General features: G+C 42.4%; 87 protein-coding genes (2 of these 87 running past the window's edge). 37 read left to right on the top strand and 50 right to left on the bottom strand.

What is annotated here, in order from left to right; translation table 11 throughout:
• Nucleotides 1–449, bottom strand: the 5' end (the start) of a protein-coding gene (locus BDD43_RS08170; RefSeq protein WP_121197214.1) for an ABC transporter permease. It extends 760 nt beyond the left edge of the window; the window shows 449 of its 1,209 coding nt (coding positions 1–449); its start codon is at nucleotides 447–449; its stop codon lies off the left edge, out of view.
• A gap of 197 nt (nucleotides 450–646) precedes the next feature.
• Here BDD43_RS08170 and BDD43_RS08165 point away from each other — a divergent pair, with 197 nt between their 5' ends.
• Nucleotides 647–3,541, top strand: coding sequence for a M16 family metallopeptidase (locus BDD43_RS08165; protein ID WP_121197213.1), 2,895 nt, complete (start codon nucleotides 647–649; stop codon nucleotides 3,539–3,541).
• A gap of 20 nt (nucleotides 3,542–3,561) precedes the next feature.
• On the top strand, nucleotides 3,562–6,153 hold the full coding sequence (locus BDD43_RS08160; RefSeq protein ID WP_121197212.1) for a ligase-associated DNA damage response DEXH box helicase: 2,592 nt from the start codon (nucleotides 3,562–3,564) through the stop codon (nucleotides 6,151–6,153).
• On the opposite strand, the gene BDD43_RS08155 is transcribed toward BDD43_RS08160, so the two are convergent.
• The 24 genes from BDD43_RS08155 to BDD43_RS08040 form a co-directional block, all read right to left on the bottom strand.
• On the bottom strand, nucleotides 6,150–6,437 hold the full coding sequence (locus tag BDD43_RS08155) for a hypothetical protein (RefSeq protein ID WP_121197211.1): 288 nt from the start codon (nucleotides 6,435–6,437) through the stop codon (nucleotides 6,150–6,152). The two genes, BDD43_RS08160 and BDD43_RS08155, sit on opposite strands and share 4 nt — an antisense overlap.
• A gap of 269 nt (nucleotides 6,438–6,706) precedes the next feature.
• A complete protein-coding gene (ppnP, locus tag BDD43_RS08150; protein WP_121197210.1) occupies nucleotides 6,707–7,009 on the bottom strand; it encodes a pyrimidine/purine nucleoside phosphorylase in 303 nt (100 codons plus the stop codon).
• 62 nt (nucleotides 7,010–7,071) lie between these two features.
• The gene (locus tag BDD43_RS08145; RefSeq protein WP_121197209.1) at nucleotides 7,072–7,194 is read right to left on the bottom strand and encodes an Ada metal-binding domain-containing protein; all 123 of its coding nucleotides are present in this window, start codon (nucleotides 7,192–7,194) and stop codon (nucleotides 7,072–7,074) included.
• Nucleotides 7,195–7,240: 46 nt separating this feature from the next.
• Complete coding sequence (locus BDD43_RS08140; RefSeq protein WP_121197208.1) at nucleotides 7,241–8,089, bottom strand: methylated-DNA--[protein]-cysteine S-methyltransferase; 849 nt, start codon at nucleotides 8,087–8,089, stop codon at nucleotides 7,241–7,243.
• Nucleotides 8,090–8,155: 66 nt separating this feature from the next.
• Complete coding sequence (locus tag BDD43_RS08135) at nucleotides 8,156–8,827, bottom strand: hypothetical protein (protein WP_121197207.1); 672 nt, start codon at nucleotides 8,825–8,827, stop codon at nucleotides 8,156–8,158.
• A gap of 54 nt (nucleotides 8,828–8,881) precedes the next feature.
• Entirely contained in the window at nucleotides 8,882–10,174 is a 1,293-nt protein-coding gene (locus tag BDD43_RS08130) for a M20/M25/M40 family metallo-hydrolase (RefSeq protein ID WP_121197206.1), read from the bottom strand.
• Nucleotides 10,175–10,177: 3 nt separating this feature from the next.
• Nucleotides 10,178–12,010 carry a M61 family metallopeptidase gene (locus tag BDD43_RS08125; RefSeq protein ID WP_121197205.1) on the bottom strand — a complete coding sequence of 611 codons (1,833 nt, stop codon included), beginning with the start codon at nucleotides 12,008–12,010 and terminating at the stop codon, nucleotides 10,178–10,180.
• A gap of 64 nt (nucleotides 12,011–12,074) precedes the next feature.
• Nucleotides 12,075–12,647, bottom strand: coding sequence for a thiamine pyrophosphokinase (locus tag BDD43_RS08120; RefSeq protein ID WP_121197204.1), 573 nt, complete (start codon nucleotides 12,645–12,647; stop codon nucleotides 12,075–12,077).
• 227 nt (nucleotides 12,648–12,874) lie between these two features.
• Nucleotides 12,875–14,011: a GDP-mannose 4,6-dehydratase gene (gene gmd, locus BDD43_RS08115; protein ID WP_121201928.1), complete on the bottom strand. Its 1,137-nt coding sequence runs from the start codon at nucleotides 14,009–14,011 to the stop codon at nucleotides 12,875–12,877.
• A gap of 171 nt (nucleotides 14,012–14,182) precedes the next feature.
• Nucleotides 14,183–15,049: a glucose-1-phosphate thymidylyltransferase RfbA gene (gene rfbA, locus BDD43_RS08110; protein ID WP_121201927.1), complete on the bottom strand. Its 867-nt coding sequence runs from the start codon at nucleotides 15,047–15,049 to the stop codon at nucleotides 14,183–14,185.
• Between the two features lie 121 nt (nucleotides 15,050–15,170).
• A complete protein-coding gene (locus BDD43_RS08105) occupies nucleotides 15,171–15,743 on the bottom strand; it encodes a DUF3109 family protein (protein ID WP_121197203.1) in 573 nt (190 codons plus the stop codon).
• A 14-nt stretch (nucleotides 15,744–15,757) separates the two neighbouring features.
• Entirely contained in the window at nucleotides 15,758–16,528 is a 771-nt protein-coding gene (locus BDD43_RS08100; RefSeq protein ID WP_121197202.1) for a DUF3108 domain-containing protein, read from the bottom strand.
• A 33-nt stretch (nucleotides 16,529–16,561) separates the two neighbouring features.
• Nucleotides 16,562–17,077: a DUF2480 family protein gene (locus tag BDD43_RS08095; protein ID WP_121201926.1), complete on the bottom strand. Its 516-nt coding sequence runs from the start codon at nucleotides 17,075–17,077 to the stop codon at nucleotides 16,562–16,564.
• Nucleotides 17,078–17,149: 72 nt separating this feature from the next.
• Nucleotides 17,150–19,264 (bottom strand): peptidylprolyl isomerase, encoded by a 2,115-nt coding sequence (locus BDD43_RS08090; RefSeq protein ID WP_121197201.1) that lies wholly within the window; start codon nucleotides 19,262–19,264, stop codon nucleotides 17,150–17,152.
• A gap of 94 nt (nucleotides 19,265–19,358) precedes the next feature.
• Nucleotides 19,359–19,973, bottom strand: coding sequence for an LPS export ABC transporter periplasmic protein LptC (gene lptC, locus BDD43_RS08085; protein WP_121197200.1), 615 nt, complete (start codon nucleotides 19,971–19,973; stop codon nucleotides 19,359–19,361).
• An 8-nt stretch (nucleotides 19,974–19,981) separates the two neighbouring features.
• The gene (locus BDD43_RS08080) at nucleotides 19,982–21,319 is read right to left on the bottom strand and encodes a porin family protein (RefSeq protein ID WP_121197199.1); all 1,338 of its coding nucleotides are present in this window, start codon (nucleotides 21,317–21,319) and stop codon (nucleotides 19,982–19,984) included.
• Nucleotides 21,312–22,058, bottom strand: coding sequence for a type III pantothenate kinase (locus BDD43_RS08075; protein ID WP_121197198.1), 747 nt, complete (start codon nucleotides 22,056–22,058; stop codon nucleotides 21,312–21,314). The genes BDD43_RS08080 and BDD43_RS08075 overlap by 8 nt, the downstream gene beginning before the upstream one ends.
• Nucleotides 22,058–22,750, bottom strand: a complete 693-nt coding sequence (gene purQ, locus BDD43_RS08070) for a phosphoribosylformylglycinamidine synthase subunit PurQ (protein WP_121197197.1) — start codon at nucleotides 22,748–22,750, stop codon at nucleotides 22,058–22,060. The genes BDD43_RS08075 and purQ overlap by 1 nt, the downstream gene beginning before the upstream one ends.
• 45 nt (nucleotides 22,751–22,795) lie before the next feature.
• On the bottom strand, nucleotides 22,796–23,785 hold the full coding sequence (locus BDD43_RS08065; RefSeq protein ID WP_121197196.1) for a DUF6427 family protein: 990 nt from the start codon (nucleotides 23,783–23,785) through the stop codon (nucleotides 22,796–22,798).
• Between the two features lie 224 nt (nucleotides 23,786–24,009).
• On the bottom strand, nucleotides 24,010–25,005 hold the full coding sequence (locus BDD43_RS08060) for a glycosyltransferase family protein (protein ID WP_121197195.1): 996 nt from the start codon (nucleotides 25,003–25,005) through the stop codon (nucleotides 24,010–24,012).
• A 44-nt stretch (nucleotides 25,006–25,049) separates the two neighbouring features.
• Nucleotides 25,050–25,907 carry a UDP-2,3-diacylglucosamine diphosphatase gene (locus BDD43_RS08055; protein ID WP_121197194.1) on the bottom strand — a complete coding sequence of 286 codons (858 nt, stop codon included), beginning with the start codon at nucleotides 25,905–25,907 and terminating at the stop codon, nucleotides 25,050–25,052.
• Nucleotides 25,908–26,189: 282 nt separating this feature from the next.
• Complete coding sequence (locus BDD43_RS08050; protein WP_121197193.1) at nucleotides 26,190–26,711, bottom strand: DinB family protein; 522 nt, start codon at nucleotides 26,709–26,711, stop codon at nucleotides 26,190–26,192.
• On the bottom strand, nucleotides 26,708–27,406 hold the full coding sequence (locus BDD43_RS08045; protein WP_121197192.1) for a YjjG family noncanonical pyrimidine nucleotidase: 699 nt from the start codon (nucleotides 27,404–27,406) through the stop codon (nucleotides 26,708–26,710). The genes BDD43_RS08050 and BDD43_RS08045 overlap by 4 nt, the downstream gene beginning before the upstream one ends.
• Before the next feature lie 402 nt (nucleotides 27,407–27,808).
• On the bottom strand, nucleotides 27,809–29,122 hold the full coding sequence (locus tag BDD43_RS08040; RefSeq protein WP_162847004.1) for a serine hydrolase: 1,314 nt from the start codon (nucleotides 29,120–29,122) through the stop codon (nucleotides 27,809–27,811).
• Nucleotides 29,123–29,879: 757 nt separating this feature from the next.
• Between BDD43_RS08040 and uvrB the strand changes: the two genes are divergently transcribed.
• The 6 genes from uvrB to BDD43_RS08010 all read left to right on the top strand — a co-directional run bounded on the left by uvrB (nucleotide 29,880) and on the right by BDD43_RS08010 (nucleotide 37,385).
• Entirely contained in the window at nucleotides 29,880–31,907 is a 2,028-nt protein-coding gene (uvrB, locus tag BDD43_RS08035; protein WP_121197190.1) for an excinuclease ABC subunit UvrB, read from the top strand.
• Nucleotides 31,908–32,364: 457 nt separating this feature from the next.
• Entirely contained in the window at nucleotides 32,365–33,228 is an 864-nt protein-coding gene (locus tag BDD43_RS30380) for a hypothetical protein (protein ID WP_121197189.1), read from the top strand.
• A 141-nt stretch (nucleotides 33,229–33,369) separates the two neighbouring features.
• A complete protein-coding gene (locus tag BDD43_RS08025) occupies nucleotides 33,370–34,131 on the top strand; it encodes a hypothetical protein (RefSeq protein ID WP_147425590.1) in 762 nt (253 codons plus the stop codon).
• A 159-nt stretch (nucleotides 34,132–34,290) separates the two neighbouring features.
• Nucleotides 34,291–34,551 (top strand): DUF4834 family protein, encoded by a 261-nt coding sequence (locus tag BDD43_RS08020; RefSeq protein ID WP_121197187.1) that lies wholly within the window; start codon nucleotides 34,291–34,293, stop codon nucleotides 34,549–34,551.
• Between the two features lies 1 nt (nucleotide 34,552).
• A complete protein-coding gene (locus BDD43_RS08015; protein ID WP_121197186.1) occupies nucleotides 34,553–34,843 on the top strand; it encodes a hypothetical protein in 291 nt (96 codons plus the stop codon).
• Nucleotides 34,844–34,910: 67 nt separating this feature from the next.
• Complete coding sequence (locus BDD43_RS08010; RefSeq protein ID WP_121197185.1) at nucleotides 34,911–37,385, top strand: YfhO family protein; 2,475 nt, start codon at nucleotides 34,911–34,913, stop codon at nucleotides 37,383–37,385.
• A gap of 97 nt (nucleotides 37,386–37,482) precedes the next feature.
• Here the strand turns inward: BDD43_RS08010 and BDD43_RS08005 are convergent, their stop codons facing one another.
• Nucleotides 37,483–38,571, bottom strand: a complete 1,089-nt coding sequence (locus BDD43_RS08005) for an SGNH/GDSL hydrolase family protein (RefSeq protein ID WP_121201925.1) — start codon at nucleotides 38,569–38,571, stop codon at nucleotides 37,483–37,485.
• 193 nt (nucleotides 38,572–38,764) lie between these two features.
• On the opposite strand from BDD43_RS08005, the gene BDD43_RS08000 reads away from it, so the two are divergent.
• Nucleotides 38,765–39,511 carry a hypothetical protein gene (locus BDD43_RS08000; RefSeq protein ID WP_121197184.1) on the top strand — a complete coding sequence of 249 codons (747 nt, stop codon included), beginning with the start codon at nucleotides 38,765–38,767 and terminating at the stop codon, nucleotides 39,509–39,511.
• Nucleotides 39,512–39,534: 23 nt separating this feature from the next.
• Here the strand turns inward: BDD43_RS08000 and BDD43_RS07995 are convergent, their stop codons facing one another.
• The 5 genes from BDD43_RS07995 to BDD43_RS07975 all read right to left on the bottom strand — a co-directional run bounded on the left by BDD43_RS07995 (nucleotide 39,535) and on the right by BDD43_RS07975 (nucleotide 45,015).
• Nucleotides 39,535–40,521 (bottom strand): transglutaminase family protein, encoded by a 987-nt coding sequence (locus BDD43_RS07995; protein WP_121197183.1) that lies wholly within the window; start codon nucleotides 40,519–40,521, stop codon nucleotides 39,535–39,537.
• A gap of 51 nt (nucleotides 40,522–40,572) precedes the next feature.
• A complete protein-coding gene (locus BDD43_RS07990) occupies nucleotides 40,573–41,511 on the bottom strand; it encodes an alpha-E domain-containing protein (protein WP_121197182.1) in 939 nt (312 codons plus the stop codon).
• 35 nt (nucleotides 41,512–41,546) lie between these two features.
• The gene (locus tag BDD43_RS07985) at nucleotides 41,547–42,995 is read right to left on the bottom strand and encodes a circularly permuted type 2 ATP-grasp protein (RefSeq protein WP_121197181.1); all 1,449 of its coding nucleotides are present in this window, start codon (nucleotides 42,993–42,995) and stop codon (nucleotides 41,547–41,549) included.
• Between the two features lie 271 nt (nucleotides 42,996–43,266).
• A complete protein-coding gene (locus tag BDD43_RS07980; RefSeq protein ID WP_121197180.1) occupies nucleotides 43,267–43,980 on the bottom strand; it encodes a DUF6515 family protein in 714 nt (237 codons plus the stop codon).
• A gap of 90 nt (nucleotides 43,981–44,070) precedes the next feature.
• Nucleotides 44,071–45,015, bottom strand: a complete 945-nt coding sequence (locus BDD43_RS07975) for a LysR family transcriptional regulator (RefSeq protein ID WP_121197179.1) — start codon at nucleotides 45,013–45,015, stop codon at nucleotides 44,071–44,073.
• 99 nt (nucleotides 45,016–45,114) lie between these two features.
• On the opposite strand from BDD43_RS07975, the gene BDD43_RS07970 reads away from it, so the two are divergent.
• The 3 genes from BDD43_RS07970 (at nucleotide 45,115) to BDD43_RS07960 (ending at nucleotide 51,053) form a co-directional block, all read left to right on the top strand.
• On the top strand, nucleotides 45,115–46,515 hold the full coding sequence (locus BDD43_RS07970; protein ID WP_121197178.1) for a TolC family protein: 1,401 nt from the start codon (nucleotides 45,115–45,117) through the stop codon (nucleotides 46,513–46,515).
• Between the two features lie 181 nt (nucleotides 46,516–46,696).
• Entirely contained in the window at nucleotides 46,697–49,948 is a 3,252-nt protein-coding gene (locus tag BDD43_RS07965; protein WP_121197177.1) for an efflux RND transporter permease subunit, read from the top strand.
• Complete coding sequence (locus BDD43_RS07960; protein ID WP_121197176.1) at nucleotides 49,935–51,053, top strand: efflux RND transporter periplasmic adaptor subunit; 1,119 nt, start codon at nucleotides 49,935–49,937, stop codon at nucleotides 51,051–51,053. Before BDD43_RS07965 ends, BDD43_RS07960 begins: the two co-directional genes overlap by 14 nt.
• Nucleotides 51,054–51,117: 64 nt before the next feature.
• Here BDD43_RS07960 and BDD43_RS07955 read toward each other — a convergent pair whose 3' ends face one another.
• Nucleotides 51,118–52,161, bottom strand: a complete 1,044-nt coding sequence (locus BDD43_RS07955; protein ID WP_121197175.1) for a LacI family DNA-binding transcriptional regulator — start codon at nucleotides 52,159–52,161, stop codon at nucleotides 51,118–51,120.
• A gap of 438 nt (nucleotides 52,162–52,599) precedes the next feature.
• Between BDD43_RS07955 and BDD43_RS07950 the strand changes: the two genes are divergently transcribed.
• The 8 genes from BDD43_RS07950 (at nucleotide 52,600) to BDD43_RS07915 (ending at nucleotide 67,104) form a co-directional block, all read left to right on the top strand.
• Nucleotides 52,600–55,866, top strand: coding sequence for a SusC/RagA family TonB-linked outer membrane protein (locus BDD43_RS07950; protein WP_121197174.1), 3,267 nt, complete (start codon nucleotides 52,600–52,602; stop codon nucleotides 55,864–55,866).
• Between the two features lie 18 nt (nucleotides 55,867–55,884).
• Nucleotides 55,885–57,708, top strand: a complete 1,824-nt coding sequence (locus BDD43_RS07945; protein ID WP_162847003.1) for a RagB/SusD family nutrient uptake outer membrane protein — start codon at nucleotides 55,885–55,887, stop codon at nucleotides 57,706–57,708.
• A 98-nt stretch (nucleotides 57,709–57,806) separates the two neighbouring features.
• The gene (locus tag BDD43_RS07940) at nucleotides 57,807–58,589 is read left to right on the top strand and encodes a rhamnogalacturonan acetylesterase (RefSeq protein ID WP_121197173.1); all 783 of its coding nucleotides are present in this window, start codon (nucleotides 57,807–57,809) and stop codon (nucleotides 58,587–58,589) included.
• Nucleotides 58,586–59,539, top strand: a complete 954-nt coding sequence (locus BDD43_RS07935; protein WP_121197172.1) for a pectinesterase family protein — start codon at nucleotides 58,586–58,588, stop codon at nucleotides 59,537–59,539. Before BDD43_RS07940 ends, BDD43_RS07935 begins: the two co-directional genes overlap by 4 nt.
• Nucleotides 59,540–59,564: 25 nt before the next feature.
• Nucleotides 59,565–61,208 carry a glycoside hydrolase family 28 protein gene (locus tag BDD43_RS07930; RefSeq protein ID WP_121197171.1) on the top strand — a complete coding sequence of 548 codons (1,644 nt, stop codon included), beginning with the start codon at nucleotides 59,565–59,567 and terminating at the stop codon, nucleotides 61,206–61,208.
• Nucleotides 61,209–61,219: 11 nt separating this feature from the next.
• A complete protein-coding gene (locus BDD43_RS07925) occupies nucleotides 61,220–62,212 on the top strand; it encodes a pectinesterase family protein (protein WP_121197170.1) in 993 nt (330 codons plus the stop codon).
• Between the two features lie 106 nt (nucleotides 62,213–62,318).
• A complete protein-coding gene (locus tag BDD43_RS07920) occupies nucleotides 62,319–63,968 on the top strand; it encodes a glycoside hydrolase family 43 protein (protein WP_121201923.1) in 1,650 nt (549 codons plus the stop codon).
• A 253-nt stretch (nucleotides 63,969–64,221) separates the two neighbouring features.
• The gene (locus BDD43_RS07915; RefSeq protein ID WP_121197169.1) at nucleotides 64,222–67,104 is read left to right on the top strand and encodes a carboxypeptidase-like regulatory domain-containing protein; all 2,883 of its coding nucleotides are present in this window, start codon (nucleotides 64,222–64,224) and stop codon (nucleotides 67,102–67,104) included.
• Between the two features lie 131 nt (nucleotides 67,105–67,235).
• On the opposite strand, the gene BDD43_RS07910 is transcribed toward BDD43_RS07915, so the two are convergent.
• Complete coding sequence (locus BDD43_RS07910) at nucleotides 67,236–69,281, bottom strand: M13 family metallopeptidase (RefSeq protein WP_121197168.1); 2,046 nt, start codon at nucleotides 69,279–69,281, stop codon at nucleotides 67,236–67,238.
• 164 nt (nucleotides 69,282–69,445) lie between these two features.
• Between BDD43_RS07910 and BDD43_RS07905 the strand changes: the two genes are divergently transcribed.
• A complete protein-coding gene (locus BDD43_RS07905) occupies nucleotides 69,446–70,963 on the top strand; it encodes a hypothetical protein (protein WP_121197167.1) in 1,518 nt (505 codons plus the stop codon).
• A gap of 20 nt (nucleotides 70,964–70,983) precedes the next feature.
• Here the strand turns inward: BDD43_RS07905 and BDD43_RS07900 are convergent, their stop codons facing one another.
• On the bottom strand, nucleotides 70,984–71,949 hold the full coding sequence (locus BDD43_RS07900; RefSeq protein ID WP_121197166.1) for a carboxypeptidase-like regulatory domain-containing protein: 966 nt from the start codon (nucleotides 71,947–71,949) through the stop codon (nucleotides 70,984–70,986).
• A complete protein-coding gene (locus BDD43_RS07895) occupies nucleotides 71,939–72,511 on the bottom strand; it encodes an RNA polymerase sigma factor (RefSeq protein WP_121197165.1) in 573 nt (190 codons plus the stop codon). The genes BDD43_RS07900 and BDD43_RS07895 overlap by 11 nt, the downstream gene beginning before the upstream one ends.
• 190 nt (nucleotides 72,512–72,701) lie before the next feature.
• Between BDD43_RS07895 and BDD43_RS07890 the strand changes: the two genes are divergently transcribed.
• Together BDD43_RS07890 and BDD43_RS07885 are read left to right on the top strand one after the other, a co-directional pair.
• A complete protein-coding gene (locus BDD43_RS07890; protein WP_121201922.1) occupies nucleotides 72,702–73,523 on the top strand; it encodes an energy transducer TonB in 822 nt (273 codons plus the stop codon).
• A gap of 55 nt (nucleotides 73,524–73,578) precedes the next feature.
• Complete coding sequence (locus tag BDD43_RS07885) at nucleotides 73,579–74,409, top strand: energy transducer TonB (protein WP_121201921.1); 831 nt, start codon at nucleotides 73,579–73,581, stop codon at nucleotides 74,407–74,409.
• Nucleotides 74,410–74,494: 85 nt separating this feature from the next.
• On the opposite strand, the gene BDD43_RS07880 is transcribed toward BDD43_RS07885, so the two are convergent.
• The 7 genes from BDD43_RS07880 to BDD43_RS07850 form a co-directional block, all read right to left on the bottom strand.
• Complete coding sequence (locus BDD43_RS07880) at nucleotides 74,495–75,466, bottom strand: hypothetical protein (protein ID WP_211339664.1); 972 nt, start codon at nucleotides 75,464–75,466, stop codon at nucleotides 74,495–74,497.
• Nucleotides 75,467–75,731: 265 nt separating this feature from the next.
• A complete protein-coding gene (locus BDD43_RS07875) occupies nucleotides 75,732–77,063 on the bottom strand; it encodes a DUF4302 domain-containing protein (protein ID WP_121197163.1) in 1,332 nt (443 codons plus the stop codon).
• Nucleotides 77,064–77,080: 17 nt separating this feature from the next.
• A complete protein-coding gene (locus tag BDD43_RS07870; RefSeq protein ID WP_121197162.1) occupies nucleotides 77,081–78,433 on the bottom strand; it encodes a zinc-binding metallopeptidase in 1,353 nt (450 codons plus the stop codon).
• 17 nt (nucleotides 78,434–78,450) lie between these two features.
• On the bottom strand, nucleotides 78,451–79,941 hold the full coding sequence (locus tag BDD43_RS07865; RefSeq protein ID WP_121197161.1) for a RagB/SusD family nutrient uptake outer membrane protein: 1,491 nt from the start codon (nucleotides 79,939–79,941) through the stop codon (nucleotides 78,451–78,453).
• 11 nt (nucleotides 79,942–79,952) lie between these two features.
• Nucleotides 79,953–83,573: a SusC/RagA family TonB-linked outer membrane protein gene (locus BDD43_RS07860; RefSeq protein WP_121197160.1), complete on the bottom strand. Its 3,621-nt coding sequence runs from the start codon at nucleotides 83,571–83,573 to the stop codon at nucleotides 79,953–79,955.
• A gap of 41 nt (nucleotides 83,574–83,614) precedes the next feature.
• Nucleotides 83,615–84,625, bottom strand: coding sequence for a FecR family protein (locus BDD43_RS07855; protein WP_121197159.1), 1,011 nt, complete (start codon nucleotides 84,623–84,625; stop codon nucleotides 83,615–83,617).
• Between the two features lie 151 nt (nucleotides 84,626–84,776).
• Complete coding sequence (locus BDD43_RS07850; protein ID WP_121197158.1) at nucleotides 84,777–85,418, bottom strand: RNA polymerase sigma-70 factor; 642 nt, start codon at nucleotides 85,416–85,418, stop codon at nucleotides 84,777–84,779.
• A 1,150-nt stretch (nucleotides 85,419–86,568) separates the two neighbouring features.
• Here BDD43_RS07850 and BDD43_RS07845 point away from each other — a divergent pair.
• The 3 genes from BDD43_RS07845 to BDD43_RS07835 all read left to right on the top strand — a co-directional run bounded on the left by BDD43_RS07845 (nucleotide 86,569) and on the right by BDD43_RS07835 (nucleotide 91,731).
• A complete protein-coding gene (locus BDD43_RS07845; RefSeq protein WP_121195558.1) occupies nucleotides 86,569–87,690 on the top strand; it encodes an ISAs1 family transposase in 1,122 nt (373 codons plus the stop codon).
• A 61-nt stretch (nucleotides 87,691–87,751) separates the two neighbouring features.
• Complete coding sequence (locus BDD43_RS07840) at nucleotides 87,752–88,834, top strand: endo-1,4-beta-xylanase (protein ID WP_121197157.1); 1,083 nt, start codon at nucleotides 87,752–87,754, stop codon at nucleotides 88,832–88,834.
• 26 nt (nucleotides 88,835–88,860) lie between these two features.
• A complete protein-coding gene (locus BDD43_RS07835; RefSeq protein WP_121197156.1) occupies nucleotides 88,861–91,731 on the top strand; it encodes a glycosyl hydrolase 115 family protein in 2,871 nt (956 codons plus the stop codon).
• 283 nt (nucleotides 91,732–92,014) lie between these two features.
• On the opposite strand, the gene BDD43_RS07830 is transcribed toward BDD43_RS07835, so the two are convergent.
• The 4 genes from BDD43_RS07830 to BDD43_RS07815 form a co-directional block, all read right to left on the bottom strand.
• Complete coding sequence (locus BDD43_RS07830) at nucleotides 92,015–92,923, bottom strand: PorP/SprF family type IX secretion system membrane protein (protein ID WP_162847002.1); 909 nt, start codon at nucleotides 92,921–92,923, stop codon at nucleotides 92,015–92,017.
• A gap of 162 nt (nucleotides 92,924–93,085) precedes the next feature.
• Nucleotides 93,086–95,950, bottom strand: a complete 2,865-nt coding sequence (locus BDD43_RS07825) for an MBG domain-containing protein (protein WP_121197154.1) — start codon at nucleotides 95,948–95,950, stop codon at nucleotides 93,086–93,088.
• A 418-nt stretch (nucleotides 95,951–96,368) separates the two neighbouring features.
• Nucleotides 96,369–98,486, bottom strand: a complete 2,118-nt coding sequence (locus BDD43_RS07820; RefSeq protein ID WP_121197153.1) for a tetratricopeptide repeat-containing sensor histidine kinase — start codon at nucleotides 98,484–98,486, stop codon at nucleotides 96,369–96,371.
• A gap of 206 nt (nucleotides 98,487–98,692) precedes the next feature.
• On the bottom strand, nucleotides 98,693–100,528 hold the full coding sequence (locus BDD43_RS07815) for an FAD-dependent oxidoreductase (protein ID WP_121197152.1): 1,836 nt from the start codon (nucleotides 100,526–100,528) through the stop codon (nucleotides 98,693–98,695).
• Between the two features lie 110 nt (nucleotides 100,529–100,638).
• Here BDD43_RS07815 and BDD43_RS07810 point away from each other — a divergent pair, with 110 nt between their 5' ends.
• The 8 genes from BDD43_RS07810 to BDD43_RS07775 all read left to right on the top strand — a co-directional run bounded on the left by BDD43_RS07810 (nucleotide 100,639) and on the right by BDD43_RS07775 (nucleotide 107,834).
• Nucleotides 100,639–101,166, top strand: coding sequence for a YfiT family bacillithiol transferase (locus BDD43_RS07810; RefSeq protein ID WP_121197151.1), 528 nt, complete (start codon nucleotides 100,639–100,641; stop codon nucleotides 101,164–101,166).
• 83 nt (nucleotides 101,167–101,249) lie between these two features.
• Nucleotides 101,250–101,921 (top strand): hypothetical protein, encoded by a 672-nt coding sequence (locus tag BDD43_RS07805; RefSeq protein WP_121197150.1) that lies wholly within the window; start codon nucleotides 101,250–101,252, stop codon nucleotides 101,919–101,921.
• Nucleotides 101,922–102,036: 115 nt separating this feature from the next.
• Nucleotides 102,037–102,165, top strand: a complete 129-nt coding sequence (locus BDD43_RS30780) for a hypothetical protein (protein ID WP_262707405.1) — start codon at nucleotides 102,037–102,039, stop codon at nucleotides 102,163–102,165.
• Between the two features lie 80 nt (nucleotides 102,166–102,245).
• A complete protein-coding gene (locus BDD43_RS07795; protein WP_121197149.1) occupies nucleotides 102,246–103,343 on the top strand; it encodes a vWA domain-containing protein in 1,098 nt (365 codons plus the stop codon).
• 149 nt (nucleotides 103,344–103,492) lie between these two features.
• Nucleotides 103,493–104,989 (top strand): sigma 54-interacting transcriptional regulator, encoded by a 1,497-nt coding sequence (locus BDD43_RS07790; protein WP_121197148.1) that lies wholly within the window; start codon nucleotides 103,493–103,495, stop codon nucleotides 104,987–104,989.
• Between the two features lie 18 nt (nucleotides 104,990–105,007).
• Nucleotides 105,008–106,285, top strand: coding sequence for a metallophosphoesterase (locus BDD43_RS07785; RefSeq protein ID WP_121197147.1), 1,278 nt, complete (start codon nucleotides 105,008–105,010; stop codon nucleotides 106,283–106,285).
• A gap of 45 nt (nucleotides 106,286–106,330) precedes the next feature.
• The gene (locus BDD43_RS07780) at nucleotides 106,331–107,206 is read left to right on the top strand and encodes a UbiA prenyltransferase family protein (protein ID WP_246001495.1); all 876 of its coding nucleotides are present in this window, start codon (nucleotides 106,331–106,333) and stop codon (nucleotides 107,204–107,206) included.
• Between the two features lie 7 nt (nucleotides 107,207–107,213).
• Nucleotides 107,214–107,834 carry a class I SAM-dependent methyltransferase gene (locus tag BDD43_RS07775; RefSeq protein ID WP_121197146.1) on the top strand — a complete coding sequence of 207 codons (621 nt, stop codon included), beginning with the start codon at nucleotides 107,214–107,216 and terminating at the stop codon, nucleotides 107,832–107,834.
• 195 nt (nucleotides 107,835–108,029) lie between these two features.
• On the opposite strand, the gene BDD43_RS07770 is transcribed toward BDD43_RS07775, so the two are convergent.
• The 3 genes from BDD43_RS07770 to BDD43_RS07760 are packed head-to-tail and all read right to left on the bottom strand — an operon-like array spanning nucleotide 108,030 to nucleotide 112,285.
• Nucleotides 108,030–108,719 carry a response regulator transcription factor gene (locus BDD43_RS07770; RefSeq protein WP_121197145.1) on the bottom strand — a complete coding sequence of 230 codons (690 nt, stop codon included), beginning with the start codon at nucleotides 108,717–108,719 and terminating at the stop codon, nucleotides 108,030–108,032.
• Nucleotides 108,720–108,731: 12 nt separating this feature from the next.
• On the bottom strand, nucleotides 108,732–110,375 hold the full coding sequence (locus BDD43_RS07765) for a sensor histidine kinase (RefSeq protein ID WP_121197144.1): 1,644 nt from the start codon (nucleotides 110,373–110,375) through the stop codon (nucleotides 108,732–108,734).
• A gap of 14 nt (nucleotides 110,376–110,389) precedes the next feature.
• Entirely contained in the window at nucleotides 110,390–112,285 is a 1,896-nt protein-coding gene (locus tag BDD43_RS07760; protein WP_121197143.1) for a S9 family peptidase, read from the bottom strand.
• A 196-nt stretch (nucleotides 112,286–112,481) separates the two neighbouring features.
• Between BDD43_RS07760 and BDD43_RS07755 the strand changes: the two genes are divergently transcribed.
• Genes BDD43_RS07755 through rfbC form a run of 3 tightly spaced genes read left to right on the top strand, consistent with a single transcriptional unit; the run spans nucleotide 112,482 to nucleotide 115,212 of the window.
• The gene (locus BDD43_RS07755) at nucleotides 112,482–114,341 is read left to right on the top strand and encodes a tetratricopeptide repeat protein (protein ID WP_121197142.1); all 1,860 of its coding nucleotides are present in this window, start codon (nucleotides 112,482–112,484) and stop codon (nucleotides 114,339–114,341) included.
• 18 nt (nucleotides 114,342–114,359) lie between these two features.
• A complete protein-coding gene (locus tag BDD43_RS07750; protein WP_121197141.1) occupies nucleotides 114,360–114,662 on the top strand; it encodes a DUF4286 family protein in 303 nt (100 codons plus the stop codon).
• Nucleotide 114,663: 1 nt separating this feature from the next.
• On the top strand, nucleotides 114,664–115,212 hold the full coding sequence (gene rfbC, locus BDD43_RS07745) for a dTDP-4-dehydrorhamnose 3,5-epimerase (RefSeq protein WP_121197140.1): 549 nt from the start codon (nucleotides 114,664–114,666) through the stop codon (nucleotides 115,210–115,212).
• 81 nt (nucleotides 115,213–115,293) lie between these two features.
• Here the strand turns inward: rfbC and BDD43_RS07740 are convergent, their stop codons facing one another.
• Nucleotides 115,294–115,343 carry the end of an OmpA family protein gene (locus tag BDD43_RS07740; protein ID WP_121197139.1) on the bottom strand. The gene runs 820 nt beyond the window's last position, so 50 of the gene's 870 nt are visible here — the last part of the coding sequence; its start codon lies beyond the right edge, outside the window — the gene reads right to left on this strand; its stop codon occupies nucleotides 115,294–115,296.

The raw sequence follows: 115,343 nt of genomic DNA, 5'->3' as shown, positions 1-115,343 counted from the left end.
TTAAACTCGCCCAAAATAACCATTACGCCATGTTTGTCAAACGTTACCTTTTTGCCTAATGCAACTTCGTAAATATTAAAAGCACCTTTTTCGGGTTTGTCCTCGCTGCCTATGTATTGGTCAACGTAAACCGAATCACCCTTAAAACTATAACTCGTTACCGGTACGCTGCGGTATGCTGCGGGTTGCCCCCAAATCATTTCGCTAAAAAAATTAACGCTTTCAACATATTCGGGCTTTTTAATAAGCAGCAGTGTAAATTTCGAACCCGGCTTTTTAATGCTCAATTGCAGGTGCATATCATTAGCATCGGGTGTACTATCGGGCATAACTAAATAGCCCAACAACGCCATTAAAACCGATAAGGTAACAAATAACAAACCGCCAACTGCTAACCTGTTGCGCTTAAAGCTTTTCCATATGCGTTGCCCCGGTGTATTGTCTGTCAAAACTGTTGTTTTTGCTTTTGGCTAAATATCGTTCATTTACAGCAATAAATAAACGGGTAATTGGTAATTTATAAGTTGGCTTTTAAAAATAAGATGGCCTTGTCAAATCTATAATTTAATATTTTAACTGTTACAAAACCCTTAACTTTCACTGCTCACATTTTTTACATTTTTACATTAATCACTAAATTCAGTTCATGAAATTAAAATTGCTTTTAGCGCCTGCCATCTTGCTTAGTTTGGTGGTAAATGTTAACCTTAGTTTGGCACAAACCAGGCCGGTTCCGTCGCCAAAAAGCAAACCAGAGCCTATAACAAATCAACTCACCGCCGATAACCTTTTACCTGCCGATACAGCCGTAATTATTGGCAAACTACCTAATGGCCTAACCTATTACATCCGTAAAAATACATTTCCAAAAAACCGCGCCGAACTATATTTAGTTAACAAAGTTGGCTCCGTTTTAGAAAACGACGAGCAGCAGGGCCTGGCACATTTTACCGAACATATGGCCTTTAACGGCACTAAAGATTTCCCTAAAAACCAACTGGTAAACTACCTGCAAAAATCGGGCGTAAGGTTTGGGGCCGATTTAAATGCTTATACCTCTTTCGACGAAACCGTGTACCAGCTACCCTTACCAACCGATAGTGCTAAAACCTTTAACCAGGGTTTTAACATTTTGGCAAACTGGGCAGGCATGGTAAGTTTTGATACCGACGAGATTAACGCCGAACGCGGTGTGGTTTTAGAAGAGAAACGCCTCAACGGCAAAAACGCCCAGGAGCGGATGTCTAAAATAACCATGCCCGTTTTACTCAACAACTCCCGCTATGCCGACCGACTTACCATTGGTAAAGAAGAAATATTGAACAATTTTAAACCCGAAACCATTAAAAGTTTTTACCACGACTGGTATAGGCCAGATTTGCAAGCCGTTATTGCCGTTGGCGATTTTGACCCGCAACAGGTTGAACAATTAATAAAAACTAATTTTTCGGCCCTAAAAAACCCCGATAACGAAAGGCCGCGCACTCAATATGATATACCACCCGGCGCAGGTACTACTGTAAAAATTGTGACCGACAAGGAGCAGCCTTACACCACCTTCCAAATGATTGTTAAACATCCGGGAAACACCGTTAAAACCGGTGCCGACTTTCTACAAGCTATCCGTATACAGTTATTTAACAGTTTGCTGAACGCACGTATTGGAGAATTAACCCAAAAGGCCGATCCGCCGTTTTTAAATGGCGACGTGAGCTATGCCGATTTTGTGGGCAACCTTGATGCCTTTACAACCGAAGCCGACGCCAAACCCGGCGAACTGGAAAAAGCCGTTAAAGCCATTGTGGCCGAAACTGAACGAGCCCGCAAATTTGGTTTCACCCAAACCGAGTTTGAACGTGCAAAACAAATGCTGCTAACCGGAGTGGAAAACGCATGGAAAGAAAAAGATAAAACCAACTCGGTTAACTACGTTACCGACTACCAGCAAAACTTTTTAAAAGGCGATGCCATAATAAGTATTGATTTTGAATACGATTTTTACAAGCAATACATTGGCCAAATTAAGTTAAGCGAAATAAATGCCCTTGCCGGGATGTTTATTAGCGAGCAAAACTGCAACATCATTGTTGAAGCTCCCGATAACGAAAAAGATAAATTACCCACCGAACAAATTTTACTGGGCTGGATTAAAGCGGCAGGTAACAACGTTACCCCTTATGTGGATAATGTGAGCAACAAACCCCTGCTGGAAAAACAACCACAGGGCAGCATATTTGTGCGTGTACAAACCGATGCTGCTATTGGCACCAACACACTTACTTTGGGCAATGGGGTTAAGGTTATTTTAAAACCAACCAATTTTAAAAACGACGAGATATTGATTAACAGCTTTAGCCTTGGCGGCACATCGCTTGCTACCGATGCCGACTATACATCAGCCGATATGGCCGCCGGGATAATCAGCAGCAGCGGTATTGCCGATATTGACCAAATTAAGCTCGATAAAATGCTAACCGGGAAAAATGCAGCCATAAGTCCGTACATTAACGAAACCAGCCAGGGCATTAATGGCCGTACATCGCCCGAGGATATTGAAACCGCCCTGCAACTCATTTACCTTTACTATACACAACCCCGCCGCGACGATAACATTTGGCAATCGGTTATTACCCAATACCGGGCAGCACTAACCAATCGCGGGCTCGACCCTGAAATGGTATATGCCGATACCAGCTTGGCCGTATTGGGCGACCATAACATACGCCGCATGAACGTTACCACCGACAGGCTCAATACCGCCAGCTTAGATAAAGCATTCGCCTTTTACAAAGCACGCTTTGCCGATGCAAGCAACACCATTTTTACCCTAACAGGCAACTTTAGTGCGGCTGCTATAAAGCCCCTGCTCGAAAAATATCTCGGTGCCCTGCCATCGCTTCATCACAATGAGCAATACCGCAATCTGGATATCCATATCCCCGAAAGGCAAATTACCGCAACCGTACACAAAGGCATTGGCGATAAAAGTACCGTGCAAATGGTATTTAGCGGCAGTTACGTTTACAGCAACCAAAACAACATTCAACTGGATGCCATAGGCGAAATATTGCAAATTAAACTAAACGAACGCCTGCGCGAAAAAGAAAGCGGCGTTTACTCGCCCGAGGTAACGGCAAACTACAATAAGCTGCCTGCAAGCCGGTACAGCATTGTAGTTTATTTTAGTTGCGCACCTGCAAACGTTGATAAGCTGATAGCTGCTACCATGGACGAGATTGCCAAAATAAAACAAAACGGCGCCGAGCCCACCGACATCCAAAAATTTATTGCCGAAACCCAGCGCAGCAACGAACTTCGTTTAAAAGAAAATGCCTACTGGTTGGGTTATTTAAGCCAGGCCATTATGAATGGCGATAACCCCGACGATATTTTAATGCTCAATAAATACTTGGGCCAAATAACCGTGCAAAGCACCAAACAAACCGCCAACCAATGTTTAAGCGGCAATAATTTAATTAAATTGATACTACTGCCCGAAGCACCTGCAAAATCACCAACCGAAGGAAAAGCTAAACCTTAATGTATTTGCATTGTATTTAAATGATGGATACACCGGGGCAGCAAATCATCCGCCAATGGTTTCTCAGTAAAAACTGGGAACAGTTCGCTTTTCAGCAGGAGATGGAGGAGGTATACCTCGCCGGCAACTCCGGCTTGCTTAACGCCCCCACGGGCAGCGGCAAAACCTTTGCCATGTTTTTGCCTTTTTTAGCCGGGTACATCAACAAGCACCCAACCGATTATAAAACCCGCCAAAATAACGGCCTGCGTATGCTGTGGATAACGCCGCTGCGCGCACTCACCAACGACATCCGCAAAGCCATGCAAACAGCTTGCGATGAACTTGATTTGCCCTGGCGGATAATGACCCGCACCGGCGATACCAGTGCCGCCGAAAAGGCAGCCTTAAAAAGAAAACTGCCCGAAGTGTTGCTAACCACGCCCGAAAGCCTGCACCTGATGCTTGCCCAAAAAGACTATCCCAAGCTTTTCCAAAACCTGGAGGTTGTAGTGGTTGACGAGTGGCACGAACTGCTGGGCACCAAGCGCGGCGTACAGGTTGAACTGGGCTTATCGCGATTAAAACATTTAGGAAAGAATCAAGAGATAAGAATCAAGAATCAAGACGGACCTTTAGAAACATCCGATAGTACCAATGTCTTGGTTCCTGATTCTGGCTTCTTGCCTCTCAAAATATGGGGTATCAGCGCAACAATAGGCAACCTGGAACAAGCCGCAGAAGTTTTGCTTGGCAACGATATTGCGCCGGACCGGATAAAAATGGTGAGGGCTAAACTTGAAAAAAAGATAGTGATAGAATCGGTTATCCCCGATAACGTCGAAACCTACTCCTGGGCAGGGCACATCGGCATAAAGCTACTGCCGCAGGTAATGGAAATTGTGGCCCGGAGCAAAACCACCCTCATATTTACCAACACCCGTTCACAATCCGAAATTTGGTATCACGCCATTTTAGATAAGTATCCCGAATACGCAGGCATTATGGCCATGCACCACGGCTCGTTGGATAACGATATACGCAACTGGGTTGAGCAAGCACTGCACAACGAGGCCCTGAAAGTAGTAGTATGCACCTCCAGTTTAGATTTGGGTGTAGATTTTAGGCCAGTAGATACCGTTGTACAAATTGGCAGCCCAAAAGGCGTTGCAAGGTTTATGCAAAGGGCTGGCCGCAGCGGTCACCACCCCGGTGCCATATCAAAGGCTTATTTCGTACCCACTCACTCGCTTGAATTATTGGAGGGTGCCGCATTAAAACAGGCCCTAAAGAACGGCGTTTACGAAAGCCGCGATCCTATATTACTGGCGCTGGATGTGCTGATACAATACATGGTTACGCTTGCCGTATCAGATGGTTTCCGTGCAAACAGTTTGTTTAAGGAGCTAAAAACAACCTTTGGCTACGCCGATTTAAAACGGGCCGAGTACAACGAACTGCTTGATTTTATTACCCGTGGCGGTAAAACCCTTGCCCAATACGACGAGTTTTTAAAAGTCGAGATTGAGAACGGCCTGTACAAAGTAAACAGCCGCCGCGTTGCCATGCGCCACCGTTTAAGTATAGGCACCATTACCAGCGATGTAAGCATACGCGTAAAATGGTTAAGCGGCGGCAGCCTGGGCACTATCGAAGAATCGTTTGTTTCGCGGCTAAAACCGGGCGATAATTTTTGGTTTGCGGGCCGCAGTTTAGAGTTTGTGCGCATAAAAGAGATGACGGCCTTCGTCAAAAAATCAAACAAAAATAAAGGGATGATACCGAGTTGGATGGGCGGGCGCATGCCGCTATCGTCGCAACTTTCGGCTGTGTTGCGCTTTAAGTTGGATGAGGTAGCGCAAGGCATTGAGCAAGATGTGGAAGTAAAGGCCCTTAAACCCTTGTTTGATATACAAAGGCAGGAATCGCACCTGCCGCGCAGCAACGAGTTTTTGATAGAGCATTTTGAATCGCGCAATGGCCACCATCTGCTTTTTTACCCTTTTGAAGGGCGCCTGGTACACGAGGGCATGGCATCGTTACTGGCTTACCGCATATCTAAAATAAAAAATGCAAGCTTCTCTATCGCCATGAACGATTATGGTTTTGAACTACTAACCGACGACAACCTGCCCTGGCAGGAAGCCCTGAAAAAAGACTTATTTACGATAGATAACCTGCTGGACGATATACAGCACAGCCTCAACGCCAACGAAATGGCCCGCCGCCGTTTCCGCGATATTGCCCACATTGGCGGTTTGATATTTACCGGTTACCCCGGCCAACCCGTTAAGGGTAAACATTTGCAGGCATCATCATCGCTATTATTTGATGTGTTTAGCGAGTACGAACCAAACAACCTGCTGGTGCGGCAGGCATACAACGAGGCATTGGCTTTTCAGTTAGAAGAGTTTAGGCTGCGCGCGGCCTTGCAGCGCATACAAAAGCAAAAGATCATTATTAAATATACCGAAAGGCCCACACCTTTTGCCTTCCCTATTTTGGTTGATAGTTTGGGTCGCGAAAAATTCACCACCGAATCGCTCGAAGAACGCGTAGCCAAAATGACCCAGCAATACCAGTGGGACGCCGACCCCCAACCACGCAAACCCATTAGGAAACGTGGCCTTTAAACCGTCACAAAAGGCATAGCCCGTACCAGTTCGCTAATGTTTTGTTTTAAAGCGGGGTCGTTATTAATAATATCCTCCAACTCGCTATCGCACGATACAGTCAAAATCACGAATATCTTGTTCTCATTGTACAAATCGCCGCTAACGGTAACTTTACCATTACTTTTCAACTTTTGGTAATAATTAAGCTGCTGGGTAAGGCATTCGCTATTTTCTGTTTTATTTTTAGGTTGTTTCTGCTCAAAAAATAACATCACCTGGTGTGGGTTTTTGTAGTCTATCATAGCATATGTTTAATTGCAGTTTGATTTTTTTTATTTGTTTTGCTATAGGCAATAATCCCTTTTTAATATTAGCAGGGGCATTAAAGTAAAAACAGCAACCACGTTTGGGGCTGTCAGGCTTCCGTATTAAAGGTATCCCTTCATACTTGTAGACGATCATCAACCCTATTTACTTTATCCGTACAACAAATAAAAAGCACAATAAGTACCTTTAAAATGAGCACTCATTTATTTTAAACTGCAAACAACTTTTTTAGTAGCTATTGATATTAACCATAGTAGCAAATGTAGGCAACGTCGTTATCGCAACTTACATCAAACGATTGGTTTGCGGCAATGCTAAAGGGTTGGTGAGCGTAGTACACCGCCCAGTCTTCGCCTGGCAGTTTAACGTTTAACTCACCAGCAACAACAATCATCTCCTCCGGTGCCGCGGTACCGAAGGTATATTTACCCGGTTTCATTACGCCAACTGTGGCTTTGCCTTTATCGGTAGCCAGTGCAAGGCTTTGCACGGTGCCGTCAAAATAACTGTTATGTGCTACCGGGCTCTCATTATTTGTAGTGCTCATTTTTCATAATTTTATTATCGGCAAATAAACATATTGCCCCGCAAAGTTTAAAAACAATTGGGCTATTTATGTTGCTCTTTCCATTGCGCGTATAAATTACGCATACAATGCCCGCAGGGCCGGTACCCGGCATCAATAGCCTCCGCTTCCGAAACAAAAAAAACCCGGTTCTTTGCGTTTGCCAATCCAAATTGTCAATCCGGTTAATTACTGCATCCATCGTTTCCTTTTTTAATTTTCAGGATTTAACTGCGCCGCCTCCCAGCCAATTATGGCCGCTTTGCGGGTGCTTCCCCAATGGTATTGGCCAAATTCTCCAGTTGATTTGATGATGCGATGGCAAGGAATTAAAAACGCCACCGGGTTAGCCCCAATTGCCGAACCTACCGCCCTTGATGCGCCCAGGTTTTGAATACTATACGCCACACCTGCATAACTGATTAAATTGCCCATCGGTATTTTAAGCAGCGTTTCCCAAACCTTGAGTTGGAAAGGCGTTCCTTTTAAATGCAGCCTGATTTGGTTCAGTTTGCTCCAGTCTTGCGTAAAAATGTACAGGGCATTTTGCTGTATCATATCAACCACCTGTCGATACTTTGCGTTGGGGAAAAGCCCTTGCAAATCGGCAAAGGCCATACCTTCATCATCGGCAAAGGCCATGTAACAAATACCTTTTGCCGTTGAAGCAACAATAAGTTTACCAAACAAGCTTTCGGCAAAGCTGTAGTTAATGGTAAGTTGCTCGCCCCCGTTTTTATATTCGCCCGGGGTCATTCCCTCAATATTGATAAACAGATCGTGCAGGCGGCTGGTGCCGGATAGTCCGGTTTCAAAGGCAGCATCAAACAAGGTAACTTGTTTGTCCTTCAATATACTCTTGGCATATTCAATGCTTAAATACTGTAAAAACTTTTTCGGACTAACACCCGCCCAATCCTTAAACATGCGCTGAAAGTGGAAAGCACTGACGTTTACCTTCCCGGCAACCTCATCCAGCGTAGGCTGCCGTTTAAAATTAACCCTAATATAATCTATCGCCTCGGCTATGCGGCTATAGTCCGTTATGTTTTGCGCTTCCATTTTATTTGAATTTGATAAACAAAACTACAGCCCTTTATAGCGATTAAGAACCCGATACTTGCGGAGTTAATTGAATAAGGAAGTACCGCCTTTTGCTCTCATCCGGTTACCATATTTGGTCATATTAACCATGCCTATGGTATATTTGCCAAAAGGAAGTTCACTTTTAAAGGTTTTATACTTTTTTTGTAGATCCAGAATGAATTTTAGTTGAGTATAGAACTGGTTAATTGCTACTCCCTCTAAACTTTTTTGTTCTTCGGGCTCCCAATAACTCTTTGCTGAATACGTATCGGGCGTTGAATATTCAATTGTAATAGTCTCGCCATCCATGCCTTTTGTCCAACCGGGCAGTTTATCTTGCGATGGAATTTCATTGATAGACTTGTTAACAAATTGGCTGATAACTTTAGCTGCGTCAGAACTGTCGATTTCTATTTTCCTGAAGATTATTCTTCCGCCGTGCCCCCTGCCATATTTGTATATATAATTGGTTATGGCACCGCAATAGCCAATATTATCTTCCGACCAAATTTCAATTATTTGGCCGGTTCTCCAAAAACGGTAATAAGTTTTATATATCGCTTTTTTTAAACTTTTTAATATTAACGTCTTACCATCAAGAAAGGCACTTGAATAGTTATAGCCAGTATCACCTCCAGTGTCAATCTTATTAACCTGACCAAATGCAGAATGTGAAACAAAAAACCAAAAACAAACCAAAATCAACCTTTTCATTTCCTGGTTCCTGATTCTAACTTCTTGATTCTATTCCCCTCTTGACTCTCTCCCTTACTGCTCCAGCTTCCCTACCCGCTTAGGTGTATCTTTACCCTCAACAATACTGCGCGAGCTTAAAGCAATAGCGCGGATGGTAGCAGTAATGTTGGCAACATCCAGCGTTTTAAACTCATCGCCAACAGTGTGGTACAATTTGTCAATGTCAATCTGGTCGGTTGATATGGTATGTGCCGGTACGCCAACACGTGCCAGCGACGCGTTATCGCTACGGTAAAACAGGTTTTGTTTGGGGTATGGGTCCGGATAAAATTTAAATTCGGTCCCTTTAAGGTTGCGCTGCAATATTTCCCCAAAGTCCGATCGTTCATATCCCGTAATAAAAGCCGAATTAACACCAAATTTAGATGCCTTGCCAATCATCTCGATGTTAAACATGGCCACCACCTTATCGGCATCAACCTGTTTTGCAAAATATGCCGAACCAAATTCGCCAATTTCCTCGGCTGTAAAGGCTACAAAAATTAAAGTACGTTGGTTATTTTTAAGCTTGTGGTAATATTTTGCAAGTGCAATTACCGCCGTTGTGCCCGATGCATCATCATCGGCACCGTTAGCAATACTATCACCCTGCATAGGTGGTAAAATACCCAGGTGGTCGTAGTGGCCCCCAAATATAACGCTCTCGTCTTTTTTTGCTTTGCCCGGCAACATCCCCACAATATTAAACAAAGGCAACTGCTCTGCCTTGCCGGTATATGCTACCGCAAAGGTTTTTACATCGTTAAACGAGCCCAAAACAAATACAACTGCCTGCTCCGGGTTAGATTGCTCGGTAAGGCTGCCTTTTTTATTACGGTCAAACGCCCGTTTAAATATATCTGCAAATTTAGGATCAACCAAAGCCAATATTTTTTTACCCGTTTTAATATAGGCCCGGTATTCTTGCTGAAAGTTTTTTTCAATCTTAACCACCTGCACGTCGGCATTATTGCTCCAGTTCAATACAGGCGCCCCAGCTATAGTGAAGGCACTATCGGCAGGTATAGCCTTACCATTAATACTAACCGCGGTTTTTAACGGCGTAGTTCGCGTCATGGTAAAGTTTTGCCTAAAGTTTGCATTACCCGTTAAAGGCACAAGGCCCGCCTTTTTATATTCGTTTTCAATAAAGCGTGCCGCTTTCTCAATTCCGGGTGTAAAGGTGGCCCGCCCCTGCATATCATCAGCCGAAAGCGCTTTAATAATGCGCTCAACATCCTTGTTTTTGATGGCTCTATTTACATCCTGAGCGTTTATTTGCTTAACAAAAAGTAGTAGCAACAAAGCGGTTATATACTTTATCATAACCTATTGTTTTACTTTTGATGATAACCATTTCGCGCGAAAATCCTGCTGTTCCTTAGTCAGGGTTTGGCCTGCACTTTCTGCCGTTACCACTTCAAATAACGGGCTTTCGGCAAGGGTAACCTGCGCCTGGTGGGCTCCGGTACGGTTTTGATAATCTATAGTTATCACATCGCCCGGTTTTTTATCGGCCAGGTAAGTTGCCAGGGGCACCGAGCCGTCAACAGGCTTGCCTGCAATTTTTTTCAAAATATCGCCTGCATCCAGCCCCGCATTATAAATAGGAGTGCCAATAATGCTATTGCCGTTAATTAATACGTTACCGTTGTTAAGTTTGGCTGTTATTTGCCCCATCCATGCCTTGCCGGGATTAGCCTTGCGCAAAACATATCCGGCTTTAGCCAATAGCACTTCGTAATTATTTTTCTCTACACCATAAATAAAATTCTTAAAAAAGGCGGTAGCAAAAACCTTGTTATTAGTAACCTTAGCTAACGATTTTTCCAGATCGGCAATGGTATAAGGTATATAGGGCTTACCATAATCCAACCAAACCTGGCGCATATAATCATCAAGCGTTAAATTAAACTCGCTGCGTAAACGCAAATCCAAAGCTAAAGCAGTGGCACCACCGTAGTAATAATAACTGGTGTACATATTGGCCTTGTTTGTAGGGTCTATTGATACACCTGCATCGGCAAAAACGGCATAATTGCTGCTTTGTATAGGCGAATATTTGGCTGCCCCGGGCGTATTTAAAACACTGTTTATTAAACCGCTCATGGTTTTAGCATATTCATCGGCGGTGTGAAAACCGGCCCTTACCAACAGCATTTCGCCATAATATTGTGTAAAACCTTCGGCAAACCAAAGCTCGCCGCTAATATTGGCATGTTCAAAATTAAAAGGCTCTAACGATTTTGGTCTGATGCGCTTAACGTTCCAGCTATGAAAATACTCGTGTGCAAATGTACTTAGCATATACACTTCGTTGCCCTCAACCTTATCGGCAGTTTCTACAATACAGGTTGAGTTGCGGTGCTCCATCCCGTCGCCAGCATCTGTTGGGTATACGTCCTGTAAAAAAACATACTCACCATAATCGTAGCTTGGCAATTCGCCATAAACGGCTTTTTCTTCAAGCACTACTTTTTGCAACATTGTAGCAAAATTATCAATAACCGGCTGCGCATCCACCGAGTGTGTGGCAAGGCGTATGGTTTCTTCCTTTTTATCGGTATTGGTTACCTTCCAGCTCACTTCCTTATATGCCGATAGCTCTGTTGGGCTATCCATTAAATATTGCATATCGGGCGCTGTATAGGCATTGGCCTGGTAATGTTTAAGCTGCGTGGCAACTTTCCAACCATATTTTTCAAGGTCGTTAAATTGCACCATCAGGTCGCGCTTTTCCTGGCCCAGTATCCACAAAAAAGTGGCCGGCATGTTTAAGTGAGCGTGGCTTTCGTCAATACCGCTATAGGTGCCATCAACATAGTTGGCAAATAAGGTGTAACTTATTTTTACAGTAGATCCATGGCTTTGTATTTCGTACAAATCGCCTTCGGCCTGTTTAATAAGCAATGCCGAACCATCGGGGTTAACTGCCTTTAAATTATAAATGTTTTTGCCAAACTCGTGTGTGGCATACCGGCCTGCCGACGAGCGGCTCATGCGCATTTTTATTGTTGTACCCGGAGCATCGGTAAGGTTAATTACCACTTCTGCCTCATGGTGTGCAGCGTTAGGGAACGAAATGGAGTAAAAAATAGGATTTTGTGCAAACCCCATGGTAGCAACAAACAACAAAAGCAAAACAAAATTGAGCGTTTTCATAAGATTATGTATTCAGGCTATGAAATTAATGAAACACCGCTATACCACAAAGCACGGAACGATTTTATGCGATGCTTTCGGCAATAAAAACACTTGGGGTGTTAAACCGGAGGGTAAAAAAACCATCGTGCGTGGTTTTATAAAGGTTATTACCCGTTAATGCGAGCCCGGTAAATGTTAAACCATCGGCTTCACTCATTATCTCGATCACATCACCGGCTGGCTTCCATTTGGTAAAGCCATTTAAAACCGGATAGATTTTTTTATTTTGATTGAATATCACAATATTAATACCACCGGCAAAGGGTAAATAGTCGCTCAATAGCAGTTCATCAGTTATTATATTCACCGCCGGGTAGTTATTCGCGGTTAAATAGTTTAAGGCTGCCTGGGCAATTGTACCGCTTCCGCGGGATATGTATTTAATATCCGACTGTAAATTACCCTCACCATCGTCGCCAATCAAAACGTCAAACTTAATACCAAATGCGTTTAACTGTTCGGCAGTATCCGCCGTAACCATCAGCGTAGGGCTCCACTCCAATAGCTGCCCCAGTAAATCGTCGGCAAAATTATCCAGCCCTAAAACCAACAAGGCCGGTTCCTGCTTTTCGCGAATAATGTGGTGGGATGACATGCTTTAGATTTGAGTATTGAGACGTTAGATTTGAGATAAATACGCATACCTTAAATAATTAGTACGTGGGTATTTTGGGGCACCTCCATTAAAAAACTTTGTCATTGCGAGCGATAGCGTGGCAACCGCACGGCAGCAAAGTGGCAATACCCGGCTAATAATATGCTGCCTTGCGGTTGCTTCGTTCCTCGCAAAGACAAATTTCTTACATCGGTATCATGGGTGTATTATTCAAAATAATTATGCGGTTTATAGCCACCGGCTTTTAAGTAGGCATCTTTTTTCACCAGGTGCATGTCGGTAGTCATCATATCTTCAACAAGGGCCTCTAAATTATATTTAGGCATCCAGCCCAGTTTTTGGTTAGCTTTGGTTGGGTCGCCAATCAGCAAGTCAACCTCGGTTGGCCTAAAGTATTGCTCATCAACCCGCACCAGGGTTTGGCCAAAACGCAAAGTATCGGGCTTTAAACCCATCGAGAGCAGTTTTTCTTCATCAATATCAATTACGACGCCTTTTTCATTGGCATCCTTGCCGCTAAACTCTATTTCAATACCCACCTGTAAAAAGCACATGCGCACAAATTCGCGCACGGTGGTGGTAACACCAGTGGCTATTACAAAATCTTCGGGTTTATCTTGTTGCAGCATCAGCCACATGGCTTCCACATAGTCTTTAGCGTGGCCCCAATCGCGCCGGGCCGATAAATTACCCAGGTAAAGGCAATCCTGCAAGCCATATATAATTTTTGAGGTAGCCCGCGTAATCTTGCGGGTTACAAACGTTTCGCCGCGTATGGGGCTTTCGTGGTTAAATAATATGCCGTTACAGGCATACATATTGTAGGCTTCGCGGTAGTTAACGGTAATCCAATACCCGTAAAGCTTAGCCACCGCATAAGGCGACCGCGGATAAAACGGCGTAGTTTCGCTTTGCGGAACAGCCTGTACCAAACCATACAACTCGGAGGTTGATGCCTGGTATATCCTGGTTTTTTGTGTGAGGCCCAATAAACGTACAGCCTCTAATATGCGCAACACGCCAATACCATCGGCATTAGCGGTGTATTCGGGAGTATCAAAGCTTACCTTAACGTGGCTCATGGCCGCAAGGTTATAAATCTCGTGGGGCTGTACCTCCTGTATTAAACGAATAAGGTTTGTTGAATCTGTGAGATCGCCGTAATGCAGTTTAAATTTCAAACCCGAGTCATGCTGGTCATGATACAAATGGTCTATCCTATCCGTGTTTAATAACGACGACCGGCGTTTTACCCCATGCACCTCGTAACCTTTATTTAATAAAAACTCGGCTAAATACGCGCCATCCTGCCCGGTGATGCCTGTAATTAATGCTACTTTCATATAACAGATTTTAATATCAAAATTCCCCTTACGGGGAATTAAATAGCCGGTTATCAACAAAGGAACAGAACTTACAAGGATAAGCCCCATTTGGTTAATAGTACTAAGTCTCGAGTCAAAAGTTAGATTATTATTTTTGACTTAAAACTGAAGACTAACGACTATATCAAACTACTTCTTTTTCAACAACTTTAACAAATACTGGCCATAGCCACTTTTTACTAAAGGTGCGGCAATGCTTTCTAACTGTGCAGCATCAATAAAGTGCATTCGGTAGGCAACTTCCTCAATACAGCCAATTTTCATACCCTGGCGTTCTTCAATTACCTGCACAAACTGGCCGGCTTGCATTAACGATGCAAAGGTACCTGTATCAAGCCATGCCGTGCCACGGCTTAAAATACCAACCTTTAATTTTCCTTGTTCCAGGTAAACTTTATTTACGTCGGTAATTTCATATTCGCCGCGCGGCGAAGGTTTAATGTTTTTGGCAATTTCAACGACCGAGTTATCATAAAAATATAATCCCGGCACCGCATAGTCCGATTTTGGTTCCAACGGCTTTTCTTCAATAGATATTGCCTTGTTATCTTTATCAAACTCAACCACGCCGTAACGTTCCGGGTCCGATACCTGGTAGGCAAACACCATCCCGCCCTCGGGGTTATTGCTAACCTGCAACAGGTGCGAAAGGCCGTCGCCATAAAAAATGTTATCGCCTAATATCAGTGCCACTTTGTCGTTGCCAATAAAATCGGCTCCAATAACAAAAGCCTGGGCGAGCCCGTTAGGTTCGGCTTGTACGGCATACTTAAAAGTACAACCCAAACGCGAACCATCACCCAACAGTTTTTCAAAATGAGGTAAATCGTGCGGAGTAGAAATGATAAGTATTTCGCTTATCCCGGCAAGCATCAAAACCGATAGCGGGTAGTAAATCATCGGTTTATCGTAAACCGGCATCAACTGTTTACTTACTGCTAACGTTAAGGGGTGCAACCTAGTTCCCGATCCCCCGGCAAGTATAATTCCTTTCAATATATTTTTCCGATTTAAAGTAAAACCGTACACAATAATATCAATAAATTACTGCTGCACGAAAAACTTGCGCTATTATTGTTGCTTATTTTGCCGATAGTTTAATCGCCCCGCGTCGCCTTCAGGGGGCAGGTGGGCTCGCTATCTGGTTTTCCAGTTCGGCGTACCACTCCTCGCCATATTTCCTAATCAGCGGGCCTTTTAAAAACTCGTGTACTCTAACTTTCAACTCATCGCCAAAAGAGCATGCAGGGCTGCAAATGCTCCACCGGTCGTAATTTAAAACATCAAATTCCGGGTAAGCCGTTATACGGATAGGGTACAAATGGCACGATATTGGTTTTTGCCAATCAACAGCGCCCTCTTCCCATGCTTTTTCAATGGCGCATTTAGTAATACCGTTTTCCCATATTACATAGGCGCACTCCTTATTTACATCAACACAGGGCGTAGTATAATCGCCTTCAAAATCAACCACGTAGGTACCAACCTTTTCAATTGTCTCAATACCCTTGGCGGTCATGTAAGGTTTCACTTTGGGGTATATCTCGTTTAAAATATCAAGTTCGGCAGCTTCAAGCGGCGCGCCGCTATCACCTTCAAGGCAGCACGCCCCTTTGCATTTATTAAGGTTACACACAAAATTCTCTCTCACCACATCTTCGTGTACCAGCGTACTTTGAACTTCAATCATCTATCGCTTTTTTATTATTGATTATTTAAGGGGTATTTTAAACCTTTGGCTTCGGTAAGATCCATCGTAAGGCTCCCAACAATAACTTCAACCTGGGCCTTTACAGGTATCCGGTTCTTGTCATCCGTTATCCAAAGGTAAAACTTACTGTCTTTCCTAAAAATATTGCCGGGTATAATTTCGGGGTTAAATTTAAGGCAGTTAAATTTACCTAACGAGCATTCAACAGTTTCTTTACCCACGTAGGTTATCGTTAGCGATTGTATCTTATCTTCCAAAAAATAATGAAACACCAGTTTCTCGCCAACCTTTATTTTAGACATATCCAAACAGCGCGCATAAAAATAAGCCGACGGAAAATCAAACACCTTACCCTTAAACGGGAACACACCTTTGTTTGCTGTTATTTTGCCGCTATCGTGGTCAAACTTAATATCGTCGTTGTGCCTGTATTTGCCCTCCCGCCGGTTTTCTTTGTAGCGATAGGGCATTAAACTGTTACAATCTATATACGATTCGTAACGGTTGCGCACCTTGTAAAAAAAATCAAACGTACCGGTAGTTTTACCATCTGCAATAATATGGTAGGCAGGGCGGTCGTTAAATTTGATGTCACTGCTTGATACTTGTAAGTCTGCCTCGGCGGCGGTAATAAAACCATACTTCAATTTATAATGCAAATGCTCTCCGGCCTGAAATGCGGGTTGCGCATCCTTGGGCAATTCCTGGCATAGCCCGCTGCCGCCTATTAGTGCCGTTAAGAAAAGTAACCAAATGTGTTTCATACAGCACTTATTACAAAAAGTAATTCAATTTGTTTAATCTTTACGCTTGTATATCGGCACTGTTGAGCATGGCTCGCCATACATCAGGCTCTTTACTACCGGAGTTAGCTTTTTAGCCAACTCTACATAAGCCGACGGTGGAACGGCCACATCGCCGCAACCCTTTATCACAATCCGCTGGTTACGGTATTGCTCAATATTTAACGCCGCTAGGGCTTTTTCAAACAAAACAGTCTCCAGGGTTGCCAAATCGCCAAACACCACTTCGCGCGCGTAAGGGGCCAGCCTGTTTGCCAATAACATATAGGCCCAGGTAGGTACAATAGCATCGGCGCTACAGGTTAGGGCAACGTTTTTGTGGGCATATTGCGTCCAGTCATGCGTTTTAACAAATTCCCTAAAGTCCTTTTCGCGTAGCATCAGGCCCATAAATAAATTATCCTTTATATCGTAAACCAAGCGTTCTCCTGGCGGGTAAAAACTCGCCGGGTCTACACTCACCAAACCACTCAGGGCAACTTTATTAACTATTTCTTCCTGGATATCCATTTTACTATTAAACAAAAAATCCGGAAAAGGTTTAATCACCAATTCCGGATACAAAATTACTTAATATATTGGTTACAGTACCTTGGCTCTGTAATCTTTTACATTCGCCTTATCTTTCAGGGCTTCTAACACCGCGTTATCAGTTCTTTGCAACAATTGCTGGGCTATTTGTTCCCTTTGGCGCAATGCATTGGTTAATGGCGGAGGGTTTAAAAAATTCTCAACAACATACACATAAACAGCCTTGTCGCCTTCAATTGGTTTTGATAGTTTGTTAACCTGCGAGCCAAACATAGCACCTATCAACTTATTTTCTTGCGCCGAGCCTGGTACAACCGGGTTAGCAAAAACAACGTTTTGTACCGGTGTAACCGGGATGCCGGCTTTTTGGCCAACCTGCTCAATGGTAGAAGCGCCGTTTAATGCACTTTCAAGCTTTGGCAATATTTGTTTTGCCTTAGCAATGTTTAATACCTGTGGTGTTATTTGTTTCTTAACAACATCTAAAGGCAAAATACCTTTTGGCTTAATTTGCGATAAACGGGCAATTACATACTCATTACCTGCTTGGTCAACCTGCTCCCTAAAGTCGCCTTTGTCGGCCTTAAAAGCCCAACGAACCAACTCGCGGATGTTTTCTAAACCGCCACCCGACGATGCCAATCCGTTAACATCTTCGGCAGTTTTTACTTGTAAACCTGCTTTTTTAGCTTCGGCATCAAAATTATCCTTGGTTAGGTTACCTAAAAATGCCTGAGCTTTTGAATAAGCCGCCGATGTGGTTTTAGTACTTGCCTCAAGTGGTTTATCAACAACGGCAACCTTAACAACTTTTGATGATCCTTTTTGGTCTTCAATCTCCACAAGGTGAACACCAAATTGAGAAGTAACTATTTTAAACTCACCTTTTTTACCATCAAAAACGGCATCCTCAAATACCGGCACCATTTGGCCACGGGTAAAAGTGCCCAGTTCGCCACCTTTAACACCCGATTGTTTGTCTATCGAGTTTATTGGAGCTAATTCGGCAAAGGTTTTTTTACCGCTTTGTATTAATTTTTTTAACGAATCGGCTTTAGCCAAAGCTTTCTCCGGGCTACCTTCGGCCTGGATGCTAATCAAAATATGACGGGCTTTAACAGAATCCGGACTGAAACGCGAATCAACTAATTTAGCCAGTTTGAATGATCCGTTTGAGAAATACGGGCCATATACAAACCCCTTAGCCGCACCCAGCATAATGGTATCAATTTTAGGATCCAATTGACCCTTCTTTTGATAAACTAAAGGTGCTTTAGTTTCGGCGTTAATAGCAACAAAAACCGAATCGTTTGTGCTTGCCTTAAAATCGGGTATTAATTTTGCTACCTGCTCTTTTACCGCTGCCGAATCATCTTTTGAAGGTGATGCATCAAATGCAACAAAATCAAAACTGCGCAATTCGCGTGGGTTTTTAAACATGTTTTTGTGGTCATCATAATAACTTTGATAATCACCATCGGTAAGCGTTACTTTATTATCAGGTATTGATGCGTAATCAACACTTACATATTTAAAGTTAACCAATTTATTTTTGGCTTCGTAGTCGTCTTTAGCATCAAGGCTGTTTATGTATAAGCCGTTTTTAATCATGGCTAAATACTTTTCATCCTTTTTATTATCTATCATCTGGTTAACAAAGCTTGCCCAGCTTGCCTTTATCGGGTCTTCTGCCTTGGCAACTCTAAGTCTTCCCAAAAAGTCGTTCAGTGCAGTTCTGTCTAACTGGCCTGTTTGCTGGTTAGCAAAGTTTTGCAATATCATTTGGTTAGGCGTAGGCCCGCTTATCATGTCTTGCGTTTCATCAACACCAACAACTAAACCCAGCTTATCAATTTCTTTTTGCAGTACCATCAGGCTCACCACCTGGTTCCAGGTTTGCTCCTGCAAATAAGACATCGCCTGCGGATCAACATTGGTTTGGCCATAACGTTGCTTGTAATTGGCTACACTTTGCTCAACCTTTTTGTCAAAATCGGCTCTGTCTATTTTTTCGCCATCAACCTGGCCAACATCATTTGCAGACCCGTTAAAATACGATTTACCGTACTGAACTACCTCGGTTACGATAAACACACCAAGCGCAAGGCCAATAGTAATAGCTACTATTTTTCCAAACCTTTCGCGCAAAAACCCCATTATACCCATACAATATCAATATTTATATTATTCAAAAGAGCGCGCAAGATACAACTTTTGGTAAAAAATTATAGCACAATTTTTATCTCTATAAATCAAGCCGTTATTGGCCCAATTTTCCGCTTGTGGCAATAGTGCCTTTGCCCTGTTTAAAGGCATAATTGGTAAAAGTTTCGTTGCTGGTAAACGATGTTCCGTCAAGCGCAGTGCCGTCGGGTTTTGTCATCTGGCAGGCAACATTGCTGTAAATTAATTTCTTGTTGGTATCATAAAAAAGCTGCTGCGTGGTAAAAACAGCCCCTTCGGTATTTTTTACCACAACGTTTTTTCGCAGCTCAATCAGCTTGTCCATGTTGCTGGTAATAGCATAGTCGGATGTTACGGTAGATACGATGTGCTTATCCGCATCAAAGTGCGCTACCTTTTGGTTAAGCTTGTCATCATAAAAAACAATCTTAACCCCTTTCGGCATTTCGTAAAAACCTTTATTAGGGTCGGTAGGGTTTTGGCGAAGCATCAACGGCGTTGTCATGTGCGCACGCACTTTTGCCGAATCGCTGTAAATCACATCAACACCCAGCGTACTGTCAACCGGCTTGCTGGCTTCCAGCGCCGATATTTTTTTTACCTGGTTTAAATCATTTTCGCAAGCCAGTAGCAGCACAGCCATAAACAATGCCGGTAAAAATATGCCGGTAAACCATTTAAACTGCTTCATGCCGCAAATTAATCAAACTTGTACTTCTGGAACCACTTGTCGTTAATGGTAAAGCCTATGTGCAGGTTAAAATAAGTTTCGCGAACCAGGCTGTTTTCAAGCGTGCCCCTGCGGCCAACTTCGGCAGCTATGTTCACTTTATAATAGCTTGTACGCCTTTCGTTGGGTATAGGTAAGCCTAGGCCAAAGGTTGCGGCATATTGTTTAATATCTGTTCCGTTAACGTTAATGTAGGTTTTATCATACTTTAAACCAAAACGATAGTCAACCACGGACAGGTAGTTTGATATCGCATCAATGTTTGGAATAATTTCGCCGCCAAGGGCAAAGCTTTGGCTGTTTTTCAAGCCCGAGTTAACGCCGCCTATCGAAAGGTCCGACCATTGGCCTATCTTATAATCAGCGCCTATCATAAACTTTCCGTCTTTTTGGTAGGCTATCCCAAACCTGTGTATCATAGGCAAATTAATTTTGCCCGATGTTTTGGTGCTTATTAAACTATCGCGGGGTACATCCGCAGTGCCATCTGTAGCCAATAAATATTGAGTAACCACAAAGTTGCTGTTTGCATTAAGTTGCGAGCTTGACGAACCCGAGTAGCCAACAGTAAAGCGCCTGGTTTCGCTAACCTTTAAGTTGTATTGAACGCCGTAATCAAAATTTAAACCACTTGCATTAAAGCTATTTTCAATGTTGTTGTTTAATACCGTTGGTATATCCGGAAACTCGGTTGAGCGGTATTGCTTTTCGTTACCAAAAATATAAGCCACGTTAAAACCTAAGTTAAGGTTTTCGCCCAAACCAAAGCCGTAGCCAATATAGGCCTTTGATAAACCTCCCTCGCCCGAGTATACGTTGTTTACCGTTGCGCTGGTATCAATACCACCTGTTGATGCCCTGTTTAATGTTGTTTTTGTTTGCTGCCTGTAGCTGTAACCAAGGTTGGCGTATGGCAATATACCAAAGCTTAATGCCGACTGTTTACTAACCGGCACTGCCAACGTTATGTGGCTTAACCTAAAGTTAGCACTGGTTTGCGGCCCTGTGGTGCTTGTTTTTAGCGACGTTGTACCCATATAGCCCCCAATATCAAAAGTAGTTAATTGTATTGAGCTGTATGAAGCCGGGTTTAGCACATTAATATCACTAAAGCCACTGGGCTTGCGTACAGCAACCCCTATGCCACCCATACCGCGTTGCTGCGGCAATAATGATTCGTCGTAATCGCCAAGCCCGAATTTTGAATACGGCGAACTTGTGGTGGCCGAACCTGCTTGTTGTGCAAGCGCTCCTGATGCTGCAGCAGAAAATAAAAATATTAAAAAAAACTTTAAATAATTAGTCATTAGGCTGTTGTATAACTGCGTTTAATCCACTCAGAACCAAATAAGGTTCAATTTTTATGTGAGGGGCAAAGATGCTATTTTTCAATAGAGTATCAAAAAAAATCGAATCGCCCCCGGTTAGTAAAATATTCATTGGTTTTTGGGCCTTAAAGTAAGCTGCAATAAAGCCCTCCACTTCAAAACGTATACCGTTTTGCACGCCCGAATGTATGGCCGTTTGTGTATCATCTCCGGCATGTGCGGTAAAATGCTCGTCGGCATTAAGCAAAGGCAGTGCCCCGGTGTAATGGCTTAATGCTTTGTAACGCATTTGCAAACCCGGCGATATGCTGCCGCCAAAATAGCTGCCATCGGTATCAACCCAATCATAAGTTATGCAGGTACCGGCATCAATAACCATACTGCTTTTACCTGGGTAAAGCGCCTGTGCACCGGCTACTGCGGCAAGCCTGTCAAGCCCCAGTGTTTTTGGTGTACGGTAATGGTTTTTAATCAACTTAGCCATATCTGCATTAAACTTAACCAGCGGAATGTGTTTGCTTAAATACGGCTCCCAGGTTTCGGTATATTGCTTTTTTACTGATGAAATGATAGCTCTATCCGGTTTATAGCCGGTTAAAATATCATTTAATACCTGCTCATCAACCACCTTGTAACTTTGTACCCAGCTTAACTCATCAAAATTAAAAACCGCTAATTTGATGTTTGTATTACCAATATCAATTACAAGGTTAGCCATTAGGCCTTAACAAACGATAGTATCGATTCAAAAATTGCAAGCCCATCCTCATTGGCAAGTAAGCTGTCGGCCGCCCTTTCGGGGTGTGGCATCATACCAAAAACATTGCGGTTTTTGTTGCAAATACCGGCTATGTTTTGAGCCGCGCCGTTAGGGTTTGCGGCATCGGTAATATTACCGGCTTCGTCGCAATACCTAAACAATACCTGCTCATTATCATTGAGGCTTTTCAACGTATCTGCGTCGGCAAAAAAGTTACCTTCGCCGTGTGCAATAGGTATTTTTAAGGCCTTGGCGGCATCAACCTGCGATGTTAATAGCGAGTTTGTTGTTTGCGCTTTTAGGTAAATGTTGTTGCATATAAACTTACGCTTGCTATTGTGCAGCAATGCTCCGGGTACCAGGCCGGCTTCGGCCAGTATTTGAAAACCGTTGCAAATGCCCCATACATAACCGCCCCTTGCCGCAAAATTGATAACCTCGTTCATTATTGGCGAAAAGCGGGCTATTGCCCCCGACCGCAAATAATCGCCGAAGGAAAAACCTCCGGGTAATATAACAAAATCTACATTTTGCAAATCATGGTCTTTATGCCAAAGCTGTACAACCTGCTGCCCCATTATTTTCTCCAATACATATATGATATCCTGATCACAATTGGAGCCGGGAAAAATGACTACGCCGAATTTCATGCTACAAAACTAACACAAGCGGGCACATTTGCACGAAATTAAAAGTTAAAATTTGTTAAACTGGAAGTAAACGATGCTCATTACCAACAAAAAATAGAGGGTTTCGTACATCCACCATTTGTTGGCGTTTAAAAAGTAATAAGCAAACATAACAGATACAGGCACCAAACATAATAAAAAGTGGCTCAAATCAAAGTTTGGTTTAACGTAAAACGATAACAGGGCAATAACAAACATAAAGCCAAGCAATTGAAAAGCCTTACGCATCAATATATAACTCCTGAAAAAATTTTGCCTGAGCCGGATAAACGACAGCAGCAGGATAACCATAACCGGTATAAGCACCAGGTAATTATAATAGCTCACTATTTGTATACTGGCCGGGAAACTGCTGCCCAAAGGCAACCATATTTTATAAAACTCCTCTATCCTGTCTGTCCAAAAATAAAAAACCGCCAAAAAAAAGAAAATTGTAACAAAGCCTATTATTGCCGCAACCCATTCGCGCCAGTTAAAGGGCCTAAAAATTACGAGGCCGGCCCAAATGGCTAAAAACATATAAATAAACGGGAAGTAAATAAGGGTGCCAACGGCAACCACCATGCCCAGGTTAAAGGCCGTACCCATAGGGTTTTCGTCGGCATACAACTCTAAAAGCATATGCACCATCCACAAAATTAAAAAATTGCAAATGAGCGGCGGACTAAGCACTAAAAATGGCCCAAATAACGACGATGCCGTTATATAAACAAGCGCAGGCAAAAAAGTGGGCTTGCTTAACAGGCTATACTGGTTAATAATATGGTTTAACCAAAGTGCCTGTATAAAAACCAATACCCCTGCCGAAATTACGTTATAAATTGAGCTAAACGAATCTTCGTAATTTACCGGTATCAGCAGGCGCGCAAACGGTTCAACAAAAACAATGGCAATATGCTGCGGCAGATGAATAACATAAGCTATCCTCAAAACAACTAATACAACAGCCAGCCAAAGGATGTTAATTGGATTAAGTGTTCTAAAAGCCTTTATCATTTAATTTATAAACTATTTAGCAATATTAACAGAAAAACCGCGAAGCTGGAAAATAACTTTGTTTTAGATAGGCTTTAGGACATGGTTTAACTTGTCTTTGCGAGGCACGAAGCAATCGCACGTAAGCAATTCTCCCTTCGCAGTGGCTCCACTAACCTGCGATTGCCACGCTATCCCTCGCAGGCAAATAAATCCAAAGGCCGCATGGCGAACTTGTTCCCCCTTCAGGGGGTTAGGGGGGCTCCGTAGGTTTTCACCATATTTGCTATAATGGCAGCCGTTTCATCCGGGAAATTAACTTTGATGAGGTTATCGCTCTCAACCCAATGGCGTATTTTTGATACAAAGGTATCATCAACTTCGTGTATAACAGGCACACCCAGCCGTGATGCCGCCAGGGCATTGCATTGCTGCTCGTATTGGTCGTTCATGGGTATCATCAATACCTTTTTTTGCAGATATAGTGCTTCGGCGGGCCCTTCAAAGCCGCCGCCGGTAAGTAAGCCTTCGCAATTAGCCATACTTTTGTTAAAAGCTTCGTTATTTACCGGGTTAACCTGTACGTTACCTTCCTGATACGTGGTTTTTTGGCGTTTAGAAAAAATTTGCCAGGGCACATCAATCTGGCTAAGGTATTTAACAAGTGTGCGGTCGTCATAGGCGGGCAGGTACACGGTGTAATGCCCCATATTTTTAGGATCCAGTGATCGTATTTCGCTCCTGATAACGGGAGTATGAATAAAGTCGTCGTACCTGTCAAAATGAAAACCGATGTGATGGTCGGTAGGCGAATAATATTTTAAAAGCAATTCGGCAAAGTTGTATTTATCGGGCCGTGGTGTTTTTTTTGATACAAAAGAACACTGATGGCTCAACGAAACCGACTCCACCTTTTGGAAACGGCATGCCCAGGCCGTAACCGGTTCAAAATCGTTAACTATTAAATCGTACTGTTTAAGCGGTATGTTGCGTATATCGTGCCATAGCTGGCGCAGGTTCATTATCTTATAAGTTGCCCATTTATCAACACCGCCGGTTTTGCCAAAAACAAAGCTTGCCCCGTGTAACCTGTATTTAAGTGGTTGTGGTAACTGCATCTCGGCCTCGGTACCGCTTACCAGCAGGTCAAGCTCGCCGTGCTGCTGCAACAAAGGGACAACTTCTCGCGCACGGCTAATATGTCCGTTCCCTGTTCCCTGTATTGCATAGAGTATCTTCATCTGTTATTTCAAAAGGCTTTTGCAAAGATAATGCATTAACTACATTAGTGGCTCTCTTGTTTAAACCTCTCTAACAGATCAAGCACATTCATTTTGGCATCCAGGTCTTCAAGGTCAGTTTTGTCCTCGTCTTCTGTTTCAGCTTTAAAATCGTCGGTTTGGTATTTGTAAATGCTCCAATTACCGTTATTATACTCCAAAGCGGTTAAGCTCTCAACCCAATCGCCCGAGTTAAGGTATACAACCGAGCCTATTCGGTCGTCATTACCCTGTATGGTTTTAATCTCGGCGTGGTGAATATGGCCGCATATTACATAATCATAACCTTTATCAACAGCCAGGTCGGCAGCGGTTTGTTCAAAATGATTAATAAAGCTTACCGCATCTTTAAATTTAGCCTTTACCCTTGCCGAGAAACTCATTTTAGGCCTGCCCATCAATTTAAGGCACCAATTAACAAAGCTATTTATCAGTATCAGCGTATCATACCCAACTGCGCCCAGTTTGGCCAGCCATTTGGAGTGCTGCATGGTAACATCAAAAATATCACCATGAAATATCCAGGCCTTTTTGCCGTCAATGTTAAGTAACACCTTGTTTAACAGTTTAAAGCTGCCCAAATCAAAATCGGCAAATTTGCGCAGCATCTCATCATGGTTACCGGTTAGGTAATAAACGGGAATGCCTTCGGCAATAAATTTTAGTATACGGCGCAGCACCTTGGTATGCGCCTCCGGCCAGTACGATTTGCTAAACTGCCAAATATCAATAATATCGCCGTTTAGTATCAGTATTTTTGGCCTTATGCTTTTTAAATAGCGTAATAATTCTTTAGCCTGGCAACCATAGGTACCCAAATGCACGTCGGAAATTACAACAATATCAACCTCGCGCTTTACCATTTTTTGAGGGCTGAGTAATAAAAATAAAAGGAAGCAAACATAGCCCGGCTTATAAAACCGGCTAATGCAACAGGGGGGTGTGGGTTTAGACTAATCGTCGTCTTCGTCGTCCTCATTAACTTTTAGTTCAAAGGGGCTGAAGTAAAATATACCTACTAATACTAACAGCGCGCCAACTTCAAACACATGGATAAATTCTTGATTCATCTTATTAAGTGTTAATTACAAATATCTGGTTATCAGATTATCTGCATGTTAAGACTCCGTTAAGTTTAAAAAGTTTCACCCACCCTTAAATTTTTTTTCAATACGGTTTAACTGCTTTAAATGGTGCCGCGTATGTATATCAATAAACCTCAACCATTGCTTTGCATTAAGCAGCCCCAAACTCGGATGTTTTATTTTACTAAACGTAGACGATTTGTTTATAACAGGCGCCAACTGCTCTATTCTTGTTTTGAGTTTAACCAGCAAATTGCGGGCTTCTTCTTTACCAATATTGTTAACCTGGGCGGCAATTTTTTCGGGCGCCTTAAATTTTATGGGGAACGAGCCAACCAAAAAAATAAACTGCGCCGGCAAACCCAGGCGCTTATCATCAATTTTACCGGTGCCGTTGGCGCAACGCTCTATAGCCACAAGCGAGGCCAAATTGGCCTGCAAAATATGCGAATATACTTCGCCATAGCTCCAGCCACCACCCGGCGGCGTAGCGTTAAACTCACTATCTGGTATAACATCCAAACGGCGGCGGTATTCCATCAACGTATTTTCGAGCGTTTTTTTTAGCGAAGCGATACTCATAGCAACAAAGTTAATTCATTTAAACTGCTTATTTGCAAAGGCACATCGGCAGGTTTAACTAGGCCGGCGGGGTTAAAGTATATGGCATCCATACCAAAGCCCAGTGCCCCGCGAATATCGGCTTCAACGCTGTCGCCAATCATCAAACTGCTTTCCTTTTCGGCCCCGGCCAAATGTAAAGCATGTTTAAATATTGCCGGGTCGGGTTTGTTAACCCCTACGTCTTCGGATACGATGATCTGGTCGAAATATTGACCAATACCGGCACCCTTAATTTTCATCGCCTGCGATTCTTTAAAACCATTGGTTATCAAGTGCATGGTATACTTGCCGTGCAAATATTGCAAAGTTTGGTGCGCACCCTCAAAAAGGTTGGTTTTAGTTGGGCAAATGTTAACATAGTCATCCTCAAACTGCAAGGGTATCACTTCGGGCCTCAAACCTAAATCGAGGAAAGTTTTTTTGAACCGGGTTTCCCTCAGTGCTTCCTTAGTTATTTTGCCCACGTGGTAATCGGCCCAAAGCTGGTGGTTGTTGCGGGTATAAGTTTCAATAAAAACTTCGGCAGAAGGTAAACCCAATTCGCCTAATTTGTAAACCACATAAAGCTCCTGCAAAGTTTCCTCAGCGTTTTTGTCAAAGTCCCAAATGGTATGATCGAGATCGAAGAAGATGTGTTGGTATATTTTGTTCATGGAAAATTTATCAGATAAGATGGAAGATGTGTTTATTTACTTATGAAAGATGTAAAATTGCCATTATACACAACGAAACAATCGCCCATAGTCATATTCGCATGATGCAAAGCTACAATTTGAAACATAACCTTATCATAATTGCAGGCAGATCGCCTGTATTGATATAGGTTGCAATTTAGCTATATTTATCAATCCTCAATAATTATAGTCAATCTAAAAAACCTAAGCTGCCAAAACAGTAGATAGCACACAGGCTTGTTCCATGAGAACGCGGAGGAAACTTATTTTTAAAAAAAAAGCAAAGGCCTTCACTATCGCGAGTACATTCTTACAGCTTATTGCTTACAGAAAAAAGTAAAGTGTGAATCAATGTCTTTTAGGTTTGCTAAGGGTTATCCTTTAATTGATTTTTGCCCCCCTGGATTTAATACCGCAATTAATTACAAATACGCCAGTTATTTGTTTTTTTTCGTTCAGTTCAAATTCAAGTTGAACATCCGCCTTATTGGCATAAAAAAATTTGGTGAATGATTCTGGTTTTAACTCAACATCAGAAGCTGCACTACGTCCGGGCAGATGGCGATATAATTTCCCAGAGTGCTCTACAAGTTCCAATTTTGCTAATGGAAAGGCATATTTTCCAACATATCTATTCAGTATAGAAGTATCTAACGAGATTGCTTTGTGGATATAAGGCATTACAACTGATTTACCATTCAATAAATAAGCTAAAGTTCTGGATATACCTGTTGAATTAAACTGATTATTGGATAAAACGATAATAGTATAGTCGCCGTTATAATAGTGGCTAAGTACTGTTGAATAACCCGGCCATGATCCATTATGTGTTATAAATTGCCCTAACTCATCTTTTCCAAGTTCTACACCAAAACCATAAAAGCGTTTATTAAGAGTATCGGTAAGCGTGTGCGGCGAAAGCATATCAGTTTGATTTTTTTCATTAAGCATCCGGTGATGCAGCAATGCATTTTCCCATTTGAGCAGATCACCCGTGGTTGAATTTACTGTTCCGTCTCCGGTAACGCCATCTAACCAATATACAAAGTCATACTGCTTTAAACTATCAGGCAACATGTAATTGCCAGTATTATTGCTTAAAACTGCGCCGTAGGCATAGTTGGCAATACTGTCTCGGTTTGACCTTCGCGTGTTGTACACTTTTGTACTATCCATATGCAAGGGTTTAAAAATGTTCCGTTGCAGATATTCGTTATAAGTTTCACCGGTCAGTTTTTCAATAATGCTGGCCAGAAGGACATACCCGGTATTTGAATAATCATACCGGGAGCCTGGTGCAAAATATAAGGGTGGCCGATGGATTGCCAAAAACTGCACAACATCATTATTAAAAGCAATTTTGTGATGATTCCATACGGTATCCATCACATCTAAATAATCTGGTAGTCCCGAAGTATGCGTTAGTAGCTGGTAAATGGTAACTTTTGAATATGGAAGTTGTGGGAAATACATACCCAATGTATCATTTAAATGAAGCTTTCCCTTTGCTTTAAGTAATAAAATACCTGCGGCTGTGAATTGCTTGGAAACGGATGCCAATTCAAAAACAGACGAGTTATTAAGTGGTTGCATCATGCTGAAATTTCGGTAACCAAATGATCGTTGAAAGATTATTTTGCCACTTTTTGCAATCAACACATTGCCATTAAACCCTTGCAAGTATTCGCCCTGCATATAATCACTAATTAATGTATCTTGTTTTGGTTGAGCTAAACAAAATATTGGAGTTAAAAGTAAAATGATAAAAGTTAAACGCATACAATGAGTAAAATTGTAAAGCTACTTTATTCAATACAAAAGTTCTTGTTAAAATACATTAAAAGTTGATTACCATTAATACGAAGCTGAATTTTACTGAGAATTTTTTGGGGCAAAATACTTTAAAAGTTACTCCGTTTATAATATTAAAGAATTTTTTTTGAATGAATTGCTGGCTAATAAACGCCATCTATTTTTAGAGGAAGTATCATATAAGGTGTGAAAGTATAAAAAATCATCTTTAAGGAAGGGGCCAATCGCACGGAGGTATAGGCAACATTTTTGTTTACATCACACCTCCACCCTTTCATTGTACGTTATACATTTCCATTTCAAAAACACATCTTCCATCTTACCTATTCCATCTTCCACCAATCCTAAATCTAATTAAAATGTCAAAAAATAATTTCCAAAAACTAATCACTACAACTAAGCGTATTTATAACAACATCAGTTCATGCTGATGTTTGATAAGGTTTGATTTAGGGGGAGCCACGGGTTGGTTCCCCTTTTTTATGCCTGCTAATTTTTGTAGTTTTGTTGATTAGGGTTACACCGATTAAAAAAGATTGCACCAATGGCATTTTGTTAAAGAGCACCTAACAAACAGCCATATACCAGTGTTATCCAACAGATGAGTCGCAATACGTCCATCTCAATACTCATAAAAATTATGGATTTTAAAATCACATCCCAATATAAACCCACCGGCGATCAGCCCGAAGCTATACGCCAACTGGTGCAGGGCATTAATAATGGCGATAATTACCAAACCTTATTGGGTGTTACAGGCTCGGGCAAAACATTTACCGTTGCCAATATTATTGAGCAAACTCAAAAACCCACGCTTATTTTAAGCCACAATAAAACCCTGGCTGCGCAGCTTTACGGCGAGTTTAAACAGTTTTTTCCGGAAAACGCGGTAAACTATTTCGTGTCGTATTACGATTACTACCAGCCCGAAGCCTTTATACCATCATCCAATACCTATATCGAAAAAGATCTTCAGATAAACGAGGAGATAGAAAAACTACGTATCCGCACTACATCGGCTTTAATGTCGGGCCGCCGGGATGTTATTGTGGTATCGTCCATTTCCTGCATTTATGGTATGGGTAACCCGGAGGATTTTGCCAATTCCGTTTTCCGCTTTGCAGTGGGTACACGCATTAGCCGCAATGCATTTTTGCATCGCCTGGTAGAGATACTATACGCACGCACCACGGCCGATTTTCGCCGCGGAAATTTCCGCGTAAAGGGCGATGTGGTTGATATATGGCCCGCCAACATGGACTATGCTTACCGGGTTTCGTTTTTTGGTGATGATATTGAAGAGCTAACCACTTTTGACCCAACCACCGGCAAAACTGTCGAAAAAATGCAGAACATGGTGGTTTACCCTGCCAACCTGTACGTTGCCCCGCGCGAGCGTTTCCAGCAATCCGTTTGGGAAATACAGGCCGAGCTGGAGAGCCGTAAAAAACAATTTATTGATGATGGCCGTTTTTTAGAAGCCAAACGTTTGGAAGAACGGGTTAATTACGATTTAGAAATGATACGCGAACTGGGCTATTGCTCGGGCATCGAAAATTATTCGCGCTTTTTTGATGGCCGCCAGCCCGGCGCACGGCCTTTTTGTTTGCTGGATTACTTTCCGGACGATTATTTGATGGTGATTGACGAGAGCCATGTTACCGTGCCGCAAATAAGGGCCATGTACGGCGGCGATAGGTCGCGCAAAATATCATTGGTTGAGTATGGTTTCCGCCTGCCTGCCGCCCTGGATAACCGCCCGCTAAACTTCCAGGAGTTTGAGCGCCTGGCACCGCAAACCGTTTACGTTAGTGCAACCCCCGGCGATTTCGAACTCGAAAAATCGGCAGGTGTGGTTGTTGAGCAAGTAATACGCCCAACCGGCCTGCTCGATCCTGTTATTGAAGTGCGCCCAGTAATTAACCAGGTAGACGACTTGCTTGACGAGGTGGATAAAACCATTAAACTGGGCGACCGCATACTGGTAACCACCCTAACCAAACGCATGGCCGAAGAACTGGCTAAATATATGGACAGGCTGGGTATTAAATGCCGCTACATACACTCCGAAGTAAAAACCCTGCAACGGGTTGAAATACTGCGCGGCTTACGCTTGGGCGAATTTGATGTGCTGATAGGCATTAACCTTTTACGCGAAGGATTGGATTTACCCGAAGTATCGCTCGTGGCTATTTTAGATGCCGATAAAGAAGGCTTTTTACGCTCCGAACGCTCGCTGATACAAACCATTGGCCGCGCTGCCCGTAACGACAGGGGCCGCGTAATTATGTACGCCGATAAAATTACCGACTCGATGCGGATAACGATGGAAGAAACCAACCGCCGCCGGGATATACAAATTGCCTATAACCTGGAGCATGGCATCACGCCTACCACGGTTGGCAAATCGCGCGAGGCTATTATTGAGCAAACATCTGTGGTTGATTTTAAAGGAGGTATACAATACGCTTACGTTGAAAATACGGCCCAGACTATTGCCGCCGACCCCATTGTTCAATACATGACCAAGGCCGAACTAAAAAAATCGATAGAAAACACCAAAAAAGAAATGCTTGCCGCCGCCAAAGGCATGGACTTTTTAATGGCCGCCAAACTACGCGACGAAATGTTTGCATTGGAAAAAATGATGGAAGAAAAGTTTTCTTGAGAATTACTGCCTTTAAGAATAAAAACATAAAATAAGTGCGTCATTGCGAGTAATAGAATGCTGTGGCCTATGAAAGTGAAATGACGAATAAGAGCGTTGGCTTGTGCGATTCCCCTCTCGAGAGCAGGGAAAGAAAAATGTCATGGGTAGGTACCAAGCAATCTCTAAACTCTACACAGCGACTCTTTAAGTCCGTTTGTCCTACGTAGAGATTGCTTCGTACCTCGCACTGACGCCCGCTAAGGTGTTTCTAATACGTTCTAATTTAAAAATCGGGCTTTCCTCTTATCTCGGCTCTTAATAATTGTTTCTGCTTCAGCACTCTTGTTTCTTGCATCTGGCTTCTTGCATCTTTCTTGTGTAACAAATTTGTTCCAAAACCATCACTCACACTTTTTTCATTCAAAATTCATTTAAGCAGGGTATTGTTGTTTAATTATTTAATCAATATCCTGTAATGAAAAACGGTTTGAAATATACCCTGCTTGCTGGTTTAGGTATTTGCTTTTTGTTAGAAGCATTTTCGCGGATAGACCAAATACCAACCATGCAAAAGGCCCCGGCCAATGTAAATGTAGATGGCAAAATGCTGGAGTGGGGCGATTCGTTGGCTATGTACGATAGCAAAACCAAACTCAACTACACCATAGCTAATAACGATACCGATTTATACGTGGTAGCCCTTGTTACCGACAGGCAACTTAAACGCAAAATAATGGCGGGCGGCATTACCATATCGGTAAACGGCGAAGGCAAAAAACATAAGGTTTACAGCCTAAGTTACCCCATTCCCGATAAAACATCCTTCATGAACCACAAACCCGACGATAATGCCGAAGATGTGCAACGCCCTTCGCTTATCGAATCAACCAGCATCAGGGTAGCCGGCTTTAAGGATGTGGAAAGCGATGTTATCACCACAGCAAACACCTACGGCTTTAAGGCCGCAATTGGTTTCGACGATAAACACAACTTAATTTACGAAACCGCCATACCCTTAAAACTACTCAACTTAAAAGCCAATAAAAACAAGCTTAACCAGCTTGCTATCAACATCTCTATTAATGGTATTGAAATGCCCGATGGCGTTGGCCCACACCGCAGCGGTGGAACCGAAGGCGGCGGCATTGGCGGCGGCGGAGGTATGGGAGGTGGCATGGGCGGCGGCGGTGGAATGGGTGGCGGCGGCATGGGCGGTGGAGGCGGCAGACGTGGGGGCGGCGGTGGTCGCAGAGGCGGCGGCGAAGGCCAGCAACAGGATAAATCCGCCATGTCGCAATCAACAGATTTTTGGGTTGATCTGGCACTGGCAGGGCATTAAGCAAACTACTACTTTTTTAGTTATACAATTGGGTTTAAATAATTGTGCATCAGCAAGATAAAAAATCAGAAACCATTGAAAATGCGCTTCTGATTTTTTATCTTGCAATTGTACTCCATTAACTGACTCACTATTATGACAATGAAAAGCCACCTTCTCATTCCCGTAGCCATGCTCGGGATTTTCTTAATCTCCAACCACGCAAAGGGCCAGGCCGCCGGCCCGGCCTTAAAAAAAGCACCGGCATCTGTTACCATTGATGGCCTTGTAAGCGATTGGAAAGATACGCCACCCGTATTTGATGGTAAATTTAAACTCAGCTATACCATAGCTAATGATGATACCAGCTTATACCTAATTGTACTTACCGGCGACCCCATGGTTAAACGCAAAATAACCAAGGCAGGCATTACGGTATCAATCAACACCGAAGGCAAAAAGCGCAAAACCTATAGCGTTACCTTCCCTAAACCGGGTAGTAGCGGTTTTAGGCGCAATGCCGATAATACAGGCTCGTTTATACCGGGCACCATCCAAACATCGGGCTTTAAAGGCGTAAACCCCGACGAAATACCGCCCACAAACGGCGTTGGCTTTAAAGCCGCCTTTAAATTTGACGACGAGCGCAACCTGGGCTATGAAATGGCCATACCCCTGCGTTTACTGGCCTTAAAAGCCGATAAAAGCAACGATATTTTTATAAACGTTTGCATAAACGGTATTGATGGCGATAAAAGTGCCGGCGGAATTAGTGCCAGCGCAAGTACAGGCGCCGTTAACCATACCGGTCGCGATGGCGGCAAAAAATCCGACTCGGGCAACAGCAATGGCGGCGGCGGGGCTGACGATCCTGACATGTCCGAATCACAGGATTTTTGGTTAAGATTTACTTTGGCACACTAACACCCCCCTTAATTTAATATAGTGGCATTTCGGGTACACCCCGGGGTGCCCTTTTTATTTCTCCTCCATCTGTTAATACAATGTAAAACATTGCGCTTATCATAAGCAAACTATTTTATCGTTATTAACTTTATATATTTGTAATTTACAATTGATACGATGTCAGCAATTATTGAATTTTTCCTCATCCTGATGCTTGCCTACTACGGTATCCGTGGTTTAATACGCCTGGCCCTGCCTATGCTTTTTCAAAGCGTGGTAAACAAAGCACAACAACAAGGCGGTCAGCAACAGCAATACAATAGCGGTAAGCAATCCCGCAATGCCGAAGGCTCGGTAAGGGTAGATAAAGCTCCAAAAAGCAAAAGCGCAATACCCGATTCTGAGGGCGATTACATTGATTACGAAGAAATAAAGTAACATGCTCCCCGAAGATGTGTACAAGCGCCGGCATTACGGCACGCCCCAATCTTTTTACCTTATAGCCGTTAACTATGTTGTAATGGCGCTTACCATACAGGCGTTTGCCTCATGCCCTCAAATAAACTGGTTTTTTTGGGTAGTTTTAGCAGTGCTTGCTGCCTACAATGTCTACAAAATACGCCGCGACCGCGAAGAATACGATAAAATACGTATTATTGCCTACATAATTAGTGTTGCCGGATTGGCGATCATGTTTTTTGCTTTTAGGAGCGGCACACAGCACTGCTAAACCTAAATACAAAAATAGTTCGTATTCTCAACCAAATTTCTATTTTTGATTATCATATCTCACGTTAATGAACAATTGGTTTAAACAAAATGGCATCCATCTGGCCATTATTGGAATTTTTTTCGCGATAAGCTTTGTGTACTTTACCCCCGCATTTAAGGGTAAAGCGTTAGGCGAAAGTGACGTTACCCGCGCACAATCCACACAAAAAGAAATCATGGATTACCATGAAAAAGACACCACAATTTTGTGGACAAACCAGGTTTTAGGCGGTATGCCAACCTTCCAGTTATGGGCACATTATCCAGGCAACATAACCACTCACATTATTGATGTTTTAAAGAAGGTGTTCCCCAACCCTATTGATACCGTATTATTGTTGCTATTGGGTTCGTACCTGTTATTTTGTGTTTTAAAACTTAACCCCTGGCTGGCAGCAGCAGGAGCAATAGCATTTACATTCTCATCATACAATTTTATATTGATGCTGGCCGGGCACTCCAACCAGGTATTTGCCATAGCCTTTTTTGCACCTATTTTAGCGGGTATTATTTTAGCCCTGCGAGGCAAATATTTGTTGGGTGCAGCATTAACAGCGCTTTTTTTAGCGTTAGAGATACGCGCTAACCACGTCCAAATGACATATTACCTGCTTTTGGCAATTGTTATACTGGTACTGGTTGAACTTTACCACGCCTATAAAGCCAAAACACTGGCCAGCTTTGGTAAAGCCCTGGCATACCTTGCAGTTGGCACACTATTAGCCATTGCAGTTAATGCATCCATGTTATGGAGTACTTATGATTATGGTAAGGATACCATTCGCGGGCAATCAAACCTTACCCAAAACACTAAACAACCAAGCAACGGCCTTCCGCGCGATTATGCTTACGAGTACAGCCAGGGCATTGGCGAGTGCTTAACCTTTTTAATACCCAACGCTTATGGCGGCTATACAGGCAACGCTCCGGGCGAAGGCTCAAACGTTGCCAAGGCACTGGTTAGTAACAATGTTGACCCCACACAAGCCGAAACCTTTGCACAGCAATTTTCACTTTATTGGGGCGATAAGCCTTTTACCGTTGGGCCAAACTACTATGGCGCCGTTATATTTTTCCTGTTTGTTTTCGGGTTAATTATTGTGCGCAGCCAGGTTAAATGGTGGCTGGTAGGCGCCATTGTATTATCGGTAGTGCTTTCTTTTGGTCGTAATTTATCTTTCGTATCCGATATTTTCTTTAACTACTTCCCGCTCTACAATAAGTTCCGCGCGGTCGATTCATTTTTGGCCATTGCCATGTTGTGCGTTCCGGTTTTAGCTTTGCTTGCCGTTAACGAGGTTGCTACCACCACGGATAGAGCCCCGTTATTTAAAAAACTGTTAATAGCCTTATACATTACCGGCGGCCTCTGTTTGGTAATCATAATTTTGCCCGATCTGTTCCTGCCGTTTAAAAACGCTACAAATCAAACTATCCAGCAGCAGTTAACACAGGCATTTAAAGGCAATACTGATGCCGCCAATGCAGTAATGGCCGGGTTAACACAGGATAGAGTATCGGTTGCACGTGCCGATGCTGCGCGTTCACTGGTATTTGTACTGCTCGCCTTTGCTTTGCTTTGGGCCTTTATTAAACAAAAGTTAAACACTACGCTGGTATCTGTTGCATTTTTAGCAATTATATTGGTTGACCTTTGGAGCGTTGATAAACGCTATTTAAAAGATGAAAGCTTTATTGACAAACAAGATGCACAGGCACCAAAACCACGCGATATTGACATGCTGATTATGCGCGACAAAGACCCGGATTACCGTGTTTTTGATACTACGCAACCTATTTTGCAGGATGCTGTTACGCCATACTTCCATAAAGCTATCAGCGGTTACACGGCCGCCCGTTTAAAACGTTTTGACGAGTTGATTGATAACCAGTTAAGCAAAAGCATTAATCAGGATGTGCTTGATATGCTGAACGTGAAATACATACTTACCGCCGACGAAAAAAACCAGGGCAGCATTAGTATGCACGCCAACAATACCGCCTGCGGCCATGCCTGGTTTGTAAAAACGGTTAAGTTTGCCCCCAATGCCGATGAGGAAATGCAGGCCATCAGCAGCTTTGACCCATCCGATGAAGCTATTGTTGACAAGCAATACAGTACTTTGATTGACGAGAAGCAAAACTCACTGGATACCCTGGGCAAAATTGACCTTGTAAGTTACAACCCCGACCATATGGTTTACCAAAGCGGAAGCACTACGCAGGAAATAGCCATTTTCTCGGAAATATATTACAACAAGGGCTGGAAAATGTATATAGATGGAGTTGAAAAACCATACTTCCGTGCCGATTATGTTTTACGCGCCGCACAAATACCGGTGGGTAACCATAAAATAGAGTTTATTTTTCACCCAACATCATACTATGCTGGCGAAAAAATATCGTTTGCAAGTTCCATCTTACTGGTATTACTTTTAGGTGGTGCCCTATTTATGGAAACCAAAAAGAAACAACCTGTGGCAACTCCCGCTAAAAAATAGCGGTTAATATCTACAGTAAAACTCCTTCATAACAAAAACGCCGGGCATTATAGTCCGGCGTTTTTTGTTATGTTAAATTATTATCAGTACCACTGCTTTACTTCCACTTCATAATTTTCTTAATGTACTCGCTTAGTTCGGCGGCAATAAGTGCGTGGTCGCCCATGTCTGGGTGGTTATTACAGCCCGAAGTATATGTTTTAGTGATACTAAACGGGTAAACCTTGCTATCGCCATGCGCATTCATATAATCGCTAATGCCTACCATAAAACTTTTAAGTGCCTTATTAAGGCGCAAATCGCCGGTTGGTATATTTAAACAAACTATAGTTGTTTTAGGATAAAAGTGCCTGATGTTGCCAATAAAATCCACAAAAGCACCACAAAACTTAGCCGAATCCAGGGCGGCAGGGCCGTCGCTTTCGCCCAGGCAAATACTCAACACATCGGGCTGGTAAATGCTAAAGTTCCATATCAAACTATCGGCTGCGGTGTTAATTTTATCAAACGCTTTAGGCATAATTGGTATATTGCAGCAACTGTTAGTTAAACCAATGCCCGATATTGCCGTAATCTGGAAATCAGCATTTAAACTGCGCGCCGTAACCGCGCCATAACTCATATTGGCATTATGGTGTACATACCAATCACCAAAATTACATGGATATACCGATCGGTCCATATCTGCGCCACAGGTAATAGTGGTACCCACAAATTCTATTCTATGTTTAGGTTTCGCGGGTAGTTTAAGCAGTTTTTCGCATTTAACACCCACAAACTCAAGGTAACCAATGCCAGCCTCAGTGTCTTTACAAATAGTCACTGTATGTTCTTTATTTTCTAAATCGCCGCCAACTTTAATATTATCGGTAACGTCGGTAGTTTGCACGCGGTAAGGCGTTTGCCCGTCAACAGTAATATCAATATAATTATGCGAATTACCGTATTTCATCTGGTCGTTTACTATAATTTCGCAGCCCTTCCCCTTAAATTTCATACGTACATACACACCCGACGACCAAAAACGCGGCTTTAGCGGATTAGAAAAATCAACCCTTCCAGTGTATTGAAAATACTTATTATTAGCCGTAAACAGCTTTAAAACCGGCTTAGAAGGTGTTTTTGCCGATACAAAGCAAATACTGCATACTAAGGAAACAAATAAACAAGCCAGATTTTTTTTCATTTTAAACATCAACGTTCGGCAATTAAGGCAATTTTACTCATAAAGGTAAATTTATGCATTCGGGAAACAAAATATGTGCCTATTTTTTAATAAAGTGGCTCCATAACAAAGCTATTTTTATTAATTATTTTAACTGTACCGAAAAATGGTCTAAAAATTGCTGCAAAAAAATCGTAGCAATTACCATATCTCAATGAAAGCAAACCAACCTGCCGCCACGCACAATTTTTTTGCTGTAGCTTTATTTGTATTATTATTTGCCGGCGTAAGCCAAACTTACGCACAGGCCGATTTTTTTTATGGCCTTAACAACAAGGGCCTCCGCATAAGCGCAGGCTTTGGCGCAAGTACATTGCAAACCCACTTTAACAGCAACCCTTTAAATGTAGTTTTTATAGGTAATTTAGATTACAATATAAACCGCTATGTTTCTTTTGGTTTAGAAGGGCAATACGGCACATTAAAAGGCATTGATGATGAACACCGCCTAAAGTACTACGGCAGTACCAACAAGTACTTTTCGGCAACGGCCAATGCAAGTGTAGGGCTGGGTAAATTTGCCGATTTTACACCCAACAACCGCCTGCAGGATGCCATTAAACAACTATATTTAGGTATTGGAATAGGCGCTATAAAAACCAATAATGTTTTGGTTGAACACGATGATAAGCAAGGCACCATATACGGCAACCCGCAGCTACAGGGCAAATACTTACTTTTGGCAGCCAACTTGGGCACCATTATTGATTTACCGGGCATACTAGGGCCCGATAGGTTAGCTATCATCCCCAATTTCCAGTTAAACTATGTAAATTCGTTATACCTGGATGGTTTTCAGTCAAGCCAGGACAGTAATTTAAAAGGATTTTACAATATCATATCGGTTAAACTGCGCTATAAGTTTAAATCAACCCAGTTTAGAAAACGGCGGGTAATTTAATTTAAAGCAGCGGGCAATGCACCTTACTGTTGTTGTTGCTGCTGCTGTTGCTGAATCATTTCTAAATATTCGCGGTAGCTATTTTTTACAACGGGTTTAATAGGCTTTACAACGGGTACATCATGGTGTACGTTTTCGTAGTCAACCGGTTCTTCCAGGTCATCCTCATTACCTACCGATACGGTAACTTCAAGCGTATGAAAGCTTGCCCCTTTATACACGCCTTTAACGGGGGTACAATCGGTAAAATTACGGCCCACGGCTAAACGCACATGGTTTTCGTTAGCAATAATGTTATTTGTAGGGTCAAGGCCAAGCCAGCCGTAATTTGGTATATAAGCCTCAACCCAGGCGTGTGTAGCCCCTTCGCCACGCATACTGGTGCTTTTAGTGGTGCAAATGTAACCGCTAACATACCTTGCAGGTACGTTAATAACACGCAGCATTTCCATTAAAATATGGGCAAAATCCTGGCAAACGCCGGCCTTTAGCTTCCATATCTCGTCAAGCGTGGTTTCAACGGTTGTAACGCCTTTTATGTACTCAAAGTTTTCGTAAACGTATTTGCAATAGCGTACAGCTGTTTGGTAAGGAGTTTCGTTGCTTTGGGTTTGGTTGGCAACAATGGCCTGCATTTCGGCCAGCCCCTCAAAATACTCTTGTCTTAAAAAATCAATATATGATACCTCGTAACGTAAATTTAGCAAATCGGCCCATTGCTGGCTGGCCAAAACATCATCAACCGGAAACATCCTGTGTTTGGTGGTTACCCAAACTTTTGATGATATTTCTAAGTGCGTATGCGGTTCTATATAGGTAAAGGCACCTATTTCATTGCCATAGTGATCAATATGGGTATCAACATGTGGCTCGCCGCTTATTTTAAGCTGGTGTTTAATTACAGTTTGATACTCATCCTGTATAGGATAAAGGATGATTTGGTTAGCACTATCGCGCACAGGGCTCTCATAGCTATACCGGGTAACATGATGAATTTTAAACTCTGGCATAAGTGGGTTACTGCAATATTAAATTAAAGGATTGCAAGGTTAAGTTTATGATTACGAAAAAGCAAAATAATGTTCATTTAACTTATTGCCAATTTTGAACAATTCGCTGCGCACATTGGTAAGGTACTCGTGCAAGCCTTCCAGCCTGATGGTTTTTACCGAACTGTACTTGATGCTACTTTGCAACCTTCCTATCAAAAATGACAATTCGCGAAAATCGTCCATATTGCTTTCGCTTTTAAGGCGCTCAAAATACATTTGGATATGGTTAACCGCATAAACCACCGACCGCGGAAAATCGTTATTTAAAATTACCTGTTCCAAAACGTTTTCGGCTTCAAAGCCCTTGCTGCGGTAATTTTTTAAATAAATTTCGTAGCCACCTAACGATAGCAATAAATGTTTCCAGTAAGTGGTATCAGTAAGTAAATCGGGGTTATCATCAATAGAGCCAAACTTGGTATCCAATATATCAACCGATTGGATGCTGCGCTCCAGGTAATGGCCTATATTCATGTAAGCACGGCCCTCGCCGCGTTCCATTGTAATTTCAAAGGTACCGTAGTATAGCATGCCTTGCTTAATTAAAATATCAAGCGCAGTAATAGGGTCGTCTTTTTCAAGCCAAAAGTTCAATTTTGGGTCGCGCACGGCATGGTAGTATTCGTTAAGGCATTGCCACAAATCTTTCGGGATATGCTCTTGTACACCACGCGCATTTTCGCGGGCCTGGGTAATAATGTTTAGTACCGAATTGGGGTTTTCCCTATCCAGCACCATATACTTTAACACGGCGCGGCTATCGTGCTCAAGCACTTCAACACCTTCGTCCTCCACGCCGGCAAAAATGCGTACCACAGGCTCCCATGTAAACTTTTGTACCGTATCCTGCGACGAGGCGTAGTTAATTTTAAGCATCCGCAATATACCATCGCTACGCTCAATGTAACGGCTCATCCAATATAAACTTGAGGCAACCCTGCTTAACATGTATGTATTTTATTATTCAATCTGTTTTCAATTATTTACATTAACACCCAGGTATCTTTACTACCGCCACCCTGCGAGCTGTTTACCACCAGCGAACCTTCGCGCAAAGCAACCCTGGTTAAACCACCAGGCACTATCTCTATACCGTCGGGCCCGCATAGGGCATAGGGCCGTAAATCTATACGCCTTGGCGTTAACGAACCCTGCATATAACACGGCGCTGCCGAAAGGCTTATGGTAGGCTGAGCAATAAAATCGCGCGGGTTTTTTAGTATCTCGTTTTTGTAATCCTCTATCTCCGCTTCGGTAGATGCATGGCCCATTAGCATGCCATAGCCGCCGCTGCCGTTTGTACGCTTAACCACCATTTTATTGATATTGGCAAAAACATACTCCTTCTCGTCTGGGTTACCCAACTGGTAAGTAGGCACGTTTTTAAGGATAGGTTCTTCGTTTAAATAATAACGTATCATATCCGGCACGTACGAGTAAATTGCTTTATCGTCGGCAACGCCATTACCTATTGCATTTACAATGGCTACATTACCACGCCTATAAGCGCCCATAATACCGGCCACACCCAATATGCTGGACGGGTTAAATTCAAGCGGATCTAAAAACTCATCATCAACACGGCGGTATATTACATCAACCTGTTGCAGGCCCGTGGTGGTTTTCATGTAAACTTTATGATCGCTCACTACAAGGTCGCGACCTTCAACCAGTTCAACCCCCATTAAGCGGGCAAGCGTGGTATGCTCAAAATAAGCCGAGTTATATATACCCGGACTAAGCAGCACAATTACCGGGTGAGGTATTTGCCTTGGCGATAACGACAAGAGGTTTTTATAAAGGATGTTTGGATATTCGGTAACGCTGCGCACCTTGCATTGCGGCAATAAATCGGGGAAAAGGCGTTTGGTTATTTCGCGGTTCTCTAACATGTAGCTTACGCCCGATGGAGTACGCAAATTGTCTTCAAGTACATAAAAGGTACCCTCGTGGTCGCGAATCAAGTCAATACCGGCTATATGCACATAAATATCATACGGAACGCTCACATTACACATTTCGCGCAAAAAGTGCGGGCACGAGTAAATAATGTCTATAGGTACAATACCATCCTTAATAATAAACTGGTTGCTGTAAACATCCTTTAAAAAAAGATTGAGCACATGCAGGCGTTGTTTAATACCTTTTTCTACAAAGGCCCATTCGTCGCCGGTAATAATGCGCGGAATAATATCAAACGGGAAAATTTTTTCTATACCCTCGCCGCTGCTATAAACCGTGAAGGTTATACCCTGGCTCATAAACAAACGCTTCGCCAGATCTTCCTTTTTGTTTAAATCGTCAATCGATTCCCGGGTTAAATACTGTATAACCTTTTGATAATGGTCGCGAATTTGTGAATTTGCACCAAACATTTCATCCCACGTGCCAGGTGTGGGGTGATAATTTTTAAAATAAGCCGAATCTTGCATTAATTAACCCTCCTTTCCTGTTGTAAATTTATTGATAACTTAAAATTTGCTATTTATAAATCCGTTTTCAATAAAAATCAACATGAAAATCAATTATGAGTAAAATTTTTCAATTTTTCATCATTTAAATTGCATTATTTTCAAATAATAATCAAAAAGATAAAGAAAATGAATTTCGAAATGGATTTATAAACTACCAGATGAAATAAAAGTAACAAAAAAAAGCGATGAGTTTACACGCATCGCTTTTTTTTATGGCATTTTAAACTAATTACTGTTGTTGAATTTGCGGCGGAGCCGGTGGCCTGGTAGTTTGATTTTGATCTGCCGGTACACCTACTACTTTATAGCTTGTGCTTCCACCATTATCAACCGTTTCCTGGTAATAAACATCATCCGGCGATACAAAGTACTTTTTACCGGCAATGTTTACTTCGCGGCTGTCTTGTGGTAACTGGTCAACAACATCGCCAACTTGCGGGGCGTGGCTATCTTGCTGTTTATCGGTAGTTAAAACACCGTCTTTACCGGCAATAACATAACCTTTTGTACCGTCCTGGTGTATAACTTCTTTGTAATAAACACCATTAAGCTCATAATACTGCTGTCCGTCAATCATTAACGATTTTGCGTGCGGTGGTAATTTAGGCACTTCGGCACCTACCGGCGGAGCCACAACTTCGTACGAATCGCTATTTTGGCGATAGTAAATGCCATTATAGCCATAGTACAAATCGGGGCCATAATAAAACGGAAAATAACCGTAAGGCAGGTAGCCAAAGCTTAACCCTATGGCCGGGTAACCAAATCCAAAACCACCATAATAAGGGCGGTGATAGCTTCTATACCCAAAACCAAAACCACCACGGATACCTATTGATAGCCTTGCGCCGCCACCGCGGCGCTGTGCATTGGCATTGCTCATAAAACATAACAACAACCCGGCAATGCTAAGTGAGGTTGCGTTTTTCAAAATATTTTTCATCGTCTTATAAATGCTTTTAATGGTGAAACATTTATTTAACTAAAATATTGTGTTTAATTGTATTGTAACACTGTTTTTTACAATTTTTTTTTAATCTCTTTTAAAAATTTCTGTTTCTTTTGTTTTGCGGCCTGTTTCGTTTTTATAGGTGCCAAAATATTCCTTTAAACAACTCACAAAATTTTGAATGGCGGGGCTATCTTTTATAGTTGCCGCATACCAGGTTCGCCTGTCAATATCCGGGGTTACGGGTATGGCAACAATATTATGGTTGCGTAAATAGGGCTTCACAATCCAATCGGGCATTATGCCAATACCAAGGTTAGCTTCCACCATATTAATTGTGGTATCGGTATAATGTATGCGGTGGTGGTTTTTAAGCTTAATGTGGTGCGCCTGTATCATATGCTCAATTAAAGGAGTATCCTGGTACGATGCATCGTACGATGGCATAATTAATTCGGTATTGCCAAAATCGGCAATTTCAAAAACGCTTTTTTTAGCCAGCTCATTGTCTTTACACATTACAACCATCAGCCTGTCTAATATTACGGGCACATAGGTTATTTTAGCATTGGTCATTTGGGTGCGTACTATGGCCACATCCAGGTCGCCGCGCAGCAGGTACTCCAACGGCCGCTTTGATGCTTCGGATAATATATGGATATTGGTATCTGGCGAAACACAATTAAAGCTTTTAATAATGCCCGGCAACCAATGGTAAGCAGTATAACTTTGGGTGCTGATGTTGAGCTTTCCGGTTTTACCGCTCTTAAAATTACTAATATCCTCTTCCAGCGACTTAATTTCGGCCAATATTTTTTCGGCACTTTGTAAAAATCTTGTTCCATTCTCGGTTAATTGCATCATTTTGCCCTGCCGGGTAAACATTTCGGTACCCATAATGCGCTCCAGCTCTTTAAGCTGATGACTGAGGGCAGATTGCGTTAAATGCAACGTAAGGGCCGATTTTGTGAGCGTACCTTCCTTCGATATGGTTTCTATTAACCTAAAATGATGCAGCGAAATATTCATTATGAAAATTACTAATACTAACTACAAATTTAATTCATTGTTTTCATACTTGGCTGCACTGTACATTTGCCAAATCTATTTTACGAAAACTTGTTCTGCATGGTAAAACACCGTATCATATTTTTTTCTTTTGTATTGATGCTTTGCGCATTAGCCGCAAAAAGCCAGCAAAAAACACTCACTTTAAAAGATGCCATACAAACCGCATTAGCTAATTACGGCACAATAAAGGCTAAGGCAAACTACATCAAGGCATCGGCAGCCAACGTTACCGAAAACAAGCGCGAGCAACTACCCGATTTTAACATTTCGGCACAGCAGGATTTTGGTACCGTTAACAGCAACTTTGGCCCATCATACGGCTACCGCGGCTTTAGTGTATCATCATCGGGCCCTTCGCTACCCAGCCAAAACTGGAACGCTGCTTTTGGTGCCTTGTATCTGGCCAACATCAACTGGGATTTTTTCTCGTTTGGCAAAGCACGCCAAAAGGTAAAGGTTGCACAATCAATACTCAACCGCGACCAGGCCGATCTATCCCAGGAGCAGTTTCAACACCAGGTACGCGTTTCAACAGCCTATCTTAACTTACTGGCTGCGCAACAACTAACCCGAGCCCAGCAAAAAAATTTGGATAGGGCCAGCGAAATATTAAAGGTAGTAGTTGTGCGTGCTAAAAACGGCTTAAATGCCGGTGTAGATTCTTCCCTGGCTGGTGCCGAGGTTTCGAGCGCAAAAATTGCACTAACCAACGCTCACGATTTTGAGCAAACACAGGCCAGCCAGTTGGCGCAGCTATTAGGCGTAACACAGCAAAACTTTACACTCGATAGCCTGTTTGTAACCGCCATACCCAAAGTTATCAACCCGCAACCGGCCATTAAATTAGAACAACACCCCATACTCCAGTTTTACCAAAACCGGATAGATTATAGCGACGCTTTAGCCAAGTACTATAAAACATTTAACTACCCCACGTTTTCGTTATTTGGCATTATGCAGGGCAAGGGCAGCGGTTTTGGCTCGGCATACGGCGCAAACAACCTTAACGATTATACGGCAAACTATGGTACGGGTGTAAACCCAACCCGTGGCAATTACCTGTTAGGTGTTGGCCTGATATGGAATTTAACCAGCCCGCTACGCGTAAAGCACCAGGTTGAGGCGCAACGCTATAATTCGTTAGGTTTAAAAGATGAGTACAACCTTGTTGATCAAAACCTACAAAACCAATCGCTACAGGCCGAAACGCGTATAGATAACGCCCTCAAAAATTACCATGAAGCGCCGGTAGGTTACAAGGCAGCATCAGATGCGTTTTTGCAAAAAAGCGTGCTGTATAAAAATGGCTTAACCACCATTGTTGATGTTACACAGGCCCTTTACGCCCTTAACCGCGCCGAAACCGATAGGTACATTGCTTATAACAACGTTTGGCAGGCCCTGCTTTATAAAGCTGCCTCAAACGGCGATTTCGGAATTTTTATTAACGAGTTTTAACGAAGAGTCGAGAAAAAAGAATCAAGAAACAAGAGCCAGGAAGCAAGAAAAAAGAAAAAATGACGCTAGTATAAAAACCAGAGCATTGCAAATAAAGTCCCTTTTTAGCTTTATTACCTGCTCTTGCTTCTTGACTCTTGCTTCTTGACTCTTCTCGACTGACTCAATTATTTATAACAACATGGGTTTAATTAAAAGTGCATTACGAAAACCGATTACTATACTGGTTATTGTTGCCGGTGTATTCTTTTTCGGTATCAACGCCGTCCGCAATATCAAAATTGATATTTTTCCCGATCTTAACTTGCCTGTAATTTACATTTCGCACCCTTACGGCGGTTATACACCAAACCAAATGGAAGCGTATTTTGGCAAGCAATACGTTAACCTATTGCTCTACGTATCGGGCGTTAAAAGTATCGAAACCAAAAACATACAAGGCTTAACCCTTTTAAAACTAACCTTTTACGAGGGCACAAACATGGCGCAAGCCGCTGCGGAGGTTACAGCGTTTTCTAACCGGGCGCAAGCCATATTCCCCAATGGCTCAAACCCGCCCTTCATTTTAAGGTTTGATGCATCAACCCTTCCTGTTGGCCAGCTGGTACTAAGCAGCCCAAAGCGCACCAATAACGAACTGCTTGATCTGGCTAACGTGTATGTTAGGTCGGGTTTTACATCTATACCGGGTTTAATTGCGCCAGCACCTTTTGGCGGCAATACCCGTACCATATTAATTAAGGTCGACCCGCAATTAATGCGGGCGCACAACCTCACTGCCGACCAGGTGGTTGCCGCCCTGCGGGTAAACAACCAAACTTCGCCGGCAGGCAACGTGCGCGTTGGCGGTCTTAACTATTTCACCCCGAGTAACACCACCATTAAAAACGTTAAAGATTTTGAGAACATCCCTTTGTATAAAGGCGGCATACAAACCCTGTTTTTAAAAGATGTTGCAACCGTTGAAGACGGCGCCGACGTTACCACAAGCTACGCGCTGGTAAATGGCAAGCGGTCGGTTTACCTCCCCATCACAAAATCTGCCGATGCTTCAACCTGGGAGGTTGTACAAAACTTAAAAAAGGCTATCCCCCGTTTCCAGGCCCTACTGCCCGATGATGTTAAGCTTTCTTACGAGTTCGACCAATCGGTATACGTAATTAACTCGGTAAAAAGCTTAGTTACCGAAGGTGCCATTGGTGCCATACTAACCGGCCTAATGGTATTGCTGTTTTTGGGCGATAGGCGCGCAGCGTTAATCGTTATCATTACCATCCCAATTTGTATCATATCGGGGGTTATGTTTTTATACCTGTTCCATCAAACCATTAATATCATGACTTTGAGCGGCCTATCGCTCGCCATTGGTATTTTGGTCGACGAATCCACGGTAACCATCGAAAACATACACCAGCATATGGATATGGGCAAACCCAAGGCCCTAGCCATTTGGGATGCCTGTAAAGAGATAGCCTTCCCTAAACTTCTCATCCTGTTTTGTATACTGGCCGTTTTTGCCCCAGCTCTCACCATGAAAGGCATACCGGGTGCCTTGTTTTTACCACTGGCATTGGCTATCGGTTTCTCCATGATAACTTCGTACCTGTTATCGCAAACCTTTGTGCCCATAATGGCCAACTGGTTAATGAAAGACCATAATGTAGATGCCAAACACGCCGAAAAGGACTATGTGCTCGACGAGGGCCATGATTCATCCGAACAAAAGGCCGCTGCACTACACAAGGCCGAACATGAACCCGAAAGCAAAAAATCGCGTTTCGAAAAAATACGGGAAAGTTATTTACGCTTTGTTGATCGTATTATAGTTTTCAGCAAAAGCATTGTAACGGTTTATGTGCTGGCGGTATCGGCCCTGGCGGTTTTATTATTGCTCACCATTGGGCGCGATGTACTGCCCAAAGTAAACGGCGGGCAATTCCAGGTGCGCCTGCGCGCTCCGGATGGTACCCGGCTTGAGCGTACCGAGGTTGACATGGTTAAAACACTGCATGTATTAGAGGATTTGGTAGGCAAAAAACATATTGCCGTTACTTCGGCATTTGTTGGGCAACACCCCGGCCAGTTTTCAACCAGTCCAATTTATTTATTTATGGCAGGCCCGCAGGAAGCCGTTTTGCAGGTTAACCTTACCGAAGATTACCGTGTTAACCTTGACGAATTGAAAGAGCGTTTCCGCAAAAAAATGAAACAGGAAATGCCCGATTTAAAGCTGTCTTTTGAGCCGATAGAGTTAACCGATAAAATATTGAGCCAGGGGTCGCCAACACCAATTGAGGTGCAAATAGCAGGCAAAAACAAAAAACAACTGGTTGCTTACGCCGATACCATTATTAAAAAGCTAAACAAAATTACCTACCTGCGCGATGTTCAACTGGCGCAAGCCGTTAATTATCCTGCTATTAATATTAATATTGATAGAGTTAGGGCTGCGCAACTGGGTGTGGGCGTGGATGATATTTCTCGTTCGTTGCTGGCTTCTACCTCATCATCCCGGTACACCGAAAAAAATGTTTGGCTCGATGAGAAAATTGGCCTGAGCTATAACGTACAGGTTGAAGTGCCCGAATACAACATGAGCAGCATTAACGACATTGGCGAAATACCTGTATTGAGCAATACAGCCCGCCCGGTATTAAACGATGTTGCCACCATTAAACGCGACACCACTTATGGCGAAAACGATAACCTGGGTGCATTACCGGTAATGTCGGTAACGGCAAACTTAAATAACATGGATTTGGGCACCGCTAACGATGATGTGCAGAAGGCCATAAAATCAATAGGTAAATTACCGCGCGGCCTCAATATAGAAACCAAAGGCTTAACCACCACACTGGTTGATACGCTGGATAGTTTACAAAGCGGCTTAATAGTAGCTATTGTTGTTATATTTTTAATGCTTGCTGCAAATTTTCAATCGTTTAAAGTGTCGTTGGTTGTACTTTCAACGGTTCCGGCGGTGTTGTTGGGTTCGTTACTGTTGTTGCGCTTAACGGGGTCAACGTTAAATCTGCAATCGTATATGGGTATGATTATGTCGGTAGGTGTATCCATCTCCAACTCGGTACTGCTTATTACCAATGCCGAGCAACTGCGTATGCATAGCGGCAACGCACTTGCCGCAGCAAAAGAAGCCGCAGCACTACGCATGCGCCCCATTGTGATGACCAGCTTGGCCATGATTGTGGGTATGATACCAATGGCATCGGGCTTAGGCGAAGGTGGTGACCAGGCATCGCCATTGGGCCGGGCTGTTATCGGCGGGCTGTTCATGTCAACCATTGCTGCATTATTTATTTTACCACTTGTTTTTGCCTGGGTACAGGGCAACACCAGCATACAATCTGTTTCTTTAGACCCTGAGGACAAAGAAAGTAAACACTACATTCCATCGCACCATGATACTAAATAATTTAAAAAGAGCATCCGTTTACACAACTATAGCTTTATTGGCTATTGGGGGATTGAGTTCTTGCGGTTCAAAAGACAAAGAAAAGGCTGCCGACGAACAGCAAGCCGATTCGATACCCACAATTCCGGTTTTTGCGCTGCAAAAGGGTATACTGCCTTCGGTACTTAAAATACCGGGCGAACTTGCACCTTACCAACAGGTTGATTTATATGCCAAAATAAGCAGTTTTGTAAAAAAGGTAAATGTTGATGTAGGTTCGGAAGTGCAACAAGGCCAATTGTTAATGACAATGGACGCGCCCGAAATTAATTCGCAATTGGCCGAGGCTAAATCAAAAATAAAAACGCAGGAAGCCGTTTACATGGCCAGCAAAGCCAATTACGATAGGTTGTACGAAACCAGCAAAACTCCCGGAACCATATCAGGCAACGACCTTGACCAGGCATCGGCCCGCAAAAACTCCGACGAGGCACAACTCGAAGCAGCTAAATCGGCATATCAGGCGGTGCAGGCAAACCTGGCCTATTTACAAATACGCGCACCGTTTAACGCCGTAGTAAGTTCGCGCAACACAAACCCTGGTGCATACGTTGGCCCAACAGGTAAAGGCTCTGATTTGCCCTTGCTGGTTTTGCAGCAACAAAAACGATTACGTTTGATAATATCTGTTCCCGAAGCGTACTCGGGCATCTTAAAAGAAAAAAGCAAGGTAAACTTTACAGTGCGTTCCATACCCGGCAAACAATTTACAGCAAGCGTAAACCGCATGGCTGGAGCCCTGGATAGCAAACTCCGGTCGGAACGTTTGGAGATGGACGTTTACAATAACGATAAAACGCTATTGCCCGGCATGTATGCCGAAGTGAGCATGAGCATTGCACCTAAGGATAGTACCTTTATTATTCCGCGTACGGCTTTGGTAATGTCTACCGAAAAGGTTTTTGTAATTCGCGTTGTTAATGGTAAAGCCGAATGGGTTGGCGTTACCAAAGGCCGCGAAGCAGATGGCAAAGTTGAGGTATATGGCGATTTAAAACCGGGCGACGATATAGTAACCACCGCTAACGACGAGATACGCGATGGCCAACCGGTACGCAAAAAATAATTATTCCAGTTTAATAAGCCGGAGCAGTTGCCGCGGCTTATTAAACTGGCTTACCTTTTAAACTTTACTGAACTATCGGAACACCAAACTCCGACGACTCACGGATAAACAATTCGGTATCCAGCATTTTGGTTTCAAACTCGGTAACCGGGTACTTGCTTTCTATCAGTTGTATCAGCATTTCGGTGGCTATCTGCCCAATTTTAAAAGCTGGTTGCCTAACCGTTGTTAAAGGCGGACTAAACAATTCAGCAAAATCCGAATTGGTAAAACCTGCAATCGCAATATCCAAAGGCACTTTTACGCCAAGTTTTTTCAGTGCAATAAGGCAACCGGTGCTTAACCTGTCTCCGGCCACAAAAATAGCCTCGGGTTTATCGGGTAAATTAATAAGGTGCTTAACAGCATTCTCTACCTCATCTTGTATCATCCCGCCATGATCGCAATGCTGTAAATAATCAGCATTAAACGGAATATTGTGTTTAGCCAATGCGGCTTTATATCCCTCAAGCCGTTCTATAGTAATAGACAGGTACCACGAACTGGTTAAATGCCCTATTTTGCGAATACCCGATTGAATGAGGTGTTCGGTAGCATCAAAGGCCCCTTTATAATTATTGGCTACAACTTTGTGAGTTTCAATTTCGGCAGCAACACGGTCAAAAAAAACAATTGGCAAACCCTTGTCATGCAAGTATTTAAGGTGCGACAAATCCTGAGTTTCCGACGATAACGAAACCAGCAAACCATCAACCGAGCGCGACGCCATGTGCTGTACGTTTACCACTTCCCTGTCGTACGATTCATGTGTTTGCGTGATAATAACGTGATAACCACGGTTGTAAGCAATAGATTCTATCCCGTTTATAGCCTGCGAAAAGTAATTGTTGGCAACTTCGCAAACAACCACGCCTATAGAATGGCTGCGTCGTTCTTTCAAACTTAAAGCTATCGGATTAGGGTGATAATTTATTTTTTCGGCATATTCTAAAACCAATTTTTTAGTCTCAGCACTAATTTCATAGCCACCGCGTAACGCCCTCGAAACTGTAGAAGTTGAAAGCCCCAACGCTTTCGCGATGTCTTTTATAGTTATCGGCTCAAACATGCTTTTTAATTAACAATTGAATATATGAACAAAACGTTAAAGTTTTAAAATCCACATAAAGCAAATATACTAATCAATTTTTATTTATCCGGCAACGTTCCCGGCAACGATTGCACAAATATTTATCGTTTAAATTACACCTTATTCAAAGCAAGTAGCATATTTTAGTACAACAATTATAAATAAACCAATTATCTGTAGCCAAATTAAGCCTGGCCTTGTTAGTTAAATTTGATTTTAATTTAAAAAATTATAATCGGTTTAGTACAGATTATATATAATAATACTAAATATCAAACAACTTATCAATTACGATACAATGGCATTTAATGTACCCTTGTTGAGGCAATTATAATACCTATAAACCGCGTACTACCGTAATAAACCAACCATTTATTACTCAATTAATACCGATATATAACCAATAAACTTAAATTAATGAGAAAAATTTTACTTCTTTTCACGGTGTTATTCACAATGCTTTTAGTTAAAGCAAACGCCCAAACCCGACAAATTACCGGATCGGTAACTGAAGAAGGTACCAAAGAGCCACTTCTTGGTGCCAGTATTAGTATTAAGGGAACAACACAAGGCACACAAGTGGGTGCAGATGGTAAGTATAAATTAAACATACCTGCAACCGGGAGCGTTGTATTGGTAGTGAGGTTTATAGGTTACAATTCGCAAGAAATTGCTGTAACAAAGCAAACCACAGTAAATGTTGTGTTAAAACCAAGCTCGGTTGAACTAAACGAAGTTGTTGCAGTTGGTTTCGCTACCGTTAGGCGGCGCGACCTTACGGGCTCCGTTTCGTCTGTAACAGCCAAGCAATTGCAGGATATTCCTGTAAGTTCTGCCGCCGAAGCGCTGGCAGGGCGTTTAGCAGGTGTACAGGTAACAAAATCAGAAGGTTCTCCAGATGCTGATATTAAGATCAGGGTACGTGGAGGCGGTTCTATCACCCAAGATAACTCTCCATTATATATTATTGATGGCGTACAGGTTGAGAACGGCCTTGCCGGCTTATCACCTCAGGATATTGAGTCGATAGACGTGTTGAAGGATGCGGCATCAACATCAATTTACGGCGCACGCGGCGCAAATGGCGTTGTCATTATCACCACAAAGGGTGGCCACGAACAAAAAACCAGTGTAGCGTACAATGGTTTTGCCGGCGTAAGTACGTTGGCAAAAGAGTTGCCAGTACTTAGCCCGTATGATTTTGTTGTATACCAATGGGAAAGAAACCGTTTCGCATCCGACAGTACCACTAACTTTATCCCAGACTATGGCTCAACATGGGCTGGCTTAGATGCTTATAAAAACACACCTGCTGTAGATTGGCAAAAAAGGGCTTTAGGGCTTCATGCCGCACAACAATCGCATAACATCAGCATCACCGGCGGCACAAAAGCTACGCAGTTTAATATCAGCTATACCAATACGGAGCAAAATGGTACGGTTATCAATTCCGACTATGGCCGTAATTTGCTAAATTTCCGGTTTGACCATACCGCTTCAGATCATTTTAAAGTTGGCGTTAATGTACGTTATAACGATCAAATCGTTCATGGCGCGGGTACTTCAAACTCCGGTAGTTCAACCTATAACGGGCTTCGTAACAGCGTAAAATATCGCCCATTTGATATTCCTGGTCAATCTGCCGATACGTATGATCCTAATTATTTGGCCGAAACACTTGCAGCAGGTAATAACGTAGGTGTACTTAACCCTATTGTTAACTCAAACGCACAATACAGGGCTTCCGCAACAACTATACTTGATTTAAACGGATATGTTAATTACATTTTTAACAAGTATGTACAGTTTAAATCAACATTAGGGTTAGACTATAATACGCAAAAACAAAACGCTTTTGATGATGTGGTTACCTTTAACGCTAAGTTAAATGGTGGTGGTTTGCCCATTTTAACACTGGCAAGTTTAAACAACAACACTGCCAATTTATCCAACGTATTATCATTTAGCAATGCGGCTGCAGATCCTAAGCATAGCGATTTTAGTATTCTTTTAGGTAATGAGTTTTATAACCAAAATGCAAATGGTTTATCTTCAACTTACAAAACCTTTCCTAATGGCGTAACTTCTACAGATGCTATTAACCAACCAAATCTTGGTGTTCTGGCTGTTAGCAACCCTGTTCCAACCAACTATACCAATCATTTGGTATCATTTTTTACCAGGGTAAATTACGCGTTCGATAAAAAGTATCTTGCTCAGTTTACCATCCGTGCCGATGGTTCGTCAAAGTTTGCTGATGGTAACAGATGGGGATATTTCCCATCGGGCTCATTTGCCTGGAAATTATCCGACGAGAAATTTATGCAAAACTTTAAAGCTTTATCAAGCATTAAAGTAAGGTTAAGCTATGGCACATCGGGTAACAACCGTATTAACGATTACCTTTACCAAACAGCCTTTTACGCTAATACCTTATACAGCCTTAATGAAAACACAGGTAATTTAGGCTTTAGCTCAACATCGTTAGCAAACCTTAATTTAAAGTGGGAAACAACAGTTTCTAAAAATATAGGTTTGGATTTTGGCATCCTGAACGATAGGATACAGGTGTCGTTGGATGCTTATCGTAATAACACTAAAGATCTGTTGTTAAATGCCAGCATTCCAACAAGTTCGGGTTATACAACACAGTTTCAAAATATTGGCCAAACCCAAAACCAGGGCCTCGAGGTTCAATTAAATGCTACAGTACTACACAGTAAAGCTTTTAACTGGACAGCCAACTTTAACATTGCCTACAACGAAAACAAAATTATCGCATTGGCATCTGGCCAAAACTCTTTTCTGCAATCGTCTGGTTATGGCGTTTCAGGAACACCTTCCGACTTTATAGTACAAGTTGGTCAGCCCGTTGGTATGGTATATGGTTATGTTAGCGATGGCTTTTATACGACCAATGATTTTGATTACGATCCATCAAGTAAAAAATACACTTTAAAAGCAGGGCCTAATTATGTTGATGCATCAAAAATTATAGGTACACCTTTCCCCGGGATGACCAAGTTTAAAATAACTTCGGCAAACCCCACCTATAACGCCAACGGTAACCCGGTACTATCAACTGCCGATCAAACCACTCTGGGCAATACAGTGCCTAAATTTACAGGCGGTTTAAACCAACAGTTTACCTACAAAGGGTTTGATTTGAGCTTTTTTGTAAACTTCCAGGCCGGAGGTAAGGTATTTAATGCAAACGCTATCGAGTTTACCAACGGCTATACCTCAAATACCAACCTATTGGCAAGTGCGGCTGGCAGATGGAGAACTATAGATGGTAACGGTGTGCAGGTTGAAAACACAGGTACCGCTACAGGCGCATCGCCCGATGTGCTTAATGCCATTAACGCAAATGCTACGCAGCCTGTGCCTATTACGGGGCCTGCACAGTACTATGCAGCTTCCAAATTTGTAGAAAGCTCGTCATTTATTCGTTTAAACAATTTAACAGTAGGGTACACCTTCAAAAACGATTTGTTGAAGAAAATAAAAGTGAGTAAACTTAGAATATATGCTACAGGCAATAACATTGCCATTATAACTGGTTACTCCGGTTATGATCCCGACGTAAATACACGGAGGGCAACCAGTTTAACCCCAGGCGTTGATTATGCTGCTTATCCACGCAGCCGCACCTTTCTTTTGGGCGTAAACCTAAGTTTATAACATTAAAAATCACTTAAAATGAAAAAGAAATTAATATATAGTATTTTAATGGTGAGCGCGGTTTCGGCCACATCATTAATAAGTTCATGTAAAAAGTATTTAACAGAAACACCGCAGGCAGCTTTTTCACAACAGGCAGCTTTTGGTAACGTTTCGCTTGCAACGGATGTTGTGATGGGCGTGTATGCAAAACTGACCGGCGATTCGGGATATGGTATCAGGGTGAGCATGTATTACCCATACGATAGTGATGAAATATTGGGTGCCCCCAATACCTCAGCCACGCTGGACGGCGACCGCCGGGATATTGCCAGATACGGCGCAACGGCTTCAAACGCCCAAATAGAGGCACCGTTTGAAGGATTATATACAGGTATTGAAAGGGCTAACATTTGCATTAAATACATTCCCTTAATGCCACAATATACCAATGGTACTGCTGCCGACCAGGCTGCATTAAAAAGGTTATACGGCGAAGTGTTAACCCTGCGTGCTCAATTTTATTTTGAACTGATAAGAAACTGGGGTGATTTGCCTGCACAGTTTGTACCATCTGCTGATATGCCAACATTGGTTATTCCTAAAACCAACCGCGATGTTATTTACGATCACTTGCTAAATGACTTATTAACTGCCGAACCATTACTTCCGTGGAGAACAGACAATGGTGTAGCCCGCGATGAGCGGATTACAAAGGGCGTTGCCAAAGGACTAAGAGCCCGTTTGGCTCTGTTTAGAGGCGGTTACTCATTAAGAAATGACACCAAAATAATGGAGCGCCGGTCGGACTTTTTAAAATACTATCAGATAGCTAAAGATGAGTGTGCCGACGTTATAGCAAGCAATGCGCACAGCCTTAATGCAAGCTACCAGGCCTTATGGAAAAATTATGTTTGTGCACACACGCTTGACCCTAATGGCGAGATTATGTTTGAAGTTGCAATGGCTGGCGGCAGCGGCATTAGCGATAGTAAATTAGGCTACTACAATGGCCCAAGGCTTACCAATGCTGCTTCGGCTGCTACAACCGGTACTATCACAACATATGGTAACTCAACATTGTTAGTTTTGCCAACCTATTTTTATTCTTTTGATCCCAACGACACACGGAGAGATGTAACTGTTGCTCCTTATTATTTTAATCTCGATGGCTCTAAAGTACTGCAAAAACTGGTGGGTATGTTTGATGGCAAATTTAGAAGAGATTGGATAACCAACCCATCGTTTAATAGTTCTGCAAGCTTTTTAACCCAGTATTTTGGTTTAAACTGGCCAATATTGCGTTACTCGGATATTTTATTAATGTATGCCGAGGCTGATAACGAAATAGGTAATGGCCCGTCAACAAATGCTATCGCCTACTTCAATCAGGTTCGCAGCCGGGGGTTTGGCGGTGCAGCTATTGGCGTTACACCAACTACACACGATGCCTTCTTTACAGCTATTCAAAACGAGCGCTTTTTTGAATTTGGCGGCGAAGGTATTCGCAAATATGATTTGATCCGCTGGAATTTATTGAACACCAATTTAACAGCAACAAGGGCAAACCTGGCATTAATGATGAACAAACAAGCTCCTTATGCTTCCTTGCCGCAATCCATGTATTATTTACCCGGCCAGCAAACTGTAGTATATGGTAATTCATTATATGCGCCAACGCCGTCGGCAACGCCAACCGGTTATACAAAAATTGCCTGGGTTAGTTCAATAACCAATACAGGTACCGTGCCCTATATTGATTTTGTTGCTAAGTATTTTACACCAAACCATAGCGAGTTGCTGCCTATTCCGCAGCCCTCGTTAGATGCAAACCCGCTTTTAACGCAAAATCCGGGGTATTAATTTTATACCACATTGTTACACACAAGGCCGCTTTAAAAAGGCGGCCTTTTTTTAATTTACAACTGTTTTAATCTGCACTAATTATCATACCTGTTTAAATGAAACATTTACTGCTTAAAACTATTCCGGTTATGCTGTTATGCTCGCTTATGGCATTTAAGGCGACGCAAAATAACATTAAAGTTTACCTCATCGGCGATTCAACCATGGCCAATAAGCAAGTGAAGGCTTACCCCGAAACTGGCTGGGGAATGCCTTTTGCATGGTTTTTTGATAAAACGGTTACGGTTGATAACCGCGCGCAAAATGGCCGGAGTACCAAAACCTTTATTAACGAAAACCTTTGGGAACCCGTTGAACGCGAACTGAAGGAAGGCGACTATGTTTTGATACAATTTGGCCATAACGATGAAGTGCCTACCAAGGCCAGTTACATTAACGAGGCCGGTTTTAAAACCAACCTTATTAAATTTATTACCGAAAGCCGCAATAAAAAAACCACCCCGGTATTAATTACACCCGTTGCCAGGCGCAGGTTTGATGCCGACGGCAAAGTGCAAGCCTCTCACGATGTATATTCGGCCATAGTGCGTAGCGTTGCCGCCGAACAGAATGTACCCCTGATAGATTTGGATAAAGAGAGCCAGGCCCTGCTGCAAAAGCTTGGTGCCGAAAACTCAAAAATGCTATACAACCATTTAGCTCCCGGCGAAAACCCTAACTACCCCGACGGCAAAGACGACGATACTCACTTTAACGAACTCGGTGCCCGCAAAATGGCCCAAATAGTGTTAGCCTATATTAAAGCCCTCAAACTTGAGCTTGCCGACAGAATTGTAAAGGGCGCCAACAAGGCCGCCGTTAACCCACAGGCTAAATGAAAAAAGCAACTTTACTTAGCATCTTCTTCTTTTTTTTTGTAACCGTAAAGGCTCAAAAAAAAATTATTGTTGCCTTAGATGGCAGCGGCGATTACCAAACCGTGCAACAGGCCATTAACGCCGTACCCGATAACAGCAATACCGAAACCGAGATATTGATAAAAAAAGGCACCTATAAAGAAAAACTGGTACTGCCGGCCTCAAAAAAAGAGGTTCATTTTATTGGCGAAGACGCAACCAATACCATACTTACCTATGATGACTACGCCGGCAAAAAAGACACAAGCGGCAAAGACCTCGGAACATCCCGCTCGGCAAGTTTTTATATTTATGGTGCCGGCTTTACGGCTAAAAATATAACTTTCCAAAACTCGGCTGGCCCGGTTGGGCAGGCCGTAGCGGTTTATGTAGCCGGCGATAGGTGCTGCTTTATTGGCTGCCGTTTCCTCGGTTTTCAGGATACCGTTTACACCTATGGCCGCGGCACACGCGAGTATTATAAAAATTGCTACATAGAAGGCACTACCGATTATATTTTTGGTGCCTCTACCGCATTGTTTGAGGGCTGCCAACTTTTTTGCAAAAGCGGCGGGTATTATTTAACCGCTGCATCTACTTTAGATACCACTGCCTACGGTTACGTTTTTATCAAATGCAAAATTACAGGCAACGCACCAGATAACAGCTATCACCTGGGCCGCCCCTGGCGGCCATACGCCAAAGTGGTTTACCTGTATTGCGAGATTGACAGCATGATAAAACCCGAAGGCTGGGACAATTGGCGCAATCCGGAAAACGAAAAAACCGCCTATTATGCCGAGTATAAAAACACCGGCCCGGGCTATCAACCCAATCAACGCGTAACCTGGAGCCATCAGCTAACCGATGCCGAGGCCAGCAAATACACAATGAAACAAATACTGAGAGACTGGAATCCCGATTCAAAATAAAACACTTCACCAATAAAATATCTTCATGAAAAAAATATTAACCCTTTCTGCATGCATACTTAGTGTTTGCACCGCACAACTAAAGGCACAACAAACCGCCAAATACTCGTGGAGCAACTTGCCAAAAGCTGCCGTTCCGGTATTTAAAACAGATACTTTTAACATTGTAAAATATGGCGCCGTTGCCGATGGCATCACCCTCAATACCAAAAGTATTAATGCCGCCATTACAGCTTGCAGTGCGCAGGGCGGCGGCGTAGTTTTAATACCGCAAGGCTTATGGATAACCGGGCCCATTGTACTAAAAAGCAATGTTAACCTGTATGTTAGCCGCGCCGCATTGGTACAGTTTACTGCCGATAAAAGCCAATACCCATTAGTGGAAGGCAATTACGAGGGGCATGCCTCGGTGCGTAACCAATCGCCGGTATCGGGTACAGATTTGGTTAACGTTGCTATTACCGGCGGAGGCATTATGGATGGTAACGGTACCGGAATATGGCGCGCCATTGGTAAAGACAGGCTAACCGATGCCGAATGGAAACAACTGGTAGCTTCGGGAGGCGTGGTAAGCGAGAATGGCAAAAGCTGGTACCCATCAGAGGCTTATGCCAAAGGCAATACCATTAAGGATGTAAGTTTAATACAAGCCGGTAAAAGCCTGAGCGATTATGCCGAGTATAAAGATTTTTACCGCCCTAACATGGTAGTGTTAACGGGTTGCAAAAAGGTATTGCTTAGTGGTACAACCTTCCAAAACTCGGCTAACTGGTGCCTGCATACTTTAATGTGCCAAGATGTAACGTTAACCGATGTACACGTACGTAACCCCTGGAACGCGCAAAACGGCGATGCTATAGATGTTGAAAGCTGCAAAAATGTACTGATAGAAAACAGCACGTTTGATGCCGGTGACGATGGATTATGCATCAAATCGGGCCGAGACGAGGAAGGCCGCAAACGTGGCATCCCAACCGAAAACGTTTTACTGCGCAACAACATTGTTTACCGCGCTCATGGCGGCTTTGTAATTGGCAGCGAAATGAGCGGCGGCGCGCGCAATATTTTTGTTACCGACTGTACCTTTATAGGCACCGATATTGGCCTCCGTTTTAAAACCGTCCGTGGCCGCGGCGGCCTGGTTGAAGATATTTACATTAAAAACATAGCCATGCGCAACATTATAGGCGAGGCAATTTTGTTTGATATGTATTACATGACTAAAGGCGGCTCAACGCTGGGCATCAAAAACATCCCAGAACCTACCGAGGCTACGCCGCAGTTTAAAAATTTTTATGTAAGTAATGTAGTTTGCGATGGTGCCGAACGGGCAATTTTAGTTCGTGGTTTGCCCGAGATGAGTATCAAAAACATTTATCTGGAAAACATGGTGCTAAAAGCCAACACAGGTGTACAACTAATTGAAGCCAATAACATTAGCCTCAAAAACATTACGCTGGAAACTAAAGATACCAAGCCGCTAATTTATGTAGAAAGCAGCACCAACATTAACCTGAGTGGTATTAAATATACCAGTGCCGAACAATTGATAAGCATAGCGGGTGAAAGATCGGCAAATGTAACTTTGTCAAATACCAACACGGCCAATTCAAAAAACAAGCCCGATTTTACAAGCGGTGCCGATGCCAAAATGCTCACCATTAAATAAGCTACAACATCATGAAAAAACTATCTGTTTTTTTATTGCTTTTACTGTCGGCAGCGGTAGTGATGGCGCAGGCCACCATTTTTCCAAAAGATATTACGGTGGCCCTTGATGGTAGCGGTAACTACAAAACCATACAAGAAGCGGTAAATTCGGTAAGAGATTTTGGGCAAAAAGTAACCATACACATCAAAAAGGGCATTTATCACGAAAAACTGGTTGTGCCCGCCTGGAAAACCCAGATTACCCTGCTTGGCGAAGACAAGGAAAATACCATTATTACCAATAACGATTATTCGGGCAAAGCGGTGCCGGGCGGTAAGGATATGTTTGGTAAAGATAAGTTTACCACCTATACATCGTACACGGTACAAATACAGGGCGATGATTTTACTGCCCAAAACTTAACAATTGAAAACACCGCGGGCCGCGTTGGCCAGGCCGTAGCCCTTGATGTTGAGGCCGATAGGTGCCGGTTTATTAACTGTAAATTACTGGGCAATCAGGATACGCTGTACACCAGTAACGAAAACAGCCGCCAGTATTACCAGGACTGCTACATTGAAGGCACTACCGATTTTATTTTTGGCGAGGCTACCTGTGTATTTCAAAGTTGCACTATCAAAAATTTAACAAATTCGTTTATCACAGCGGCATCAACAACGGCCCGGCAAAAATTTGGCTTTGTATTGTTTGATTGTAAGTTAATTGCCGATACCTCGGTAAACAAGGCTTATTTAGGCAGGCCGTGGCGTGCGTATGCTAAAACGGTTTTCATCCGCACCCAAATGGGCGCTCATATTACCCCCGAGGGATGGAACCCCTGGAAAGGCGATGCCTTATTTCCCGACAAGGATAAAACAGCCTACTATGCCGAGTATAAAAGCACCGGCCCGGGTGCAAACGCACAAGGCAGGGTAAAATGGAGCCATCAATTAACCGATAGTGAATTTAAGCAGTATACGCTTAACAATATATTACCTGGCTGGAACCCGCTGTTACCCTAAACAGCAAGCCCAATCAATGCCGGTTGGTACACACCCGGCATTGATTTTTATGCAACTGTTAACGCAAAGTTTTTTACTATTGCATTTATACAACTTATTTACCAAAATGAAATCATCCCTGGCAGTAGCACTCACGCTCATAACAGTTGCGGCATGGGCACAAAAAAAGCCGGTTACCACACTAGCGGCGCCCAAAAACGTTTCAAAAGTTTGGGTAGCCGATCAAGGAAATGGCACCTATAAAAACCCTATCCTCAATGCCGATTACAGCGACCCCGATGCTATCCGCGTAGGAAATGATTTTTACCTCGTTTCATCAAGCTTTGAGGATATGCCAGGTTTGCCCATACTCCACTCCAACGATTTGGTTAACTGGACAATTATTGGTCACGCATTGTTTCGCCAGCCACCGTTTGAGCATTTTGCTAAACCACAGCATGGCAACGGCGTTTGGGCACCGGCTATCCGTTACCACAACGGCGAGTTTTATATTTACTACCCCGATCCGGATTATGGTATATACTTAATTAAAGCTAAAAACCCGGCAGGGCCATGGAGCAACCCCGTTATGGTTTATGCAGGCTTGGGTTTAATTGACCCCTGCCCGTTATGGGATGCCGATGGTTCTGTTTACCTGGTACACGGCTGGGCAGGTAGCCGCGCCGGTATTAAAAGCATTATAAGCATCAACAAGCTCAATGCCGAAGGCACCCAGGTAATTGACGAAGGCGTAATGGTTTATGACGGGCACGATAACGACCCAACCGTTGAAGGGCCTAAAATTTACAAACGTAACGGTTACTACTACATATTTGCTCCGGCAGGCGGTGTTTCCACGGGCTATCAATTAGTACTTCGGTCTAAAAACATCTACGGCCCTTACCAGCGCAAAGTTGTTATGGACCAGGGCAAAACAACAATAAACGGCCCCCACCAGGGTGCCTGGGTTGATACCCAAACGGGCGAAGATTGGTTTTTACATTTTCAGGATAAAGGGCCTTATGGCCGCGTTACGCACTTACAACCCATGAAATGGGTTAACAACTGGCCCGTTATTGGTGCCGACCCAAACAGCACCGGCAAGGGCGAACCTGTACTTACCTACAAAAAACCTAACCTAGGCAAAGTATACCCCATAGAAACCCCGGTAGAAACAGACGAGTTTAACGATATACAACTTGGTATGCAGTGGCAGTGGATGGCAAACCCAAAATCAACCTGGTTTACAACAACCAATATGGGCTATTTAAGGCTATTTAGTTACATGCCTGCCGATACCGTTAAAAACCTTTGGGGCGCACCAAACATATTGCTGCAAAAACCACCCGCAGAGGAGTTTATGGCTACTACCAAATTTACCTTTAAACCTAATCCAAAATTAGAGAACGAGCGCGCCGGTTTAACGGTAATGGGTTTAAGCTATGCCGGCCTGGCCCTAAAAAGTAAAAAAGATGGTATTTATTTGGTTACCCTTAACTGTAAAGATGCCGAAAAAGGTAACGCCGAAAAAGAAGAAACGCTGATGAAGGTTGAAAGCCCAACTATTTATTTTAGGGTAACGGTAACCACCGGCTTTAAATGCCGTTTTAGCTACAGCCCTAACGGACTTAATTTTACCCCGGCCGGCAACGAGTTTACAGCCGAAGTTGGCAAATGGATAGGCGCCAAGGTTGGCATTTTTTGCACACGCAACATACAAATCAACGATTCGGGCTATGCCGATTTTGATTGGTTCCGGGTAGAACCCGCCAAATAAACGGTCTGCCGTTATACTTATACTTTATGGGGTGCAATGCTTAAAATAAGCATTGCACCATACGCGTAACACCCAAAACATTAACGGCCAATCCCCAAAAGGGCCGCTTTAAACCATTGCCATTAAAATAGTTAATGCATTTTTAATGTAAATAATAAGGCAAATAATATAAAAATCTTTAATATTACAAGCCAAAATAAACCATTGATTATTAAATTAGTCTATCCAATTACTACCTACTCAAACACATCAAATGCGAATCAAATTAACCGTTATTAAGCTAATCGTTCTGCTTAACTTAGCCACTGCATTGGCCTGGGCACAGGCACCCGCCCCTGCAGCCATTAATGCCCTCGTGCAAAAAATAACCGCATATAATAATGCAATGCCTACCGAAAAGGTTTTTTTACAGTTAGATAAACCGTACTACTCAACAGACGATACGGTATGGTTTAAAGGCTATTTAATGAGCCCCGCAATAACGTATTCGCCTTTAAGCAGCCGCCTTTACATCGAATTGCTTAATGACAGCAATGCCGTTATGAAGCGATACGTTTTTCCGGTAGGCGTTGGCCTAACCTGGGGCGCTATACCGCTTGATGCCAGTTACATACACGAAGGCACATATACCATACGCGCATACACCAACTGGATGCGTAATTTTGGCGACGATTATTTTTTTAAGAAGAGCTTTTATGTAAACAACAAAGGCGAAAATACATGGCTGGTTAATGTAAGCCCATCGTTAACTAACGATGCCGGTAAAGACAATGTTAAACTTGCGCTAAAATTTTCGAGCCTGGATAATAAAAATCCGGGCCTGCGCGATATGCAGTTAAAAGTAGTTAACGGCAAAAAAGTACTTTTGCGAAGTACGGCTCAAACCGCTGCCGACGGCACCATGAAGGTTGATTTTACGCTACCGCCACAAACCAATCTCAAAAACCTTAATGTTATAGCTCAGGATAAAGAAGATAAAACCCGCACCGCTTTAATACCAATAGGCGTAAACCGATCTCAGGATGTTGATTTACAATTTATGCCCGAAAGCGGATCGCTTGTAGCCAGCATACCCTCCCATGTGGGCTTTAAAGCCACCGGCGAAGACGGCAAAGGCATTGCTATAAAAGGTACAGTATATGATAACAACCATAACGAAGTAGCCATCATTAACACAGTGCGGAACGGTATTGGCACTTTTGATATTACCCCGCAACCTAACTCGTCCTACACTGCCGAAATAACTATACCCGGCGGTGCAAAAAAAACAGTACCCTTGCCTGCTATTTTAAAAACGGGCAGCATTTTAAGGGTACGCAACGGGTTGGATAAAGACACCCTTACGGTATCACTTTACAACACTGCCGAGCAAAATGTGCAATCTAAATACTATCTTATTGGTATTGCACGTGGCGTAGTTTGCTACGGCGCATCGTTATCGTTCAATAACAATTACTTTACCACCCACATACCCAAAAGTCTTTTCCCTACCGGGGTGGCACACTTTATTTTATTAAACGCCGCCGAGCAACCTATAAACGAAAGGGTAACGTTTATTAACCATAACGACAACTTAAAAATTGATATTAAAACCGATGCCCAAACCTTTGCATCAAGAGATAGCATACCTGTACACATCACCGTTAAAGATGCCGAAGGCAAACCCGTTATAGGCAGTTTTTCGATGGCTGTAACCGATGATAACCAGGTTAAGGCCGAAACTGCAGCTTCAGACAATATTATGTCGCACTTACTGCTCTCTTCGGATCTTAAAGGTTATGTTGAAGATCCTACTTACTACTTTCAACATACCGATGAGGCCTGGAAAGCACTGGATGCCTTACTGCTAACCCAGGGCTGGGTAGGCTACGATCTGCGAAAAATAAACCAGCCTATAAAGCGCGACTATGATGCCGAATACGAGTTTATGGTTAAAGGTACAGTTACCAATTTATTTAACAAACCAATAAGCAATTCGAGCGTATTGTTACTAAGCAAGGGCAAACAAAACTTTGTTAAAGATACCACCACCAATAAAGAAGGGCGCTTTACATTTAAAAACTTCCCGCCAATTGATAAATCAACCTTTATCATTACAGCGCGAAATGCGCGGGGTAAAGTAGTTAACGGAGGTATCTCGGTTGACGAAAAAAACCAAAGCCCGGTAAATTCGGGGAGCCCTATCCTATTAGATCCATGGAATGTAAATACCGATACCACGTTGTTAAACTACGTAAAATCAAACAAAAGCTACCATGCAACTTTAGATAGAGCAGTACTTGGCACCTCGGGTAAATTGCTTAGGGCGGTAAATATTAAAGATCGGGCGTATATTAAGGGTTCGCAAAACTTAAACGGGCCGGGCAGTGCCGATCAAACCATCACCGAAGACGTATTGGTTAATGCCGGCCGGGTAAGCTTGCTTGATGTAATTACCAGTAAGGTAAAAGGCTTCCGCACCGGTTTTCATAAAGATAGCTCGGCAAGTACCAGTGCCCGAAGTAGTTTCGGCGCAAGCGGCGCATCACGGTCGAGCTCACCTAACCTCGAGTATTTTCTTAAAGATAAACGCGTGCATTTTGTATTCGACGGAATTGATCTGGATAAGTTTTACGAGCCCGTTGGCGGCCAGCCAAACGAGCATTACGAATACCAGAAACAATACCTGGACTATATATCGGCCGAAGACATATTGGGTATAGAGGTAAATTACACCAACAATGCCTTATACAACGTGCGCAACATCGATAACGTTGACGATTTATTGGCAGCCACTCCTACTGGCCCTGTAGGCTCGGATATTGCTTACCTTGAAATAACAACCCGTGCCGGTAACGGTCCGTTTATTCAAAGGGCAACAGGTATATACATTTACAAGCCGCTCCCTATTGCCGAATACAAGCAATTTTACAAACCACGTTATCCCGTAAAAGATGCCCCGCGCACCTATTCCGATTTGCGTTCTACCATTCACTGGGAACCAAACGTCATTACCACTAAAAATGGCACTTCAACCATCGGCTTTTATGCTGCCGATAAACCAACACACTACACCATTATACTCGAAGGCAGTGATATGAGCGGCAGAGTAGGTTACCAAACCACAGGTGTTACTATTGGTGGCAATACACAATAAGCCGTTATACAAGTAACATATTTTGCCTTTGCGCAAAAAAACAAATAGGTTACCAATTACCAATAAAACAAGAAAGCCCTGATCCACAGATCGGGGCTTTCTTGTTCACTACATTAGTATTCAAATCATTTTTACCAAACCTTAACGCGGTCTTTCTCTTCGCGGTAAAGTTTGCTGCCTGGTTTAATGTTAAAGGCTTTATAAAACTCCGGCATGTTAGATAGCGGGCCATTTACACGGAACATTTCCGGAGAGTGCGGGTCGGTGTTGATACGCATTCTCATAGTCTCATCGCGGTTTTTAATGCGCCAAACCTGGCCAAATGATAAAAAGAAACGCTGATCGGGTGTTAAACCATCAATCTTTTTATCGCTTTTACCTTGCTCGGTATTTTTAAACGCCTGGTATGCAATGGCTAAACCACCAATATCGGCAAGGTTTTCGCCTTGTGTAAGCGAGCCGTTTACATGCAGGTTGTTTAACAAAGTATATTTGTCGTATTGGTCAATAACCAATTGCACTTTGGTTTTAAACTTAGCTGCATCTTCTGGTGTCCACCAATCCTTCAGGTTACCGTCTTTATCATACTGCCTGCCTTGATCGTCAAAACCATGTGTCATTTCGTGACCAATAACCGCACCTATGGCACCGTAATTAACAGCATCATCGGCATCCTTATCAAAGAAAGGGAACTGCAATATACCTGCCGGGAAAACAATCTCGTTAAAGGCTGGGTTGTAATAAGCGTTAACGGTTGGCGGTGTCATCCCCCACTCTGTTTTATCAACAGGTTTACCCATTTTGCCAACCATCTCTTTGTAGTTATGCTTCTCGATAGATTGGACGTTTTTGTAATAAGTACCCTTGTTAATGGTTACATCATCATACTTTTTCCATTTATCGGGATAGCCAATTTTTTTGGTGAAGGCATCCAGTTTGGCTAAAGCGCGTTTTTTGGTATCGGGGCTCATCCAATCTAATTTTTCAATGCGCGAATGGTAAACCGATTGCAGATTATTCACCAAATCAAGCATTCTCTTTTTGGCATCAGCCGGAAAATATTTTTCTACATAAAGCTGGCCAAGCAATTCGCCCAGGTCATTATCAACTGTTGATACCATTTTTTTCCAACGCTCTTTTTGTTGTTTGGTACCACTTAGGGTTTTGCCAAAAAAATCAAAACGGGCATCTCTAAAGGCTTTGCTCAATGCATTGGCCGATCCGGTTAGCTCGTCAAATTTTAGCTTCTCTTTCCAAACTTCAATTGGCTGCGATTTTAACAAAGCATCCAGCGCCTGGAAATACTTAGGCTGGCCAACCAATACCGTATCAGTTTTTACCATTAGTTTGCTCAACACGCTTTTTAAATCAATATCAGGCACTTGCTTCTGGAAATCGGCAACGGTAAACTTATTATAATTTTTTACCGGGTCGCGCAGTTCAACAGGTGTTGAGTGCGATTGTGCAATTGCAGTTTCTAATTTAAAAATGTCATCGGCCTGTTTAGTGGCAGTGGCTGCGTTTACACCTGTTAACGTAAACAATTTTGCTATGTATTTTTTGTACTGGGCAATAATGTTAAGGCTAACGCTGTCGGTTTTAAAATAATAATCGCGGTTAGGCAGGTTTAAGCCATCCTGCGAAAAATTAACCGCATATTTAGTACTTATTTTATCATCAGGGCCAACACTAAAACCCAGCAAAGCACCTTCGCCGTCTTTGTAGCCATCGGCTAAATAATCAATTAGCTGCTTATAATCTTTAACAGCGTCAATTTTGGCAAGCACTGGTTTAAGAGGCTCGTAGCCTAATTTTTCAATAGCTACAGTATCCATACCACTGGCATACAGGTCGCCAACTTTTTGCTCAGGCGTTCCCTCGGTATTGGTTGATGCCGCAAGCCCGTCTAAAATTTTGCGCAGGTTTTTCTGGTTATCGTCATACAAAGTATAAAACGATCCCCAACCGGTTTCTGATGGTGGTATCTCAGTTTTTTTCATCCAGGCACCGCTGGCATATAAAAAAAAGTTATCGCCCGGGTTAACGGTAGTATCCATTCCGGATTTATCAAAAAATACCGTCCTGACGGGCACGTCCGATTCGGTTTTTGATTTGTTTGTACACGATGCAGCAACAACCGCAGGGATTGCCAGCCACACATAAGGTTTTAATTTCATGATGATAAATAAAATTTAAAGGAGGTCGAATTATAAAAACACTGGTTCAGTTAATAGGTTTTAAAGCTACAAAAAAAGATTATTGTAATTGCAACAATAGCCTTATAAGGTTAAAAGTGTAAAAATATTTATCTTAGCCCGGTTAGTGGTTAAACCGTTTTGCTATGCCCCAAAATTCTGCTGTCCGTAATTTCCTGGTTCGCCATACCGATTCGCTTATAGCGGCCTGTGTTGGTTTTTTTGTACTCACGTTTTACACCCGGTATAGCGGCATAGGCATCTCGCCCGATTCTATTATGTACATCAGCGGTGCCCGTAACCTTAATGCCCATAAAGGCTTTACTTATTTTGGCGATAAGCCATTGGTGGCATTTCCTTTATTTTTCCCAACGTTTTTAGGCGCGCTGCTATTCATCACCGGGGTTGACCCCGTGGTAATGGGGCCTATTTTAACAGGGCTTATATTTGGCTGCGTAATATTGCTCACCGGGGTAATTATAGAGCGGTTTGCATTTAAGTCAAAATTATATAAATGGGTTATTTTGCTGGGGATAGCCTTGAGCCCATCATTACTGGAGATTTATTCCATGCTATGGTCCGAAACCTTGTTTATACTCTGGACACTGATATTCATCATCGCCTACAGGCACTACGTAATAAACCACACTACTAAAGCTTTGCTTATTGTTGCAACGGTAACTGCATTTGCCTGTGTAACCCGTTATGCCGGGGTTACCCTAATTGGCACCGGCGGAATGCTTTTACTTTTCGATCCGCAATTAAAACTGAAAGCCAAAATCAAACACATTTTGGTATTTGGTTTGGTATCTATATCGTTATTGGTAACTAACCTTATCTACAATAATTTGGCTACGCATACCGGTACCGGGCCGCGCTATAAATCGCTTACATCCTTGAGCGAAAACATGCATTACTTCGGCACCGTTATGTGCGATTGGTTTACCTTTCCTCCGGCGCGTTACAACCTGGCCTTTAGTATAACCTTATTACTTGTTGTTGCTTTTATTGCTGCATTTTTATACAAAGCCTTCCGTAAAAAAACATCTTACCCATCGTACGAAAACATTGTGACTGCCTTTTTTATTGTGTTTGGCCTTTTCATGATTATATCGGCAACTATTTCGCGGTACGAGCGGCTAAATAACCGTTTGCTATCGCCTTTGTTTATACCGTTTATTTTAGGATGCAGTTATTGGCTGGTGCCGTTTATACAAAAACAGGATATTAAAGTAAAACGAATGTTCACCGTTTTGGGAATGGGCATTGGCTTGCTTTTTTTATACGGCGAATACCAAAACGATTACCAGCGTTACGACGACCAGAGCGATTATGGCACTCCCGGTTATACCGATGACGACTGGAACAAATCGGACTTGATAAAGGTGATGAAAACTCACCCCGAGATATTTAAACCCAACCTGCCGGTATACAACAACGCCTGCGAAGCCTTTTATTTTTTCACCGGCAAAAGCTCGGAGTATATACCCAAGCCAACCGAACCAAAGCAATTAAAACAATTTGATGCCAAGCCACACGGCTACATTGTAATGTTTAACAAACTGCCCGACCCTGCCCTGCTCACCATTCCGCAATTGCAGCAGCGTAAAAAGCAATTGAAACCGCTATACCAGTTTGAAGATGGCGGCATTTACGAATTTTAAGGGGGTTTCGATTTAACCTGTTAGCTTTCCTTAACCCTACGGAAAAGTATTTTAATACGCATTTCTTTACCGTTATCTACACTTTTCCAATCGGGGCCGTTTAATACCAGGTCTATAGCGCGTTGGTTCATTAGCTCGTTTTTGCCGTTTATTACATGCATACCGTTTATCATACCATCGGTGCTTACGGTAAAGGCCAGTTTAACCAGCCCGGTTTCGCCGCTTTCCACAAAGGCATTTTTGCGCAGGTAGTCGCGGAAAGCTTTCCAACCAATTGCAGGGTGAGGCTTGTTTAGGGGTTTATCATCGTCAACATATGCCGTTATCGATACTGTTGCCAGTTGGTTAGCGGTCTCGTTTAAAACTACTTTAAGGTTTGGGTTACCATTAAGTGCAACCTGTTTAGCTTCGTAACCATAATAGGCAACATTCAATATCCCTTTTACGGGTTTTGCGGCAATGTTAAACACCCCGTTGGTATCTGTTACCGCTTTTAGCTTTGTACCTTTAACATTTACCTTTACCCCTGCCAGGGCATGCCCGGTTGGGTCGGTAATGCAACCGTTAATACCGGCATGGGCTATAGTTGCGTTGGCAGTTGATGGCACATTTGGTGCCGCAGGAGTCGTAATTTTATTTACAGATGGCGGCGTAATTTTGTTTTTTGCCAGTGGCGCATTGTTATTGCCGGTTCTAAAAAACAAAAACCCCGCACCAAGCGTAATCAGCAAGGTAGCGGCAACGGCAACAACGCGCCATAGCACCATTGTGGGCGTGTTGGTTTCACTATGGCGTTTGTTAAAACGCTGCGCAAGCTCCTCAAAATTACCCTGCTGATTGGTACCTATCAATTCATACCCTTCAATAGCGTCCATCAAAAACGGATCGTCGTGAGCCTGTTTTTCCAGCGCGTGCATAGCCCGGGCATCAAGTTCCCCTTTAAGGTACTTTTGTATTTGCTGTATGTCGGCTTTATTAATGCTCACGGTTTTTTTCTAAACAAATCTTCAAATTACGCTTTCCATTTTGGATATAGCTTTTTACTTCGTTCAAGGTGTAGCCCGTATTGTCGGCTATTTCCTTGTAGCACTTCTCGTCAATATAAAACATATTAATGGTTACCTTTTGTGCCGGGGGTAACTTATTCTTACAACGTTCCAATGCCAGCAAATCGTCTTGCAGGTCCTCATATTCAGGATGCAAATCTACGGCCAATTCCATAACTTCATCTAAACTTTCCTGCTCCCACTTTTTATCTGCCCTTAACTGCATCAAACAAAAGTTACGGCTCAGGGTGTAAAGCCAGCTTTTAAACTGTTTAATTTGGTAACGGTTAACCTTTACCAACAGTTGCTCAAATATCTGCATTACGGCATCTTTACTCAGCTCTTCGTCTTTTAAATACTTTAGGCAAACGCCATATACCAGGCTCATGTACCTTTCGTATAAACGCGCCAGTACGGCCAGGTTGCCGCTATCGCGATAGCTTTGCAATAGCTCTTCGTCATCTTCTTCAACCGCTTTCTTCGGGCCTTTTAAAAACTTCATTACAGATGGGTAAAATAAATTTTTTTACTGGTTTATGGAAATCTGTTTTCGGGCCGCATCATACTTACAAACACCGGCAATTGTAAACGCTAAAATAATTTGCAAACCACGGCACCTGTTTTATAGATGCCGCCAGCGCCAAAATTGCACAACTGTTAAACCAATATATTTTACCATAAACCAGGAAACCATGTTAGGATCAAATTTAGACATTAACAGCACCGCGTGGACAGATGTTGTTTTTAAGGACCGCAACCAGGCTTACGGCGCCTACCAATTGCGCCAACAAAATGCCAACAACACCAACCGCGCGCTGGCCATAGCTACAAGTATATTTGTTTTGGCCCTGGCTTTGCCAACCATAATTAACTGGATAAACCACTTTACCCCAAAAGCCGACGAAATATACACCGTACATGACTATTTAATAGAGCCCCCTATAAAAATTGAAAAGCCGCAAATTATAAAGGCGCAACCGCAAAAACAGGTAAGGGCCCAGCATGATATGATTAGAGATTTCCCGCCCGTAGTTAAACCGGGCGCAACCGAAACCCCGCCAACGGATAAAGAACTAGAAAAAGCCGACCCGGGGCCACAAACCATAAAGGGCCAGTTGGATGCATCGCCGGTTATTGATGAGATAGCAGGGCCAAAAGAAACTCCCGGTAGCACCGAACACCGCGATAATTCCCAGGATATTTTTATCACTACCGAAATTCAACCCACGTTTCCGGGCGGAGAAGCAGCCTTCGGCAGGTTTTTGAGCGACCATATCCGTTACCCTGCTGTAGCTAAAGAAAACAACATATCAGGCCGCGTTTTCCTGCAGTTTGTGGTTGAAAAAGATGGCAGTTTAACCGATATGAAAATCATCAACAATCCCGGCAGTGGGCTTGGCGAAGAAGCTGCCCGTGTACTTAAAACATCGCCCCGTTGGAAACCCGGCATTCAAAACGGCAAACCCGTGCGCGTGCAATTTACCATACCCATAACTTTTAACCTTGCCGAATAAAATTTTTAACCATACCGCCAAATCAATTAAAACGTATCATTTAAATATAAAAACCATGTTAGGATCAAACTTAAATATCATGAGCCCGCAGTGGACTGATATTATCTTCAAAAACCGCAATCAGGATTATGGTGCTTACCAGTTGCGTAAGCAAAATGCCAGCAACACTAACCGCGCGCTTATTATTGCCGCAAGCGCCTTTGTTTTTGTACTGGCACTGCCAACTATTATTAACTGGGTACAAAACTTTATACCCAAAGCCGATGTACCTGTTAACGCCATCGAGGTAAAACTATATCCGCCGCCGCCAATTGAACAAACAAAAGTAATTCCTCCGCCGCCAGTACAAGAAAGGCAGGTTAAGTCGTTGCACGATGTGATCAGATTTCCGCCCCCTGTTGTGCGCCCGGACGTTGAGGCCCACGAGGATCCGCCGACCGAAACACAGGTAGCTAAAGTCGATTTAGGCCAGGAGAATATTAAAGGATCCAAAGATGGTACAATTGCCATAGACGAAAATGTTGGCCCCGCCGATGTAAAAGGAGTTACCGAAAGCACAAATAACGATGCACCTTTTGTTGCTGTTGAGATACAACCTACATTCCCCGGCGGTGAAGGAGCGTTCGGCAAGTTTTTAACCGATCATATCCGTTATCCGGCTGTAGCTAAAGAAAACGGTGTTACAGGCCGTGTGTTTTTACAGTTTATTGTGGAACGGGACGGCAGTTTAACCGACATGAAAATAATTCGCGACCCTGGAAGCGGGCTCGGCGAAGAGGCCGCCCGTGTACTCAAAATATCGCCACACTGGAAACCCGGTATCCAAAATGGCAAACCCGTGCGTGTACAATTTACCGTACCGGTAAACTTTAGCCTCGCCGAATAACAAGTGCCCTTAAAATAACAAAGCACCTGTATTTGGGCAGGTGCTTTGTTATGCTGTACATCATGGCTGTTGGCTGGCTAATGCCTCAATTGCCGGTAAACCTCAGCAAAACCAAATTATCTAAAACTAAATTGCTCGACCATATAAATTGCGCCGCACCAAACTGCGGTGCAAAATTGGTATAAGGCTCTTTTGCGCCCACAACCGTATTTGAATACGTGGTTGCCGCCGGCCAGCTACTAAAGTTATAATCGGCACTGTACCATGTGGCAGGCAAGGCCCAGTGCAATGCATAAGCTTTAGATGCACTTGCGGGTAAATTGCAACCTGCTGATGTGCGGGCAGATCCGTTTTCGGTAATGCAATTAGGGTCGGCCAGAGGCGCAATATAAAACACCTGGGCCTTCCAAGCCGAACCGGTTTGTGTGCCATCGCTAAATTTGGCAATAAAGCCACCATCGCCGGGGTGTAAAGGGTCGGTACCGTTATTTTCGCTGCCAATGCCCATGTTCTCTTCCCAGTCAACCAGTTTAACGGCATACTTAATAGGGCGCCTGGCCTTAAACTTAACAAAGCACGAATTAAATGGCGTATAGGGCACAGCATCAACCCCCAGCAATTTGCCATTGATATACAACTCAAAATAATTATCGCAAAAAATATAGCCGCTTACTATTACGCCATCCGGATCGATAACAGTAACCGGCACGTTGGTTGTATCCACTGCCGAGATAGAAGCCGGTGTTTTGCCATTACATTCGTTATACAAATCGGGCAATTTAGGCGAATTAGAAAAAGCAACATCGGCGGGAACCGTCCAAATTTTGCCGTCGCTTGAGGTTATTGCACCAACAGACGTTACCCGCCCGCCCGAACAATTATACAAACTGTTTATTGCTTTAATACCTAAACCCTGGGTTACCGAGCCCGTTCCGGTGTAAGTTATGGGTGTGGTAATGGTGTCGTTAGCGGAGCCATCGGTAGTTTGTTTTTTGTTGCATGCAAACGCCATAACGGCCAAAAGAGCCATTGCAAACAGAATCAATTTTTTGTTCATGCTTATCAGGGTGTGGTTTTGTCAATTTGTTATAAATCAATTATAGGGTAAAACAAATATAATAGATTAATTAACAAAGCATTAACAAACTTCACACCAAAAACCCGTACCGCTAAATTTTATAAATAGTGCCTAAAATGCTGAATAACTGATATTTGACTGCCCGTTCAACAAACTTCGCAAAAGCTAATTCCACAAAAAAAGGCCCCGTCCTTTGCAGGATTGGGGCCTCATTAACTGTAATATAATTAACTATTAAAAGGAATTAGCTTCTTGGTTTCCAGCTTATCCACACCTGTGCGTCTGTTGCGCGCACCATGTCATAATTAATACCACCGGCATCTGTTTGAATTAAATACCAGTCCTGGAAGTTGCCAACTACAGCACCGCCATAAAGCAGGTTTCGTGCCGATGTCATGGCTATTGCCTGATTGGTTGCTGCGGTAAAAGTGCCTGCATTAGTTAAAAGGGTAAAGCGGGCTATACCGGCATTAACCGTAAACGGCACTTTTGATAAAGCATAGGGCGATGATAAAGCACTATTAACAAATGCAATAAGGCCTTCACTTGTTCCACCAAAAACTACCGGCCCTGCATACCAAAGGCTTGAATAGCCGGTTATGTTTTTAAAGCCGCAATAATCGTCAACACCGTAATGGAATGCCGTAGTAGATGTCCATGTACCGTTAGAGTTGATGGCCATTTGATTATACCATCTCTGCGCAGCAGTTAAATCTAACTTAAGGGGTGTTATAGCCTCACGGATTGAATAACCGGTTCCGTTAATTGTGCAACTAAAAACGTGGTTGGTAGCATCAATAGCAAAAGATTTGATTGAACTTACTAAAACCGTACCAATTGTAAAAGGCTTAACAAAAACTAAGCTGGAGTTTGTACCATCAACAAAAAACTGACCAGATACTTTGGCTAAATTTCCGCTTGCATCAAGGTAGCTAAAGGTTAGTATTTTGTTTGCAATATCCAATTTAACCTCGCAATCAACACCACCTATGGTTACTCTTTTAAAATAGGTTCTTAGTTGCGAAAACTTGCCTATAAAATCGTTAGTACCGGTAGTAAAAGTGGTAAAATCACTTGCACTTGCAGCTTTAACGAGCATCATTTTGCTTCCCAGCCTGTTACCAATAAGGTTTACAGTATCGCCCTTTACATTATCAATGTAAAATTCAAAATCAGAGTAAGCACCCTCGCCTGCCAAACCACCGTTAACAGATGGATCTGGATCGGCCAGTAAATGGATATAGTTGTAAGTATCAAACAATAACGACGGAGCCTGTTGTTGCCTTATCAAATAAGAGCTTTCGGCAGGTGTGCTAGATGTTGTTGCATTAATGTCCGAAAGCATGGTAACACGGTTATTGGTACCAAACTTCATCGAGAATAAATAAACGCCACCACCGTATGGATATAAAAACGCTTTCCAGCCGTTTGAGCTACCGGTAAGGGTTTTGCTGTAAGCAGAAAGGGTTGCAGCCACTCTTACCTCTGGCAAATCTTGCGTAGCTACAGTATTACTCTTTTTACAAGCAGTAAATACGGTTAGCGCGAGCATTGTATATATTAGATATTTCTTCATATTTTAAATTTTTAGTGTTAGTTCAATGTACCTATCATGTACGATGTAGCATCGGTTGATTTATAAAACGTACCAATAGCACCGGCCAAACCTTTTGTACCTAATGGATTAGTTACCGCGTAATCTATTTTAAAGGTATTGTTGATGATGTAGTTTGTTACCGCCGTTGTAGCCGTTTTAATTACCCCATAGTTGCCATAAGTAGTGCCCGTAGGCTGCGGGGAGATTAAAGTAAATTTACTTACGCCGTTTGCATCGGTAGTCAAGTTGTAATCGGCATCACCATTATAGGTATTTGCGCCAGAGGTAAATGTATATCTTACTGTTGTTACGGTACCTAACCCAAATAAAAACGAATATGAAGCCAAAGTATAACCCTGAGCGGCTAATGCGGTTTTAGATGTGTTCCACTGTGTTAAAAAGTCGGCAGATTGCGGAGTTAAAGCATTTGTTGTAAGCGGGGTACTTGCAAAAGATGTGTACGCTTTGCCAATACCCAGCACTGTATTTAAAGCCGAAGCATTGTTATCTAAAGCTGTAGATACCTGAGTCTGCAAGGCATAAAAATCAATATTCCAGGCAGCTTTAAAATACGTTACTACGTATTGCTCCTTTTGGCGCAATAAAGCCTTAGGCGAGGTTGCCAAAGCGTTTACTATAGCATCATATTTATATTTACCCTGGGTAAGCATTATAGAGGTCATTTCGGCAAAATCTTCTATCGGGCTGGCCTGGGCATAAGCTGTAATAAAACCGGTCGATCGTGCAGTAGCAGTGCTTATCAAATTCCAGTTACCGGTATAACCGTTAGGGGTAACCAATTTAAATGCCGGATCGTAAGCTATCTTTTGGTTTAAGATGTGCGTAAACTCATGGTGAATAACGTGCATCATTTCCTGAGTGTTGGCAGCATTGCTTTTTGTAAAGTTGTTAATTACAAAAAGGGTAATCTTTTTACCACCTTCGGCTGTACCCAGGGTAATTGTACCATCGTCATTGTACGACGGGCTACCTACCAGGTAAAATTGTTTTGGTGTGTTAATCTTCATAAAGGTTGCACCGCCAACAGCCTCATATGGCTTAATCCATATATCTCTTACGGCTTCCATAGTTGGTTGTACCTGTGATTCCTTTGGTGGAACCAAGTCCTTGCTCAAATCGTCTTCGTAAGCATCCCAACGGTATTTTACCTGGATGTTATACGGAGTTAAATAATTAGCATCCAACCAATTATCAAGTGCTGTGTTGATGATAACCGATCGGTCTAAGGCACTTAAATCAGCATTTAGGGTTTCGTCTTTTTTACAAGATGTTACCAAAGTTCCCAATGCAATAATTGCAAGTAAACTAATTTTGAATATCTTTTTCATGTGTACTTAATTTTTGATTAACGTGGATTTTGTGCTACGCCAGACAATGTAACCTCAGCCGGAAGCTGAAACAAACGGCGCGGATCGCCCGCTGGCAATGTTACGTATGTGCTTGTATTATCAACCGCCTTAATGTTATGTGTAACCGGCAAGTTAAGGCGTATCTCATCAAACCAGCGTACACCGCCTTCCTGCATAAATTCTCTTTTCTTAAAATCTAAAATACAAGCTATCAAACCCTGTTTAACATCGGTTGTACTAAAAGCAGTAGCAATTTTAGCATAAGTAATTGCCATTGTTGTAGCGTTGTACGATGTTAAGCGGGTGCTTAAAAAAGTATTGATATCTGCTAAAGCTAAATCGCTTTGCCCTAAGTTTGCATAAGCCTCTGCCCTCTCCATTAACATTTCGTCGGTAGTAAATTGAGGCATAATGGTGTAGGGTGTACCAATAGTAGCATTGGCGTTTGCCCGTACAAACAACTCGTTAAACTTTAACAGCGTGTAGTTAGGCACGTTGTAGTAGTAAACAACCTCGGCGGTTAAGCCATTAACAGTTGCCGATGCGGTAGGCAGCGGAGTGTTAAAATAGGCATTCTCAGTTAAACCCATTCCGTAACGGTAAAAAGGGAAATTACGCGCCCAAACCGAAGGAGCCTCTGTTAACAACAAATTTTGCGGTTGAGATGCCTGGGTAAACAATACCATCAAGGCATCTGCCGATACGCTTTTGTAGGTAGTATTCCAAGGCCTTAAATAGGTTGCTATAGTGTTATTAGGGAATGCATCATTAGTGTAGCTAATTACTTTGGCATAATCTTTTTTAAACAGGTAAAAGCGTGCAGCAAATGCATCGGCCGCCCTGGTAGTAAAGTGGTATTTAGGCACCGAGTAAGTAACATCCTTTATTAAAGGCAAACCAGCCAATAAATCGGCTTCGATAGATGCCCAGGTTGATGCAACGGTACCGCGTGAGTACTGCCCAAAAACTACTGTTTCGGGAGTAGTTACGTATGGTATACCCGGAGAATCGTTTGCACCTGCCGGATCATAAAGTTTAGCAAAAAATATGGCCAGCATAAAGTGCGCGTAAGCGCGTGCAACCAAAGCCTCACCTTTATAAGCAAGATAAGGAGTTTGATCGGGAGCCTCCGCTATAGCTTTAAGCGCAGCATTGGCGGCAGCTATAGCGGCATAACTTGCATTCCAGAAATAGGTTGGCGAACCCGGATCCTTGCTTTGTACGTCTTGCCACAAATAAGCATTTCCGTTCATCGGGTCAATCACTATGCTCGATGCCAATGCACCTTTATCTTCGGCATTATCTGATGCTGCATCTGTAAATGTTGCATAATCAGCCTGTGTGTAGGCGGTTACTAAAAGCTCACCTACTTTAGCCGGTGTAGTTAATTGCGTCCGCATATCAGGCGCGGTTTCCAAAAATTTCTTACAACCCGATATGGTTACCAGAGCAAGAATAAGAGGTAATGTTATATATATTTTTTTCATTATTCTAAGAATTAAAACCCAACTTTTAATGACAATGTGAATTGACGAGGAATGGGTAAGGCTACACCACCAGATCCAAAAAACTCCGGATCTTTTCCGTTTAACGCGCTATCAGAGTATATAAGCCATACGTTGTTAGTTGCAAAACTTAACGCGGCATTGGTGATACCTAATTTTGCAAGGTACTGCGGCTTAATAGCATACGATAAGGATACTGTTTTCAATCTAACAAAACCACCGTCGGCTACACGTGCCGATGAATAGTTATAGTTATTGTACGGATAACCATCAAGTTGGGCTGCGCTGTATTTATCTAATATAGATGGCACATTGGTTGTTAACTCGTCACCCGGTTTTTCCCATCTTTTTAAGAAGATAGACGACGTTGCGTCCAAATCGGTATAGCTGCTTTTAAACACAGGGTCTAACCGTACTTTATTACCAGCACTAAAGGTTACCAACACGCCCAACGATAGTTGTTTGTATTTAAATGAGTTAAAGAAACCACCGGTTAATGTAGGGTCAACCGGGCCTTCGTATTTCAAGTATTTAGTAACTATACTTTGCAGGTAAACGTTTGTACCAACTGTTCCATCTTCTTTAATAAACTGAGGGATACCTCTGTCGTGAGATAAACCAACAAAATCAATCGAGAATAAACCTCTTTGCGGGTAGCCTAATTGCGGGCCACCATCCTGGTTTACCAAATCAAATATAGTTGGCTGGCTTTGCAGGTTAGTAATTTTTGATGATGTTTTTGCAAAGTTTAGGTTAGTGTTCCAAGTAAAATCTTTATGTTTTACAGGTGTGGCACCAATTGTAACCTCTATACCCTTTGAGCGCATATTGGCATAGTTGGCAATTTTATCGGCCTCACCGCCTATACCCGAGGTGGTAATTTTACCTATCAAATCAAAACCTTTTCTGTCGTAAACGTCAACAGTTAAAGTAATTCTATCTTGTAAAAAGCCCAAATCAACACCAAGGTTGGTTTCGTATTGTTTCTCGAAGGTTAATTGCGAGTTTTCTAAATACTTTATGTACAAAGCTGTTTCCTTTTCGGTAATAACAGGCCTGCTGGTACTTTGCGATTGCAATACCAAACTTGAGTTGGTGGCCGGGCCTAAGCTTGCTGTTAAACCATAGGTAGCACGCCAGGTAACACGGTTAAGGGTTTTGATAAGGCTGCTTTTTTGATAAAAATCCTCAAGATCCATGTTCCATGCGCCCGAAACGTTCCAGGTTGGCAACCATCTTGCCGTTGGCGATTCGCCCAAAAGGTTCGAACCATCATAACGCACTGTTGAGTTTAAGCTGTATTTACCTTTATACGAGTAAGCCGCACGTAACTGATAGTTTAGGTAACGCTCGTAGGTGTAACCCATACTATAATAGTTAAGGTTTGATTCAACGTTAGATTTAACGATGTTTGGATCAATGTAAGGCACACCACCTTGGTCATACTGGTAACCGTAACCATCAAAGGTAACGTGTTGGCGGTCAATATAACGTAACTCTTGCGCAGCAAAAACGTTAACTAAGTGGTCTTTATTAAATGTTGTGTTCCACTCCAAAGCATTACGGAAGTAATAGTTTGTAATGTTATCGCCAACGGTATTATAAAAACCACCATAAGGTAACACAGTAACCGGCAAACCGTCTGGGCTATCGGGGTCATGGTATAAAAACCTGTTGTTTGCCATTATAGTTGCATTAGCCGGGTTTATACCAGCCCGGTAAGCATTAGCCTGGTTAGAGTTTTCGGTAACTTTATGTTCCTGGTTTGTTTTTGCAAAACGGTAAGCACCATCAAAAGAGTACTGAAGTTGTTTTAAAACTTTGTATTTAACACCTATCTGACCCTTAAAATCAATTTGGGTTAAATTTAAAGTGTTGTTTTTTAACTCAGATACGATGTTAAACGGAGCATAATCTCTTGTAAAATATTCAAGGCCGCCATTTGCATCATAAGCTGTTAATACACGGCTGGTATTAATGGCATAGCTAAAAGGGTTAATATCAAAATCCCTGTCATACTGGCCAAATACCGGGTTGCTTACACGGCTCAAAGTACCTGGCGCTGCCTGGTCGCGCACAGATCCCAGGGTAAGTAACTCAAAGCTTAACTTGTCGCTAATTTTAAATGTACCTCTTAAGCTACCGGTAAACCTGCTTACGTTATCGCCAATTGTCCAGCCGTTATCTTTTAAAAAGCTGGTAGAAGCATAAAGCTGAGATTTTTCGGTACCCGAAGTAACACTTAGCGAGTGTTGCATTTGTAACGAATTTTTAAACAATACATCAAACCAATTGGTGTTGCCATTGGCGTAACGTTGTAAAAATTGCTTCTCGCTTGGGGCATCGTTTCTTAAAACGTAGCTATCCGAAGCTGCATTATAGCTGTACATGGTGTTATACATTTTTGTAAATACACCACCATTTGCATTATTAGCGGTTACACCTTCGTTTAACCAGCCTTTGTCGCGCATTTCCAGGTAAACGTTCATCTGGTCGGCCGAGTTTAAAATATCATACGTGCTGTATGATGGTTTTAAGTAGCTTGTAAACTCGCCTGTGTATGATACGTTTGGTTTACCCTTGGTATCTTTACCTTTTTTAGTTGTGATAATTACTACACCGTTCATGGCGCGTGCACCGTATTGTGCCGTTGCAGCAGCATCCTTTAGTATGGTAAAGCTTTCAATATCATCAGGGTTTAAACCTGCTACTGATGAACCAACCAGGGTATTAGCATCACCTGTTGAAAGTGCTTCGTTAGATATATTTACAACATCTTCCAAAACTATACCGTCAACAACAAACAATGGCTTATTATCACCACTAATAGAGGTTGCACCACGTACACGTATTTTTGGAGCGGCACCAAACGTACCCGAAACGTTTTGAACCGATACACCGGCTACGCGGCCTTCAAGCATACGGCTTACATCGCTAATACCATCGCGTTTTACATCTTCACCTTTTAAAGTGGTGGCAGCACCGGTAAATAATTTTTTATCCAAACTTTGATAACCTGTTACTACAACTTCGCTCAGGTTATTAACGTTAGCTTCCATTACAACCTCAATAGTTGTTTGTGAGCCAACAACCACTTCTTTGGTTTTATAACCAACTGCGGTAAAAAGCAACACTGCACCATCTTTTACAGTAATGGCAAAATCGCCGTTAGGGCCGGTTGATACAACATTTTTAGTACCCTTTTCCATAACGGTTACGCCGGGGATAGATTCTTTACCGCTTCCGGTTTTTTCAACAACTTTACCTTTAATAGGAGTATCCTTAAGAGTGCTGGCGCTTTTTTTAAGAATAACCTTGTTACCAACAACCTTATAAGCAATACCATAACTGCCAAGTTGTTGTAAAAATAAATCAACAGTTTTAGAGGTTTCAACAACCTTAATGTCCAAATTTTTGTTGATTTCGGTTGCATCATACACAAAACTTACACGATACTGTTGCTCAATTTTTTTAAGCACGGTTTCAAGCCGTTCTGTGCGGGTTTGCCAGTCCACCGCAGCGTTCGCTTTTGGCATCGCTATGGCAACCGCCATCAGCAGAACCAAAAACGGCTTAATTTTCAACTTTAACTTTTTGTAGAAATTTTCATCCATAATTGTTGTTTGTTATTTATTAATTAATTGAGAGAGAGGCGTTATTTGTGGGTGCTTTGTATGTTGTATGAACCATCACCCAGTTGTTTAATTTTTATTGGATAAGTATCGTGCAGTACTTCGAGCACACTTGTCAGTTTGCTTTCTTTAAAATTTGCATTCAACTTTTCAAAAGCCGTAGTATTACCTTTTAATACTATTTTCACTTTATAGTATTCTTCCAGTTGTTTACATACTTCGGTTAACGAAGCGTCAACAAAAACAAGTTCATGGGTAAACCACGATTGGTTGTTGGCCCCAACCGAGTAAAGCAACTGCTCGGCACCGGTAACCTCGTTGTAAATAATACCTGTACCAGCGTGTAAAATTGCACCATCGGGGTTGTTGGCGTTAGGCTGAAATTTAACGTGGCCCGTGCTAACCTTTAATGCAATTGCCTTGTTACGAGTATCTATATTAAACGATGTACCCAACACCGTTACGCTGGAGTGATTGATTTTGATTACAAAAGGGTGAAGCGTATCCCGGTGTATCTTAAAAAATGCCCGCCCTTGTACCAAGGTTATTTCGCGTGTTTTATCTTTAAATACAGTTGGATATTTAATTGCACTTAAACTATCCATGTATATAATACTCCCGTCGGCAAGCGTTACAGAGTCTGCTACGTTACCAGTATTTTTTACAAAAAAGGTTGTTTTTTCAAACCGGTTGTAGCTTATATAGGCAAAAAAACCAACCAATAAAACAGCGGCTGCGGCTGCGGCCCACTTAAATAATAAACTAAATGCTGTTTGAGGTGCAGCCGGTTTAACATGAGCAGTTTCCAACTCGGCCAGTTTCAGTTCAATTTTTGAAACCGCTTCGTCGCTGTTAATGTACTCCAGCTTTTTTAGTTCAGGAAATTTGTTCCAAATAGAAATAATCTGATCGTAAACAACTTTATTGCCTTTTGATTGCTCAACAAGTAATTCTATTTCATTACGAGCCTCGGCATTCTCGGTATTATCCAGATATTGTACTATTTTTCTTAAAAATTCTTCGTCAATAGCCATGTATAGAGTGATTTTGCTACTAAGACAATTATCACATGGCTATACCCCTAATATTATTTCACTTTTTTTTAAAAAAAAGTAATTTATTGGTCAAAACGATGAAAAACTAGCATCAGAAAATACGAAAACAGATCAAAATGCAAATTATAGCTCAAATAAATTTCTCCAAGCTTATTAATCCAGGCGCAGACGCAAATAACAGATGGAAAATTTTGAGTTTGTACGAATTATCCTTGCTATCCTTATCATATAGCTTTTCGCGGAGTATTTTTAAGGCACGTACCATGTGGTTTTCTACCGTTTTCTCAGAAATCTCTAACAAAACAGCTATTTCCCTATATTTCAAGCCATCAAAACGGCTCATTTTGAATACCTTTTTGCACTGGCCGGGTAAATTTTCAATTTCTTTAAAAATTAATATTTTTAGTTCCTGCTCGGCCTGCACATCGTCTATCGAATCGTAAGTAACCTCATCGGCTATTTTTAAGTGATGTTGATTAATGTTTTTTTCGCGTTTAAGGTGATTTAATGAGGCATTAATTACGGTACGGTACAGGTATGATTTTAATGATACAACATGATCCAACTCAAAAGCATGTTCCCACATTTTTAAAAAAACATCCTGAACTATTTCTTTAGCTACATCAATTTCTTTAACATACTTATCTGATGCAAGTACCAATCCCTGGAAATATTTACGATATAATTCGGTAAACGACGAATGGTCTCCCTGCCGAATACCATCCAGGTATCGAAAGTCAGTTTGTTCATCAATCGTTCTTACTCTATTCATTTCAATCCAAGTAAAGTCAAGATAAAGATTTTATTGCACATTTAAAGCAATAATTAACAATAAGGAAATTTTGCTAATCATATTTTAATTTTTCAACACAGTAATGGGCAATTGTTATCTCATTTGTCACCTTTACTAAGGTGTAAATAATTTTATTGTCAAACAGCAATTGCCAACATATCCTGCAAACATGCTGTACAATATTAATTTTCAAATAACAATCTACTCACTATAGTATCAATTCCCCTTCTTAAAATTTGTTAGCTTCTGTGCTATTAAATATAACGCCATTTAAAGCAGCATTGTTTATACATTTAATACGTAGCCCACTAATACCTTACCTAAGGGCTATAGCTAATTAGGCCGAAAACTTATAAAATAACCCTGCCAACCGGTTTTGGCATGTTAACTTATTTATTGGTTGTGTATGTTGTAAATGGGTACACCGGTTTAGGGCCCGAGCATTAAAATTTGCGCATTGGCATTTAACCGATTGCACAACCTATCAACAAAACAAAGTTTAAACCCATAAAATTTAACCAGGCCGAAAAAACAATCAATAACATAAAAATCCAATTGATGCTATATTATTGCTTATCATCATTATTTTATTGCATTGCTACATTTTGCAGGCATTGTTTTTATTAAGTTAAATATTAATGTAACCGATTGCGTTTTTGGTTAAATGTTTTTAACTTCACTTTAAAATGCACCACCCCTATGCCGGTACATTTATGTGTTTTACCAATCATAAACATTAACTCAGCTAAGCAAATAGTGCTAACGCTAAGTAGCGGCTATAGTTTTAATTATTATATACCATATGCGTTGCACTTTTTATTTATTCTTGCTTATAGGCGTTACAGGCGCAAGGCACAAACGCCAAAACAACGTTCATTTTATCACACTAAAACGTAAAAACTAAGTGAGTGCTTTTTAAACGCATTTTAGCATAACAGCCTCGCACCGGCTTGCTAAAATACACCTTTACCAAACAATTAGGCGCTGTACTGCTAACTGCGCCAGGGCTGACGCATAAGAATAGTTAAAAGTTGATATGGTTATGAACAAAGTGTTGGAAACGTAGGTATAACTTTTGTGGTTTCGGGAGGATTAGAGTCGGGTTAGCGTTTTTTCTTTGTAAAAGCATATGACGACTTCACTTCACAATCATTTTAGATGGATACCTGATCCTCGTACAGGTAATAATAAGAAACACAATTTACTGGAAGTTATCATTTTGTCGGTATTGGCCGTTCTATGTGGTGCAGAAAGCTGGTACGAGATGGAAGAATTCGGGAAGGAGAAAGAAGATTTTTTAAAGCAGTTGCTGCCTCTTGAAAACGGCATACCCAGTCATGACACGATCAACCGGGTTTTTATGCTGATCGATTCGGCGCTTTTTGAACAGTGTTTTCGTGCCTGGACAGCGGAACTTAGCCGGGGTCTTGAGGAGTCGGGCCTGTCTGGCGAAAAGGAGTTGATCGCTATCGATGGAAAGAGCATCTGTAACAGCGCCTGCAAACACCAGGGGTTGGGGGCCTTGCATTTGGTAAGCGCCTGGTCGGGTCGTAACCAGTTGGTACTGGGGCAACAAAAAGTGGATGACAAGAGCAATGAGATTACGGCGATCCCAGCATTGTTATCGCTATTGAACATCAAAGGGGCGGTAGTAAGCATCGACGCAATGGGTACACAGAAAGCGATTGCTGAACAGATTGTCGAAAGCCAGGGCGATTATATCCTTGCTTTGAAACAGAACCAGGAAACACTTTATGAACAGGTAATCAATCAGTTCAACTTTAAAGAAGACAGTTACAGCCAGCACCTGGATAAGGGCCACGGGCGGGCGGAGATCAGAGACTGCAAAGTCATTCATGAACTTAACTGGGTTGACGAAAAGGAAAATTGGAAGGGAATAAAGACCATCATCAAAATAACCTCGGAAAGGATAATAGGTGACAGCCACTCCATACAAGACCGCTACTATATCTCCAGCCTCCGTGCTGATGCTGCCTATTTTAACCAAGCCATCCGCGCACATTGGGGCATTGAGAACCAATTGCACTGGCAGTTGGATGTCGGATTTGGCGAAGATTACAATACCACACGGAACAAACAGACCGCCCAAAACCTTGCCGTAGTCAGAAAGATAGCCCTAAATATCCTAAAAGCCGACAAAACCAGTAAGGCCAGCCTGAAAGCAAAAAGAAAAATGGCCGGGTGGAACCATAAATTTCTTCTTTCATTAATCGCTAAAACAAATTCCTAATGCGTCGGCCCTGCTAACTGCGCCCGTTAAACCAATTAATACTTAAAATAACGCTAAATTTATGTTAAACAAAACAAGCCTGCTTTTTTTACTATTATTTGCAGCAATTTCGCCCCAGGCGTCGGCACAAAATGCAAAAGCCGTTAAGGGTCTTAAAGATTACTATCGCAATTATTTCCCTATTGGGGTAGCCGTTTCGGTAAACAGTTTAAGTGGCCAATCTGCCGATTTTATTTTATCGCAATTTAATAGCCTTACGCCCGAAAATGCCATGAAGATGGGACCAATACATCCCGAAGAAAACCGGTATAACTGGCATGATGCCGACTCTATTGTAAGCTTTGCACAAAAAAATGGTTTAAAAGTACGCGGCCATAACTTGTGCTGGCACGAGCAAACCCCGGCCTGGTTATTTAAAGATGCCGATGGCAACCAGGTTACCAAAGCGGTATTGTTACAGCGCTTAAAAAACCATATCACCACTGTAGTAAACCGCTACAAGGGCAAAATTTATGCCTGGGACGTGGTTAACGAAGCCATTGATGATGATAGCACTAAATTTTTGCGCAACTCAACCTGGTACAAAATATGTGGCGAAGACTTTATTATTAAAGCTTTTGAGTATGCCCACGAGGCCGACCCGAATGCCATATTGTTTTATAACGATTACAATACCGAACGGCCCGAAAAACGCGAACGCGTTTATAAGCTACTAAAAAAATTAATTGATGCACATGTACCCATTAATGCGGTTGGCTTGCAGGCACATTGGTCGGTTTACGAGCCTACGCCTGCCGAACTACGCACCGAAATTAAACGCTTTGCATCATTGGGTTTAAAAATACAATTTACCGAAGTAGACGTTTCTATTTTTCCCTGGGAAAAACAAGCCCGTGCTTTAAAACCCGGCGAGGCGGGTATACTAACGCCCGAGCTTGAAAAAAAACAAACCGAAAAATATGCCGAGGTATTTAAAATTTTCAGGGAATATAAAAACGTAATTACAGGCATAACCTTCTGGAATATTTCGGACAGGTACACCTGGCTGGATGAGTATCCCGTAAGAGGCCGAAAAAACTTCCCGCTTTTATTTGACCAAAACCAGCAACCCAAAAAGGCTTATTGGAGCGTAGTTAATTTTTAAGCACATTTGAACATCATTTTTTTGTTATGAGAAATTTATTAAACCGCTTTTACCTGCTTACCGCTTTATTTGTATTGTTTATAGGCAAGGCATCAGCAATTAATAGTGCGCCATATGTTGCCTTTTATCCCGGCAAGGGGTATTTTCCGCTATCGGTTAACGGCAATGCGGCCACCATATACAGCAGCCCCGGCGATTATGCGGGGGTGCAAATTGCACTAAAAAACCTGCAAACCGATATTGCTTCGGTAACCAATATTAAGCCCGGTTTGGTTAGCGGCAATGTTTTGCCCGGCAACCAGGTTGTATTAGTTGGCACTATTGGCAAAAGCGAACTTATTGACGGCCTCATTAAAAACAAAAAACTAGATGTAAACGGCATAAGCGGCAAATGGGAAACCTTTATCATCCAAACCGTACAAAACCCTATGCCGGGCGTTAGCCAGGCTTTGGTTATAGCCGGCAGTGATAAGCGGGGCACCATCTTCGGCATTTACGATTTATCCGGCCAAATAGGTGTTTCGCCCTGGTACTATTGGGCCGATGTACCGGTAAAGCAACATAACGCCTTGTATATTATTCCGGGAAGGTATTCTATGGGTACTCCGGCGGTTAAATACCGCGGCATTTTTATTAACGACGAAGCACCGGCCTTTTCGGGATGGACAAAAGACAAATTTGGCGGCATGAACCACCTGGCTTATCAAAAGGTTTTTGAGCTGATCCTTCGCCTTAAAGGCAATTACCTGTGGCCTGCCATGTGGGGAAACGCGTTTAACGACGACGACAAAATGAACCCTGTAATGGCCGATGAATATGGCGTTGTAATGGGCACATCGCACCACGAACCTATGGACCGCGCCCAACAGGAATGGAAACGTTACGGCAAAGGCGACTGGAACTATGATAACAACGCCGACGTGCTGAAAGATTTTTGGCGAAAAGGCATACAAAATATGGGCGACAAAGAAACCATTGTTACCATTGGTATGCGCGGCGACGGCGATATGGCCATGACGGAAGGCAGCAATGTTGCACTGCTGGAAAAAATAGTTAAAGACCAGCGGCAGATATTGAGCGAAGAAACCAAAAAAGATGCTTCGCAAACACCACAGCTATGGGCATTATACAAGGAAGTACAAGATTATTATGATAAAGGCATGCGCGTACCCAACGATGTAACCTTGCTTTTATGCGATGATAATTGGGGTAACATACGTAAACTACCCAAACTAACCGACCCCGCCCATGCCGGCGGTTACGGTATTTATTACCATTTTGATTACGTTGGCGGTCCGCGAAATTACAAGTGGTTAAATACAAACCCCATATCAAAAATATGGGAACAAATGCACATGGCCAACCAATATGGCGCCAACACCATTTGGATTGTAAATGTGGGCGATATTAAACCAATGGAGTTCCCTATCAGTTTTTTTTTAGATTATGCCTGGGCACCCTCAAATTACCCGGCTAGCAGTCTTCAAAACTACACAGTGGCCTGGGCCGCCGCACAATTTGAACCAGCCTACGCCACCGATATTGCCGATATGATATCAACGTACACCAAATACAATGGCCGCCGCAAACCCGAACTTTTGGACCAGTACACCTACAGCCTTACCAATTACCGCGAGTTTGAAACCGTTGTAAATGATTATAATGCCTTGGAGAAAAAAGCCGAAGACCTTTTTAAGAAACTCCCTGCCGGTTATGAAGATGCTTATTTTGAACTGGTTTTACACCCCATAAAGGCCTGCGCCAACCTAAACCAATTGTACTTAACAGTAGCCAAAAACAAATGGTATAGCCAACAGGGCCGCGCCGCTACTAACGATATGGCAACCCAGGCAGCCGAATTATTTAAAAAAGACGCCGAAATATCGAGATATTACAACAAGGTAATAGCAAATGGTAAATGGAACCACATGATGGACCAAACACACATTGGTTACACCTATTGGCAGCAACCGCCTGTTGACAAAATGCCCGAAGTAAAGCAAATAGAATTACCCGAACTTGCCGATATGGGTGTAGCTATTGAAGGTTCGCCCTCCTGGTGGCCGATGGATAAAACAGATGCTGTTTTGCCCGCTTTTAACTCCTTGCAAAACAACAACAGTTATGTTGAAGTTTTTAACCGCGGCAAAGCACCCTTCACTTTTAAAACACAGGCCCCGGCATACATCAAAATTTTCCCGGAAAGTGGTACAGTAAACCAGCAACAACGCCTTAATATTACCATTAACTGGCAAATGGTGCCTGCCGGAGTAAAACAAGCCCAAATTATGATAACGGCTGATAACGGCACAACTGTTAACGTACAGGCCATACTAAATAAAACGGAACTCGCGCCAGCCAGCCAAAAAACCTTTTACCAGGAGGGCGGCTATATAGCTATTGAGGCGCCCCATTACAGTAAAGCAGTTGCCACGCCAACAATTAAATGGGAAACATTGCCGGATAACGGCCGCACATTATCGGCAGTAACAGCGTTCCCGGTAACGGCGCAGATTCAAAAATTAAATGCCCAAAGTCCGCATTTAGAATACGATATTAATGTAACTAATAGCGGCGAGTTTAAGCTTGCAACTTATGTTTCGCCTTCGCTTGATTTTAACAATACAGGAGGCTTAAAATTTGCCGTTTCTGTTGACGACGAGACGCCCCAAATCATGAATTTACAAGGGCAAAACCAGCAAAGTAACTGGAATAAAACAGTTGCCGATAATATCAATATACTCACATCAAAACACACCCTATTAAAACCGGGCAAACACACCTTAAAATATTGGATGGTAAGCCCTGGCGTTGTATTACAAAAGCTGGTACTTGATTGCGGCGGGCTAAAACCAAGTTACCTGGGCCCTCCCGAAAGTTTTTATAGTGGTAAATAGGCATCCAAAGCCAAGGCTTTGGAGTGGTAATTGTTAGCCCCCTTTGCAAACTGAAGAGATATTACCCAGTTGGCAGAATAGTAAAGCTGAGATTGATAATTAATTTACTCAAGAGTACGGACTACCGGCGAACAAACGAATTCAGCGCAAGTGCGGGTAACCATACGTTCCTCCGTAAAGCCCTATAAACAACAAAGGCCTGCAAATCAATGTATTTGCAGGCCTTTTAAAATATTCAGTCTATCTTTTTGTTCCGTTCAGCCGGAAGGGGGAAATTGTTTGCTTATTTAAACAGCTTAAATTTAATACCCAGTTCAAAAGTGTTGGGTGCATAGGCACTCACCGCACCGGTGTTGTTGGTGTAGGCAAATAGCAGGCCCATGGTAGGCAGGTCAAGCCCGGCACCGAAGGTGATGGTTTTGTTGGTGTGGTATACTGTGGAGATGTCGAAGTGGTTGGTTGGCATCAAAAGGTCTACTCCGCCATCAAAAATATTATCGAAACCTTTAACGCCCCGGTAGGCTACCTTGGGTTCTACAATCAGTTTGTTGTACGGGTTGTCGAACGTGATTTTGTAGCTTGCTGCCGTGAAAAACGTTGCACGGTCTATCTCTAAATCTTCGCCCTCGGCCTGTGAGAAGATGCTCTTCAGGTTTGGTAACGAACCTTGCAGGGTGAGTGCCTTGTTGGTGTATGATAGGCCGAAGTCGCCGTCTACATATGCGCCTCTGTTGTTATAGTTGGCTGCCTGGATGTCGCTGGCATCGCCTACTATTTTGCTATAGTCCAGATGGTTGCTCGTGATGCCTAAGGATAAGCCGAAGTTCAGCTTATCACCATCGCCGCTAATGGGCAAATGGTAGGCAAATGTACCCATCACACGTGTTCTGGATAGTAAGCCTGCCTGGTCGGCATTCAGGTTAATACCAAGCCCTACGTTGTTGCCCGCGCCAAAGTCTACCGTGGCATTCTGCAGCTTGGGGCCGCCGGGTACCGTGTTCCACTGTTGCTGGTAGCCCAGGTTCAGGTTCAAGCCTTTTTCCATCCCTGCCATTGCAGGGTTTGTGAGGTACTCATTCTGGAAATAGCCCGAATGGAAGCCTGTTAACTGTGCCTTGGCTCCCTGTGTTGCTCCAAGCATGCACAGTACGCCTATTACCAGGTGCAGTGCTTTTATATTTTGTGATCTCATTATCTTGTATGCTTTCATTATTAATAGTTAATAATTTGATATGTCTTTCTTTATCCCATCCTTTGGGACCGTTATCCGGCACTTGCCTTTTTTTTCTCTTGATTCCTGATTCTGGCTTCCTGATTCTATCTTATGGATTCCTGATTCTATCTTTCTCCCGGCTTATCTCTTTCTCAGGATGCTGATGTATCCTTTGATCGGTTGTGCGCCAAAGATGCCCAGGTCTATGGCATAGTAGTACGTACCTTCGGTTAACGGTGAGCCGCTCAGGGTACCATCCCAGGTATTGGCATAGCTATGCTGAGCAAACACGATACGGCCTGCTCTGTCAAATACTTTTACGGTATTGTTAGGGTACAGCAATATGTCTTTAATGATCCAGTTATCGTTCTTGCCGTCTCCGTTAGGGGTCAGGATGTTGGTCGCAAATACCGCATCTGGTGGTACTGCTCTGTACAGTGTTATGGTATAGGTCAGTTTGGTTGTTCCGTCCTGTGCTGTTACCAGTACTGTGATGGTGTTATTGCCTACGCTCAGGTCAACTGAAAAGGGTCCGCCGTTGGTTGCAGGCAGGCCGTTCACCAAAACCGTGGCGGTTGGGTCGGCCGTCGGGATCACTGTTACATTGCTCACGCTGTTGGCTACCGATGTGGTATAGCTAAACGTGCCTGTTGCAAACGTTGGCGACAGGATGCCGTTGCTGATCGTGAGGTTACTCAGGTTGGCATTCGTTAACGGGATTACCCTGAATGTACCTGCTACATAGCTGATGCTATAGTTGGGACCTACTGCGCCGCTTGCCGTAATAGGGTAAGTACCGGGCAACGAGGTGATGGTGGCTGTAGTGGTAATTGTTGGCTGTGTGCTGAGGCTTGCATTGGTATCGCCATTCACCAGGCCGGTATATGTTACCGTTAGTGTTGGGTTTGGCTGACCGTAGTTCCTGCTGATGTTATTGGCCGTAATCACCAAGGGTGCCTGCGTTACCGTTAGCGTAGCTGCTGTATAGCTGATGCTATAGTTTGCACTGGCTGCGCCTGTGGCTGTTATGGGGTATGTACCTACTGCCGAACTTGCCGTTGCTGTGGTGCTGATGGTTGGCTGGGTGGTGAGTTTCGTTGCGTCGTCGCCGTTAACAAAACCGCTATAGGTTACTGCCAGTGTTGGGTTGGCTGCGCCGTATACTTTGGTTTGGTTTACCGCCGTAATGTTGAGGCCTGCCGGTGTTACCGTTAGGCTACCTGCGGTATAGGTAATGGTATAGTTAGAAGCTACAGCGCCCGTGGCTGTAATGGGGTACGTGCCCACTGCCGAACTCGCGGTTCCTGTTGTCGTGATCGTTGGTTGCGTGGTTAATACACCGCTCGTTTCGCCGTTTACAAAGCCGCTATAGGTTACTGCCAATGTAGGCAACACCGCGCCGTATACTTTGGTGGCATTACTTGCTGCAATGGTTAATGCTTTTTTAGCAACTGTAAGTGTAGCTGTAGTACTAAAAGCGTTAAAGCCTGTAGCAGCAGCCTGGTTAGCAGTTATTACTGCCGTTCCTTGTCCTACTATAGTAACTGTACTGCCACTAATTGTTGCTACCGCAGTATTGCCACTGGTATAAGTAATTGCACCCGAACTATTAGATGTAGCGCCTAAGGTAAAGGCTGCATCACCATAAGTTTTTGAAATATTACCCAGGGCAAGCGTTGGATCAACTGTATTAGCTACCGTTAAAGTAGCAGTTATGCTACCTGTAATATATAAACCATTAGGGGCTTGCGTTGCTGTAATAGTAGCTGTGCCGGGCCCTACTATTGTTACCTGGTTACCACTAACAGTTGCTACAGCCGTATTGCTACTGGTGTAAGTAAAAGCACCTGCACTATTACTGGTAGGATCTGTAAGTGTAATTGGCGCGGCGCCAACATTACTGTTAAGGTCGGGAAAATTAGTGATAGTGGGCGGCCCGCTCACGCTAATTGTAAACGATTGATCAACCGATGTAGTGCCGTTAGTGGCGGTAATTTTTACATTATGCACACCTATATTAGCAATTGCCGGTGTGCCCGATAATACAGCCCCTGTTTGAAGTTTATATGCCTGCGTTCCGGCACCATATACCAATGCACCTGTAGGCGTTATATTCATACCCCATGTGCCACTGGTTGTGTTGATCTGCGTATTACTTGAAAAATCAGGAGAATATCTTTTGATCCCATAGCCATAGCTGCATATATAAATATAACCGGCATTATCAATTTTAATGTCTGAATATGGGCCCCCTCCGGTAATAATATTTTTAAGGGTACTGCCATCCCAGCTATATACTGTGCCATTATCGTAATTAGCTATGTATAAAAGCCCTGCTGCATTAAATCCTAAACCAAACGGGCGGCTTAAAGCGGCGTTTGTATAATAGGTAGTTACCGGAAAACCTGCCGTTGCCAGATCGACCTTTAGAATCGAAAATGTTGCGTAAGCGGCCACGTACATAAATCCATTATGCTCAACCATTCCTAATAAACCAGATGTTGTGCTTTGATAAATCAATTCTTCGCCTCCCGCTATATTTGTAAGATCAAGCCTTGTTATACGGCCAGAATTCCCATTGTAATAGCTGATATACAAATAGTTACCTATAACAAGCAATCCATAATTGTAACCAACATTCGTTGTTATGGAAGTTAGCAAAGACGTGGTTCCGTCTGGTGCAATTTTATAGATTTTACTATTAGTTAACGATGCCACATAAATATTACCACTTGCATCTCCGGCCACGCCGCCTATCTCCGTAGGTATAGTCGTTCCAAAAGCTACAGGAGTTGTTTGCCCGCTTGCGGAAAAAGTTAACCACGACGGAAGTGTTGGCGCCGTAAATGTTAAAGGTTGATTTGACGGATCGGTTGCAAATACCGAATAATTATACTGGGTGCCAACCAGCGCGGTTGTTACGGGTGTTGAAGTAAATGTTTGTGCTTTTACAGCAGAAACAAAAAACAGCAAAATCAACACCAACTGGAGTAAATTTTTCTTCATATTACTTAGATTTAAACTTAGGTTTTGAATGGAGTTTTTAACTATTAGTTTATTATTTTAATATAAATAAGTTAAAAACCAAACAAATGTAATATTATAATATTACAAACCAAATACAATTTTTGCATTGTATTAACCAGGTAGCATTATGGCTAAAAGGTAATAATGCTACCATTTAGCCGCTAAATCTTAATAATCTGATAGTCAACCACCAACACTGCAATTATACAACAAAGCGGTATGGGCAAGCTCTTAATACTTAAAAACCATCTTTGTTTACTTATTAGCCGCTTTATTTCCAAGCTACCACAGTGCTTTACTACACCGCGTTTTATAACAAACACCTGCTATTAAACCTTATATTACAATTATTACAGTTACTAAGTAGTTAAACAATTAAAGGCACTTATAAACCATGCTATTGAGCAGCAGGTATATCTATCCAAAAAGTTGTACCATTACCTTCTTTAGTTTCAAAACTAATGGTGCCGTTATTTTGTAGTGCCATATCCTTGCAGAGTATCAGGCCCAAATGGTTGCCCTTTTCGCCCTGTGTGCCGCTACTTACGGCATGTTCTAAACTAAATAGCCGTTGCTGTCCGGCTTCGCTAATGCCGGGCCCCGTGTCGCTAATGCTTATTATTACGCGGTTACCCTTTTCCACTGCGCTTAACGTAATACTATCGCCCGGATTGCAAAACTTCACACTGTTGGAGAGCAGGTTCCGTATTACCAGGTTTATCATGTTCTTATCAGCATAAACAAATACCGGGTTAGCTGCCTGGTTAATAACATGGAGGCCTTTTATGCCTATTGTGGTTTCAAAAAGCCGTATACTTTCTTTAAAGCAAGCCAATAGATCAAAATTTTGAGGTTTAATTATAATGCCCTCCATCTGGCTTTTTGACCACTCCAGCAAATTATCTAAAAATGTACCGGTTGTTATAATGGTATCTTCCAGTTTGCCCAACAGCAAAGCCAGTTCATCCTCGTCTACATCGCCCTCGCGGTAAATACTCAATAATGATTGCAGTGCCGCTATAGGGCTGCGCAAATCGTGACTAATGATAGAAAAAAACTTGTTTTTAATATTGTTAATCCTCTCCAGCTCGGCGTTTTGGCTGTTGGTGAGTTCAATTTGCGAGCTTATCTCTTTGTTGAGCAAACCAAGTTCTTTATTAATATTTGCTATTTCTTGCTTTTGCAAAAGCAATTGCCGGTTAGCCATTTGCTTTTGCAGGTTTTGCCGGTACAGCACTATTACAAATATTACAACCAGTAATAACAATACCAGTGTAGCTATAATTGCGTTTGCGTAACTATCTATTTGCTGTGCATAACTGGTATTTTTAGATGTGATGAGGTTGTTGCTTTTTTCCAGGTCGGCGTTCTCCGTCCTAACTCTGTCAAATTCTATTAAAGTTACATCTTTTAGTGCCTTAGCCGTAAGTACACCATCCTGGGTTTTAATATAATCGCTTTGGTATTGTAAGGCATTTTTTAAGTCGCCTTTCTTTTTATAAACATCTATTAACCTTTCAAGTGCTTCGGGAACACCGGCTTTTGCACCTATTGTTTTACAAATTGATAGTGCTTGCTTTGCACAGTAGGCCGCCTTGTCATATTCATTCATGGCCAAATACAAGTCTGATAAGTCAAGCAGCGCAGCAGCTTCTTCATATTTATCCTGCAAGGCCTTAACACCCTTTAAAGCTTCATTTAAATATGTTAGCGACAGGTTATACTGTTTTTGATGAAGATATACCTGCCCCAGGCCCCTTTTTACCAGGGCTATACCATTTAAGTCGCCAAGCTTTTCGCGTATAGCCAGGCTGCGGGTAAAACAATCTTTTGCTTTCTCGTCTTTCCCGGTTGCCTGGAAACAATTACCCATCACAAAAAGGCCGTAGCCAATGCCTGCGGTATCTTTAGCTGCGGTGTAGTTTAATAAACATTGGTTAAAATAACTTTCGGCAAATTGGTATTGCTTAAGATCGAAATAAATGGAACCAATATTGATGATAACCTGGTTTATTAAACGCTTGTTATTCATTTTCTTTAATATCTCGAGTGCCCGAAGGTCGTACTTAATAGCCTCCTTTGCGTCGTCAAGCCGGGCGTAAACCAAGCCAATATCCGATAAACTGCGGCCCATTCCCGATAAATATTTAATTTTTGCAGAGTGGCCGTATGCGGTTTGAAAAAAAACAAGTGCAGTATCAAGCTTACCGCGTTGCGCATACGAAATACCTATTTGTATATACGCATCGCCTATGGCTTGCTCGTCGTGCAGCTTTTCGGCCAGGGTTTTAAATAAATTTACATAATAAAGCTTTTTAATCGGGTCAACCTGGGTATAGGCCTCCGCCATTTGCTTTAATAGCCTCAAGCGTGTAGTATCCGGCTGTGATTGTTTAAGCTGTAGCTCAAGCGCATTAACCTTTGATGTTTGCGCAAAAACCCGAGTTGAAAAAAAGCCAAACAAACAGAAACTAAATGTGATGAAATATTTTATAAAAATATATCGCTTATGCATCGGCTTTATGTTATTAGGTTAGGTTGCGCAAGTATTTAGCAATTTATTATTGTAATACAGCAATAGTTGGCTGCTAATGTAATAATGATTTTTGAGTAATAATAAAACAACAAATCCTCACAAGAAAAAAATTTAGCTTAAAGCACAAATTTACCTGCCTTAAAAACGCCGGTTAAAATACATGTATGTTGCGAAAGAAAAACCCTTCAATTTACAAACCGACCGGTTATATCAACCATGCGGCCAAACGGATTAATGTATATGTTGGCCAACACCGCAAACTCAAGCCTGGTTATGGGCCTCTCGGTATTAAAATCGGTTGTAAACTTGTACTTAGTTTTCCAAAAACTTTGCAGGTTTTTTTTCAATGTTTCGGGGTCGGCAAGGGTCATCTCGCTGATGAAGGATAGCAGATTACCCACCGTAAATACTTCTCCGGGTTTGGCTTTGTTGAACCACAAAAACGAGCGGGTATACAAGTCGAGCATCACGGGTTTTATCTCGCTGGTTTTTACTGCCGAATCGGGCAAAAAATAAACGGATGCTGTTTTACCATTGGCTATTTGCACACCGCGCAGCATACCTGTAGCACCTATTTGCTGTACAGCCCTAAAATAACGATGGGTTTGGTTAACATCCACAAAAGGCATCAGGTATCCTTTATAATCCAATAGTTCAATTTGTATTTTGCGCACCTCCAGGTGTTTGGTGGTAGTTTTAAAAAAGGCACAATAAGCAGCAATAGTGCCAACGCCTTGCCCAAGCGTCATTTGTACCGATGGATAAAAGCTACTGGCATTAACCAGGTGCGTTACCGATAAAGCCTTTTCGGTAACTAACAAATTATCAATATCTTTAATTACCACTGCGCCCATTGGTATACTGTAACCCGGCATAGGCGGATAATTTGTTTTAGGAGCACCGCTATCTGCCGCATAGTGCTGGCCGGGGCTGGCATCGCCAACGCCGATAGATGTACGGTAATATAATTTGGAAGGATTATCGTATGGTGCCGTAATATCATCCATCGCCATCCTGATTAAGCCTACGGTGCGCCTTGCTTCGCGTATGTAGGGTATATAAGGCAGGCCATCGGCAGTATCAAACTCCTTAGGGTCGAGGCCCAGGTTTTTAAAACCCAGTTCGGTTTCTATAAAATAAACTAAACCTAAGGTGTGCAGTTTTGCCTGTTTATAAAAAGCATCGCGGTTTTCGGGCTCCAGGTTATGCATGGTAACCGGGAAACTGTTGGCGCATTCGCCCCATTTTACCATATATTTATCATTGGGCAATTTGCCATCGGCAAGCATCTTTTTAATGTCTTTGTCTTTCAGGCAGGCGTAATCGGCTGCATTGTAACCTTCAGGTTTGGCAATGGTATGGTTTGTGCCGGCACCGTAATCTTTTAAAATAGCTATCCAGGTTATCTCCTGTATTAAAGGCAACGCGTCGCCGGGCGCAATGGCTTCGCCGGTTGTTTTTTTGCTGTCGAAACCAACGTCAAACTTTGCTCCGGCTTTAGCCGCAACATCGCCGGTTTCAGTGGCATCAATAACTACGCGTGCCTTAACCGTAACGGGTTTGCCGTTTTCGGTAATGGTTAGCTCCCATGTATCCCCATTTTTTTTAATGGCGGTAAATGGTGTATTTATCTTTACGGTTAGGTGCTTTACCGTATCGGTTATTTTTTTGAGTATAGCGGCACCGGTATAAGGCTCAAACCTTAAAGGCGCATTGGCAATAGTATCAAAACCGGGAACATTTTTATAAAATTGGCGCACATGCTTTCTAAACTCACCCCATATGCCCGACGGTAAATTACGGTTGGCATCAACAATACAATTGGCGCCAGCGGTTAAACTGCCGCCCAGCCAGGGGCCTGCTTCTACTATTAAAGTTTTGGTGTTGCTGCGTGCCGCCTGAATGCCCGCTGCAACTCCGCTTGCCCCGCCGCCTATTACTACCACATCCGTTTTAATGGTTTGGCCATAAGCTACTGTAAAGCCGGAAATTATAAGGATGAGTAGAATTTTTTTTACCATGCTTTATATTTAAAACAAAACTTAAAACGCTAATTTAGAACAAACCTTTTACCCTTGATAAAATATTGTGGTAAAAGCTATTAAATTTGTTAACCAACATCTACAAACCCATGAGCAACGAAGCACTTGATTCTCAAAAATACCCTATCGGTAAATTTACCGCGCCAGCATCATACACCCAGCAACAAATGCTGCAATGGATTGACGATATCAAAACCTTACCGGGAAGATTGCACCAAGCTTTGATGGGCTTAACCGAAACCCAAATGGATACCCCATACCGCCCCGGCGGCTGGACCATAAGGCAGGTTGTACACCATGTTGCCGATAGCCACGCTAACGCTTTTATCCGCTTAAAATGGGCATTAACAGAAGAAAACCCAACCATTAAAGCCTACGAAGAAGGCGAATGGGCACTTCTCCCCGATTACAAACTACCTATTGAGCCTACCCTACGCATGTTGGAAGGCTTGCACCTACGCTGGGTAGCCATACTCGAAACGTTAGATGACGACCAATGGAACCGCACCTTCGTACATCCCGCAAGTGGCGAAGTGATACCAGTGCGTAAACTCTTGGGTTTGTATGCATGGCACGGCAACCATCATTTAGCGCATATTAATGGGGTTAAGTTTTGAAGACGCATACCATTATGTTTGCGAGGAATGAAGCAATCGCACGTAGGCAGAGCGGCTTTGGGTATCAAATTTGCTTAGTATTAATGGTTTTAATATACATTAGCACATCACCAGCTAAAGCCCAGCATACCGATACCACTTTTATCTCCCGCAAAAAAACAAAGGATTATTATTGGGCCATCTACATCGAGAAGAACCGGCAGTCAAAAAAATACAAAAATCTACTTGATTTTAAGATGAATAAATGGGATGCTAAGAATTACAAGGAAAGTTTAGATTCACTAAAAAAGCGAAAGATAATAAAAATCAAAGCACTCGCAGGTTTACCAAAGGAGTGGCTGCCACTTTACCTATACAAGGGCAAATACTATATCTATTATCCATGCGAATGGGACAATGGAGACAGAAGAATATTGACCGATAGCACATTGGTTGACCCATCAATGGAAGGCCCAATACCCCGACCGCTCCAAACCGTTAAAAAAATAAATGCTAATACATATTATCTTCAACTAAAAGCTTTTTATAGTATAGGTCCGCCTATTTCAACATTGATCATCCATATTATCGATGCTAAAAACAATATCGCTGTTTGGGAAGATACTTCGCAACAAGGCCCATATCGCTACGGCTTATACGTAGCCAAACAAAGCGCGGCCAACTTTGATATGGTAGTAAATTATTGTGACAATAACAGAGTGCCCGAATTTGAATTTGACAAAATAGACTATACGGCTTTGTTAAAAGGGCATTAACCCATCTTCACATTCTGCAAAATAAACAGCAATGGCACATTACCCCCGCCGCTTATTACCAGTTGTTGTCACCAACAAACTCTGCTTTTATAGGTTATACTTTAAAATCTAACTCATGCCCGAAGGCACATCCATCTTTATCCTGAAAGAGCTTGTTCATCCCTTTAAAGGCCAAACAGTTGAAAAAGCCACCAACAACAATAAAAACTGGATACCGTCCGTCCTCCGCTCTCCGACATCTTAAAAATGTCATAATCAAACAAAACATTCGGGTATCAAACTTTAAGCTGTATCTTAACGTTAAAATAAGTTGAAAGGGACATTATGCGTGGTTACGGGTTTTCAAAATACACACCTCAGCAAATAAACAAGGGCGGTTTTGACGAGCTGCTTAAACTGTTTATGGAGTTGCTCAATTATACAGCGGGCGATGCTGGTGAAGCTTTGCAGTGGATGAACGAGCTGGACAAGCAATACAAATTAACCAATGACAAATATGGCATGGGCGATTTTATTGACGACCTGAAAAACAAAGGCTATTTGAACGAAGACCAGCAAAGCGGCGAATTTAACATCACCGCAAAGGCCGAGCAAAGCATTCGCCAGTCGGCATTGGAAGAGATTTTCGGCAAGCTCAAAAAATCGGGAAAAGGCAATCACCGCACGCCTCAATCGGGCCAGGGCGATGAGAAAAACTCCGAGCGGCGCGAGTTTCAGTTTGGCGATAGTTTGGACCAGATAGATATGACACAATCTGTGCATAACGCGCAGATCAATCATGGCATAGATGATTTCCACCTTACCGAACGCGATTTGGAGGTAGAAGAAATGGACTTTAAAACCCTAACCTCTACCGTGCTGATGATTGATATATCGCACTCCATGATACTTTACGGCGAAGACAGGATAACACCCGCCAAAAAAGTTGCAATGGCTTTAGCCGAACTTATCCGTACCAAATACCCTAAAGATACCTTAGATATTGTGGTATTTGGTAATGATGCCTGGCCCATAAGTTTAAAAGATTTGCCATACCTGCAAGTGGGCCCATACCATACCAATACCTACGCCGGTTTAGAACTGGCTACCGATATTTTGCGCCGCCGTAAAACGCACAACAAGCAAATATTTATGATTACCGATGGTAAACCAACCTGCTTAAAAGAGGGCACCAAATATTACAAAAACAGCATCGGGCTCGACAGGAAGGTGGTAAACAAAACACTTAACATGGCTGCACAATGTAAACGCCTAAAAATACCGATCACCACGTTTATGATAGCTAAGGACCCGTATCTGCAACAGTTTGTACGCGATTTTACCGAAACAAACGGTGGCAAGGCATTTTACAGTTCGCTAAACGGTTTAGGCGAATACATTTTTGAAGATTATATCAGAAATAGAAGAAGAACAGTGAGGTAATCTGAACCGGAATTTATACTACAAAAAATAAAAACGGTCATTGCGAGCGATAGCGTGGCAACCGCAGTAAGTTGATCGTGCTATACAGAGCGGATATTGTGTGCGATTGCTTCGTACCTCGCAATGACAAAATACTACAAATTTTAAACATGAGCACACCCCAAATAAAAACATTAGGCGAACTAAAAAAGAGTGGTTACGTAAGCCGCTCGGTTAAAGAAGAATTGCGCGAAAACCTCATCACCCAATTGCAAAAGCAGGAAGGTGGTTTTGAAGGCATCATTGGTTACGAAGACACCGTTATTCCCGATTTGCAAACGGCAATACTATCGCGCCACAACATTTTATTGCTGGGCTTACGCGGACAAGCAAAAACACGTATTGCACGTTTGCTGATTAACCTTTTAGATGAGTATGTACCTTACATAGAAGGCTCGGAATTGTACGACGATCCGTTAAACCCAATATCGTGGTTTGGCCATAACGAGGTTACCGCTAAAGGCGATTTAACTCCGATAGCATGGCTGCACCGCTCAGACCGATATACCGAAAAACTGGCAACTCCTGATGTTACCGTTGCCGATTTAATTGGTGATGTTGACCCTATAAAAGCTGCCACCTTAAAGCTAACCTATTCGGACGAGCGGGTACTGCACTTTGGTTTGATACCACGCGCGCACCGCGGCATTTTTGTAATTAACGAATTGCCCGATTTGCAAGCGCGCATACAGGTATCCCTGTTTAATATTCTGCAAGAAAAAGATATCCAGATACGTGGCTTTAAACTGCGTCTGCCTTTAGATATTCAGTTTGTATTTACCGCCAACCCCGAAGATTATACCAACCGTGGTTCGATAGTTACGCCGCTGAAAGACCGCATAGAGAGCCAGATATTAACACACTATCCGCGCAGCGTCGAAATTTCGCGTAAAATTACCCAGCAGGAAGCTTCTATATCGCCGCAGCAAAAAGTTGCCATTGAAGCCGACGGCCTGGTTAAAAACCTGATAGAGCAAATTGCCTTTGAGGCGCGCAACTCCGAATACATCGATAAAAAATCGGGTGTATCAGCACGCTTAACTATTTCGGCTTACGAAAACCTGATAAGCAATGCCGAGCGCCGGATGATTATCAACAAAGAAAAATCAACCTTTGTACACATCAGTGATTTTTTGGGTGTTATCCCGGCCATCACCGGCAAAATAGAATTGGTTTACGAGGGCGAGCTGGAAGGCCCCGCCAAGGTTGCCAATATTTTGGTAGGCAAAGCTATTAAAACCCTCCTGCTCCAATACTTCCCCGATCCCGAAAAGGCCAAAAAATCGAAAGCTAAAAACCCATATATAGAGGTTATTAACTGGTTTGGTAACGGCAATTCGCTGGCGCTGATAGACGGTTTGCCTTTACAGGAATACAAAAAATTGCTAAACTCGATAACCGGATTAAAGGATATTGTAAAACAATTTCATCCCAAACTAACCGAAAACCAGCAATTGCTGCTGATGGAGTTTATTTTGCATGGTTTGGCCGAGTTTTCGCAGTTAAACAAGGGCTTCCTTGATAACGGTTTTGCTTTTTCGGACATGTTTAACAGCTTATTTAATTTACAACCCGACGAAGACGATAACGAGGACGACCGCTATTAATTTAGTAGATTTGCGTTAATGGATTCACAACTCATCACCCTATTACTCCTATCGGCAGTATTAATTATTGCCGATAGTTATATCTTCACCGGAGTTAGAGAGATATCAAAAAAGCGCAAGTTTTTACGCGCAACCTGGTTTACAGTTTTTTACTGTACGCTTTCGGTGATATTACTTGTAGGGTTGTTTATGAGTATCTACCTAAAAACCTCTATCGGTGCCAGGGCCGCCTTGCTTATGGTATTTTTTATTGTTTGGATAGCCAAGGTATTGTTTTTACCATTTTTAATAGCCGCCGATATTCGCCGCTATTTTATCGGCAAAAAAAACAAGGCATCACTTACCGCACCTAAAACCGAAGGCAACAAACCAGATGCAATTCCCCGGTCGGAGTTTTTATTAAAGGCCGGTGTATTAGCCAGCACGCTGCCCATAGCATCACTTACATATGGTGTAATTTCCGGCGCGTATGATTATACTGTTGAGCGCCATAATATTTACCTGCCTAACCTGCCAAAAAAGTTTGATGGTATTAAACTGGGCCAAATATCCGACATACATTCGGGAAGCTTTTACAACAAAAAAGCTGTTTTAGGCGGTGTTGAAATGTTAATGCGCGAAAAAGCTGATTTCATTTTTTTTACCGGCGACCTGGTGAATAAGGTTAGTACCGAAATGAAGGATTACCAGGATGTGTTTGCCAAGGTTAAAGCACCGCTGGGTGTGTACTCGGCATTAGGCAATCACGATTATGGCGATTACTCGGTTTGGCCAAGCCCCGCCGCCAAGAAGAAAAACCTCGACGATTTAAAAGCCACCCATAAAAATATGGGTTGGGACCTTATATTAAACAGCAACCGCCGCCTAAAAGTTGATGGCGAAGAGATAGGTATTTTAGGTGTTGAAAACTGGGGCAGCATGAGCCGTTTCCCTAAATATGGCCGGGTTGACCTTGCACTTGAAAACACCGACGACCTTCCTGTTAAGTTACTGCTTTCGCACGATCCTTCGCACTGGCGGGCACAGGTTTTAAACTACAAACAGGTTGATATGATGTTTTCGGGCCATACCCACGGTATGCAGTTTGGTGTTAAGGCCGAAAGCTTTAACTGGAGCCCAATACAATATGTTTATAAAGAGTGGGCAGGTTTTTACCGCGAGGGCAACCAGCAGCTTTATGTAAATACAGGTTACGGCTTTTTAGGCTACCCGGGCCGTGTTGGAATATTACCCGAAATAACGATATTTACACTCAAAGCCTCACCAGATCCTGCCTTAAAAAACACGCTGTCGTAATTAAGCATGAGCCAATATAGCAGGATCCATTTTTTCGTGCTGTAAATGAGAAAACTCTTCACCTCGTTTCTTGATCTGGTATTATTCGGCAACCTGTTTATGGCACTTTGTACCGTAGCACAGGCAATGGTAACCCTGCACCTTATTGGCAGCAAACCCGTTTATCCGTTGCTGTTGCTCCTGTTTTCGTCTACATTGTTTATCTACAATATCTGTATCTTTTTAACCCGGCCTGCTCATCCGCAACGCTCATCGTACAGGCGCATCCGTTGGTTTTTTGCCCATAACAGGTTAATGGTGGCATTAACTCTGGTATCGGTATTGGTATTGTTTTTTGTGTTTTTGCTGTTGTCGCTCAAGTCGCAACTGTTGCTTATAAGTCTCGGCATTTTATCGGTGGGTTATTGCCTGCCTATATTCTCCAAAGGCCAGCAAAAATTTGGCTTACGCAATATACCCGGCATTAAATCGGCCTTGATAGCTTTAGTTTGGACGCTGAGCTGCGTTTTACTACCCATATTTGAAGCCGAAAAAACATATCACATCACCATATCAACCGCCGATATTTTTTTATTAATAGCCAAGCGCTTCCTGTTTATTGCGGCGTTAACTATTCCGTTTGATATTCGCGATCTGTTTCACGATACCCAAAACGGCTTAAAAACCATTCCCGTTATTTTCGGCGAAAAAGGTGCTTACCTTTTTTGCCAGTTATTGCTAACCGGCTATATTGTATTGCTTTTTATGTTTAAAGGGAATGGTTTTAGTCGCGATTTTTTTGCGCTAACCCTAACCACACTTTTAATGGGTTGGCTTATATTTAAATCTAAATGGGAAAAGAACGAGTATTACTATTTTTTTTTAATGGATGGTGTACTCATTCTGCAGTACGTTTTACTGATGGCCTTTACCCTAATATAAAAGGCGAATGACAGCCAACTACGATAATGCAGCATTTTTTTACGACAAACTATCGCGACTGGTTTATGGCAAGGCATTGATTAACGCCCAACTCTATCTGCTTAAATTCGTACCGCCAAATTCGTCGGTATTAATAGTTGGCGGCGGAACAGGTTGGATACTGGACGAACTATCGGCCATACATTACTCTGGCCTTGCTATTACTTACGTAGAAGTATCTGCAAAAATGACCGCCCTTGCCCAAAAAAGAAACACCGGGCTAAATAAGGTTGTTTTTATTAACGATGCCATAGAAAACACCCCCACTGCGGAAACCTTTGATGTGGTAATAACGCCCTTTCTGTTTGATAACTTTACCGAAGAAACGCTTGAAAAGGTTTTTCAACATATACATAGCCAACTAAAACCAAAAGGCTTGTGGCTATGTACCGATTTTAAGCTAACAGGCCCGTTATGGCAAAAATTACTGCTTAAAAGTATGTACGTATTTTTTAAAATACTATGTGGTATTGAAACATTAAAACTACCGGCAATTGACAAGCAGTTTAGTAAGCACGGCTATAAAACAATAGCTGCAAAAACGTTTTATGGAAAGTTTATCATGTCAACAATTTATCAGAGGCAATAAAAGGCTGTTTAAAAACAGACAAATGACCGTCATTGCGAGGTACGAAGCAATCTCTACGTAGGATAACCGGACTTAAAGAGCCGCCTCTGTATAGTTTAAAGATTGCTTCGTACCTCGCAATGACGCGGTGGGATTGATGTTTCTATTCTTATATTCGGTAATAAAACGTAAGTACAACTTTAAGTATGCTAAACCCTACTCATGCACAAACTTATACCCAATACCCCTAACAGTTTGCAGGTATTGCGGCGAATCGGGGTTGTTTTCTATCTTTTTGCGTAAACGTACAATGTGCATATCAAGGGTGCGGGTATTTACGTCGGCGTTGTAGCCCCAAACTTCCATCATCAGTTCTTCACGGTTAATTACCTTGTTTTTATTCTTTAAAAAGTATAATAAAATACGGTTCTCTAATATCGTTAGCTCAATCTTTTTACCATCTTTAAGCAACGTGTGCGTATTAGGATGGTGCTCCATATTGGCAAACTTATGCGATTCGGTTTTATCGCTGTTTAGCGTAAACTTAATTTTATTATCAATCATGGCCACCAATACATCCATGTTAAATGGCTTGGTAATATAGTCCGACACGCCAAATTGGTAGGCTTCTATCTTATCAACATCCTGCGCTTTGGCGGTCATCATAATAACCAGTTTATCAAACCCCTTATCGCGAATTGCCGTACACACCTCCGATCCTTGTTTGCCGGGCAGCATCCAGTCAAGCAAAACAATATGGGGCATTTCGGCCAGTATCATTTTTTCGGCCTCAATACCGTCGGCAGCCTCTAAAACCTTGTAACCTTCCAGTTCCAAACGTTCGGCAACCAAAAACCTCAAATTCTCATCGTCTTCAACTAAGGCAATTTTTATCTCTTTGTTCATATATCGGTTTATTTAATATGGTAGTATAACGGTAAATTCCGAGCCTTCGTTAACCTTACTGGTAACGGTTATTTCGCCGTTCATAAAATTAACAAGTTCCTTACAAAAAGCCAAACCAAGGCCAACGCTTCCGTTTTGGTTATAAAGGCTTTCTATACGGTAAAACTTTTTAAATATATTTTTCATTTCGTTTTTAGGGATACCTATACCTTTATCCTTAAAACGTAAAATAAGCTCTTTTCGGTATCGCTCAACAACAATATGCATTTCTTTACGCTCGGGCGGCGAATACTTATAGGCATTATCTATCATGTTTTGAAAAATACTGCCCAGCAATACCGGGTCGCTCTCAAAACGCTTAACGTTTATCACCTCATAAGTCAATTTAAAAAGCGGATATTTTATTTTAAAAGTATCAATATACTTTTGTACAAACTCTTCAAGCTCAATAGTTTCTTTCTTTAAATGTATCGATTTATTTTCCAACTGCGTAAACGATAGTAATTTGTTCATCAGGTCGTTAAGCTTATCGGCTTCTTCATCCAAAATTTTACCATAGTGCATGCGTTGCCTGTCGGTAAGTTGGTTATCGCTGCGCAAATTTGAGCCTGCAATTTTTATTACGCTCACGGGCGTTTTAAACTCGTGGGTAAAGTTGTTAATAAAATCGTACTGTAGCTTAAACATTTTGTGGTTAACGTTAAGGTTACGGTAAATAAGCCAGCCAATAACCACAATAAATAAATATACGGCCAGCACCAGGCCGGTTACGGGCAAAAACCTGCGCACGGTTTCTTTAACAATAAAGGTTTTGTTTGATTGAAAAACCAATTTATAGTCGGAAAACGCTCCCGGCAATGCAATCTCGGTGAATGCCTCGGTATCGCCATTATCAAGCGGATCGTAAACAACAGGCCGTATACTAATGTGTTCATACAACTCCGGGTGCGTGTTTTTGATGGCCATGCTAAAGGGGCTAAGGTAAAAGGTCATCATATCCTGCTGATATACCGATGATGGGCTTATGCTGGTTAGCAAGTCTTTATACCGCTTAATCTCTTCGCGCCGCGGGTTGTTGATGTAGCTTATTTTGTTGGGCTTTATATCATAAAAAAACTTAAAAAGTTCGTCGGCGGTAGGTGCCCGTGTTGTATCAGCAATTTCAATAAAGCCGCTTAATTTAAGGGCCATCGCCTTAAAATCTTCCACATTTTTATCACGACTTACCTTAACGTTTTTTACATTAAAGCTATTAACAGGTACAAAATTATAAACATTGTGCACCGTTATACTTAGGTTTCCCCTGTTTAATGTTGCGTTTTTACTGCGGTTGCTGATATTGAAATGGTAAAAATCAATACTTTTAACAAAGGGGTAATTGTTAAAAACCGAATCGGCGTATTTTGACGCCGAAGTTTCGTTTAAAAAACCCTGGTAAGCCGTTATTTCGGGTATCTTGTTCTGAAAAAAATCGTAGTAAGGTGATGTGGTTTTTTCCAGCACGTCAATCTTATCCGACGAAAATTCGTTCTCTACATACTTGCGGGTAAGCCCATAGGCAATTAACAGCGCCGCCACCAAAATAGCCGATATAAGCACTACAAATGCAATTATCAGCGAAAAGTTTTTACGGTATATGTTTTCCTTTATCGTCATTTTGGCCGGCCGGCTTATTTTTTTCCCAGCAGGTTAATATCTAAAAACTTTTCAAGTTCGGTATACATTTGTAGCCGGCCCCGTTCGCGCTGACTTCGGTCACCGCCTTTGGTTTTATTAATCAATTTGTAATCTACGCTAACCTTTCTCTTTTTTAACTCCCTAACAAACTGGTTAAGTTCGCTAACGTTGGCGCGCGGGTCGTTTGCGTTTTGGTAAATCAACATCGGCACCTTAATTTTATCGGTATTAAATACCGGCGAAATGGCCCTAAACATATCGGCATCTGTTTCGGGGTTACCTACCTTTTCGTATATCATACTAAGGTAAGGTTTAAAAAAAGGCGGCACATCCTTCACAAAGGCAAAAAAGCTAATGAGTGCGCTTTGCACGGCCACGCAGTTATACAAACCCGGATGAAACGAAACGCCATATAAAGCCGAAAACCCGCCAAAACCCGAACCGTATATAGCTATTTGTTTGGGGTTGGCTATCTTTTGCGCTATAAGCCATTTTACGCCATCGGTAATATCGTCTTGCATTTTGCCGCCTACCTGTTTAAAACCGGCGCTGTAAAACGCCTTACCGTAACCGGTTGAGCCGCGATAGTTAACCTGGAAAACCCCATAGCCACGATTAGCCAAAAACTGTACTTCGGCACTATAGCCCCAGCTATTGCGCCGCCATGGGTCGCTGTGCGGTATTACCACTATAGGTAAATTAGTACCCGCTTTATTTGCAGGCAGCGTTAAATAGCCGTTTATTAAAGTTCCATCGCTTGCATTAAACGAAATGGGTTTCATTTCGCACAAATCAGCCGGGTTTATTTTTGTGTTTTGATCGGATATTTTATCCAGCTTTTTATCAACCGTTGAGTAAAGGTAATACGAACCCGGGTTACGATCGCTGGAAGCACTAATCAATAAACGGGTTTCGGAGCTATCCTTATCAACAACATTAATCTCGTTATCGGGCAATTGCTTTAGCAGGTTGTTGTAAATAATTTCGGCATCCTTATCTAAATAATGCCTTTGGGGTTTTGCATCCTGCCACCAAACCATATCCAGCCGGTGCTTTGTTTTAGAGTAAACCACGTCTTCAATATCGGCATTAGCGTTGCTGTACACAACGTTTTCTTCCTTGCCGTTTTCGGCGTTTATTTCAACAAGCGCAGTTTTGTCTCTATTTACGTTTGACAGGGCATAAAACCAATCCTTTTTTCCCGAAAAGGCGATGGGCCTTACCTGGTTTTTAAAATTATTTACAATAATGGGCTTAAATTTCGATTCATCGTTTTGCCTAAAAAGCACGGTTTCGTTTACCCCGTCGGATGCTTTTGCCAATCTTATCTTTCCGTCGGCATCGGTAAACCACTCCGTAATGTTGCCGGGGTTTTTAATGTACATGGTTAATTCACCGGTTTTGGTGTTCATGCGGTAAACGTCAATAGCCGCCGAATCCCTTTTGTTCATGCTAAAGGTTATCATATCCGGGTTATTGCGGTTACGGTTTAGCAGCCTGAAGTTTACTTTTGGCGCATCAAGTAAAACGCGCGTCTGCATGGTTGCTGCATCAATACCAATCATTTGAAACTTGTTTTGCTCAAACATGTTTTTGGTAAGGATGATTTGGTTGTTAAACGTCCAAAAATAATCGCGAACGGGATAATCTACAAACGACGTCGTCATTCGTTCTTTGCCATCGGCCAGCGTTTGCACATAGATATTCTGTTTGCCGTTAACGCGTTTGAGGTATGAGATGTACTTACCATCGGGCGAAATATGGAAATTGCCCTTATCCGGCAGATTAAAAAAATCGCCTATCGGAATTTGCTTCGCCGATTTATTATTGCACGAGCATACGCCAATTATTAATGCAATTAAAAAAAGATGTTTAAAGCTGTTTAACATTTAGATATACAATCGCCCCCGTTTACGTAGAATATGTTAAATTATAAAATGTAATTTGATTAACACTAAATGTCACTACAATTTTACTGGGTTACATTTTTTATAATGGGTTAAATATAAGCTTATCGCAAAAAATCGCTTTAATATTTTATTTTTGATTTGATATGGAGTATTCACCTGTTTTAATGCCATTGATATGCTAATTACATGGTTACATACCCTGTTACGCAACAACAAACAAAAAGTTTGGCTTAAACAGCTATGCGTTATCACTGTTTTATTATTGGCCGGCCTTACCGCGCACGCGCAGATGGAAGATTTAGAACTTGCCATGCAGTACAGCCGCAATGGCGAGCCGCAAAAAGCTGCCGATATTTACCAAAAGCTGTATAAACTTAGTAACGAAAGCTATTTCCAATTTTATTTTAAAAGCCTGATAGGCATTAAAAAGTTTGACGAGGCCGAAAGCATCACCAAAAAAATGATGCGTAAGCACCCGCAAGATTATCAATACAATATTGCCCTGGGTAACCTGTACCGCGAAAAAGGATTGCAAGATAAGGCCGATGCTGTTTTTAACGATATTATTAAAAACATGCCTGCCGAGCAAAGTACCGTGAGCGAAATTGCGATGCAATTTTACCAGGCCGAAAATGCTGACCTTGCTATTAAAACGTTTGTGCAAGGCCGTAAAATATTGCACAATAACGACCTGTATAGCAACGAACTGAGCAGCCTTTATCGCTACAAACACGATAAACCAAATATGGTTAACGAGTTTATTAGCTTGTTGCTGCGCCACCCAGAATTTGTGGGGCAGATGAAAAACACCTTATTAAACCAGTTTGACGGAAACGACGATTATAATATGCTTAAAGCGGCCCTGCTAAAAGCCATACAGGCAAACCCGCAACAGCTTGTTTTGGCCGATATGCTTACCTGGCAATACCTGCAACAAAAACAGTTTGACCAGGCACTTTTACAGGCACTTGCCCTAAGCCGCAGGCAAAAAGACGACGGCAGCAGTATATTTGACCTTTGCCAAACGCTGGTATCAAACGCGGCGTATGATGAGGCCATACGCGGTTACGAATACATTATTAGTAAAGGCAAAGACAACGAATTTTATGTATCGGCAAAAATTGAATTGCTTACAGCCAAAAACTTAAAAATAACAAGCGGCAAGTATGAACAAGCAGATTTACTTGGCCTGGAAAAAGATTACCAGAACCTGTTAAGCGAGTTTGGCCGCAACAGCAGCACTGCCTTCGCCATGCAAAAACTTGCCCAGTTACAAGCTTTTAAACTGCACAAACTTAACGATGCACAAAAGCTTTTAGAAGATGCTATTACCATACCCAATATACGCCCAAACACTTTAGCCAATTGCAAGCTTGACTTAGGCGATGTTTATTTGCTTAACAATAAGCCATGGGATGCCACTTTAATGTATAGCCAGATAGAAAAAAGCTTCCCGGCAACGGCAATAGCGCAAGAGGCGCAATATCGTAATGCAAAGCTGGCTTACTACACCGGCGATTTTACCTGGGCCAAGGGCCAGTTGGATGTTTTAAAGGCCGCTACATCGCAATTAATTGCTAACGATGCGTTAAACCTATCGCTCATGATAAGCGACCATACCGCTTTTGACAGTACCGGCAATGCCTTAAAAATGTATGCCCGCGCCGATTTGCTGATATTTAAACAAGAGCCCGATAAAGCCCTTATTACGCTGGATAGTATTGATAAAGCGTACCCCGGTAATAACCTTATTAACGATATTTTAATGGCCAAAGCGCGCATTCATATCCAAAAAAAGGAATACGAACTGGCCGCAAACAACTTAAAGATTATTGCCGACGACAATAAGTTTGACCTTTGGGCCGATGATGCCGTGTACATGCTTGGCGACATTTACGAAAACCAATTAAATGATAAAGCAAAAGCGCAGGCCTATTACCAACGAATTATTACCGATTATCCCGGCAGCTCGTGGCTTAACGATGCACGTAAAAGGTTTAGAACATTGAGGGGCGATTTACCTGCGGGCTCCTAAAAATTCATACTTTTGGTTATGATAATTTTAAATGAAACCATAATTATTGATCCGGAGATACATACCGACTGGCTGGCCTGGGTAAAGGCCGAGCATATACCTGCTGTAATGGCAACAGGGCATTTTAACTCGTTCCGTATTTTAAATGTTTTAAGTTCGCCAAACGAGGGCTTTACTTATTGCATACAATACGATGCCGATAACCTTGAAAGCTACGAAGCCTACGAACAAACCGCAGCTTCGGCATTAAAGCATATCCACATTAAACAATTTGAAAACAAGCTGGTGGTTTTTGAAAGCATTATGCAAGTAGTAAACTAATATGAAAGTAACCACAACCCCTATTGAAGGCCTGCTAATTATTGAACCCCAAATATTCCCGGATGACAGGGGATACTTTTACGAGAGTTATAACCAGCAAAAATACATTGCGGCAGGCATAGATGTAAACTTTGTGCAGGACAACCAGTCGAGTTCGTCAAAAGGAACTTTGCGTGGCTTACACGCACAGGCGCCGCCTTTTGGGCAAGGCAAGTTGGTGAGGGTAACACAAGGCAGCGTAATTGATGTAGCTATTGATGTGCGCAAGGGTTCACCTACTTATGGCCAGCATTTTAAAATTGAACTGAGTGCCAAAAACAACCTGCAATTTTGGATACCCGAAGGCTTTTTACATGGCTTTTACACTTTAGAAGACGATTCGGTTTTTGCTTATAAGATCACTAATTTTTACGACAAGGCATCCGAAATAGGTGTCAAAATAGCCGACCCGGCCTTAAATATCGATTGGGGTTTCCCTACAGATAACGTTATCCTTTCGGCAAAAGACGAATTGCTTCCCGATTTTAAAGATTTTATAAGCCCGTATTAATTGGCGGCTTTAAAATAACACGCTCAATAATGGCATTAATTAAAAGAGAGCGGCTCACCATAATAGCGAGCCGCTCTCTTTTTATTTTGTTATGAGGTTGTACAGTTCATCCAGTTTTGGCGAGAGTACAA

This window comes from Mucilaginibacter gracilis, assembly GCF_003633615.1.
Classification (GTDB): domain Bacteria; phylum Bacteroidota; class Bacteroidia; order Sphingobacteriales; family Sphingobacteriaceae; genus Mucilaginibacter; species Mucilaginibacter gracilis.
Note: the sequence above shows the minus strand (reverse complement) of the source record. Positions and strands in the feature narration are given on the sequence as shown.

What these genes read in the sequence shown, in the direction of transcription:
- BDD43_RS08040 (WP_162847004.1), bottom strand. Translation starts at nt 29,122, where the DNA reads ATGCAGGGCGAATACTTGCAAGGGTTTAATGGCAATGTGTTGATTGCA.
- BDD43_RS07955 (WP_121197175.1), bottom strand. Translation starts at nt 52,161, where the DNA reads ATGTTTGAGCCGATAACTATAAAAGACATCGCGAAAGCGTTGGGGCTT.
- BDD43_RS07875 (WP_121197163.1), bottom strand. Translation starts at nt 77,063, where the DNA reads ATGAAGAAATATCTAATATATACAATGCTCGCGCTAACCGTATTTACT.
- BDD43_RS07870 (WP_121197162.1), bottom strand. Translation starts at nt 78,433, where the DNA reads ATGAAAAAGATATTCAAAATTAGTTTACTTGCAATTATTGCATTGGGA.
- BDD43_RS08010 (WP_121197185.1), top strand. Translation starts at nt 34,911, where the DNA reads ATGAACAATTGGTTTAAACAAAATGGCATCCATCTGGCCATTATTGGA.
- BDD43_RS07885 (WP_121201921.1), top strand. Translation starts at nt 73,579, where the DNA reads ATGTTAGGATCAAACTTAAATATCATGAGCCCGCAGTGGACTGATATT.
- BDD43_RS30380 (WP_121197189.1), top strand. Translation starts at nt 32,365, where the DNA reads ATGAAAAACGGTTTGAAATATACCCTGCTTGCTGGTTTAGGTATTTGC.
- BDD43_RS07975 (WP_121197179.1), bottom strand. Translation starts at nt 45,015, where the DNA reads ATGAATATTTCGCTGCATCATTTTAGGTTAATAGAAACCATATCGAAG.
- BDD43_RS07985 (WP_121197181.1), bottom strand. Translation starts at nt 42,995, where the DNA reads ATGCAAGATTCGGCTTATTTTAAAAATTATCACCCCACACCTGGCACG.
- BDD43_RS08140 (WP_121197208.1), bottom strand. Translation starts at nt 8,089, where the DNA reads ATGGAAGCGCAAAACATAACGGACTATAGCCGCATAGCCGAGGCGATA.
- BDD43_RS07990 (WP_121197182.1), bottom strand. Translation starts at nt 41,511, where the DNA reads ATGTTAAGCAGGGTTGCCTCAAGTTTATATTGGATGAGCCGTTACATT.
- BDD43_RS07890 (WP_121201922.1), top strand. Translation starts at nt 72,702, where the DNA reads ATGTTAGGATCAAATTTAGACATTAACAGCACCGCGTGGACAGATGTT.
- BDD43_RS07810 (WP_121197151.1), top strand. Translation starts at nt 100,639, where the DNA reads ATGAGCAACGAAGCACTTGATTCTCAAAAATACCCTATCGGTAAATTT.
- BDD43_RS08050 (WP_121197193.1), bottom strand. Translation starts at nt 26,711, where the DNA reads ATGAGTATCGCTTCGCTAAAAAAAACGCTCGAAAATACGTTGATGGAA.
- BDD43_RS07925 (WP_121197170.1), top strand. Translation starts at nt 61,220, where the DNA reads ATGAAAAAACTATCTGTTTTTTTATTGCTTTTACTGTCGGCAGCGGTA.
- BDD43_RS08155 (WP_121197211.1), bottom strand. Translation starts at nt 6,437, where the DNA reads ATGATAGACTACAAAAACCCACACCAGGTGATGTTATTTTTTGAGCAG.
- BDD43_RS07930 (WP_121197171.1), top strand. Translation starts at nt 59,565, where the DNA reads ATGAAAAAAATATTAACCCTTTCTGCATGCATACTTAGTGTTTGCACC.
- BDD43_RS07805 (WP_121197150.1), top strand. Translation starts at nt 101,250, where the DNA reads ATGGTTTTAATATACATTAGCACATCACCAGCTAAAGCCCAGCATACC.
- BDD43_RS08015 (WP_121197186.1), top strand. Translation starts at nt 34,553, where the DNA reads ATGCTCCCCGAAGATGTGTACAAGCGCCGGCATTACGGCACGCCCCAA.
- BDD43_RS07980 (WP_121197180.1), bottom strand. Translation starts at nt 43,980, where the DNA reads ATGAAAAATATTTTGAAAAACGCAACCTCACTTAGCATTGCCGGGTTG.
- BDD43_RS07760 (WP_121197143.1), bottom strand. Translation starts at nt 112,285, where the DNA reads ATGTTAAACAGCTTTAAACATCTTTTTTTAATTGCATTAATAATTGGC.
- BDD43_RS08080 (WP_121197199.1), bottom strand. Translation starts at nt 21,319, where the DNA reads ATGACTAATTATTTAAAGTTTTTTTTAATATTTTTATTTTCTGCTGCA.
- BDD43_RS08075 (WP_121197198.1), bottom strand. Translation starts at nt 22,058, where the DNA reads ATGGCTAACCTTGTAATTGATATTGGTAATACAAACATCAAATTAGCG.
- BDD43_RS08120 (WP_121197204.1), bottom strand. Translation starts at nt 12,647, where the DNA reads ATGTCATCCCACCACATTATTCGCGAAAAGCAGGAACCGGCCTTGTTG.
- BDD43_RS07915 (WP_121197169.1), top strand. Translation starts at nt 64,222, where the DNA reads ATGCGAATCAAATTAACCGTTATTAAGCTAATCGTTCTGCTTAACTTA.
- BDD43_RS08005 (WP_121201925.1), bottom strand. Translation starts at nt 38,571, where the DNA reads ATGAAAAAAAATCTGGCTTGTTTATTTGTTTCCTTAGTATGCAGTATT.
- BDD43_RS07840 (WP_121197157.1), top strand. Translation starts at nt 87,752, where the DNA reads ATGTTAAACAAAACAAGCCTGCTTTTTTTACTATTATTTGCAGCAATT.
- BDD43_RS08060 (WP_121197195.1), bottom strand. Translation starts at nt 25,005, where the DNA reads ATGAAGATACTCTATGCAATACAGGGAACAGGGAACGGACATATTAGC.
- BDD43_RS07750 (WP_121197141.1), top strand. Translation starts at nt 114,360, where the DNA reads ATGATAATTTTAAATGAAACCATAATTATTGATCCGGAGATACATACC.
- BDD43_RS07855 (WP_121197159.1), bottom strand. Translation starts at nt 84,625, where the DNA reads ATGGCTATTGACGAAGAATTTTTAAGAAAAATAGTACAATATCTGGAT.
- BDD43_RS07850 (WP_121197158.1), bottom strand. Translation starts at nt 85,418, where the DNA reads ATGAATAGAGTAAGAACGATTGATGAACAAACTGACTTTCGATACCTG.
- BDD43_RS07845 (WP_121195558.1), top strand. Translation starts at nt 86,569, where the DNA reads ATGACGACTTCACTTCACAATCATTTTAGATGGATACCTGATCCTCGT.
- BDD43_RS07935 (WP_121197172.1), top strand. Translation starts at nt 58,586, where the DNA reads ATGAAAAAAGCAACTTTACTTAGCATCTTCTTCTTTTTTTTTGTAACC.
- BDD43_RS07960 (WP_121197176.1), top strand. Translation starts at nt 49,935, where the DNA reads ATGATACTAAATAATTTAAAAAGAGCATCCGTTTACACAACTATAGCT.
- BDD43_RS07995 (WP_121197183.1), bottom strand. Translation starts at nt 40,521, where the DNA reads ATGCCAGAGTTTAAAATTCATCATGTTACCCGGTATAGCTATGAGAGC.
- BDD43_RS30780 (WP_262707405.1), top strand. Translation starts at nt 102,037, where the DNA reads ATGCCCGAAGGCACATCCATCTTTATCCTGAAAGAGCTTGTTCATCCC.
- ppnP (WP_121197210.1), bottom strand. Translation starts at nt 7,009, where the DNA reads ATGAGCACTACAAATAATGAGAGCCCGGTAGCACATAACAGTTATTTT.
- BDD43_RS08100 (WP_121197202.1), bottom strand. Translation starts at nt 16,528, where the DNA reads ATGAAACACATTTGGTTACTTTTCTTAACGGCACTAATAGGCGGCAGC.
- BDD43_RS07905 (WP_121197167.1), top strand. Translation starts at nt 69,446, where the DNA reads ATGCCCCAAAATTCTGCTGTCCGTAATTTCCTGGTTCGCCATACCGAT.
- BDD43_RS07785 (WP_121197147.1), top strand. Translation starts at nt 105,008, where the DNA reads ATGGATTCACAACTCATCACCCTATTACTCCTATCGGCAGTATTAATT.
- rfbC (WP_121197140.1), top strand. Translation starts at nt 114,664, where the DNA reads ATGAAAGTAACCACAACCCCTATTGAAGGCCTGCTAATTATTGAACCC.
- BDD43_RS07940 (WP_121197173.1), top strand. Translation starts at nt 57,807, where the DNA reads ATGAAACATTTACTGCTTAAAACTATTCCGGTTATGCTGTTATGCTCG.
- BDD43_RS08055 (WP_121197194.1), bottom strand. Translation starts at nt 25,907, where the DNA reads ATGGTAAAGCGCGAGGTTGATATTGTTGTAATTTCCGACGTGCATTTG.
- BDD43_RS07920 (WP_121201923.1), top strand. Translation starts at nt 62,319, where the DNA reads ATGAAATCATCCCTGGCAGTAGCACTCACGCTCATAACAGTTGCGGCA.
- BDD43_RS07820 (WP_121197153.1), bottom strand. Translation starts at nt 98,486, where the DNA reads ATGCATAAGCGATATATTTTTATAAAATATTTCATCACATTTAGTTTC.
- uvrB (WP_121197190.1), top strand. Translation starts at nt 29,880, where the DNA reads ATGGATTTTAAAATCACATCCCAATATAAACCCACCGGCGATCAGCCC.
- BDD43_RS07815 (WP_121197152.1), bottom strand. Translation starts at nt 100,528, where the DNA reads ATGGTAAAAAAAATTCTACTCATCCTTATAATTTCCGGCTTTACAGTA.
- BDD43_RS07880 (WP_211339664.1), bottom strand. Translation starts at nt 75,466, where the DNA reads ATGAACAAAAAATTGATTCTGTTTGCAATGGCTCTTTTGGCCGTTATG.
- BDD43_RS07825 (WP_121197154.1), bottom strand. Translation starts at nt 95,950, where the DNA reads ATGAAGAAAAATTTACTCCAGTTGGTGTTGATTTTGCTGTTTTTTGTT.
- BDD43_RS07775 (WP_121197146.1), top strand. Translation starts at nt 107,214, where the DNA reads ATGACAGCCAACTACGATAATGCAGCATTTTTTTACGACAAACTATCG.
- BDD43_RS07895 (WP_121197165.1), bottom strand. Translation starts at nt 72,511, where the DNA reads ATGAAGTTTTTAAAAGGCCCGAAGAAAGCGGTTGAAGAAGATGACGAA.
- BDD43_RS07795 (WP_121197149.1), top strand. Translation starts at nt 102,246, where the DNA reads ATGCGTGGTTACGGGTTTTCAAAATACACACCTCAGCAAATAAACAAG.
- purQ (WP_121197197.1), bottom strand. Translation starts at nt 22,750, where the DNA reads ATGAAATTCGGCGTAGTCATTTTTCCCGGCTCCAATTGTGATCAGGAT.
- BDD43_RS07965 (WP_121197177.1), top strand. Translation starts at nt 46,697, where the DNA reads ATGGGTTTAATTAAAAGTGCATTACGAAAACCGATTACTATACTGGTT.
- BDD43_RS07945 (WP_162847003.1), top strand. Translation starts at nt 55,885, where the DNA reads ATGAAAAAGAAATTAATATATAGTATTTTAATGGTGAGCGCGGTTTCG.
- BDD43_RS08045 (WP_121197192.1), bottom strand. Translation starts at nt 27,406, where the DNA reads ATGAACAAAATATACCAACACATCTTCTTCGATCTCGATCATACCATT.
- lptC (WP_121197200.1), bottom strand. Translation starts at nt 19,973, where the DNA reads ATGAAGCAGTTTAAATGGTTTACCGGCATATTTTTACCGGCATTGTTT.
- BDD43_RS08090 (WP_121197201.1), bottom strand. Translation starts at nt 19,264, where the DNA reads ATGGGTATAATGGGGTTTTTGCGCGAAAGGTTTGGAAAAATAGTAGCT.
- BDD43_RS07860 (WP_121197160.1), bottom strand. Translation starts at nt 83,573, where the DNA reads ATGGATGAAAATTTCTACAAAAAGTTAAAGTTGAAAATTAAGCCGTTT.
- BDD43_RS07770 (WP_121197145.1), bottom strand. Translation starts at nt 108,719, where the DNA reads ATGAACAAAGAGATAAAAATTGCCTTAGTTGAAGACGATGAGAATTTG.
- BDD43_RS07780 (WP_246001495.1), top strand. Translation starts at nt 106,331, where the DNA reads ATGAGAAAACTCTTCACCTCGTTTCTTGATCTGGTATTATTCGGCAAC.
- BDD43_RS07790 (WP_121197148.1), top strand. Translation starts at nt 103,493, where the DNA reads ATGAGCACACCCCAAATAAAAACATTAGGCGAACTAAAAAAGAGTGGT.
- BDD43_RS07835 (WP_121197156.1), top strand. Translation starts at nt 88,861, where the DNA reads ATGAGAAATTTATTAAACCGCTTTTACCTGCTTACCGCTTTATTTGTA.
- BDD43_RS07755 (WP_121197142.1), top strand. Translation starts at nt 112,482, where the DNA reads ATGCTAATTACATGGTTACATACCCTGTTACGCAACAACAAACAAAAA.
- BDD43_RS07950 (WP_121197174.1), top strand. Translation starts at nt 52,600, where the DNA reads ATGAGAAAAATTTTACTTCTTTTCACGGTGTTATTCACAATGCTTTTA.
- BDD43_RS08000 (WP_121197184.1), top strand. Translation starts at nt 38,765, where the DNA reads ATGAAAGCAAACCAACCTGCCGCCACGCACAATTTTTTTGCTGTAGCT.
- BDD43_RS07910 (WP_121197168.1), bottom strand. Translation starts at nt 69,281, where the DNA reads ATGAAATTAAAACCTTATGTGTGGCTGGCAATCCCTGCGGTTGTTGCT.
- BDD43_RS07970 (WP_121197178.1), top strand. Translation starts at nt 45,115, where the DNA reads ATGGTAAAACACCGTATCATATTTTTTTCTTTTGTATTGATGCTTTGC.
- BDD43_RS08135 (WP_121197207.1), bottom strand. Translation starts at nt 8,827, where the DNA reads ATGAAAAGGTTGATTTTGGTTTGTTTTTGGTTTTTTGTTTCACATTCT.
- BDD43_RS08025 (WP_147425590.1), top strand. Translation starts at nt 33,370, where the DNA reads ATGAAAAGCCACCTTCTCATTCCCGTAGCCATGCTCGGGATTTTCTTA.
- BDD43_RS08130 (WP_121197206.1), bottom strand. Translation starts at nt 10,174, where the DNA reads ATGATAAAGTATATAACCGCTTTGTTGCTACTACTTTTTGTTAAGCAA.
- BDD43_RS08095 (WP_121201926.1), bottom strand. Translation starts at nt 17,077, where the DNA reads ATGGATATCCAGGAAGAAATAGTTAATAAAGTTGCCCTGAGTGGTTTG.
- BDD43_RS08065 (WP_121197196.1), bottom strand. Translation starts at nt 23,785, where the DNA reads ATGATAAAGGCTTTTAGAACACTTAATCCAATTAACATCCTTTGGCTG.
- BDD43_RS07865 (WP_121197161.1), bottom strand. Translation starts at nt 79,941, where the DNA reads ATGAAAAAAATATATATAACATTACCTCTTATTCTTGCTCTGGTAACC.
- BDD43_RS08160 (WP_121197212.1), top strand. Translation starts at nt 3,562, where the DNA reads ATGATGGATACACCGGGGCAGCAAATCATCCGCCAATGGTTTCTCAGT.
- BDD43_RS08165 (WP_121197213.1), top strand. Translation starts at nt 647, where the DNA reads ATGAAATTAAAATTGCTTTTAGCGCCTGCCATCTTGCTTAGTTTGGTG.
- BDD43_RS08125 (WP_121197205.1), bottom strand. Translation starts at nt 12,010, where the DNA reads ATGAAAACGCTCAATTTTGTTTTGCTTTTGTTGTTTGTTGCTACCATG.
- BDD43_RS08020 (WP_121197187.1), top strand. Translation starts at nt 34,291, where the DNA reads ATGTCAGCAATTATTGAATTTTTCCTCATCCTGATGCTTGCCTACTAC.
- BDD43_RS07830 (WP_162847002.1), bottom strand. Translation starts at nt 92,923, where the DNA reads ATGAGATCACAAAATATAAAAGCACTGCACCTGGTAATAGGCGTACTG.
- BDD43_RS07765 (WP_121197144.1), bottom strand. Translation starts at nt 110,375, where the DNA reads ATGACGATAAAGGAAAACATATACCGTAAAAACTTTTCGCTGATAATT.
- BDD43_RS08105 (WP_121197203.1), bottom strand. Translation starts at nt 15,743, where the DNA reads ATGATTGAAGTTCAAAGTACGCTGGTACACGAAGATGTGGTGAGAGAG.
- gmd (WP_121201928.1), bottom strand. Translation starts at nt 14,011, where the DNA reads ATGAAAGTAGCATTAATTACAGGCATCACCGGGCAGGATGGCGCGTAT.